The organism is Bradyrhizobium arachidis (genome assembly GCF_024758505.1).
GTDB classification, from domain to species: domain Bacteria; phylum Pseudomonadota; class Alphaproteobacteria; order Rhizobiales; family Xanthobacteraceae; genus Bradyrhizobium; species Bradyrhizobium manausense_C.
Window position 1 is genome coordinate 1,250,686 of sequence record NZ_CP077970.1, and the last position, 115,343, is coordinate 1,366,028.

Sequence of the window (115,343 nt, forward strand, 5' to 3'; positions counted from 1 at the left end):
GGTATCAACTCTATCCGATTGTCCCATAACTATTGCCAACGCAATCTGCTCGAAAATGGGAATTAAGACGGCAAGTCCGCGACCAGCGACCAAAACATGGAGATAGCTGCACCATGAACGCACCCAAACCCTTTCCGCTCAATGCCTGGTATGCGACGGCCTGGTCTCACGAGATCGCCCGTGAGCTAACCGCCCGCACCATTTGCGGCAACAACGTCGTGCTCTACCGCCGTACTGATGGCGTCGTCGCGGCGCTGGAGGATGCCTGTTGGCACCGACTGCTGCCGTTATCGCTCGGACACCTCAAGGGCGACGACGTCATGTGTGGCTACCACGGCCTGGTCTTCAATTCGGCCGGCCGCTGCTCTTACATGCCCGCGCAGAAGACGATCAATCCGTCTGCCTGCGTGCGCGCCTATCCGGTGGCTGAGCGGCATCGTCTGGTCTGGCTGTGGCCCGGCGATCCAGCGCTGGCAGACCCTGCCAAAATTCCGGATTTTCACTGGAACGACGGTAAGCAATGGGTCGGCGAGGGCGGCACGTTCTATCAGCTGAAATGCGACTATCGCCTGGTGATCGATAACCTGATGGACCTTACGCACGAGACCTATGTGCACGCCGGCAGCATCGGCGACGAGGCGATCACGGCTGCGCCCTTCGAGGTGACCCATACGGGCAACACGGCGACGATGACGCGCTGGATGATCGATATCGAGCCGCCCCCGTTCTGGGGCCGCCAGCTCGCACGGCCTGGCCGTGTCGATCGCTGGCAGATCGTGACGTTCCAGGCGCCATCGGTGGTCGTCGGCGACGTAGGCGTGGCACTCACAGATACAGGCGCGCCGCAAGGCGACCGCTCGCAAGGCGTCAGCGGCGCGTTCTTGGCGGCGATCTCACCGGAAACTGAGACGACCTGCCACTATTTCTGGAATTTCGTCCGAAATTATCGGAAGGATGACGCGCAGTTGACGAGCGAGCTCCAGCTCGCCCATGTCAATGGTGGGGCAGGCGTCTACGATCAGGATCACCGAGTGTTGGAGGCGCAGCAGGCTGCCATCGACAAGAACCCGCGTTCGCCCTTTTACGATCTCAACATCGACGCGGGCGCGCTCTGGGCACGGCGGCTGATAGACGGAATGATGGCCGACGAACAGGCCCGCGTAACCGCGGACGTTGCGGCCGAGTGAGTGAAAAGTCATGGCCAAGCCGATGGAACGGATTAGTGCACGCCTTCGCGCCACTCGCGATCTCACTCCTGACGTCCGTCTTTTCGAGATCGAGCCCGACCGCCCGTTGGGCAAGGTAACGCCGGGCGGTCACATCGACGTCCTTGTACCGACCGATGGGCGGCCGCAGCTTCGCAGCTATTCGTTGGTGGGACCTTGTGCGGACGGACTGTACCGCATCGCCGTCAAGCGGCTCGCATCGAGCCGGGGCGGGTCTGTGGGCATGTGGTGCCTCAAGGTGGGCGAACGACTCACGATTTTCGAGCCCAGAAACAGCTTCGAATTAAGCTACGGCCGGCCGGACTACCTGCTGCTGGCCGGCGGCATCGGCATCACGCCGATCTACACGATGGCGCTAGCACTGAATCAAGCTAACGCGAATTTTCGCTTGCTTTATGCCGCACGCAGCCGTCGCGACCTCGCGCTTGCGGACGAGCTGACCACTTACCTCGGCGAACGGCTTCAGCTTTTCGTCGGTGAAGAAGGACAGCGGATCGACATCCGCGGCGAGATCGCCCAACTTGATGCGCGTGGTGAGCTCTACGTGTGTGGCCCGTTCGGCATGTTGGAGGCGGCCAAACAGCTTTGGAACCAAGCGGGCAGGCCCGCGACGCACCTCCGCTACGAGTCGTTCGGCAATACCGGTGGTTTCGCGGACGCCCCGTTCAAGATCAGGGTTCCCCGATTGGGCCTGGAAATTGACGTCCCTGCCCATCGTTCCATGCTGGAGGCGCTTGAAGATGCCGGTGTCGGCATGATCTTCGGTTGCCGGCGCGGAGAATGCGGTCTTTGCGTGCTGCCGATCCTCGAGGCGTCGGCTGAGGTCGATCATCGTGACGTGTTCTTCAGCAGTGAAGAGCGAGCGATGAACAGCAAAGTCTGCACCTGCGTGTCGCGCGCGGCGAGCGGTTGTGTAACGATCGATACGCCTGATCGAACGCCAGACTAGCGTCGTTCCTCCAAGGCTCGCAGTGCTGGGCTCGAAGCCACATAAAACCGGCGAGTAAGGCTCGCTTGACCAGCCCCCCGCCCGATCTACTCGGGCGGGACGCGCCCTTGGGAGTCAACAGCAAGGCACACGCGACGGCGGTTTACCTCATCCCGATCGGCGCCCGGCCAGACGACCGGAAATACCCGGTTCGCTCGGCAAAGCCGCTGACAATTGCATCGTGCCCCAGGAGGACGTCGCCCCGGAGATCATCGGCTGCTCAATCCCGGATCTGAGCGGCGAAGAGGCGGTCCACGGGTCGACCGCGTTGCCGGAACGTTCGAAAAATTCACGCGTCCTCTTGTCAAGCACTAAGCAGCCTAGTTTGCTTGGGTTTTCGGTGCTCTTTTTAGCTTGTGCTGAAGAGCGTGCTAAAATCGGTTGGAACGTGCGAATCACCACTACGCTTCGCCTATAGTATCCTTAAAGCTTACGTACTCGTTGAAGCGCGCTATTCCAGCAACGCCGTCGCTGGTTTCGCACCCTCAACGGTCGCAGAGTGCAAAACACCCTGTTCGTGGTAGGATGTGTTCATGCCTATTCGTAAGAAGTCCGCTGCCAATAAGGGTGTCGCCGCCAACCGGGTCATTGGCCGGGAGCGTTTCGCGAATATCAGCGCCGTGGAAGGCATCAAGCCTTCGGGCGCCATGAAGAAGCGGGTTGCCCAGTTTGACCGCGATGGGCTGTCGGCAGCTGAGCGGCGCCGGGAAATCATCAAGGCCTACAAGAAGAGCTAGCCACTTCGATGTACGACGCCGTTGAAGACCCGTACTGCTATCCGGGCACGACGGTCCTCAAGAACAAACTGAACCTCAGGAAGCAAACCGAGCTGGACGCCTTCGAGGCCGAAATCACGGCACAGCGGGCCGAAGAGCCGTTGCCTTCCGGCAGGTTGGGCTACGCGCACTACAAGGCCATCCACAAGCATCTCTTCCAAGATGTCTTTGCCTGGGCGGGGAAAATCCGCAAAGTTTGGATATCGAAGGGAGGCAGCATGTTCTGCTATCCGGAGAGCATCGAGCACACAGCTCACCTTCCTGACGCTGCTCGCCGATACTACCGGTCACCCTCTCGACATCGAGCGTCTTGATCCGGAAGCGGTGATAGGCGCTATGATTGAAAGCTTCGGTGGCGATGATAAGCCGCTTGCCGAGCTCATCTTCGGGCTCGTCAGTAAGTAGTGCCCCCGGCGCCTATGCCGGGACTGCGGCTAGGCGATGCCCAGCCACTTGCAACGGGGCCTGCACGCTCAAGGGCGGCCTGCCGCTCGTCTTGGCCCTTGATGCATGCCGGACACGGTGCGAGTGGCCCGCGGAGGAGTCATTCGGATAACGGATAAGTACCAGCCCGATTACATCGAGCGGACTCTCGGCTCGCCGCAATCGCCAAATGCGCAGTGGCGAGCAAAGTCCGCCTTAACCGGCCCTGATCCGCTATGTCTGGGATTGCTTTCTTTTCGGGCGGCCCCGGTCATCGAAAAGCTTCTGAATAGGGCGGCGGTCTTCGTTCCCCTAGACCACGGCTGTGCCGGCCTCATCGGCCCTGTCAGGGGTCAATGGGAGAGGCTCGGTCGGGGGCTTTTTCTCAGTGACAATGTCGCCGTTTCCCGCACGCTCTTTCTTTCTCTACCTCGAAACCGGTTGCCTTCTTGTGTTGCAAGTCGAGCTCTGCCAGGTCTTCCGCTTAAGTCTGTGTTCAGCGCTCGGACGCACCTCGCCTTCGTTGGCTTGATCTGGCCGAAGACCGGCTGCGCCTCGATCGTCTGAGCCGCAACGCCGCCGGTTGAGACTTTCTTCCCCTGGGCTAACGCCCATTCCTCGCGAGACAAGAAAGTCTTCCCGTCGGCGTCCTCCGCTTAACGCTCCGGCCCGCGAAAAGGCGGGTGCGTCGCCGATCGTCTTCGGCTCTCAGATCGCCATCGAGGCCGCGGTGGTCGCGGGGCTCGAAACAACTCAAGGAGAAGTGACATGGCTAGCATCGGTTCTTTCAAAAAGGTCGGCAACGATTTCCAGGGTGAGATCGTCACGCTGAGTCTGCAGGCCAGGGGCGTCCGCATCGTCCCTGAGGCCAACCGCTCAAACGAGAACGCTCCCAGCCACCGCGTCTATGTGGGCCGGGCGGAAATCGGGGCAGCCTGGTCCAAGCGCTCCGAGGAAGGCCGCGACTACCTCTCGCTCAAGCTCGATGACCCTTCGTTCAACGCGCCCATCTACGCGAACCTGTTCGACGATGAAGCCGGCGAAGGCTACACGCTGCTCTGGTCACGGCCGCGCAAGACCGGCGAGTAAGCCTCGCTCTGCCAGCGCCCCGTCCGATCTCATCGGGCGGGGCGTTCTTTCGCGCCGGCAGAAAGGCGTCGTCAAGACGGACGGATCAATCACAATCGACTGGATCCTCTTAATTTCGCTTTGCTGTTTTGGGAGGCGCTTTGCAAGATTCCTTTCGGGTAAACTAGGCACCAGTGTCCTTGCGAGCTCGAACGAGGTGACTACAGTGTGTGAACGCTGATCGAAAAATGCCCCCCATCGGCGCCTTCGGGACCCCATCAAGTCATTGATCGCATTGAATCTGATTAGTCGGGCTCCCACGCCGATTAGGGTCGAGACCCCACGCCGAAACGCGCGATCCGGCTGCGGTGATGGCCGATCCGACCGTACGGCGCGCCTATCTCGGCGTGATCCGAATGACATCGTCAGCGGCTGCGAATGCGCTCCGGTTGCGCCCGTTGAGGCTCAGGCCCACTGCACCGGCGGCCGTGCTCTTCAGGAATTGACGTCGTGTGGTCATGGTTTCCTCCTCATGTTGTTTGCTTGATTGCTGTTCGTTCGCATCTGTCTCAGGTCATTCGCACGATCGGTTTGATGACCTCGCCGGTTTCCGAGGCGTGGATGGCCTTGTTGATCTCGTCGAGCGAGTAGAACTTCACGAGCTTGTCGAAGGGGAAGCGCCCCTGTCGGTAGAGATCGATCAGCATCGGAATGAAAATGTCCGGATTGGACTCGCCTTCGACGATGCCGATCAGACGACGGCCGCCGCTCATGAAGTGGGTTTCGTTGAGGACGATCTCGGCATCGGGTCCCGAAGCCCCCAGGATGCCGCAGGCGCCGCGCGGGCCGAGGCTTTCCACCGCGCTGCGGATCACGGCGGGAAGGCCGGTCGTGTCGAGCGCGAAATTCAGCCCGCTGCCGGTGATCCGCATGATCTCTTCGACCGGATTGACCTCGGTCGGATCGATCGTGTGCGTCGCGCCAAGCGTCTTGGCGACGCTCAGCCGCGAAGGCTTGGTGTCGACCGCGATGATCGTGGTCGCGCCGATGACGACCGCGGCCATCAGGGCCGACAGGCCGACCGAGCCCGCGCCGAACACGGCAAAGGATTTTCCGGGCAAAACGCGCAAGGCGTTCAGGACCGCGCCGGCGCCCGTCTGCACGCCGCAGGCCAGCGGTCCCAACAGCTCGAGCGGCGCATCGCTCGGCACCTTCACGACATTGGCTTCATGGCAGAGCGCGTGGGTTGCGAAGGAGGACTGGCCGAAGAAGTTGCCGTTGATGCTCTCACCGTCCTTGGAAAGGCCGCTGCTGCCGTCGACGCGCGTCGCGAAGAAATTGCGCGGGAAGAATTCGTGGCAATAGGTCGTCGCGTGGTCGCGGCAGCTTGGGCAGGCGCCGCAGGAATTGAACGTCATCACCACGTGATCGCCCGGCTTCACCTTGGTGATGGCGGCCCCGACGGCTTCGACGACGCCGGCTCCCTCATGGCCGAGCACGACGGGCAGCGGCGTCGGCAGCATGCCGTCGCGCACGACGAGATCGGTATGGCAGACGCCGGTCGCGGCCACCTTGACCAGGATTTCGTTAGCGCGTGGATTTTCAAGGTCGACGCTTTCGAGGCTGAGCGGCGCGCCCTTTTCGCGGGCGATGGCGGCACGGATTTTCATTTGTGGGATCTCCGGACAGGGAATGAGGGGATTGGGAGCGTGGCATCCGGCGCAGTGCGCGCCGGACGCCATGCGGAAGATCAGAACGGGTAGGGCGTTGCCTGCGGCTTCTCGGAGGTCCAGACCCACTGTGTAAACTCCTCCCAGATGGCGGGGCCGCTGACGCGGCTGCCATTGCCGGAGCGGCCGCGGCCGCCGAAGGGCGCGAACGGACCGCCGTTCACCGTCTGGTCGTTGATGTGGAGCTGGCCCACGTGCAAGCGCTCGCCGACCGCGCGGGCGCGCGCGATCGAGCCGGAGATGACGCCGGCGGCAAGCCCGTAGTCGGAGCGATTGGCGAGCGCGACCGCTTCATCGTCGGTCTCGAAGCTGACGAGGCAGGCGACCGGGCCGAAGATCTCCTCCTCGAAGGCAAGCATGCCGGGCTTCACGTCGGCGAGCACCGTCGCCTGATAATAGCGGCCGTCATGCACGCCGCCGGCGAGTAGCCGCGCGCCCTTGGCCACCGCATCGTCGACAATGGACTGGATCTTCGCGACCTGAGCGTCGCTGATGATCGGTCCGAGCGCAACACGGCCGGACGAGGGATCGCCGGCCGGCAGATGCCGCGCCTTCTCTGCGATGCGGCTTGCCAGCCCTACGGCGATGTTCTTCTGCACCAGCACGAGACCGGTCGACATGCAGATCTGCCCCTGGTGCAGGAATGCCCCCCAGGCAGCGTTGGACGCCGCGATATCGAGATCGGAATCGTCGAGCACAATCAACGAATTCTTACCGCCGAGCTCGAGCTGAACTTTTTTCAGGTTGCGGCCGGCCACCTCGCCGACCTTGCTGCCGCCTGCGGCTGAGCCGGTGAACGAGATCATCGCGATGTTGGGATCGGCGCACATGGCTTCGCCCGCGTCCGCGCCGCCGGGCACGACCTGCAGCACGCCGCGCGGCAGGCCGCCTTCCTCGAAGATGCGCGCGATGATGATGCCGCCCGACACAGCCGTGCGCGGATCGGGCTTGTGGACGACCGCATTGCCGACCGCGAGCGCAGCCGCAATGGCGCGGATCGAGAGCACCAGCGGGAAATTAAATGGCGAGATCACGCCGACGACACCGTGCGGTACGCGTTTGGCTGTGTTCGAGCGGCCCGGCTCCATCGACGGCAGCAGGATTCCGTTCGGCTCGAGCGCAACGGCGGCGGCATGACGCACGAAGCCGGCGCCGTGCTCGATCTCGATTGCCGCCTTCGGCTGGATCGACCCGCTCTCGCGTATGATCCAGCCCATCAGCTCCTCGGCATTGCGCTCGAGGAGGTCGGCCGCCCTGTTGAGGATTGCGGCGCGCTCTTGAGGCAGCCTGGCTGCCCAGGCCGGCTGTGCGAGCCGCGCCTCTGATGCGGCCTTCGCGATGTCAGAGGCATTGCCGATGCCGACCGATCCGAGCACAGCGCGTGTCGCGGGATCGCTGACATCGGTCACGCCGCCGCCGGTCGCCGACCATTCGCCAAGGAATGCCTTGCCCTGCCATCGCTCGATGGCGATGAAATTGTGAGCCTGCGTGTTCATCAAAGATCCTCCAGTGTCCCCCGCCAGCGCGGGCTGTTGTTGCCGATCCGCACGGCGCGATGCCTGCGGCATGGGGGAGGAAAACAGTCGCAAGAGCGCACGCCGGCGATGCGTAAGATCGTCGTGACCCGGACGCAGATGAGATCCATCCGATGTGCTCGGGACTGCGGGCCGGCCCTCTTGTTTTCGTTTTCCTCCCTTAATCCGGGGGAATAGCAAGGCCGATGCCACGCGGGTTCTAATCACCGGCAAGGGCTCTGGATGTGACTAATTATCAAATCATTTCAAATAGATGGGGGGCGATACCGAACCAGCGCGGGCGCATCGCGGCCCGCGCCCTCGCTCAAATCTCTTTATGGAATCGTGAAATCCCTCTAGGCTCGATTTCATGATTTGGTGAAATCGAAGGCCGGCATGCCCGACAAGGAGTCCCTGATTTCGCTCGCCGAGGCGTCGCGCCGCTCGGCGCAAATTCTTAGTCGCGGCGCGAGCAGCGAGCTTCACACCGGCGCTCCGCCGACCTTCGATGACCTCGCGGAGTCCCTGCATTTCGCGCTCGGCGATGGTCGCATCTGGCTCAACGACCAGCGCATGGTGTTGATGCAATCGCAGGTCCTGGGACGGCTGCGCGCCGAGATCATCGACGCCTTCGGCATGGAGACTGCCAAGGCGATCTTCATGCGTGTCGGCTACATGCAGGGCGCGCGCGACGCCGCGCTGATCCAGAAGCGCTTTCCGCATGAAGACCTGACGCACGCGCTAGCCGCCGGACCGCGGGTGCACACGCTGGAAGGCTTCGTCAAGGTCACGACGCGGCACTTCGAGTTTGACCGCGACAAGGGCACCTATTTCGGCGAGTTCTACTGGGACGATTCATCGGAAGCTGCCGAGCATGTTGCGAGCTACGGGCTTGCCACCGAGCCGGTGTGCTGGCTCCAAGTCGGTTATCCCTCCGGTTACACCACAGAGCTGTTCGGCAGGCCCGTTATCTTTCGCGAGGTCGAATGCGCTGCCATGGGCGCGCCGCGCTGCGTGATCATCGGTCAGCACGCCGACGCTTGGAGCGACGCGCCGGAGCGGCAATATTTTGGTCTGGAATGGAAGAGTCGCCCGCTTCACCCCGCGACCAAGGTCCCCCTTGCCGAAGGGGCGGCGCTTGCGGAAGTCGATGCCAAGAGCGATGTCGCTGTTGGTGTGTCAGCCGCCTTCGTTCGCACGCGGCGCCAGCTCGAGCGGGTCGCCGCCACCGATGCGACCGTGCTATTCGTCGGCGAGTCCGGCGTCGGCAAGGAGCTGTTCTCCAGTCAGTTGCACGCGATGAGCCGGCGCAGTGCCGGTCCCTTCGTCGCCATCAACTGCGCCGCGATCCCGGAGCAGCTCGTTGAATCCGAATTGTTCGGTGTCGAGAAAGGAGCCTTCACCGGCGCCATCGCTTCACGCGCGGGCTATTTCGAGCGCGCCTCGGGCGGCACGCTGTTCCTGGACGAGATCGCTTCGCTGACTTATTCGGCGCAGGGCAAAGTGTTGCGCGCGCTACAGGAACGCAAGATCGAGCGCGTCGGTGGCATCAAGACCATCTCTCTCGATGTGCGAGTGGTCGCGGCGTCCAATGTCGATCTCAGGGCGGAAGTCGCGGCCGGCCGCTTCCGGCAGGATCTCTATTTCCGCCTCTGCGTGTTTCCGATCGCGATCCCGCCGCTGCGCGACCGCCGCGACGACATTCCGCTCCTGATGGCGCATTTCCTCAACCTCTACTGCGCGCGGCATAGCCGGCGTCTCACCGGCTTCAGCCGGCGCGCAACCGATGCGCTGCTCAAGTACAATTATCCCGGCAACATCCGCGAATTGCAGAACCTGATCGAGCGCGGCGTGGTCTATGCCGACGATCGGGGTGTGATCGACCTCGGCCATCTCTTCAGCGGCTCCGAGCTGCTGCCACCGTTCTCGATCCAGCTCACGAGCGAGGGACGGCTCGGACGGATGCCGCTCCATGCAGACGGCGCCCAGCCTGAGGCGCCTGCTGCGCCATCAGCCGATCCTGGCGCGTCCTTTGCGGATGTTGAACGTGCCACCTATGAGGCGGCTCTGGCGCGGACCGGCGGCAACGTCTCGGCTGCCGCACGCGCGCTCAGGATCAGCCGAGCGCAACTCGACTATCGGCTTCGGCGGCTCGGTCTGAACCGATAGGTCGCGGCGAGGGAAGTAATCTGGAAGAACGCCGGCTTGATGAGCGACATTGATCGTCTGTTCGGCGACGCGGCCGAACGACTCAGCAAAACTGTTGCGCGCGGCATCCGTCGGCGTTTGCTGATACCCGTAAGGTGGACTTGCGGGCATCGATATATTGATGCCAGCGTTGATCGCGGCAATCAGGATCGCCGAGCCAACACCTGGACACAATGATTGTCGACTTCGTCATCAAAGCCCCCATAACCTTCGCATCGGTGCCGGCCATGCCTCCGATCTGCAAGGTCGAGCCATTCGGGATGCGACACTCCCGCAGCCATTCAAAGTTTCGGCCAAATTGCTATGTTATCCGCGCGAATTTATGCGAACAGTGCCTGCTTCTTTTTGTGACGTGAACGTGCCGGTTTGCGGCCTTTGCGCAATGTCTTTTGAGACGTCGCTCCTTTGGGTGGTTGAACAAAGAACTCAGATAAATGAACACCTAACGTTTGAGCGATCCGATCGAGAAGATCAATGGTGGGGTTCTCCTTTTGCCGCTCAACGCCGCTCATGTATGAGCGGTCAATCCCCGCATCGTAAGCCAATTGCTCCTGCGGAATACCGAGATCCACACGGATCCTTCGCACATTCCAGGCCACAAGCGCACGAGCTTTCATGCGCTAAAGCAGCCATTTGGTGGACCATCAAACCACTGGCTATAGCCAACCTATTGCAGTAAGTTCGTCAGATAAAGTCAACGCACTCGCCGCATGAGCCCACATGAAAAAATTGGCGTTAGATCCAGAGATCGCAGACGTCGTGCCGAATGAGTCGGTGCTGACGACCTACGACGAGCAGCATCTGGTGACGTATTGGCGCCTCCTCGATGCTGAGGCGGATGGCGCCGACTGGAAAGACGTCGTGCGGGTCGTGTTGCATCTTGATTCTGAATGCGAGCCCGTCCGCGCTCGCAATGCATACGACAGCCATTTGGCTCGCGCAAAGTGGATGGCTGTCCACGGCTACGGCCACTTGCTTCGCATTGGCGATCCCAAATAGCAAAAATCTATCGCCGGGGTTGCGCCGGAGGGAATAATTTCTCGTTGATGGCGTGATCGATTACGTGCATCACGTGTGATGCACAATTCGGGACTTCCGCAACAACCCAGGGCTTTATAGACACTGCGCCGCAATTTTGCTTTGGCGGGAGATCACAGCGGTGTCTAAATTCGATTGGCGCTCACCTCAGTCGTATCAGAGCGTCACAGCCGGCGAGATGTCGGATTTCGCTTGGGAAAGCCTCCGTCGCAATCCTCAATATCAAGCTGACTACCGAGACACGCTCTCGAAACACGGGCAAGTGACCCCTGAGTTTCGGAGGAGATGGGGCCTCTGCTTTCGCCCATGACCCGCAGAGGTCTTTTCAGGAGCAGACCATCTTCTGGGCGCCGGAGGCTATGCCTTCAGTGCTACCGATCGTTGAAAGCGCGCCCGGTTCGGACGGCTTTGCCGCTGAGCTTGAGCGTGCCGATCTTGCATCGGACAGCATCAGACAGGCAGATGATGGTTGGCATGCTGTATTGCGCATTGACGGAACCCAGCATCACCTGTGGCTGAAGCAAGCGCCGCGGTTGGGTGCCGCTTATGCTATCGAACTGCCCTTGGAGGACGCGGACTTCGAGATTCGCGCGCACGCCTCATGTCGATTGTGGCGTGCAATCAAGGGCCGTCCGCCAGGACCTCCGCTTCGCCAAATAACGGCACAACAGCGTGAGCGATTGGCCTTGAGCCTGCGCGCCCTTGATGGGCACATGGACGGCGCCTCCTATCGTGCCATCGCAGAGGTACTGTTTGGCCAACGACGCATCTCTGAGCGGGTCTGGAAAACCCACGAGCTACGAAGCCGAATTATCCGCCTGGTTCAGGCCGGTTTGGCACTGATGCGCGACGGCTACCGCGCATTGCTCCGTCCTTGATCTCGCAAGGAGCAGAAAAGGGTGTTGAAGATTCTTCGCCACTTTTGAAAGTACTTCATCGCGCCGTCATGACCGGACTATGATATAAGTCTTGGGCAGCCCCTGCAGAGACGTCGGCAGCTTGTCGCCACACCGGGTTCATCTCGCCTGAGTATGCGAACGTCTACTCTGACGCCACGGTGGCCAGTTTGGGGTTGTGTATGGCAACCGAGGTCATGGCTTCCGATGCTGGATGGCGCTGCCTCTGCTGCCTTTCGCTGAATTTCGCGAGTTCAAGTATGGAAGGACGGCTTGTGCATGGCGTGGGCGCCCGGAGATCACCAAATCCGGACGAGAGCAAGTTAGCAATTGTTCTGATCTGTGCCGGATATCTCGGCCATCTATGCGTCAAATGCCGCAATTTGTCGTTCTCCGCTTTCATGTTGCTTGCGCATGAGGGCTGAAGCTGCGCCTCGAGTTGCCTCTGAAATCAAGCGGTCTGCACGGACTTGCCTCTCAACTTCATCACGCCGTCACGAATGGCCACCTGCCAAAGCGGCCCTCGAAGCCGTGAGCGCGTCGGTCAACTGTGCAGCAATTGAATCTGCGACCCGCAAATTCTCCTCCCTCTTGGATTCGGCCAGACGTTGCGCTTGCAGAAGTATCGAGGGGCCGAAAGCCAAGGGGAAGTTCTCTCCAGCTTGCCGGCCAGTGTCAAACCCTCCCGTCTTGCCCTCCAGGAAATCCCAGCAACTTCGAAATAGCTGCCGATAGCCTTCGGTGACTTCCGGGCCCTTATCTATAACGCCAGCTTGTTCTGCGAACCGAAGGTCCTGCTCATAGCCGAGCTCTATCAAAAGCTGGACCCCAACCAGATCGGTCACTACCTGCATCTCTTCGATGCTCAATTCGGTTTGCCAAGCCTGGACTGAGCGATTGTCGATGGTTTTTTTCCCTAAGATCTTTCGATCACCGAAAGTGCTGGACCGGAGATAGTCCGTTTGCTCCAACGGTGCCGATGACATCTCGGCCGGAGCGTAACCAAGGCCGGCAAGCACGCGGCGGATTTCCTCGTCAGGATGCGCCACAAGGACTTCGTACTGCACCACTTGCGTCTGAGACCGACTGCGGTACGCCGCAAGCGCAGGCAGACCCAGGACGAGATCGGCAAGAGAAGATGCGATCGCGGGCGTAGGCCGTCCCAGAACGATATCGGCGAGACACGCTGCGACCGCGGACGGGGAACTTGCCGACAGAAGCGGGACGCCCCACGTCGATTTCAATGAAGCGGCAATGGCATAGGGATTGCGCATCAGAACAATTCGCGGCGTATCCGGATAGAGGGAATCCAGAAAATCGAGCACCATCCAATACCGCGGAGTCTTGTCTATCAGGGTGCGCTTGCCAGCGGCTGCCAAATACTGGCCGTAAGCTGCATCGGCAAAAGCGCGAGTGACGCTCGTTCGATCTATCCGGCCCAGAATTCGGAGGTCGCGGCCTGAACCAGTGACGCCCCGGCCGAGTGACGGTGGTCGACCCGACCAAATGCCTCAAGTGCCAACATCAGCCAGGGCTCAGGCGGAGCCATAATAGCCGGGTGCCGCTGAAGCAGATGCGCCAGCAGTGTCGTCCCCGAGCGGGGAAGACCTAGAAGAAAGCATACTGCAGGCGAATGGTTTATATCCTGGCTCGTCATTCCCGTTCCTATCTTGGACGGACAAAGCGGTCGTTCTGCCCCCTTCATCCGATCGAAAGAAGCCCACCAGCAATGCGCTCGAGATGCGTTTCAACTGTGTCCATCCCCACACGACTTGTCATCCAGGAGGATGGGTTCATCCGACGACAAAGTCCAATGAAGTACAATGGGATCAGGCTTTGATTCTTCTGCTGCGTGAGTCCTGCCTGAGTCCGGTCCGGCCCAAGCGCGCACACCCTATAGGCGATACGTACGATCGTTCAGTGTCGCAGAGGGTAGATTTGCATCGCGTGGCATCCATTTGTGGTCAAGATGGCCTATGCATGTTCCGCAACGATTCAGCTGCCATGAGTTCGACCCATTTGCTAGGCCGCTGCACTGCAGCGACCACTTCGTTGCGGATCCGAAACAGCCCAACGTTCGCCCAGTTGCAAGCAGCTGAGCAATATCAATACGGAGAGGTGCGGCAAACCTATACTTGTGTTTATCGGAAATAGCCGCTGACACGACCAAGAGGAATGTGCCGCATGGCACGATCGGGGTCACGTCGTCCTTTGAGGAAGGCGATTGCAATGGGCTTGCGCCCCGGCCGATGCTCGCTGCAGATCCTAGGGCGAAGATGACAACCCATCCTGATAAACCTTAGGTACTTCGGGCCGAGATTGTTATCCCTCATTTCTAGCATCAGAAAAAATCGATAGTTTTGATGACCCGCATTCACCGAGTGGATAGATGCCAACTCGGGTCAACGTCATCCGTCTTCTGAAACAGCACGGCAATTCCGTGCAACTATTTAGCCAAACTGCCGCTCGTTGCAGATTTCGAGATCCGCAAAGGCGCCTCATACCGTCTGTGGCGTGCAATCATTACCGTCAACCAGAATCTATGTTTCATTTTCCCTGTGTCGCGAAGGATTGACGTTGGTGGCGCGCCTTCGATGGACAGATTGACGCGTTACCACGTCATCCCCCGAACTGCTATTCGGGCCGGGAACGATTCCAACGGCCTCTAAACCCACGAAAGGCGCGACTATCGCTTTGCGCAAACCATTTCGCGCTGATGTGTGGGGCCGACCATTGGTGCTCTTGTCATATCGGAAGGAACCGAGCAGGAGTGCCGAAAATCATCCCTGTATCTTCGGCATCCCCCTATGCGTTTCTACTCCGCCATGATGCTCGTCGGCGCGCGATCAGACTCGCTCGCCCTCCAGACGAGCACGGAGCTTCTCGAATGTCCGATCCGACTGCCGGCTTGCCGCCGCGATACTTGCGCACCCCTGAAGCGGCGAGATTTCTCGGCCTGTCTGGCCGAACTCTGGAAAAGCATCGTACCTATGGCACGGGGCCGATCTATCGCAAGCTCGGCGGTCGCGTTGTTTATGCGCTCGAAGACCTAAAAGCGTGGGTGGATCGCGGAGCCAAGAAATCGACCAGCGATCCAGGCATAGGCACGGTACTGCCCGCAAAGCGCCACGCACCCATTCCGTATGCGGGCAAGGAGCGGCGCTGACTCATGTCGGACGGCAAATCCTCTGCCCCTGGGCGACGTCATTCGGAGCGCGGTCAACTCGATCTGTTTCGCTCATTGCGCGGCGATCTGGCCCCGCGCGACGCGCAAGATTTGATGGCCTATCCGTTCTTCTCGTTGGCAAAATCGAAACGAGTTGTGCCGATCGACTTCCGCGCTGGGACAATTACGATTCGTGTGGAGGCAGTGCCGGAACATGGCATGGCGACGATTTGGGATGCGGACGTTTTGATCTGGGCGGCTTCGCAGATTGTCGAAGCTCGCGACGCCGGCCTGAAAACGTCCAGGTTGATGGCCGCCACCCCCTACGAGATCCTGACCTTTGCAGGCCGAGGCACCAGCGTGCGCGACTATGAGCGCCTCAAGGCTGCGCTCGACCGGCTACAATCAACAACGGTCCTGACCTCGATTCGCCAGCCGACCGAGCGCCGGCGGCATCGCTTCTCCTGGATCAATGAATGGCGCGAGACAACCGACTTGCACGGCCGCGCCTGCGGAATTGAGCTGATCTTGCCGGATTGGTTCTACACGGCTGTTCTGGATGAAGCGCTGGTGTTGACGATCGACCGCGCTTATTTCGATCTGACGGGCGGATTTGAGCGCTGGCTCTATCGCCTCGTGCGCAAACATGGCGGCCGTCAAGCAGGGGGCTGGAGCTTTGATTTCGTCCACCTTCATGCCAAGTCGGGCAGTCTATCCCCGCTCAAACACTTTGCCTACGACCTGCGCCAGATTGTCTATGGTCAGACTCTGCCCGGATATCGGCTGGTCATCACGCGTGACAATAACGGTGTGGAGCGATTGAGCTTCGCGCCACTTCAGGTCCGTCCCAATGCAGAACGGCTGCAAAGGCGCGGGCGCATCTCTCAGTCGGGGGAAAACCTGTGAATTGCATCGTGCTATCAGGGCCCAGAACTTTCGTGCCATCGGGGACCGGACCTTCGTGCTATCGGGGACGGAAATTACGGCTAACCTTCTGCTGTGCAATCGCTTTTCGCGCCCGTAACTCTGCTAACCAGGAATCCTTCGGATTCTTGCTAACATGTCAGAGCTATGTGCCCGCGATGAGCGAGGCGACGGTCGCAAGGCTTTCCGAGCGGCGCCTAACGACGTTTCATCACAACGGTTTCGCCACCGCCATCCTCGTTGTTGGCCATTTCCGAAGGATAACCGCTGGTACGCGCGGCCCAGAGACGTCTCCGGACAAAGGGGCCGTCGGATGAGCGATCTCACAACAGTTGAACTCCTGTGGCTTAAAGGGCGGATCGAGAATCGCATTCGCTTCGGTCGGCCGGTATCGGAAAAGATCATTGACCGACACCGGCGCGTTCTTTCATTTGCGACCGGAAGCATTTTTGCGTTCGTGCGGTGGACATCCAATGATTTTGGAACCGTTCTGTCCCGCATCGACATTTTACGCGCCGCCTCGTCACGGCAGCGATACTCAACGGTCCCCTGGGTCCTTCCTGGCGGAGAGAGCCTGCTGCGGTTATCAGGATGGGCAAAAGTCGAGCGCACACTGCAATTGATCGATGCAGTGGAGGCACTTGGGATCAATCCCGCCGATGCTGCGCCGGATTACTGGCATCATGTTCATAACCGTCTTTCTGTCAGCGAGACCCCGCGAACCTACACTCAGGCGCGCCATCAGTCCTGGCTGCGCCGTCGAAAGCGAGGGCTCTAATGAGACGGCTGATGATTGCTTTAGCAATCTGCGGATCGGTAGCTCTCGTGATCTGGCCCGGCGGAGAGGCGACGCCATCGTACATCTGGAACGCTTCAGAGAGCGTCCCGATCGGTCTTTATCGTCTACAGCCAGCCGGGCGATTGACTGTCACTGAGCTTGTGGCAGTTCGGCCGCCCGAGCCACTTGCCAGCTTCCTGGACTTGAATGGGTATCTGCCGATCGGCGTTCCCATGCTCAAGCGCGTCCTGGCGTTGCCGGGACAAACTGTTTGCAGAAATGGCCGCACCATCTCCGTCGATAGCATCGAAATGGGACTGGCGCGGGAGCGCGATGCGCGTGGCCGGCCGCTGCCGGTATGGCTCGGATGCCGCCTCATAGCGTCAGATGAAGTCTTTCTCATGAACTGGCAGTCGGCCGACTCGTTCGATGGGCGTTACTTCGGGCCAATTCCAGCATCCGCGGTCATCGGACAAGCCCTACCGGTGTGGACAGAGGGAGACTGAACTTGCTCCGCCCACTTCATGGATATGCAGTTTCGCTGGTCGATGGATCACAACGCTCCTGCTCCGTCCCGGCCAGATTTCTGAAAACCATCGTGCGCGGTGCCTGTCGCCGAGGCCCTCACGCTCAGCGGCCGGACCTGCTACCCACAGCGTGCTCGAGCCCAAGCACCTGCGCTTTAATTCATGCAATGGCAGTCTGGCTGGTGGGAGCTTCGCTGGTTCTTCAATTGCCGTCGAACGCTTTGGCGGAGACGGCAATACCGGCGCTCGGTGCGCACTCGCTGAGCTCTCCGCATGCCGATTCATACACTGCCTTCTTGACTGAAGCTTCTCGACGCTTTGCGCTCCCGGAGCACTGGATTCGGGCCGTGCTGCAAGTCGAGAGCAGCGGCAATGTAGGCGCCGTTTCCTCCCGGGGCGCGTTGGGCCTCATGCAAATCATGCCACAGACCTGGGTCGAGCTAAGGACTCGCTACGATCTCGGTGTCGATCCCTTTGACCCGCACGACAACATTCTCGCAGGCACGGCCTACCTTCGCGAGATGCTCGACCGGTTTGGATCTGAGGGAGTTCTCGCAGCTTACAACGCTGGTCCAAAGCGCTACCAGGCATATCTCGCAACGGGGCGACCACTTCCTCAGGAAACAAAGATTTACGTTGCCAGGCTCGTACGCTTGATTGGCATCAAACAGCACGAGCATGCGACTGTGGGCATACGACAAACAGTTCCGTGGCGGCAGGCAGCATTATTCTTTGACCGCTCCGACGGCTCCTGGGTTGATGCCAGATCGACATCCGCTCTGGGTTTCATGAATAGCCCAAAAAGCTCTCCAAACATGGGCGCGCTCACGCTCGAACCGGGCGCGAGCCGGCTCTTTGTGCAGCGATCAGCCGAAGCGGAGTTCCAATGATCCCAATCGCATTTCGTCGCGCGTTGTCGCGAGTTGGAGAGTCCTGGGGAAGGTGCAGGGGCTAACCGACCGCGGATGGCAAGGGAAAAGGCCGGCCGTCGGTCCGGCCGTTGTGGTTGGTTGGATTGGACAATTTAGCAGCGGCGCAACTGCTCCTGCCAGCCGTTCAGCAAACTACTCCAACGAAATCAACCGTCATTGCGCCGTCTCAACGGTAGGGAGTCTTTTTTGCGCCATGACAATGCGCGACGATGACCTGCGCGTCCGGCCCGGGCGCATTGACCACGGCAACCGCGGTGCGAGGCGGCCGCAAACCTTCGTCGGACAGGTCATGCGTGCCGCTAAGAGGGCCGGACACGTTGGCAACAACTTTCAATCAGGTTCGGACCGCGGCCGCTCGAGCTTTGGCCGCGGCCGGCGTGCGGCAATCTCGATCCGCTTGCGCTCGAACGCCCGGCGCGTGGTCACGAAGGCGCGCGTCGTACGCCATCGGGGAACGCGATTCCGCTCGGCGCCACTGGCCAAGCATGTCGCCTATCTTAAACGTGAGGGCGTTACGCGGGATGGCCGGGATGCCGCGATGTTTGACGCGAGCTCTGATGCAGCCGACGAGCGGGGCTTCGCCGAGCGCTGCGAGGGCGACCGTCACCATTTCCGGTTCATTATCTCGCCTGAAGACGGCGCGGCGCTAGGTGACCTAAAGGCATTTACGCGCGAGCTTCTGCGCGATGTCGAAATAGATCTCGCGACCAAGCTCGATTGGATTGCGGTCGATCACTGGAATACGGACAACCCGCATGTCCATCTCCTGATACGTGGCCGTGCCGATGACGGACAAGACCTCGTGATCAGCCGCGAGTACATCAGCCGCGGTCTCCGCGATCGCGCCGCCGACCGCGTTACCCTTGAGCTTGGGCCCCGTAGCGAACACGAGGTTCGCACCAGCCTTGACCGGGAGGTCGAGGCTGAGCGCTGGACCAGCCTTGACCGAGCGCTGCGCGACATCTGCGACGACTGCGCTGGCGTGGCGGACCTCAGGCCCGGACGCAAGGGTGAGGATCCTGAGCTGCGCCGGCTGCTGCTCGGCAGGGCGGCCAAGCTCGAACGACTAGGCCTCGCCGAACCTACAGGGCCTGCCTGCTGGAATTTGAAACCGGGGCTCGAGCAGACCCTTCGCCAGCTCGGCACGCGCGGTGACATCATCAAAACCATGCATCGGGCGATGAGTGCCGAGGGCCGGGAGGCGGACATCGCCACCTTCGCCCTGCACGGAGCAGAACCCACCGATCCCGTCCTTGGCCGTCTGGTTCAACGCGGTCTGGATGATGAATTGAAGGGCACGGCTTATGCGATCGTCGCAGGAATCGATGGTCGAGCTCATCACCTCCGGTTCGACGATCTTGAATTTACGGGCGATGCGCCAGCCGGCGCTATCGTCGAGCTGCGCGCCTACACCGATGGAAACGGACAACGTCGCATGTCACTCGCCGTTCGCTCGGACCTGTCGATCGAGGAGCAGGTGACCGCGAAGGGCGCTACCTGGCTCGACCGCCAGCTTCTCGCCAAAAATCCGCCGCTCAGCGGGGGCGGGTTCGGCGCCGAGGTGCGGTCCGCAATGGATGCGCGCCTCGATCACCTCGTTGGCCAAGGTCTTGTTCACCGCAACGGACAGCGCATCGTGTTTGCACGCGACCTGCTCGCGACCTTGCAGCAGCGCGAGCTGCACGCAGCGACCGTCAAGCTTTCTGCCGTCACAGGACTTGCCTATCGGCCCTCAACTGAGGGCGATGATGTGACCGGAATCTACCGTCAGCGCGTGACGCTTGCCTCGGGACGTTTCGTCATGATCGACGATGGGCTCGGCTTTGAGTTGGTGCCCTGGCGGCCAGCTTTGGAACAGCATCTCGGAAAGGAACTATCTGGCAGTATGACCCCTGGCGGCAGAGTCGAATGGAAGCTGGGCCGCAAGCGAGGATTAGGGCTATAGCTTGGTGCGGCGTGCCTCATCGGATTAACCGGCAAGCATTGCGCGGGGACAGCCCAGAAAAGCAGCAGCCGAGGCCGCTGCCATGTCCGGCGATCCTGCCCACAATAGCGAAGAGAATCTGCATCGGAGAACGATGGGAATGGTCGGCAGATTGCCGCGAAGCACCAGGCCCAAGATCATTCTGCTCACGCGAACGCCGCCATTTCTACGCTCGCGCAAATTTAGCATTGTGGATCAACGCTGGCAGGGTTTGATGAACGCTTGCCATGTCTACGACGAAGGTCCTTTGGGGCCAAATCATTCTTGTCCTTGCCATCGTGCTCATGACGACCTGGGCGGCAACTCAGTGGGTCGCCTGGAAACTCGGATTCCAGCCGCAACTCGGGCAACCTTGGTTTGAGCTCGGATATGGCAATCCCGTGTACCTGCCGCCCGCGTTTTTCTGGTGGTGGTATGCCTACGACGCCTATGCCCCAATGATATTCACTGAGGGGGCTTGCATCGCAGCATCGGGTGGCATCATTTCGATCATAGTCGCATTTGCCATGTCGATCTGGAGAGCCCAAGAGGCGAAGACGGCCGCAACCTACGGCTCTGCGCGTTGGGCGCTTCCTTACGAACTTCGATCAGCGCAGCTTACCGGACCGGATGGCGTCATCCTCGGGCGGTTCGACCGCAACTATCTTCGACACAACGGGCCCGAGCACGTACTCTGCTTTGCGCCGACGCGATCAGGCAAGGGCGTCGGCCTTGTCGTTCCTACCCTTCTGACCTGGGCGGGTAGCTGCATCGTCCATGACATCAAGGGTGAGAACTGGACTCTGACTTCTGGTTTTCGCTCTTCGCATGGAAGGGTTCTGCTATTCGATCCGACGAACCGAAACTCCGCGGCTTATAACCCACTGCTCGAGGTCCGTCGGGGAGAATGGGAGGTCCGGGATGTCCAGAACATTGCGGACGTCTTGGTGGATCCTGAAGGAGCATTAGAACGACGCAGTCACTGGGAAAAGACAAGCCACTCACTTCTGGTCGGCGGCATCCTGCACGTGCTTTACGCCGAGCCCGACAAGACATTGGCGGGCGTCGCCAACTTCCTTTCCGATCCCAAGCGGCCCATCGAGGCGACGCTGCGCGCGATGATGACAACGCCGCACCTCGGCGATGTCGGTCCGCATCCCGTCATTGCGTCCGCAGCGCGCGAGCTCCTGAATAAGAGCGAAAACGAGCGCTCCGGAGTGTTGTCGACCGCGATGTCCTTTCTCGGGCTGTACCGCGATCCGGTGGTGGCGCGGGTCACGCGATGCAGCGATTGGCGTATTCGCGACCTCGTGGAGGCGGCGCGACCGACAACGCTCTATCTCGTTGTGCCGCCCTCAGACATCAGCCGAACCAAGCCGCTGGTGCGGTTGATCCTCAACCAGATCGGACGCCGCCTCACAGAAGATCTCCACGCCGAGGCACGCCGGCATCGCGTTCTGTTGATGCTCGACGAGTTCCCTGCTTTGGGCCGGCTCGATTTTTTCGAATCTGCGCTGGCGTTCATGGCGGGTTACGGCCTCAAGAGCTTCTTGATCGCCCAGTCCCTAAACCAGGTCGAAAAGGCCTACGGCCCGAACAATTCCATTCTCGATAACTGTCATGTCCGCGTCGCCTTTGCGACGAATGACGAACGAACCGCAAGACGTGTCTCGGAGGCCCTCGGAATGGCGACCGAACTGCGCGCCATGAAGAATTATGCTGGTCACAGGTTGAGCCCCTGGCTGGGGCACCTGATGGTGTCCAGGCAGGAAACGGCACGACCCCTGCTGACACCCGGTGAGGTCATGCAGTTGCCATCGGACGATGAATTAGTATTGGTCTCGGGTTGGCCGCCGATCCGAGCCAACAAGGCACGGTACTACGAAGATCCACGGCTGCGTGAACGGGTACTCCCTCCGGCTCGGCCCGGTAACAGTGAAGGTGCCATCCAATCGCCGCACGACGACTGGAGCAGGCTGCCTTTGCCAAGCGCCTCCGGGACCAAACAGGAGCGGTCCACAGAGAAGCAGCCCAGTACTTCCAGCAGCGATCCCGCCAATGGTGGCATTCGGCGTGAACCGGAGCTCGGCGAGCATGAAGAGGTGGAGATCGACCGCAGCCCGGAAAGGGCAGAGTTCGAGTTTGCCGATGAGGAAGGTGACGATGAGGTTCAGCGCGCCGGCGTTCTTCGCAAACAGACTTCAAGTCTTGCGCGTCAGGCCGCAATGGATCCGGCCGACGGTCTAGATCTCTGAGCTGAGGACATGCGGACCAAGCATACCTTTCGTCTGCCGCCGGAACTCGCAATTCAGCTCGCTGACTATGCCAGCCGCAAGCGGGTGGCTCAGGCTCTCATTGTGGAGACGGCGCTTTCCACGTTCTTGTCGCCCGACAATTCGGAGCGAATGGAGGCGGCGCTCAGCCGGCGATTGGACCGGCTGACCCGCCAACTCGAGCGGCTTGAACGCCACGTCACGATTTCGAACGAAGCGCTAGCCCTGTTCGTCCGGTTTTGGCTGACAGCGACTCCGCCTTTACCTGACACGGCGCAACCAGCAGCCCAGGCGAAAGGACGCGAGCGCTACGATTCATTTGTAGAAGCATTGGGCCGACGCCTGGCAAAGGGACACAGCCTGGCGAAGGAGGTTTGCTCGGACGTAGAGCCACTTGTTGAAGGGCCGGAGAAGTCCGATCCCGTGTAAGCGTGCGGGTCCCTCTTTCCTAGCTGCGTAAATTTCTAGCTGCGTCGATATTGTGTAGGAGGATTTGCGGTGGCGCCCGAGCGCCATCAAGCTTTCGTTACAGTTCAGCCTTGCGCGCGTCTCTCAGCCGTTCTGTATCGACAACGGCCGAGGTCAGCATGAGTCCACACAACAGCAGATCGAAGGAGCTTGAATCGGACCTTGCGTCAAGTTGTACGTTCTTGCGAAGACATGTCCGCGAAAGCATCGGCAAATGAAGCAACCGTTTCTCACTATTGTCCTATGTTCTGCTTTCGGGTTGCTCGGGCTGACTGGGGGGGCGCTCGCGGACTCAATCCGACGCTACGACTGCACCATAGACGGAACCGATCGAGAGCCGGTAGGTGATCGAAATGGGCACATCATTGTCAGCCTTCAATATACCTGCCGCATTGCGGATGGGCTGTTGAAGGACGCAGGAATCACGTCGATATCGGTCAGCGAATGGGACAGTGAGAAAGGGAGGTACTTGGCTTCTCTCGACGTTCACCGCGCGCTCGAAGGATATGCGGTCGGTCAGCTCTTGGAGGGGGACGGCTCCTCGGTCATGGAGAACAACAGGGCCGCCGGTATCGCAGCTACCGGTAAGACGGTGTTCAAATTCGCATCCGGCTCGTTGGCGGTTCTCTCCGGAAAAACCGTCAAATTCACGACCAAACCCGTCGGCTCTCGTCGATTCGAGATGGAGTTCGCAGATTGGCCCGAAGCTGCTCAACCGAAATGACTGGGGTCGCGGCTTGCGTCAACCTCATTTGCGTGGCCGGTTGACTCTCTGGAATCGGTCAAGCCGCATGGTCAATCTGAAATCGTGGCTCGAACGTTTCTATTCGTTGCTGTGGTTGGCTGTGGGAATCTGGGCAAGCTTTGATGCCCCCGCGGAAGGGCTGTCGTGTCCTAAAAAAAGACAAGATCAAGCTGGACTGCATCGCTGAGCGCCGCTTCTTGGAAATATTGAGTGTATCTCTCGAAAAGCACTTTTGGCTCGGTGATTGATGCACTCTGTCGGCCTCTCGTTCGTAAGGGGCATGCAATTGAAGACTATGCGTGCTCGCCAGTTGCTGATCCGACGGTCCCATTCAATCAACTCTGTCAGATAAGACGAGGACAAGCGGCCGAGCCGGCGCGTGGCTATCGCGCTCGTGAGCGCAGACAGCACAGTTTCCGCTACATTGGAGATGGATTATGAGGCGCATTGACGAGCGCGGCAAATCGCCCATTTCGGAATTTGGTGCCAACGAAGGTCGAGGCGCTGAGGGTTCTAGCACTGGGCGGGCTTCTGGTCCGGGTGAAGAGGGCCGGTCATTCAATTCAGTTGTGGAGCGGATGCGCTCTGATCCTCAGGATTCAGATGCTGCATATTCTCGCGTCCCGCCGCGCGCCAGTGCAGGCCGGTTTGCCGGTCCTCCCGCCGGCCCACATCGACTCCTCGGGGCTGCGCTGCAAGGCGCAATGGGTGGGAGCCGTCGTCGTTTCCGCTCCTTGCCGGAATCCGGCGTGTCGCGATCTGAGGTGGAAGCGCGGCGCGACGATCCAGAGGCTGAAAGCTCACGAGGACGCTCGCTCCTGTCGCACCCAGCGAGCGGATCAGAAGGGGGGCACGTCCATGATGTGCCCACCCAGACGGTCCAAGGCGGAGGCCCGCAGCGACCTTATAGACGTGACAGTGGGGGACCAAGTCGAGGCGCAGGCCCCTTGCGTGGCGAGGAGTCCTGGCGCGCCGATCGAGAGGCGGGAAGCTCGCACGCCGGCAGACGCCCGGCGGATACGCAATCCGTGTCCGAGGGCAGCGGCAGACCAGGAAGGTGGCGCATCGCCAATGCGCCGACGCAGCCAATCCAGCGTGAAGGTTCGGAACGATACGATCGTATTTATGATGGCGCAGCAAATCGGGAAGCACGCCCGTCGCGTTCAGATGGCGGCCGGCGGCGGGCCGATCGAGCGGCCGAACGCGCGCAAACAGGCGGGCGGGCCCCGTACAGCCAATCCGTCTCTGGCTTGAGTGGCGGATCAGGAAGGCCGCACATCGACCATGCAACTATGCAGAACGTCCAAGGTGCAATACCGGAAAGGCATTCTAGACGATCGGATGAACTAAACGCTGCGCTACGAGAAATCGCCAGCGCTCGCGACATCGGGATATTCTCACGTGCAGTGGTGCGTTACAGCAATCAGCTGCGGAGGCAGGATCTTTCAGAGTTCCTGCAAATCGCGGCTGCTCGTTTCGATGTTCGATTTTTGCCGCAGTTGGAAGAAAATATCCGCTCGTCTTGGGGGTACGCCACGACGTGCAACGCGGTGAGCCGCGAAGCCGGAGGTGAGGCCGGCATGGACGCTTGCCGGGCCTTAGCGGCCCGAGTGTCGCGTCTTGACAAGACGCTTATGAAGCAAATGAATCCCAGTGCCCTCTCGCTCTTCGCATCATCGTTCGGTCGGAATCCTTCGGCGGCGGAATGCCGCGCGGCAATCATCAACATCGCCGAATTTTGCTGCGATGAAAGCTTTGCGTTTCAGGAACTGAAAAATCAAAGTCTGGCATTGCTGGTCAACGGCTTCAGTAAATGTCCAGACGAGGAGAGCTGTGGCCAAGCCACAGAAGCGATCGCCCGCGAGGTTTGTGAAGCCCGCGTGTCTGAATACATTCCGCAGAACCTGGCGAATCTGGTGAACGGCTTTAGCAAGTGGCCTGAACAGGCACACTGCTCCCAAGCCGCGGGCTTGCTTGCTGGCGAACTTAGCCGCCGCGCCGCTCGTAGGGACGGGCTATTCGATTTTAATCAGCAGGGACTAGCCAATTTGGTGAACGGGTTCGGCAAGTGGCCGGAAGACCGTTGCGGCAAGGCTATTGCCGCGATCGCCAAGGAGATCGTCTCACGCCCCGATCAACTTCCTGATTTTACTTCACAGGGACTGGCTAACCTGGTGAATGGTTTCAGCAAGTGGCCGGAAGAGGAGCACGCCCGCCGAGCCACAGCCGCGATCGGCGAGGAGGTATTTCGCCGCGCCCAAAAGAACGAGCTCCGCGGTTTTGTCTCGCAGGACTTGGCGAACCTAGTGAACGGGTTCAGCAAGTGGCCAAACGAGGCGGGATGCCGCAAAGGTACTGTCGAAATTGCAGCCCAATTCTGCCGCCGCGCCGCGCGCGACGCTGAGCTCTCTGATTTTATTCCGCAGCACTTGGCGAACCTGGTGAACGGCTTCAGCAAGTGGCCGGAAGAGGCAAATCCTGCTCGAGCCGCAGGCTTCATCGGCGCCGTACTCTGTCAACGCGCCACCCGCGCCGACGGGCTCTCTGATTTTACTCCGCAGCACTTGGCGAACCTGGTGAACGGGTTCATCAAATGGCCGGAAAAGACGGATTGCAACGAAGCTATCCTTGCGATTGCCGACGAGGTTGTTCACGCCGAGGCAAGCCGGCTCTCGAGTCTTACTCCACAACTCCTGGCCAACCTGGTAAGCGGTTTCAGTAGCAGGCCCGAGGAAATCTGTCGCCGAGCTACCGTCAAAATGGCGGGTGAGATCCTGTCCCGCGCGGACCGTGACGGCCAGTTTCCTGCTTTTGGTCCGCTAGGCCTGGCAAGCTTGGTGAACGGCTTCAGCAAATGGCCGGAACAATGTCGCGACGTTACAGTCGCGATCGCCAACGAGATCCTCGCGCGCAAAGAAGATCTTTCTGCTTTTGATCCGCAGGGACTTTCGAATCTGGTGAGCGGTTTCAGCAAGTGGCCGAAAGAGACGATTTGTCACGAGATCACCGTCGCGATCGCCAACGAGATCGCCGCACGCAACGAAGGGCTCTCTGATTTTGATTCGCAGGGATTGGCGAGCCTGGCCGACGGGTTCATCAAGTGGCCGGACGAAAGTGGATCTGGTTTGGCAAAAATCGCGATCGCCAAGGAGGTCATTGCACGCGCCGACCTACTTCCTGATTTTGCTCCGTCGGAAGTGACGAACCTGTTCAATGCGTTCAGCAACTGGTCGGAGATGGAGGACTGCTTCAAAGCGGCAGGCTTGATCGCGACCGAATTCTGCCGCCGCGCCGCCCGCGATGACAAACTGCCTGGTTTTCGTCCACAGCACTTTGCACTCCTGGCTAATGCTTTCGGCAAGTGGCTAAAGGGAGAGCTGAACTCCCGCCAAGCCGTAGTCGCAATCGCCGATGCGGTCCTTGGCCATGCGGACGAACTTTCGGTATTTACTCAACGACACTTGGCGGCGGTGGTGAACGGTTTCAGCAAATGGCCGGAAGAGGATGCCTGTCTGCAAGCTGCAGGTTTGATCGCTGCTGAACTGCGCCGCCGCGCCATCAGCGATGGCGGACTTCCTGACTTTAACCCGCAGCAATTAACGAGCCTGGTAAACGGCTTCAGCAAGTGGCCGGAAGAGGAGGACACAGGCCAAGCTATAATTGCCGCCGCAAGTGAGATCGTCCGTCGGGACGCCGAAGGGCTCTCGCATTTCAATGACGGGCAGTTGGCAATCCTGACAAATGGCTTGAGCAAATGGCCAACAGAAGAGGCCTGTCTGCAAGCTGCAGGCTTGATCGCCACCGAACTCTGCGGCCGGGCCACGCGACTGCCGGAGTTTACCGAGCAGGGTCTGGCGGTTCTGGTGAACGGATTCAGCAAGTGGCCGGAAGAAGAGCCCTCTCGCCTGGGCACAATCGCGATCGCGCGTGAGATCCATCGTCGGGCTGACGGCCTCTCTGTTTTCTCCAGCCAGGGATTGGCAAACCTGGTCAACGGTTTTAGCAAGTGGCCGGGGGAGGGCGACACGCAACGGGCTGCGCTCGCGATCGCTGATGAGGTCTATCGCCGCACCGACCAACTCTCTGTTTTTACGGGACAAGAGCTGGCGAACCTGGTGAGCGGTTTCAGCAAGTGGCCGCAAGAGGATTCCGCTCTCCAGGGCACGATCGCGATCGCCAGCGAAGTCCTTCGGCGCACACCGTCTGATTTTACTCAACAGGAGCTGGCTAATCTGGTGAACGGCCTCAGCAAGTGGCCGGGAGAGGAGTCGGCTCTCCAGGGCACAATTGCGATCGCCAGTGAAGTTCTTTGGCGCCAACCGTCTAGTTTTACTCAGCAGGAACTGGCGAACCTGGTGAATGGCTTCAGCAAGTGGCCGCAAGAGGAGCCCTCTCGCCTGGGCACAATCGCTATCGCCGGCGAGGTCCATCGCCGCGCTGACAGTCTCTCTGCTTTGACTAGTCAGGGACTGGCAAATCTGACGAACGGCTTCGGCAAGTGGCGGGACGAGGACACCCGCCGGGCCACAGTCGCGATTGCCGGTGAGGTCTGCCGCCGCAGCGACCAACTCTCCGCCTTTACTCGGCAGGAGCTGGCAAATCTAGTGAACGGTTTCAGCAAGTGGACGGAAGATGCGAACACGGGCCAAGCCACAGTCGCGATCGCCCGCGAGGTCCGTCGCGGTAGCGATCAACTCTCTCGGTTTACTCAGCAGGAGCTGGCGAATCTGGCGAACGGCTTCAGCAAGTGGCCGGAAGAGGAGGACGCACGCCAGGCCACAGTAGCGATTGCAAGTGAGCTCGTTGACGGCGACCGGCTCTCTCGCGCGGATAATCAAGCTCTATCGACGCTGGTGAACGGCTTTAGCAAGTGGTCGGAAGATACGTACATTTGCCAAACCGCTCTCGTGATTGCGCGTGAGGTCTGTCGCCGCCCGCTCCCCGATTTCACGCCGCTGCAATTGGCATACCTGGTGAATGGCTTCAGCAAGTGGCCAGAAGAAGCGGCGTGCCGCCGGGCGGTAGTGGACATCGCGCATGGACTCGGCCGCGGAGGCCAACGATTCGGTGCCTTCACGACGCCTCAGTTCAGCATGATCGCCAATGCCCTGGGGCGAAGTATCACGAGAGGGGAAGATGCAGGGGAGATCATTGAGACCGCTCTTCTGAAGGATCGCTTACATCAGCTGGCCCATCACCTGCACTATGCCATTGATCGGATGGCGCACAGCGATGTGCTGACCATTGCCAGCATTTTCAAGGCCCTGGCGAAAGCCCGGCTGATCGAGGATCTTGGTTTACTCGCACCGACCGGGTTGGATCGGCTCAACCAATTGCTTCGTGCCCCTGAATTTGCCGCTGAGAATAACCTCGAAACCATGGGCAATCTCTGTGCCGCTCTGGTGCCGCTGGCGCGCAGCCCGCACCTGCGCTGGCACCGGAGACAGGCTCTCTACTTGCTGAACGACCTCCAACCCGTTGTGGAGCAAAAGATCAAGGCACATTTCAACGCAAGCAAGGCCGAGCAAATCCGTGGGCCGCTCGCCAGTCGCGGTCCCGCCCTCTCGATCTATCAGGTGCTCAAATCTCGCGCGGTCTTGGCCAACATGTTCAAGCGCCCGGACGTCGAGGGCAAGAAGTCCGATTTGCGGACGAGGCAGCACGAGTTGAAGGACGGGACCAGAAAGATCCTCGACAGGACGCGCGACCTCATCCAAGGCGATCTTTCCAATATGAGCTGGAACCTGATCGCGCAGATCGAGGCGGATAGTCCGGTCGATGCGCTGGACACATTCGTCGAGCAGAATGCGGCAACGATACAGGCCAAATATCAGGCGGCCGTATTCGATGTTCACGAGGTCTTGCGAGCCATGGACCACGAGCCCAGGCCCCCACAGGGCGAAGCGGGTCTGATGCGGTTGCCAGTGGTGGACATGCAGGGGCGGCTACTGCCCACGGAGCCCGAAACACGATATTCGATTTTTCACAGGCTGACCTCGGGAGCGATAGAGGTGGTGGCGGTGCAGCTGCCAGCAAAGCCGAGCGCTTTCATGCTGGCGCGTACGCTCACGTATAAGGGTGTGCCATATCGCATGGACCTGTTCGGCGGCAGCAAGTTGAAGGCACCAAAACGGACCGTGTTGGAGATCGCCGCCCATGCGCCAGGCGAACCGGCCGCAGCGTCTTCGGGGGGAAAGCTGCTCGCCATTCCCTATGCCGAAACCGCTCCGGGCACGTCGTTCGAGAAGCTGTTGCGCGCCTGGGCGCCGTTCAAAGAGGCCTATTGGTATACTCAGCGCAGGGGGTTTGCGGCGCCACCAGCCCTGAAGGATCTAGGCCCTCATGACTACGCGCTGGAGGGCGCCTTCCGGCTGTTGCTGGCGCCGGACCGCCCGACCCACGAGGCTCACCCCTTCAAACTCACTGGACCGGAAGGCCCGATTGCTTTGCGACCCCACGACGGCTGTGGCTTCATCAAGGCCTCGCTCGCCGAGCTTATGCCAGCTATTCGCCGGGCTGGCCCCCAGGAAGGCCCCGATCGGATGCCGGCTTTTGGTGAGGCAAGGAGATCGTCCGTGCCGGCCTCGGCGCTGCAACATTATCCGCGCAACGAGCGGGTGGCGGACGAGGCCCGCAAGAAGACCAAGACTTGGCTTGAGAGCAGAGGAGAGGGAAGCCTGATAGGCGAGCAGCTGTTTCGCATGGTGACGGCAGGCCACATCGATGGTCCCGGTGCGGTTGCCGTTCCGTCCAGTGATGATGATATCCATGTGCCGAAGCGCAAGAGCGAGACGTTGACGGGAACGGGAGGCGTGCTGATCGGGCGATCTCCCTATGACAAGCCCAACATGCGCCCGCTCGCCGCCGAACGAGTCAAGTCGGCAGTTGATGGGGATCCGACTGCGACATTCCTCGATCGATGCGTGGCCATGCAATACAGTTTCAATGTCGCCCAGAAATCGGGGGAAGAGCTGGCGGCCGACGATCCCAGTTTCTTTGCCAAAGGCATCCTGATCGTGGTGCCGGATGCGATGTGGCCGGCCGACTACGCCGACCGTGGGCTCGTGATGTCGGCCGAGGACGTCAAGTGCCATTCGAGCTGGACCGAGCGCAAGGACCGCGCCAGGGTAGACACGCCGGTCGATTGCGTCGGCATCCTGCAGGCGACTGAGGTGTTTGCTCCGGGGTCGTTGGTTGCCGTCCCGACTGACGAGCAGAAAAATCTCGACGGTGACTTCGACGGGGATACCGTCGTTATCATCGGCGACCGGCCGCAGCTTTATGAGCATGTTCGCCAGTTCGATGAGAAGGAGCAAGCTCGCGGAGTTCGTTCGCTCAAGCCGCCAAAATCGTATACCCCGGCGATCGAGGGCAACAATTACCAATTCGGTCGTGCCAACCAGATCCTCGCGGCGACGCGGGATGCTTTGGAAATTTACAGCGGCCTGCAGCGCAGCTTTCTGGCGCAGTCCCATCAAGCACGACGCTGGTTTGCCGAGCGTGCCGTGTTTGGAACTTACGAGGGCGTTCACCACGAGCTACGGCGCGACATCCGTCAGCTACTGAACCAGGAACAGGTGAGTGGCCAGGATATAGAGGGCAAGCTCGACCGAGCGAGGCGCGAGATCAAGGTCGCAGACCATCCTGTGGCCCACGAGTTTGCCGAGTTGCTCGTCACCGACCTCCAGGCGTGGGCAGAAAGCAAGGATGAGCAGGTGCTGCCCAAAACAGCCGAAAGCGTTAGCGACACCAAACTGACGGTAAGCCCAGCGCTGACGGAGCTTTTCCCAAACCTAGCGGAGGCTTATCCGACAGCCATTCACCCACGCGACCGCATCCAGGCCCTGCTCGACCACTATCCTGCGCGCATCGATCCGCGTCCGGATGGGTACATTGCGGATGACCTCGTGCAAAGCGCAAGCAACCTCCTGAGCCTCGGTATCAAGGTCGGAACGGATGCCTTCAAATCCGACACGAGCGTCGAGCTTTTTATGAAGAAAAGCCAAGGACTCCAGCGGCTGCTGCAACAGACGCCGGGCGTGAAGCCTGTGCCCTATGTCAAGAGCATGGCGGCAACCCTCAACCACGGCAGGTTCAATGTCGACACGACCTTGGAGGATCTGAAGGACAATCCCACATTGGCGGCTTCAATCATGGAAGCCTCGATTAAGCTTGCTGCGGAGAAAGGGATTCTGCCTGGCCCCTTTGGCCGACAGCCAGCCGAGGAATCTGCCGTCACTTCAACGCTAACCCGCGAGCAGGCTTCAGAGCGCGCCCAAATTGAGGCTGCCCGCGCCGCGGCCGAAGAGAAGGAGATCACTGCAGCGGCGCTGCAGGTTGCCGAAAACCTCCGGCAAACGGACATCGATGTGAAAATGCCCCATCTCGAGAATCGGTTGAGATCGGAGAACTCGCTCAGAGACCAACTCATGGAGATGAATGATGCTTCCGAAGGCGACTCACCGCTAATCAGCAGTGCCGTTCGCCATGTCTTCGAAGTGCCCGATAAGGACTTTGCGCGTGCCTTCCGGCAAGCCATACTGGCGTTTGACGAGCAAGGCTACGCCGAAATCAGCACAACCAACTGGTTCAGGATGAGCGCTCCGACGTTTGTTGGCATGAAGACCGTGCTCGCCACGCCGGATGGCTACCGCTTCGAAACGGAATTCCATACGCCGGGCAGCTACCAGGCCAAAATTGCCAATCACGACACGTATAAGGAGCTGCAGCGACGACGCAGAGGCGATGCACCGGATCCCAGTAAGATGGAGCAACTCGCGCAGCGCGCTCGAGAGGTCTGCAAAGAAGTTGCGATACCCGAAGGTGTCGGAAACATTTCCCACTGGTCAATCGAAGGGATGCGCACCGGTGGCGTCGGCGCGGCCTTCGGCTCACAATCTGCCGAACAGTCAAGGACGCTCAAACCTAATGCAAAGGAGGTTGTCGCGGCTCTTGATGGGCGGCCGATCGTGCTCGTCGGCATGCCCGCTTCCGGAAAATCCACCATCGGCCCCTATCTTGCGCGACGACTGGGGCTACCCTTCATCGATTCCGACAAAAAAATCGAGGCGGCGGCTCGCATGTCGATAACGGACCTATTTGCGACCAAAGGAGAGCAGCATTTCAGGGACCTCGAGGCGAGGTCGATCGCGCGGTTTCTCGAGAGGGGGCCGGTGGTGCTGGCAACCGGTGGCGGCGCGTTCATGTGTGAGGAGACGCGGCGCCACGTCGCTGAGAAGGCGGTGTCGATCTGGCTCAATACCGACATAGGCGAGATCAGGAAACGCCTTAGTCGTGACACCACCCGGCCGCTGTTGCAGACCGCGAACCGGGAGGACAAGATCGCGCAGCTGGTCCGCGAGCGCGCGCCATTCTATCAGCTTGCCGATCTCACGATTGTCCCCGGCCAAAAACGTGACAACAAGAACGCAGATCAATGTGTGGCCGCATTGCATGCTCACCTTTGCGGCGAGGGGGACGCGGACCGGACACCGGCCAATGTCATGGGAGCTGCACCGTGACACTCGCCGCTCACAACGCTTCCTGACCGATGTCACGCCGAGCCATCGTGCTGAACGGTCTCTTCGCCTCGCGCGCTCTCGCCACTCGATCCTCCCCGAGGCAGCTACGGTTGATTACGACACGTGTTTTCGATCGGTAAAACGCGAGCACGCCGCTAGCGAAATCAGTCGTCCACCATGACTGGCCGCGGCAATGCGCCGCTGATCCCGTTGGCCAGCGTGGCAACTTCGGCGAAATAGTGGTCCACCGCGCTGCGAGCGGTCGTCGTGCCGGGGTGACGGAAATTCAGGCAGATTCCCTCGTGCGACCGGCTGACCCACACTTATACCTCCTGCGGGTCGCTGCAGCGGCTTATCAGAAATCTCGTTCGCCAGCGCGCCCAGCGATCCGACCCGGGCACCACCCGATCGTCCATATAGGAGACCACAAAGCGATCGCGCAGCGTCCTGCCTAGCACTTCCATCGCTTTGGAAAATGGCACCTGCGCGGTTTTTCTGGCCCGCTTCAGTTCGAGCCTAACGGAGCGCAGGAGATCTGGGAACGTGTCTGACACTTTGAAGCTGACCGGGCTCATCCCGACATACCAGCCAACCGAGTTCTTCCACCGCGTGGCATTTCGCGTGTGAAAGGGACCGACGCAGTGGAATTTCTTTTGGTGGCCCAGCGCTTTCCCTGCCAAAGCCAGGCATGCAAACATGCCTGCCGCTGTGTGTCCGCCTTGGGCGCGGCACGCCCGATCGAACCTCAGCGCGCTGTCCGCGTCAAATAGCCAGGTCCGTCTGGTGTGCTGCACGGCGTCGCCCACTGCACCGAGTGGCACCGGAAAATCTGGCAGTTGACCGCCAGTGGCCGCAATCAGCTCGCGCCAGTGTCCGATTGCCGGATGCCTGTCGGTCAGATCGCTCACACGGGCGTGCTCGGAGACGGCGTACTCCAGATAGCTGTGTGCCGGTGCCAGTCGCGGGGCCACTCTGTGAAGCGTTGCGGAGTAAAGTTCCCAGATCTCGTAGGGTACCGAGGCCATTGAGTAGGCGTCCGTGACTGAGTGGTCGGAGGCGACGACGAGAGTTGTGCATCCGGGCCGGCTGATTGTGACGAAGACATACGGCGGCCAGCTCAGCGGTTTTGTCTCGGCGTCGAACACTTCTTCTAACATCTGGGCTAGTTCGCCGGGATCGGCGTAGTCACCGAGTTCGACCAGATCGAGTGTTTCCGCGCCCGGGCCAATCGTCGCGAGGTGGATTACCGAGCCATCCTTGGCGAAGCGGCAGCGTAATGCCTCGTGCCGGTCGACCCAGCCAAGGATCGCCTTGCTCAGAGCGGTCGTATTGACCTCGCCCGACCATTCAAACGCGACGCCCAGCCAAGCCGGCTGGCTATTGTCGAAACAGCAAAGGTGCTCCTCCTGAACATGGGACGGCCGACGCGGATCAGGGCGCCAGCTGTCAGTGCCGGGCACGCGGATGCGCCACAAGGTCAGCCGGCCCGGACACAGCTCGAGGTCCCCGAGCTCGTTGATCTCCATACGCGCAGTCCTGCCAGCCAGTCCGTGGTCTCAGATCGCCAGATCCACAGCACGGAGGCCGCGCCCAGCGCGCTGCTGGCCAATAGCGCAGCCCGCAGGCCAGGTCCGGCGCCGACCGCACCGCCAAGCAGCGCGCCTAGTGGCGCAAGCCCCCACGCCAGGCGTCGGATGCTCGCATTGACGCGGCCCAGCACCCGAGGCGAGCCAGCGGCCGGCCGACTGCGGAAGCGGACCGAGTTGATTGCCAGCGAGGCAGGGAACGGCAGCCGGCCCAGGCATCCGCACGCACCGGCGGTCAATCGGCCCTGCGAGCGATATTTGTGCGGCAAAATCACTGGGCGGCTCGAGTGAATCTGCGCCGGCCAGCCGGGTCACCCCATCCGACGTTCGAACTCCTCGTAGTACGGGCGTAGGCCCGCGTAATCGATGGGCCAGGCCGGGTCGATGGGGTCAGGGGCTACATGCGCTCGCGCGTTGAAGTCAACGGTGCGATATCGGAAGGCGATCCCAGTGTACAATGTCATTTCACCGCTGAGCGCCGACACAGTCCACGGGCGCCAGAATGGCGTGAATTTGCCCGTCGGAGAGCGCACGAGGGCGTCGTCGATGCCATTTTGGACTGCGCCAGCGAGGCGTCGGCGGCCCGCACTCGGCCCGCTTAGAGGACGAGCACTTGGAAACCGTTTCGAGCGATCCCGTGGGCAACGATCGTGCCACTGGCGCCGCTCCCGACCACACATACGTCAACGGCGTTGGACGTCATTGCCCCACCTGTGGCAAGGGACGTCGGCCATGCACCATGGCGCCGCGCTCTTAAACGGCCAGGTCAAGACGGCTAATGAGAACTGTCAGTGCCAGTGTTGAACGTACGCCCAGTGAAACCGTCGCGAGCTACTTTGAAATTCGTACAATATGACGCACCGTAAGATTCAAGTCCTTTGAGCGGGCTGTCGCATGAATACGTTTCAAGATCCGCTGAAGCAGCGAGACATGAAGGATAAGACCGGTATCTTCAAAGCATCTGGCGATACGTGTGGTGGTGGAGTAGCCCAGCGTGCGATTTGTCGAGGAGAAGGGCGGTTCTGCTCCCGAAAGCTCAGGCCACCACTCAGAGAGGCCGACTCTGGGTTCCAAAGCGCTTTCCTCTTCAGTCCGTCGTCGTAAGAACTTGTCATAGGACAACGCGACTACCCTCGTGTCATCGAGGAGACGATAGAGCTTGCCACCGCTTCGAGCTGTTTCGTGTGCTCACCACAACACAGGAGCGGTCAAGGAAAGCCGATGCAGAACTTTTCCGTCATACTGTCTTTGCTCAGCACGAGGCGGGCATCGGCATGGTGTCTCAGCAGCCAGATGAGAAACTTGTTTTCGTTTCGAATCGTGTTTCAACCATCGATCCCAACAAACCCAAGGCGGGTGGTCTTGCCGCGGCCCTTGAGCCCGTCGTTGAACGCTCTGGCGCCGTTTGGATGGGGTCCTCGGGGACGCTAAGCGAGGGCGGTGAGCAGCTAAATGCTCTTGAGCAGCACGGCAGGGGTCAAGTTGCAAAGATAGATCTACCGGCCGCCCACTATGCTGGCTTCTATTATGGATTTGCAAATTCCACTCACTGGCCGGCATTTCACTCGCTGACCGAGGGGATGTCTCCTGCTTCGGAGGAGCATTACAAAAGCTATTGCGAGATCAACCGCGCCATGGCGCGCGCTGTCACGGCTTAAGAACCGAGGCGCGATTTGGGTGCATGATTATCATTTTCTTCCTCTCGGCAATGAGCTGCGCGCGCTCTCGATTCAGCAACCGATCGGCTTTTTCCTGCATACGCCATGGCCGAAGCCTGATGTGATGGAGCAGGTACGTCATCATCGCGAACTAATGGAATCGATGCTGGCGTACGATCTAGTCGGCTTTCAGACCCGCTGGGATCTGGATAATTTCCTCTCTTGCCTGCGATCGCATCTAGGGCTGGAGAGCAAGAACGATGTTGTGATCTCGGCTCGCGGCCTGACGCGGTGCCAAACCTTTCCGATTGGTATCGATCCGAAGCAGTTCGCAGAATATGCCGTGGAATCGCTCGCGACGCATCGAAAGGAGATCTCGTCGATGCAGAACAAACTCGATGGCACGAAGCTAGCAATCGGCGTGGATCGCCTCGACTATACTAAGGGTATCGACAATCGGATCAAAACTCTCGATCAGGTGTTGGCAGACAAGCCGCGCAGCATCTCGCTGTTGCAGATTGGGACGTCTTCGCGCGCCGACATTCCAGCATACAGTGAATATCAGCGCGATATCGACAACCTCGTCGGCGACGTCAATCGTAGGCATGGAACGGACGACGGATTGAAGCCAATTCTCTATGAGAAGAATCATTTCTCGCAGATGCAACTCGCGGGCCTTTATCGCACAGCGGATGTTGGTCTGGTGACGCCGTTGCGTGACGGCATGAACCTGGTGGCGAAAGAATATGTTGCTGCGCAAGATTCGAACAACCCGGGCGTGCTGGTCTTATCGAAGTTCGCGGGGGCGGCAGCAGAACTCAACGAAAATGAGGCGCTGCACATATCTCGGCTTCGGTTGGATCAACGAGGCGCAAATGCCCACCTATGCGACCCCGGAGGAGTTGAATGTCGCGGTGAAGCATGTACAGGATACGCGCTGGGTCGTCCCTTCGTAGGGCGTGCAGACCAGAGGCGAGGCGGCCCCGATTGATCAACTAGGGGCCATTTCAGTAAGCCGCGTACCTGTAAACTCGGCGGTGCGTTGCGACGAAGGCAATGTCCGCTTTGCCCCCGTAGCGACCAAGTCCCTGCGGCAGCAAACCTGTCGGCCGGCCGGAGTAGGTGGTCGGCGGGATTTGCCTTTCGAGCGAGAACTCACAGAACAACGCAGCTTGTTCGATTTGCCGATGCCCTATCATGATCCTCAGCCCTGCCAATTAGACAGACTGAATCGTTGTTATCTCCGCGTCGCATCCGCCGTCCTTTTTCAACAGAATAGGCCAACAGCCGAAGTCAGCTTTCATCAAACATGCCGTGATCTCGGAGCGAGCATTATGCGCGACATAGGCCAGCGCAAGCGCAGGTCTCTCTGAAGAGCCAGATCATCCTTCAACGTGACCCGGAACTTAAAATGAAGCGCCGGTCCCGCTTCTGGACGGGACGGGCATTCATGGGGAAGACCTTGCCGAAGCCTGCGATGTCGGTCTCACCCACCTCAATCGGATTGGCGAGGACGATCCAATCGACTGTCTCGCTACACGGCGGCGTCGTCAGTGATCCCGCATAGTGGTAATATGCTCGTTGCGCCGGCAACAGTTGGCTGGGGTCGATTGCTGGATCAGCTGGAACGGCTCGACCCTCGTCTGACGGCATAGCCGCGACAATTTTTTTGAAGACTGCGTTCGGCTTTCCAGCGACCATAAGCACACCAACGACGGCCAGCCCGTCGGCATCGGCGTGAACGAAATGTGCTTCCATCGCGAAGCGCTTACCTTCGACAAGGTGCTCGCTCGGATGATGGAAGTGGAACTGCTTCAGCGCATAGCCGCGGTCGCCCAAGTGGAGCGTGTCGCCTTCAGCAAGATCAAGCTGAATGGTATGGCCATTGTTGACGATCCTATCCGGCCGCTTGGCCCAACTCATCTTAAGCGGCGGCTGCGGGGCAGTAATGGTGCCGGTTATATCGATGGGTGACTGCTGGCCGCCGATCGCGCACGCGGCGTCGGCGGCATCCAGACCGCCCCATTTGTCGGGCCCGGTCTCTCCCTCGTAACTCCAACGATGCTCCGCCGCGGACGCGCACAGGGGACACAGCGCGAAACCGGCGAAAAACCCTAGAGCTTGCCGACGATCCATGACTGTCTCCCTGTGGTGCGGCCACGGTTCGATGTTTCAACAAAGGACTCACGCGCCGCCGGAACCTTGATCAATCGTGAGCTCAGGAACGGTGCACCCCGAGCTTTCGCACGGTTCGTGCTGATGAAGAGGGCGTCAACCTCTCACAAATCAGCGTGCCGACGCTACTGGTTGGGCGAATTCACAGGTCCGGCAAAGCAGAAAGCCGTCCCTTCCATTCATTCGATCGACAATTTCGCAAAACGTCGGTCCTTTGAAGAGATCTTGATATTCATCGCGAAGAAGATTGCCCAAGACGTGACGTCGCTCAAAATCCATGCAGCACAGCGTGACGTCGCCGTTTGGGAGAAGAACATTACGATGTTCTCGTTCATCAGGACATGTTAATACTCCGACGATCGGCTGTCGTGCCTGAACGAGTTTTGGATCGACGCTTCCACCCCTGCTGCTCAGCGGACGCGAGCGAACCAGCGCTTCCTCGGGGATTATCTCGACAAGCTCGGGATGGACTTCACCCATGACGATGAATAGCATTGGTGAAATGCCTGCGTCGACCAATTGACGTAGCAATTCGACATATTTGCGCCTGACTAGGCGACTGTTCATGTAGGTGCCGTCATCAAAAACGTGCACCAGGAAAAGCCGGAATTTCAGCGCTTGCAAGCGTCGTAGATTCCGCTCTTTCATTCCTACGAGTGTCGTGGAAATCCGAATATTATGGCCGGCTTCGTAAGCGTGCTCAACCATTTCGGTGCAAGCCGGATTGAGCCAGGCCTCTGAGTACCCGGAAAAGCTGATATCGACAGCCGTTGGTACGCGCGCCAAGCATTTCTTGAAATCTTCGAGACGAAGATGCTTTGCATGAGATACGACCCTTTGCCGCTCGGCAAATTTGTCCTGCGGACAATAAGAACATCCGACGACGCAGCCCGTTGTCGTAGTTATCTCCAAAACCCTTTCGCCGGGAGGGACCGCGCCGCGCAAGTCCTGTAAATTCGTCGAGTGTGAATCAACCATCTGCAGGGTTCTCCCGAATGTCCGGCACAAAGAGCGTCCCCGCGCAGCCGACTGGCGGCCTTCATGAGGGCTTACTCATGCATGAGTTCGGATGACTGGGCGATAAAGGCGACATAGCTAGGGCCGAAACGCAGTTGGATCGAGGTTATCCCACGTTGTAGGGCTTTCTCCCGCTGCAACGAGCTGAAATCTTGGCAGGGGTGCGATGCCGAAAGTAAGTGCGCCGAGCCCGGGAGCAAACTCATTGCCGGGTTTTGCGAGTTCGGTAACCGCGGCGCAACATCCGAGCCCGAGGGCAGTGGTCATTCTTCTCTCACCTCTTGCAACAGACATTGGCCATGCCATTGGCGGCGGTGCATTTATTGGGCAGTCAATCCGGTTCCGAGGACGCAACCAGCGTTGGGGCGTTTGATACGATCAAGACAGTACAATATGACGCTACGTACGATTCAATCTCTCTCGAAAACGAGCGGAACGGAAAGAGCACATGGTCAACTAACGCGAACTGCTTCGCCGTCGTGTGGCGCTCTCTAACGATCAATGCCTAGTGTGCCTGATCACATCTTCTGGACTGAAGCTCAAGCCCCGGTGCAGAACGAGGCGATCCTTGACGTGTGAAGATTTCATCCAAAAAGCTTATCAGCCGGTCGTAATTGCACAGCTCGCTCGCATCACTAGGCGCTTCAGCTCCCACCAACTTGCTCGCTGAGAAAGGGCTAATATGCACTTCAAATCGGTGCGACAAACGCGCGTTTTTTTTCCTCTTTTCCTTCTATCCACGATCCAACCCGAACCCTGTTTTACGGAGGCGCCATCGCCTGTCCTTGCAGGCACCTATTCTTGTAAGCACCTATTGAGGCTTGAGGGATCGCCTGCAAGGGCGGCCATCACCGCGGTCGCGCTCACTACCTGAAACGTTACCGGGCCCGTCTTCGTCATGTTCCCTAAGCTGGGCAACGCCTGCCCGTCAGCTTCTCATCAGCTTGTCAAAATATCATTCACAATAGGGCCCAAGCAGCCCGAACGCACTGCGAAGAGACCCACGTTGAAGAGAAGCGAGAGCCGCCGTGTATAATCGAATCATTGAATCCACACGTCCTAACCAAGCTCACGAGCCGAGCCAGTCGGTGGACAGCGACAACTTTCGGCAAATACTTGCGGGCATGTCGTCCCGATCCGTGCCAGATCACCATGCGAGTTCGCCTTCGGCGCTAACAGGGGCGAACTCGCTCGTTTCCCAACCTCCTATCGTTGAGTTTGAAAGGCTTTCCTTTGGGAGAAACAGGCAAAATCTCACGTCGCGGAGGAGGCTGCCACCTGGGGAGTTGCCCGACAAAATGGGGTGCTGCGTCAGCACGCCACAGACCACCGATCCTCACAATCCCAGTACATCCTCTCCGGCGAGGTGGAGCACCTCCCTGTTCGAATACAGGACGGCCGAATTGAATGACGCAAATGTAGACGGCATCTGCGTCGGGTTGACGGCGGAGTGGTTCTGCATTCTCAACAGCAGCTCGTCGGACCGAATGAGTGCGCTAACACCTGGATCACAAAGGCACGCCTCAGCGGCTGAGCGGCAGGAGCAGTATCAGGATCACAAGGATTACTTGCGAAGGGAGGGAGCAGGAGCTTCTCAGGCAGACCTTGAGGCACAAAACAGGGTGTTGCGGGAAGCAGGCTTGGCGCCATCCGGAAAAGAAAAGGTATACGAATTCGGCGACTCTTCGAGCCTCTCGCGCATGGTGGGGAAAATCACCGACGATGGATCGAAATATTTGCTCAGTTTGTATTTCGCCGAAGGTGGCTCACACGTAGTTGCAACGTCGGCGTTGAATGGAAGTACTACACTTTTCGATCCTAACTATGGAGAACTTACTGCTCATCGAGGGGAGATGGAAGGATTGTTGCAAAGCCTCGCCAATCGTTACAGGAACCCCAACGGGCAGAATTTGACGACAATCACCACACAAAAGATATACTGAGCCGGGCCTGCACTCGGAGGACGACTGGCGTTCTATCAAGGCCAGCAAGAATGCGGGATCCATTCCCCCGTGTGCAGCACAGAGCGCGGGGTCAGCTAGGTCGATTGAGAAAATAGAGGTTAGGCCACCTGCGAGTTAAGCTCGGAGGTGGCCTGTTGGCCGCAAAGGATCAAGCTAGAAAAGCTGATCGTCGAGTTCCAAAACAATGGGCCCGTCGAAGTCTGGCACATAGCCCTTGTAATTTACATTGTGGCCGAGCCGACGGCCGCTTCGAAGCGCTATTCGATTGTCCAGAGATATCATACTAGGGACGCTAGAACTTAAGAAGCTGACGAGCCTCAGCTCGATATTTGGCTCGGCATTGATGAGGTCATAACTGGAAGGAATGCTAACGCCGAGAACCGGACGGTGATGTCCTGTGCGCCTACCGAGTTGCGATGCTCGGAGCTATCTAGCTTCATGGTGCGAGCGGTGCGGAGTGCGGACGAGCCGCCACCAGCCGAATGACCGAGGTTACCACAACTGCCGTCCCGCTGGACATCGCCGGCCGGTTGAGCACTGGGCCAGAAAATCGGAGAAGATCACGCCTCGTTCGGCTGCTCTCAATCGAACGGTGTACCTTGGACCCAGATGCCCCTAAAGAACTATGGCGAACTTACGCGCAATAGCGACCTTTGCCTTCCCCGCCAATCCGCTTGGGAAGCTTCATTCCCCAGGCTTTAAGAGAAGAGTTTCTTTGTTCGATAGGCAGCCGTCGGCTCGAACAGGTACGTTCGGAAGCCTATTGCCGTAGCATGATATCCTGCCATTGATGTCCGTTTCGCCGGATTGGGTGCACCCAGATATTAAGATCAAGATAGGCGACCTACAGTCGATGCCGATCGGAAGCGGGACGAGTGATCGATCGTATGGCGGAAAGTCAACACCGTCACCACGCCGATGCCATGAATGGTCATAAGGCGACGTGTTGTCTCATCTGACGCTTCTCGCAGCCCCTAGCGCCGAATAACGTCCATGCGCGTCGTTTGGCAGGTGCCGTGTCGTTAATCGTGCAATTTTCTCATTAATACTCCCTTCAACTAAGGCATCTTGATATCCGGCAAGCGGCATCGAAAGCCTGGCGCTTGCGATGTTCGATCCTTTTAAAAAAGAGACCTGCGGCCCCCGGGCCGTCAAGCCCATGCCCCCATGGAGCCGCCTCTGGTGCCCGCTTCGGTCCCCCAATGGTGGATGTTTTGCATGCCATCGGGGATTGCGACCTCTTTGCAAACCTCACGCAGGCGCTGCAGGTTTTCATCCAGTGCATCGCTCCTGCCGGGCCGCAGCATGTTCTTGTAGGTGTCGTGATTGGCAAGCTTGGCCTTGTAGCTGTCCGGAGTATGGAATTCTACCTCGAAGCGGTAGTCGCGTTGGGTGGTGAGCACAGACTTGATGCCGACAAAGGTCGGATTGCGCATCCTGAACCAGTTGGTTGTGCTGACCTCGGCGTAACCCTGCTCGTAGAAAGCCAGAATGGCCTTCTTAAAGGCGCACGCAAAATCCAGGTCGGGGACTTCGAAGACGTGACGAACGGCATTGCTGATCAGCTGCGAATTGCCACCCGCGGTCATCCCGGTGAGCTGGTCTGTCATCGATTCTAGCGATCTCAAGCGGCGATCGAAATGGGGCATATTTATCTGGATATTCGCTTGCTTGAGAGCTTCGGCAACGCACAGTGTCGTTGTGGTGATTTCCTGCTCTTCGGCTTTAGCGCGAGCCTTTTCAATCTTGGCGCGCTCCGCAGCGTCCTCACGGGTCAGCGGGACCCTCATGAGGGAATCCCGAGTTGTAGGCTGCCGCCGATGAGGTTCGGGCAGAATGCGGTTCTCCACGGCAAGCTTGATCGAGGTTTCCATGATTGAAGCCGCCAGCGTCGGATTGTCCTTCAGATCCTCCAAGGTCGCATCGACATCGAGCCTCCCCTGGTTGAGGGGCGCGGCGATACTCTTGAGATAGGGTACGGACGAAAGGCCCGGCACCCGTTGCAGGAGGCGCTGAAGCTCACTGCTTTTCTTCATAAAGAGACGAGCACCGGTGTCGGACTTATAGGCGTCGGTCCCAACCTTGATGCCAAGGCTCAGGAGGTTGTTCGTGCTCTGGATCAAATCGTCCGGATTGTATCCATCTGGTCGGGGATCGATGCGCGCAGGATAATGGTCGAGCAAGGCCTCGATGCGGTCGCGTGGTTGAGGAGAGGCCGAATAGTGTGCAGCCAGGTCCGGGAAAAGCTCCGACAGCCGTCCGCTCAAGACCGGATTTGCATAGCTCGCGCTTTCGACTGTTTCAGGCAGGACTTGCGCATCCGCCATCGCTGCCCAGGCCTCAAGGTCAGCAACGAGCAACTCGGCAACTTCACGGGCGAGCGGATGGTCCGCGGCCTTTATATCACCGCTCGCCCTCTCGAGCAGGACTTGAATATCCTGGCCGCTCACCCGCTCCTGGATCAATAGGTCACGGATATCTCGTCTGAGCTCGTGGTGAACGCCCTCGTAGATGCCAAAGATAGCTCGCTCCGCAAACCAGCGCCGCGCTGGATCGGATTGCGCCAGAAAGTCTCGCTGCAGGGAGCCATAAGTTCCCAGGACACCTAGCGTGGCAGCGAGGATCTGGCGGGCACGACTGAATTGGTAGCGCTCCTCCTCGATCGCCGGGGTATGCGACTTTGGCGGTTTGAGTGAGCGAAGTCCGCGAGCTTGCTCCTTTTGATCAAACTGGCGTACATGCTGATAAAGCCGCGGCCGGTCGCCGACAATAACGACGGTATCTCCATCGAAATCGCCGTCGAGCTTTTTTTGTTCGCTGGGCGGGACGGCGACCAACGATCCTGGAGCGAAGACCTCGGTCGCCTGCAGGATGCCGACGCAGTCGACCGGCGTGTCCACCTTTACGCGGTCTTTGCCGTTGGTCCAGCTCGAATGGCACTTAACGTCCTCGGCAGACAGCACCAGTCCACGGTCGGCGTAGTTGGCCGGCCACATCTCGTCCGGCACCACAATCAGAATACCTTTGGCAAAGAGGCTATGATCCTTGGCCGCCAGTTTCTCTCCTGACTTTTGTGCGACATTAAAGCTATATTGGATGGCCACGCACTTATCGAGAAACATAGCGGTCGGATCGCCATCGCATGCTGATTTGACTTGCTCGGGGGCAAACGGGCGCAGGTTCGGCTTGTCATAGGGGGCTCGTCCGATTAGCACGCCACCAGACAACATGTCGCTCTTGAGCGTCGGCACATGGAGGGATCCATCACCGGACGGGACGGCGACGGCGCCTGGACCGTCAATGTGTCCGGCCGTCACAGTGCGAAACAGCTCTTCGGACGTCAGCTTTTTCTCTTGCCTGCTCTCAAGCCAGGTCCTGGCCTTCTCTCGCGCCTCATCCGCCACCTGCTCGCTGCGCGGATAGTGTTGCAACGCCGTGGCCGGCACGGACGATCTCCTTCCCTCACCGAAGGCGAGCACCCGATCTGGACCCTCTTGGTGGCCAGCGCGGAGAACAGCTGGCATATGCTTGGCCAACGAGGCCTTGATGAAGCCGCAGCCATCATGCGGTCGCAAGGCAATCGGGCCTTCCGGCCCCGTCAGTTTGAAGGGATGCTCGTCGTCGCCAGACCGGTCCGGCGCGAGCAACAACCTGAAGGCGCCCTCCAGGGCATAGTCGTGAGGACCCAGACCTTTGATCGACGGAGGCGCCGCAAAGCCCCTGCGCTGGGTGTAGTAGTAGGCTTCTTTGAAGGGGGCCCAGTCCCGCGAGAGCTGCTCGAAGGCCGTGCCCGGCGCAGTGTCGGCATACGGAATGGCCAATAGCTTGCCCCCGGAAGTCGTTGGCTGGTCGCCGCGACCACGGGCGGCGATCTCCGCAACCGTCGGTCTCGGCGCTTTTAACTTGCTTCCGCCGAACAGATCCATGCGGTATGGCACACCATCGAAGGTGAGCGTACGCGCCAACATGAAGGCGCTCGGTTTTCCCGGTAGCTGCACCGCGATCACTGGCACAGCTCCCGAGGTCAGGCGATGAAAAATCGAATATCGCGTCTCGGGCTCCGTGGCCACTCGCCGCCCCTGCATGTCTACGACAGGCAACTGCATCAGTCCCGCTTCACCCTGCGGTGGTCTGGGCTCGTGATCCATGGATTGCAACACCTGATGGACGTCGAAGACGGAGGCAGAACGTTGAGCCCGGATCGTCGCCTCATCCTGCGCCATGAACGCGTCCAGTGCATCAACTGGGCTGTCCGCCTCGATCTGCGCGATCAGATTCCAGCTCATATTGGAAAGGTCGCTTGTGATGAGGGTGCGCGTCTTGGCCAGAATCTCCTTGGTCCCGCGCTGCAGCTCTTGCTGCCTCGCCTCCAAATCGCGCTTCTTGCCCTCGACATATGGTCGCCGGTAAAAGTTCTCCAGGATCCCACGCGCCTTCAGTACTTGATAGACTGACAAGGCCGGGCAGCGGCTCGCGAATGGTCCGCGAGTCCGCCCAGCGTTGCCTGCTTTGAGATGCGCCTCGATCTTGTGCTCGACTACTGATTGGACGTTGTTCAGAAAGTTCAGGGCTTGCCTGCGGTGCCGGCGCAACTGGTTTCTTGGGCTGCGCGCCAGCGGCAGCAGAGCGGCGCAGAGATTGCCCATGGTTTCGAGATTATTCTCGGGTGCAAAACCAGGGAGGCGTTGCAACTCGGTGAGCCGATTTAGCCCTGTCGGTGCAAGCAGACCGAGGTCATCGAACAGCTCGGCCTTGGCCAGCACCTTCAAAATCGTGGTGATGTTCAGAACGTCCGCCTGCTCCAGCCGATCATTGGCATAGTGAAGGTAGCGGGCGAGCTGATGCAGCCGATCCTGCAGCGGCGCAGCTTCAGCATTCTCCCCGCTGTCTTCCCCCTTCATGATACCCCGCCCCAGAGCATTGGCGATCATGCTGAGTTCAGGCATCTTGAACCCGCCAAATTGTCGATTTCCCCGACCAAGACCGCGCGCGATGTACACCAGGGCCTCGTAGCACGGCTCATCCGGCCACTTGCTGAAGCCGTTCAGCAGGTTCGCCAGTTCCTGGCCATTAAAGCTTGAGACCCGGTTGGCCCGGTGAGCGGGGCCAAGGATCCCAGTGGTTATCGCGACTGTGACTTCCCGGCAGTCCACTTCTTTGGGCCACTTGCTGAAACCGTTCACCAGGTTCGCCAATTCCTGGTTACTAAAGCTTGAGAGCCGGTCGGAGGCGAGAACCTCTTTGGCTATTGCGACCGTGGCTTTGCCACAGGTCGTCTCTTCCGGCCACTTGCTGAAAGCGTTCACCAGGTTCGCCAAGTCCTGCTCGTTAAAGCTGGAGAGCTGGTCGTTGTCGCAAATCTTATCGGCGATTGAGTCTATGGCTTGGCCACACGTCGGATCGTCCGGCCACTTGCTGAAGGCGATCACTAGTCGTGCCAAGTCCTGGTTTTCGAAGTTCGAGAGTCGGTCGGCACGTCGATCGGGGCCAAGGATCTCGTTAGCGATCGCAACCGTGGCTTGGCCACAGGTCGGATCGTATGACCACTTGCTGAAAGCGTTCCCAAGAATCGAGAGGTGCTGCGGAGTAAACTCAGAGAGCTTACCGCTCCCGCAGACTTCATCGGCGATCGCGACTATGGCTTGGCCACAGGCCGAATTGTCCGGCCACTTGCTGAAGCCGTTCACCAGGCTCGCCAGCTCCTGCGGCGCAAAATTTGACAATCCGTCGTTGGGATCGACGCGGCGGCGAAGTATCTCACTGGCAATGGCGGCGGTGGCTTGGCCACAAGTCGCGCCCGGCCATTTGCTGAAAGCGTTGACCAGGTTCGCCAACTGCTGCGGAGTAAACTGAGAAAGCGAACCGCTCCGGTCGACTTCATCGGCGATCGCGACTGCGGCTTGGCCGCAGGTCGGATCGTCCGGCCACTTACTGAGGCCGTTCGCCAGGTTCGCTAACTCCTGCGGCGTAAAACCATAGAATCGGCCATTGGATTTGGCGCGGCGGCGAAGGATCTCCCTGGCAATGGCGGCGGTGACTTGGCCACAGTTTGTCGTGCCCGGCCACTTGCTAAACCCGTTCACTAGGTTCGCCAGCTCCTGGCTATTAAAGATTGAGAGCCGGCCGGCACGTCGATCGGGGCCAAGGATTTCATTGGCCATCGCGACTGTGGCTCGGCTACAGGTCGGATTGTCCGGCCACTTGCTGAAACCGTTTACCAGGTTTGCCATCTCTTGCGGACTAAAAGCAGAGAGCCGTTCGTTATCGCAGACCTGACGGGCGATTGCGGCTGTGGCTTGGCTACAGGCTTGCTCGTCTGACCACTTGCTGAAAGCGTTCACGAGGTTTGCCAATCCCTGATTAATAAAACTTGAGAGGCGGTCGGCATGGTGAGCTGGCCCCAGGATCTCGTTGGCTATCGCGACTATGGCTTGGCCACAGCTCGTCTCTCCGGGCCACTTGCTGAAAGCGTTCGCCAGGTTCGCCAACCCCTGGTTATTAAAACCCGAGAGGCGATCGGCGCGGTGGGCGGGGCCGATGATCTCATTGGCTATCGCGACCGTGGCTTGGCCACAGCTCGTCTCTCCCGGCCACTTGCTGAAGCCGTTCACGAGGTTCGCAAGACTCTGCGCATTAAAGTCAGAGAGCCGGTCGCGGCCGCCAACTTCCTTTGCAGCCGCGATGATGCCGTTGCAACAGTCCACCTCTTTCGGCCACTTGCTGAACCCGTTTACCATCAATGACAGATTTTGACTGTTCAGCTCCTGAAGTATCCAGCTTTCGTCGTGGGAAAATCTCGCGATTCTCTTTGTTGCATCGCGGCAGTTCGTCGAATCTGGATGACGACTGAAGGACAATGCCAAGAGCGAAAGCGCTTTCGGCTCGACTTTTTTGATCAGCCGATTATCAAGCCGCGACACCTGTCCTGCCACGGCCTCGCAGGCTTGCAGACCTGCTTGACCTCCAGTCGGCTGGCTCAAGGCGTTGCATGTCGTCGCATATCCCCATGACTTCCCGCGGCGGACATCCTCCTCCCAGCGTGGCACGAACTCGTCCTTGAAATGGGTCGCAGCCTTTTGCAGGAAGGTTGCCAGTTCCGGCATCTTCAGCTGCTTGTGATGCCTCTGTTTTGTATGCTCCACAACAGCGGTTGAGAATTTCGAGATGTCGTGGGCCCGACAAGCGCGGTCAATCGTTTCCATCGCCTTACGAAATCTTGGCTCGTCAAGCTCTGCGCGCCGATATCGTTCAGAGTTTACACCATGCGCGCTAAAGCCGGCCGCCTCGTTGAGGCGCCCCTGCGCGCCGCCCAGGCCAGATCTGGGCTGGTTACCTCGCAAGAACGCGCCCGTTTGTGAGGACCCTGCCGCTCGATCGCCCCGCCAACGCTCGCCGCCAGGGCGCACCGAGGTCGTTCCCGGATTTGCCTCTTCATGATCCGATCTATAAGACTGCTCCTCGACGCTTATAGACGCGACTTCGCCGCTACGCGGCCTTCGTGGTCGAACGGGCACGGATGGCCTATGTCGTGGGGCCGCGTCCAGTTGCGAGCGCCCTTGTGCTTGATCCGTACGCAAGGCGTTGCCAGGGAAACGCGAGGAGCTTGAGCCTCGATCTAGTGCTTCACGGTAAGATCTATAAGACCTCTCATCAAAGCTATCACCGATAGGGTGCTTGCCTGGTTCAGGCGGCAGAGATGCACCACAAGGGCGGGGCGCACCTGTCTGCGAACTTCCGGATGCGCGATCGCTCCGCCAACTCTCATCAGCGGAGCGCGAGGAGCTTGCTTCCCGATGTGGTGCGCCAGACACTTGAGGATCAAAGCGGACCCGCTGCACGATAGAGCTAAACGATTGGCCTCCTTCTCCGGGGGCACCATCGGGTCCAGCGCGAACTCCTTCCGTGTCCTCGGTGCCATCAGTTCCCGATCCGGAAGCCTCCGACCGCCCACGTCCGCTAATGTTCATAAAAGTCCATCTCCGATGTAGGCAACAATGTGATCGCTATGGTGGCTGAATCCCTGACCTGCTTTTCCGAATGCGCATGAGCGTCTATGCAGCGCTTGGACAGATCATCACGGACGGACAAATTTGGTCCTCGGATCAGGACCTCGCTCGGCCACGAAGCTTCTCATCTAACGTCAGTTAACCATTTGGAGTTGCTGGCAGGTTGCATCAATCATGACGAGGGCGGCCGCGATGTCGAGAAAGCAGGGCCTCGCGCAAATTGCGAACGAGCCGCTCGCTTCTGCCTTCTGGGAGGGCGCTGTAGACGTCCTGGCCCGACACGGTTCGGAGGAAATAAAGACGGCGTTTGGATAGCGGTTGAGCAGGCTGGGGCCGCTGAAAAGCACGAGCGTAATGTCTGTCCAAGCACCTGGCTGGCCTGGGCGGGCGCAGAGTGTGGTGAGCGATCTTTGTCTGGAAAGACTATGCAAGTCCCAGACTTGTGCTGCAATCTTGCTGTTATTCTCGTTCATCACAGACCGCTGCCGCCCACCTCGAATTGCAGTCGTCCCGCCCTTTGTGTGGCCCCACTTTCGGTGGCACAATTGCTGCCATCTGCAACCGAGCTCGCATCGCGCGCTCAATCTATCTTTGTCCATAGGCTGCATCCGGGAGGTAGCCTTGCATCGATCTCTTCGCATGCGATTTTGCTTTCGCCTAACGAGATGAGCCGATCCATGCGCTCGATCGCGCAAGCGGCGTCAAGCAACGATCAGCAACGACCTGCAATGGCATAGCACCACACGGCCCTGCTCGCAGTCTCGGCCAGACGCAAAGGAAGGCGATCGGAATCTGCATGCAGATTGCGTCAGCGTCAGTAATTCACTCGCTTGCTTAAGAGTGCGCGTTGCGGCGCGCGCACTCCTCTACGTCGCTTATCAAGGGACGGCTTCGCGGTGGAGAGGCGGCGTCTAATCCGCGAGGTCCTCGCCGTTGCGCGTTTGAATGTGGCGGCAAAGTTTGCGCGACGGCGTCATTGAAAGAATAGACTCCAAGCCGGAGACGCCAGCGCAACCGGCCTTAGACCACATTCTGAGACGACGGCGTGGTGGCGTCCTTGCTCGGAACATCTGCGACTTGCGTGGGCTCGGTCTCAAGCCTTTCCTTCAGGTCGTTCAAATAGTTGTCCGCATAGGATTGCGCCTCCGAGATTGTCATATCGATCCCCCTCGTCGCAGCCTCTTCCAGCACCGTCTTTGCGAGACCCTCGCGTATCGCCAATTTGACCTCGGGCCCAGAGATACAGCCAAGGGCCTGCGCCGCGATATTGATGCCAGCTTCTGCCAGCGCCTTCTTTATATTGCCTCCGGTAATGGCCGTGTGCAGAATGTTCGCTGCTTGCGACTCGAGCTCGAGCCCCATCGATATGGCATCGGCCACTTCGCCCAGGACCGGAATGAAGCCGAGTAAGCCGACTGCCGTGGCCGCCACGTCAAGCACCTTCGAGCCCACTTTGAGCACGTCATCGACCACATGCATGAGGGCTCCGCCATTCTTCTTCGCAGACTTGATATCGGGTTGGTCGGCAACCCCTATCATCATGTCCGCGACAGCGGCCTGATCGGCGTCGGTCGTGGGGGCATGGGTCTTCACCTGCTGAACGGTACGGTTCGCAGCTGACATGTTGCCGTAGAAGTGTGTGAAATCCTTGTTGCTGATATTACCGGAATCGACCGTATGCCCGCCGCCGAAGTCCAGGAATTTGTGGTGGGTCTTGTAGCCCGTAATCGAATTGTTCAGCAAACCAAACAACAGCGGGTCCGAGAGCAGCTGTGATGCTGCTTGGCGTACGCTCGGATCGAGACTCTCGTCTTCGGCCATGCGCGCCAGCTTGTCTCGTGTCAGGTCACCGTTCCCGAAAAATGCGGACTGATTCTTGCTAATCGTGCCGAGCGTGTCGAGCTCGCTCTGCGTGAGATTCATGGATGATGAAGCGACTTGCAGAAAGTCCTCTTTGCGGACTTTATCAATCGCACCGCCGTACAACCCCTTCCAGGCGTCCGCGTGGTCGAGGAAGTATTGTGCCGCCGCGATCACCTGGGCCGGACACTTGCCCGTTTTGGCCTTGCCGTCGACGATCTGCTTGAAATCGTCCAGACTCAGAGACTTGGGCAGGTGGTCGGAATACCGGTAGAGCTCGCGCAATGCATCATTCAAGGTCATGACCGACGGTTGTCCATTTCCGGTACCATCGGATGGAATGTAGTTCTGCTCGTAGCTGTGCGCCTGCTGCTCCTGGAAATTAGCCACCTGTGAGTGACTGGCGGAGAACTCGGATAGATCCTTCGCCTTGATCTTGCCCCCGCAGCGGCCGTCGCCTTGAGAGCCGATCGCATAGAAGAGCTCCGGGTCCTGTCGCAATTTGTTGATCGCCTCCTTCAGATCCGGTGGCGTCGAAGGATCGTTGGCCTTATCGGCCAGCGAATCCCAACTGAGCGGGCATTGATCCTTGTGCCGGTTCAGCACGGCCACGATCTGCAGCTCGGCATCGGTAAGCGTGCCGCCGTTCCACGTGATCCTCGAGCTTGGCACCGGCTCGGCCGGCACATCAGGTGGAGGAGGAGGCGCAGCCGGCGCTGATTCCTCGGCAGGCGAGTTGGGGGACTCATCCTGCTCGGATACCTTTTCCTGCTCGGATGCCTTTTCCTGCTCAAATGCCTTGTCCAATGCCTTAATTGTCGCCTTCAGATGCTCCGGCAGTTCGTCCGTCGAGTCCTGCGCCATCTGCAATTTTGACTGCCGCAGATCCGCTGGCGTGGAGGGATCTTCGGATTTGTCTTGCGGCGAATAAAGGGACACCGCTGCCTCGAAGAGCGAAGCATCGCTTTGCCGCGACGAAGCTCCCGGAACAAGAAACTGAGTGTGATTCGAAGTGGCGGGTTGCGAGAAGTTGTTGAGTTGCATTGGAGTTCATTCCCAGGGCGGATAGAGACGGCATCGGCGTCTTGAGATCAACGCTCTCATAGAGCAGCGAGCTTTCGAGAAGCTGACGAATTTCAGAAGGTTCTTGTTGAGCCAGCGGCGCCCTCCTTGATTTCCCCGAGAGGGACGTACGTGGTGCGCAATGTCATCTGATTCCGCGCAGGCGCGAACATGACGCTGTTCCGACGCGGTCTGTTGAAGTATGGGACCTTCCGATCAGCCATCGCGAATAGCCTCGTCGTGAGTTGCGGAACAATATCGCTACCGCCCCGTCGGCGAAATTTCTGACAGCTCGTGACGGGGTCTGCGCTCCGCCGCCACGATCGAACGTCGGATCACGAGTGCGCTAACGTATGATGGATCGGGCGCCAGGACTATCTGGGGGCACCGAAGATGTTGTGGGGCTTAGGTCTCGCGGCCATTGAAAACTCGCGCGCGCTGGCAGATCCGGCGTGGGGCGGCGCTCTCGGGCTCTCATTTCAGCGCCGATATTTGTCGCCGGGTTCCTTCTCGGACTCGTCAGCTTCTCGACAGCTAATGCCACTAGCTAAGCAATGTGGATCGCTCGTCGGCGATGCCACCTTTTTCGGAACTGAAGTGGGAAGCACCAGATGTCCGGCGCAATCGAAGGCGTGTCTCGCACCAATTTGGCGAGCGACGGTCCTCAATCTGCAGATCAGCGTCAAGAATTAGAATCAGCGTTTGGTTCGGTTGTTGGGTTGGTTACGATCCAAATGATGGAACGAAACATGGCGAATCTTCACGAAGCCGTGACTGAAACAGAAGAGGATGCCTGACGCCGAATAGTTCGACGTCAGGAGGAGAGTCGCCATGGATGGCGGCAGATACAAGCGGAAGGTGAAACGATATGGTCAACAAAGTTGGTTCTGGCTCTCATGGTGCTGATCATGGCGTCGATGAAAGCAAGGCTGAGAATAAGTCCGCGGGCGACAAGTCCAAGGACGCGGCCGATAAGTCGAATAATGGTAGCAAGGCGGCTACGGGGGCATCGGGCGCTGGGACTGTGGCCGAGAAGGTTGGTGGTGCCGCCACTTTCGAGGCGCTCATCGCAGAGCTGAAGGCTGTTAACCAGCAAGCCATGATGCAAGACATACGGCTGCGTTCATTGTCGACCGAGCTCTCGAGCGAGAGGAAGGCGGCGAGCGAGCGTGTCAACGGCTAGCGTTGGAAAAGCGGGGCAGTCCTTGCTCCGCTTTTTTCCGTCGTGGCGGCGAGGTCACACTAGTGCGGCTTGGAAGTGAGTGGTGCGGCAATCGCCTGCCCCCGCTCCTCTTGGTTCGTGGGGATTATCCGTGAATGAGGCCGCCTCCTTCCATTTCGAGGTGCTATCGGGACTTTATGCTGGTCTAAGCGGAAAAGCAGCTGGCCGAGCCAGTCTTATCGGCAGTGGCTTCGACGCAGATATGATCTTCGTCGAACAAGAGCTTGAGCCGCATCACCTTCGTGTCACCCTCGTTGGCAACTCGATCGAGATCGAGGCCCTTGCAGCCATAAGCACTTCGGCGGGCGAGGGGCAGGTTGCCGCAGGCGAACGCGTTGTTCATTCCCTTCCCGTCGTCGTTCACGCGGGCGCGATGTCTATTCGCTGGTCGATGCAGAATGCGGTCGTCGACAGTTCGGTCGGCCTATCGCGCGCTTCGATCTCGGCGCTGGCCATCGTGTTGATCGGGGTTGTAGCGATCGGCGCTTTCTCGACCGTTTTCTTCAAGGTCAGCGCGGGTGTACAGAGCGCCAATGCGCCGCCTGCCGCCGAGCTTGCACCCAAGCTGCGTATCGTTCGGCCGAATGATCGGCATGCCCAAGACGCAGCCGAGCTGTTGAAACAGGAAGTTGTTAAGGCGGGCCTGCTCGATATCAGGGTCGGTTCTGGGCCAGGCTTTGTCAGTGCTGAGGGAACCGTCACACCTGCAACCCTTGCGAAGTGGCAGGAGCTCCAACAACGGTTCGATGGTCATACAAATGGCGCGCTAACGCTGGTAAACGGCGTGCTGGTCAAGGAGGATAAGCAGCCATCCGCAATCCCTCTCGAGGCCGTTTGGCGGGGAGAGCAGCCCTATCTGCTTATCGGTGGACAGAAATATTTCGTCGGTGCTCTGTTGGCTGACGGATGGTCGGTTGATCGAATTGAGGAGGGGCGTGTGCTGCTAAGTCGGAATGGCCGTTTTGCTGCCCTCGCCTACTAGATGTTCGAAAGCTTCGGAAGGAAACTAGGAGAGCGTCATGTCAAAGCTGTCCCGCCACGATGTCAGGCCTGGCACTGCTTCGCAGAGACTCGATGAGCCCCATCATGCGCCGGGCATCGAGCCAACCATTCGCCAACTCAACAAGGCTGAGATCGACAGTCCTCGTGCAAACGGCGAGAAGGATCACGCGTCGGCTCGGCGGGAACTGAACGCGTCATATTTGTCGCTGGATGCAGCGATCGAAGCCGTGTTGGAGGCCAAAGACATTGATGCAGTCGGGCGCGCCGGTCTCAACAAGATGCGCAGCCGCATTAATGAGGTCGACTCACGCGCAGGTCTGGCGTCGCTTCATGGGCGCGATATTGCGCATGATCTCTTCGCCTTCGTCACGCCACGGCTGCGCAATCCGGACATGCTGCGGGCAGAGCCGTACGGTATTCTCCTGGAACGTCTCGCCTCTAAGCTCGCGGCCCCGTCTGCGGATTCGGTGGCCCGCGAAGGTATCGTCGTCCTGCAGCAGGCACTGCAGTGGCTGATCCTGCTCCGGCAGAATCGGAACAGCTTGATCGAAGCCTAGCCATGGTCAACTCCGATGGAGTGCAGTCGACAACAGAGGTTTCGAAAGCCGGTAACGTCTCGCTGAGTTCCGGGCAGGAGCGCGATTTGCTCTGCGCCCTTTCCTATCTTCATCTTGCATGCGGGCAGCGAGCACAATCCGTAGCTCTCTTGCGGCTCATCGTCCGCAACAATTCCCGAGACGTCGATCTGCTACGGATTCTCGCCTACGCCCTCATCTCGGAGGGCCTCGGCGATGAAGCACTGCCGATCCTGGATAGACTTGACACGCTAGATGACGATCCGTCTTCGCGCATCCCTTTGATGCTTTTACGTAGCCATGCCTTGCGGCAGGCCGGCCGCATGGACGAGGCGCGCGCGGTTTTCCAAAACTATGTTTCGCTGCGTGCCGGCACGGTTCTTAACGACCAACAATCAGAAGGACTCCATGACCAACGTCCTGCGTGACATCATTGTGCGCGCGTCGGCCAACTCCGATTTGATGGTTGCGTTGATGCTGCTTCTGACGATCAGCATGATGATCATGCCGATTCCGATAGTAGCGATCGATACGCTCATTGGCTTCAATCTGGGCTTCGCCATACTGCTGTTGATGGTTGCGCTCTATATCAGCACGCCGCTTGAGTTCTCGTCCTTGCCGAGCGTCATTCTGATCTCGACAGTATTCCGTCTGGCGCTCACCATCTCGACGACGCGATTAATCTTGGCCGAGGGGGATGCTGGCAGCATCATTCACACGTTCGGTGACTTCGTCATATCGGGAAATATCGTCGTCGGCATTGTCATATTCTTGGTCGTGACCATGGTGCAATTCATCGTCGTCGCCAAGGGCGCTGAACGGGTGGCGGAGGTGGCGGCCCGCTTCACGCTCGATGCTCTGCCCGGCAAGCAGATGGGGATCGACGCGGAGCTGCGCAATGGCCATATCGATCAGAACGAGGCCCGTAACCGGCGCGCGACATTAGAGAAAGAAAGCCAGCTTTATGGGGCCATGGACGGCGCCATGAAATTCGTGAAGGGCGATGCCATCGCAGGGTTGGTGGTTATCTGCATCAATATGCTGGGTGGGGTCACCATTGGCCTGCTCTCCAAGGGCATGACTTTCGGGGAAGCGCTCCAACAGTATACCCTGCTGACGATAGGTGATGCGCTCATTTCACAGATTCCCTCGCTCCTGCTATCGATTACAGCCGGAACGATCATCACTCGCGTCAATGGGGTTGCCAAGCTCAATCTTGGTACCGATATCGTCAACCAGCTCACGGCCAATCCTCACGCATTGCGATTGGCTGCCGGCGTCTTGGTTGTAATGGGGGCCATTCCAGGTTTCCCGCTCCCCGTCTTCCTCGTTCTCGCCGCGGTCTTTGTGGCCGCGAGCTTTGCCGACGGTATGGTCCACAGCGCCAAGAAGAGCGCTGATGTCTCTAGCCCGGCCACCGCTCAGCCTCCCAAGCAAACCGTGCCTGCGGAGGCACTTCCAATCGCGTTATTCCTCGCACCAAGTCTGATACAGTCGATCGACAAAGACGAATTGCAACAGCACATTGCGCGCGTTTCGGGATTGGTCTCAGCTGATCTGGGCATCACGATTCCGCGCATCCCCGTCGAGGTCGACGAGCGTTTGCCAGCGTCACAGTTCAGGGTGGATGTCGAGGGCGTGCCGGTCGACCAGGATTTAGTTGATCCAACGCAGCTCGCGCTCAATGATGATTTGGCCAACATTGAACTCAGCGGCATCCCGTTCCGGCATGACCCGGAGACGGACAAAATCTGGATCGAACAAAGCAATGCACCGGCTCTCAAGGCAGCCGGCATCGGGCACCGCCGTCCCGTTGAAATTCTGGCTTTGCGCGTGCATGCGGCATTGACCCGCTATGCACAGTGCCTGGTGGGTATCCAGGAGACGCGCCAATTGCTGGCCCGAATGGAGGCGGAGTATTCCGATCTGGTGAAGGAGGTTTTACGTACGACCCCGATTCCTAAGGTCGCCGATGTCCTGCGGCGCCTTTTGGACGAGGGAATTCCGATCCGAAATACCCGGCTGGTTTTGGAAGCATTGGCCGAATGGAGTGGACGAGAACAAAACGCCGTCTTGCTCACGGAATATGTTCGCTCCGGTTTGAAGCGGCAGATCTGCTACCGCTATGCCAACGCACACCGCGTCGTGCCCGTCTTTATCATCGAACGTCAAACTGAGGAGATCGTGCGCAGCGCGGTGCGCGATACTGCCAAAGGACCCTACCTGGTTTTGACCGAGGGACAAAGCGAAGCGCTGCTGTCAAAGATGCGTCAGATCAATTCGAACAGAAGTCCAGGGCAGACGCAACCCGTTATCCTTGCTTCGATGGATGTACGACGCTTTGTCCGTGGTTTTCTCACCCGCAATGGGATCGACCTTGCTGTTCTATCCTATCAGGACCTTGCCTCGGACTTCACAATCCAGCCCGTTGGATCGATCACACTGACAGCTGCGAAGGACAAGGCTCCCTCGGAGCAACTTCGCAACATGCTGGCGACAGCCGACTCACCGGCTTAGCAGTCGATTTGAGAAGGGCCGCATGAATTCACGTCGGAAAACAGTCCCAACGCACTTGCGTTCATTTTGTCCGCTCTCCTGCTTGGCTCTCCTCGCTATTCTGGGGCTCGGAGGCTGCGCCAGCTGGGATAGACCTGCTCTTCAAGTGCAGGAGACGCCGTCGCCAAAATTGCTCGGCGCCAAAGATATCGATCCCGCTATGCGCCAACGCATCGATCGCGCAATCGGCCGGAATTCTGACTAGAGGCTTTGCGCGACGCGTTGAGGCAGAAAACCGCGGAATGTCGATCGCTGTAGGTCGTCCCGACGCTAAATCTATTCGCGCGCGGCGAGTTCAACGATCACTGCCGCGTCGAGAACCCTGCCGGCAAGGTCCTTGATTAGGACCTGGTTCCCAGATTCGGCGAGCTCATTGGCCTTGGCGAGAGCCTGCTTTGCGGAGGAGGCGACGACCACGATGGCACCGTTGCCGTTTTTCGAATACACCTGATATCCTACGTCGCTCATCGCCCCCTCGCTCACGATGATCTCTAGCGGCCTTCCAGATCGGCGCCTAGTGCAAACGAGCCACAGCTCGCACGTCCGGAATATATCGGGGGTCACGCGCTTGCCTGCAAAGGATCTCCTGGCCGGCCGTGGTGCGATAGAGTAGGCGCGTCGAAAAAATACAGCAGTCCCTCCAGAGAGGATGCCTCCTCAGTAACGGCTTCACGCTTAAATTTTCATTTTGATCGGATCGTTGTTCGCCGGCCTCGTGGATTTGTAGTGAACGGTGCTGTAGCTGCGCGGAACCGAAGGTCACTGTTCTTGCAGCCCGCGAGGTGCGGGAAACGATCTTGGCTAAAATAGCTCAAACGATAGAAGCGACGCAGAGCAAGGGAAGGAGCGAGCAAAGAAAACCCCGGCATTGCTGCCGGGGTTTTCCGCATTTTGCGGTTCGCGTGAAGGCGGCAGAATCAGAAGTCCATGCCACCCATACCACCCATGCCGCCAGGAGGCATCGCGGGGGCGGCAGCGGCCTTCTTCGGCAGCTCGGCGACCATGGCTTCGGTGGTGATCAGCAGCGCCGCCACGGAGGAGGCGTTCTGGATCGCGGTACGCACGACCTTGGTCGGGTCGATGATGCCCTTTGTGACGAGGTTGCCGTACTCGCCGTTCTGCGAGTCGAAGCCGTAGGCATACTGATCCTTCTCGAGGATCTTGCCGACGATCACGGAGCCGTCTTCACCGGCGTTGATCGCGATCTGGCGGGCAGGCGCGGACAGCGCCTTGCGCACGATCTCGACTCCGGTCTTCTGGTCGTCGTTCTTCGTGCGCAGGCCCTTGAGCGCTTCGGTGGCGCGGAGCAGGGCGACGCCGCCGCCCGGCAGAATGCCCTCCTCGACGGCTGCGCGGGTCGCATGCATCGCGTCATCAACGCGATCCTTGCGCTCCTTGACCTCGACCTCGGTCGCGCCGCCGACGCGGATCACCGCGACGCCGCCTGCGAGCTTGGCGAGACGCTCCTGGAGCTTCTCACGGTCGTAGTCCGAGGTGGTTTCCTCGATCTGCGCCTTGATCTGGGCAACGCGCGCCTCGATGTCGGCCTTCTTGCCGGCACCGTTGACGATCGTGGTGTTCTCCTTGTCGATCATCACCTTCTTGGCGCGACCGAGCATGTTGAGCGTGACGTTCTCGAGCTTGATGCCGAGATCTTCCGAGATCGCCTGGCCGCCGGTCAGAATCGCGATGTCCTGCAGCATGGCCTTGCGGCGATCGCCGAAGCCCGGAGCCTTCACCGCCGCGACCTTCAGGCCGCCGCGCAGACGGTTGACGACGAGGGTCGCGAGCGCCTCGCCTTCGACGTCTTCGGCGACGATGACGAGCGGCTTGCCGGACTGCACCACGGCCTCGAGCAGCGGCAACAGCTCGTTCAACGAGGAGAGCTTCTTCTCGTTGATGAGGATGTAGGCATCGTCCATTTCCGCGCGCATCTTGTCGGCATTGGTGACGAAGTAGGGCGAGATGTAGCCGCGGTCGAACTGCATGCCCTCGACGACATCGAGCTCGGTCTCGAGCGACTTGGCTTCTTCAACCGTGATGACGCCCTCGTTGCCGACCTTCTTCATGGCATCGGCGAGGAACTTGCCGACTTCGGCATCGCCATTGGCGGAGATGGTGCCGACCTGGGCGATCTCCTCATTCGAGGTGACCTTCTTGGTGTTCTTTTCCAGATCGGCGACAACGGCATCGACGGCGAGGTCGATACCGCGCTTCAGGTCCATCGGGTTCATGCCGGCGGCAACCGATTTGGCGCCTTCACGCACGATCGCGGCGGCGAGCACGGTCGCGGTGGTGGTACCGTCGCCGGCAGCATCCGCCGCCTTCGACGCCACTTCCCGCACCATCTGCGCGCCCATGTTCTCGAACTTGTCCTCGAGTTCGATCTCCTTGGCGACGGCAACGCCGTCCTTGGTGATGCGAGGCGCGCCGAACGACTTGTCGAGGACGACGTTGCGGCCCTTCGGACCGAGCGTGACCTTCACAGCGCTGGCAAGGATCTCGACGCCGCGCAGCATGCGGTCGCGGGCATCGACGCCTAATTTGACTTCTTTGGCTGACATATTGGTTTCCCTGAGTTGTCTTGGTCTCATCTCACCCTTGGCGAGGCGCCCGGCAGGCGCTCCTCAGGGGTGAGCGATGCGAGCGATGGAATTAGGCGGCCTTCTTGCTCGAAGACACGTCGGTGAGAACGCCCATGATGTCGCTCTCCTTCATGATCAACAGCTCCTGGCCGTCGACCTTGACCTCGGTGCCCGACCACTTGCCGAACAGCACGCGGTCGCCGACCTTCACGTCGATCGGGATCAACTTGCCAGCCTCGTCACGGCCGCCCGGGCCGACGGCGATGATTTCACCCTGCGAGGGCTTTTCCTTGGCTGTGTCTGGAATGATAATGCCGCCAGCGGACTTCTCTTCGGCGTCGACGCGCTTGACAACGACGCGGTCGTGAAGTGGACGGAAATTCATGCAGTCCTCCTAAGTATTTGCACGAGTAGACGGTCCTGAATTGCTAGCAATCGAGGCCCGCGAGTGCCAGCGCAGCTGAAATAGGACAGGGTTTTTCGGGAACAAGGGTTGGTAGCAAAAAAGTTGCGCCAGCCGCCCGCACAGTGGATGCCGCTGAAGGCAGCGCTCATGACGTTGGTGTCAATGAGACAGCCCGCGTGTGGGCGGAGCGCGGATTCATTGAGACCAGCTCGGCGAATTTCTGCCACGGGCCAAGAAAGAGAAACTGGAAATTCCATAAGCGGTTTTGGCCCGAGGGGGCCGGCTCCGACAGTCCGACCAAAACGACCGAAGTCGAACCGCGTTCCTGCGGAAACCCAGTTACGCGTCCCCCGAATTCGTTGTTGTTGGCGATGTCGCCCCGATTGTTATGCCAAGCCACGCCTGCTTTGACATAGCCCAGCGTTTGTCCCCGCGAGCCGAAGCTGTAACCGACACGGGTGGCACCTGTGACAAAGGCGTTTGGACTTGCCTTGCAGGTGGCAATCACAGCGATGGCTGAGAAGGCAAGGCAGCTGTTTGTCCCATCAGAGACAGCATGGCTCCCGTCTAGTTCAGCGCCGAAAACCCAGCCATTCGTTTGCCAATTGTAGCCGATCTGGCCTCCGGCCAGGAACACAGGGGTACTGACGATGTCGCCGTAGATCGAAGGGCCGTAGGGGGCTCTGAAGGATGTCCGGCCGTAGCCACCGCCACCGTGCACGCCAATGTATCCTCCCGTCCAGCTCCAGCGTTGCGCTGAGACCTTCATCGCCGCATTGAGATCCGCCGAACTAGCAGCGCCACATGCGAGAAGCGCAACTGTTGCCGCGCCGCAAACAAGAACTCCAGATCGCATACCACCTCACGAGCAAACAACATGCGCGCGCTATCTGCAACGAAGCTCCACGGCCCGCGTTGTCGCGGAGCTTCTACGCCAGCTTTGTCTGCAGAATCTATGCCAGCAGGCGCGATGCGCGTTCCTCGCGTCTTTTCCGATTGCGATGTCGCCGATGCGACAAAAGATGGTGAGTGTAAAACAAGCCGCGCGTCTGTGGTCGAAGATCGTACAAGCTCAGCAACGACTGTAGCTTGAATTTGGCGCTCGAATTGTTTAGCGGCCTGCATCTAACTGTTGTCGTGGGCCCGCGCGCCTTTCGGGTAACACCGACGCCCGCGCTGGGCCGCCAACTAAGCACCAAAGCCAACCATCTCTGTCGCTTCCCGATCGCAAGACGCGAGGCAAGCGATGATTGTCGCTGTGCTCAATCAGAAGGGCCGCGTCGGCAAGGCCACGCTCGCCCTGCATCTCGCCGGTGAATGGGCGTCGCGCGGAAAGCGCGTGACGCCGATCGATGCTGACCCCCAGGGCTCGGCATTGGACTGGTCCCAGCAGCGGGCGCGGGAGAACGTCGCGCGGCTGTTCGGCTCGTTGGTCTCGCGCGCGACACCCTCTACTGCGAGGCAGCAGCCGAAAATCCGATTCGTCCTAATGCATATCGGCTACCACCATACGAGCACGAGTTTATCGCGCTGGCTAAACATTATCCTAACGCCGCGAACGACGCGTGCTGGGCATGGATTATTAATCCGGTGGCGCGCGTTCGCTTTCTGAAGGAGATTCTGATGGCGGTTCCGTCCAACAAGATATTCACCATCGGCGGCGACTATGTCGCTGTTGAGCGAACTTACGGCCGCGCGTTCGTTGCGCATTGGTCGCCGAAGGCTGGATCGCGCTTGAGGACACCCGTCATCTGATTGACCTGATGATGCGCGGCAACGCACTTCAGTTCTTTCGAAAAGGGCATCGAGAGGATGGATCCAGCCGTGAGCGCGGAATAAGCGTTAATTCTGCGTCGGCCACCACTCAGAGCAACCGTGCAAAATCACGTCTAATCCTGGCGGCAAGTTCGTGGTCAGAGAAGCAGGCTATAGCGTCCTTCCACACCTGTGACGCCTGTTTGAAATCGCCGCTATTCCAATAGGCGCCACCGAGTTCAAACATGGCCAGCGCGTAGTCGGAATCGAGGGAGAGCGCCCAATATCCGGCCCGTCTCTCCGGCGGGCAGCAGCGCGTGGCCATCGCGCGCCTCTCGCGATGCGCCCAGCTGTTATGCTTTTGACGACGCGACGCCGGCTCTCGATCCCGAGCTTGTGGGCGAGGTGCTCCGCGTATGCGCGAACTGGCCACCGGAGGCATGACGATGTTGGTGGTCACTCACGAAATGAGCTTCGCTCGTGAGGTTGCCGATCGCGCTATCTTCATGGGCGGTGGCGTAATCGTGGAGGAAGGCGTTCCGCACGAGATCGTGGCGAATCCGCAAACCGCGAACTGCGTAGCATCGCCGACCAAGAAAGCCGCAAAGTCACAGTGGCTTGCCGGTGACATCGTCCATGCTATTGACAAAGTAGGCGTTTGCCCGACGGCTCTTGCCAGCCCGCAATTCATCGCGAGAAACGGACGTCTTCGCCGCCAAGTTGCGCCACGAGCCAATCGGCAAAGGCTCGTACCGCCGATCTCTGTCGGCTGGCGCGCGGGTAGATCAGGCGGTGACCGACGTAACGGATATCGTTGGCGCGTCCCGCCAATGGAGCCACCAATCGCCCGCTCGCCAGTTCGCGCTCGGCCAGAAGCGTCGATTCCAGGGCTACGCCTAATCCCTCCGCGGCTGTTGCAATCGCCAGAAAGCTTCGGTCGAACCTCATGCCGTGAAGGGCAGGGGCTTCCAATCCGTTGACAGTAAACCATTGATGCCACTGTACCTGCTTCACGTCGGAGCGGATCAGCGTCTGATCGAGGAGATCGGCCGGCTTCCTTATCGATTTTGCGAGGACGCGGGAGCAAAGGGGGGTGACCGTCTCCTCCGGCAGAGGGACGATCTCGACACCCTCCGCGCGCGGTGGACCGTAGACGATATCGATATCGAAATCATCGTTGCTAAATCGCGCATAATCCGTGCTTGCCGCCAGTCGAACTTCGAGCTTCGGGTAAGTGGCGAGAAAGTGTGGGAGCCGCGGTGCCAGCCATTGCGCGGCAAAGCTGGGCGCGGAGTGCACGCGCACCAATTGCGGTCCGCGTGCGGCGACTTCCTCGAGGCCACGGCGGAGCTGGTCGAAAGCCGCTCCTGTGTGCCGCATCAAATTCTCGCCGGCCGGCGTGAGACGCACCGATCGCGCGCTGCGTTCGAATAGAACGGTGCGAAGCGTAGCCTCCAGCTTGCGGATGGCATGACTGACTGCACTCGGCGTCAGGTGAAGCTCATTCGCCGCATCGCGAAACGAGCCGGTGCGGGCAGCAGCTTCAAAGGCGCGAATTGCCGATATTGGGACATTCGACAGCATTTGATAAATGAACCAGATTCATCGATCCGTGACAACTGTGCGCTTGTCCCTAGGTCTTCCGCGGGTCATTCCTAGCCCTGCCAAGGAAGAACAATGAACGGGAGGAACTAATGCTTCTCAGCGGGAAGACGGCCATCATTTCGGGTGCGGCCTCGCCGCGCGGGATCGGACTTGCCACCGCCCGGCGGTTCGCGGCCGAGGGGGCTCGGGTCGCCATTCTGGATATTGACGCCGGCGCTGCAGCGGATGCAGCGGCATCGCTTGGAAAGTCCCACATCGGACTTCGGTGTGACGTCGCCGACAAATCGTCCTGCGAACAGGCGGTCGCCCGCGCGCTCGAAGCCTTCGGAAGCGTCGATATTCTCATCAACAATGCCGGCATCACCCAGCCGGTGAAGCTCCTCGAGATTTCGGCGGCCGATTGGGATCGCATCCAGGACGTCAATCTGAAGGGTGTTCTGTTTCTCTCCCAGGCGGTGATCCCGCATATGCGCGCACGGAAATCCGGATCGATCGCATGCATGTCGTCGGTCTCTGCCCAGCGCGGCGGTGGCATTTTTGGCGGGCCGCACTATTCGGCTGCGAAAGCCGGCGTGCTTGGTCTCGCCAAGGCGATGGCCCGTGAGTTCGGCCCGGACGGTATCCGCGTCAATTGCGTGACGCCGGGCCTGATCGGCACCGATATCACTGCGGGCAAGCTGACGGACGAGATCAGGGCGAAGATCCTGGAAGGCATTCCGCTCAATCGTCTCGGCACGGCGGAAGACGTTGCCGGCATCTACACCTTCCTGGCCTCGGATCTATCTGCCTACGTCACTGGCGCCGTGATCGACGTCAATGGCGGCATGCTCATCCACTGAGCCGAGACAAGGTCCAGATCAATGGAAACCTCAACCAAGACGCTGACCAACACGCCGAGCCTCGCGGATCGGGCCTACAACGTTCGCCGCAATGCGCTGCGCATGGGCGAGGTCCAGGGCCAGGGCTATATCGCGCAGGCTCTGGACATCTCCGACGTTCTCGCCGTGGCCTACTTTCACGCGATGCGCTACCGGCCTGAAGATCCGTCATGGGAGGGGCGGGACCGCTTTCTGCTCTCCAACGGGCACTACGCCATCGCCCTTTACGCTGCCTTGATCGAGGCGGGAATTGTCCCCGAGGAAGAACTCGAAACGTACGGAAGCGACGAGAGCCGCCTGCCGATGTCGGGCATGGCCTCCTATACACCCGGAATGGAGATGTCGGGCGGCTCGCTCGGACTTGGGCTCAGCATCGCCGTCGGCATGGGCCTCGGGCTCAAGCGCAAAAAATCCGAAGCGCGGGTATATACCTTGTTTTCTGATGGCGAGCTCGACGAAGGCTCCGTCTGGGAGGCCATCCAGTCGGCAGGCCATTACAAGCTCGACAATCTGATAGGAATCGTCGACGTCAACAACCAGCAGGCGGACGGTCCTTCCACGCAGGTCATGGCGTTCGAGCCGCTGGTCGACAAGCTTCAGGCTTTTGGCTGGTTCGTGCAGCGCATCGACGGCAACGATCTCGATGCCGCGGTTGCCGCGTTCGATGCCGCCAAGTCCCATCCCGAGCCCAAGCCGCGGATGATTATCGCGGACACGCTGATGGGGAAGGGCGTTCCCTTCCTTGAGCAACGCGAGAAGAACCATTTTATCCGCGTCGAGCAGCGCGAATGGCAGCTCGCGCTGGCCGCGCTGGAAGCCGGGAGGCAGGCATGAAGAGCGTAAGATCCGCACCGCAGCAGGGCAAGCCGCGTCTGACAACCTCGGCGATGATCGCGTCGATCGCGGCTGAAGGACAAAAGACGAAGTCAGCGCCCTTTGGACACGCGCTCGTCGAGCTTGCACGCAGCCGCCCTGATGTGGTCGGCATGACGGCTGATCTTGGCAAATACACCGACCTGCACATTTTCGCGAAGGCATTTCCGGATCGCTATTACCAGATGGGCATGGCCGAGCAGCTTCTGTTCGGCGCGGCCTCAGGCCTTGCCGCCGAAGGCTTCATGCCGTTCGCCACCACCTACGCCGTGTTCGCCTCGCGGCGCGCTTACGACTTCATCCACCAGACGATCGCGGAGGAAGACCGCAACGTGAAGATCGTGTGCGCATTGCCGGGCCTGACCTCGGGCTATGGCCCGAGCCATCAGGCCGCAGAGGATCTCGCGCTGTTTCGCGCGATGCCGAACATGACGGTCATCGATCCCTGCGATGCTCACGAAATCGAGCAGCTAGTGCCAGCCATCGCTGCGCATCAGGGGCCGGTCTACATGCGGCTGCTGCGTGGCCAGGTGCCGGTCGTGCTGGACAAATATGACTACAAATTCGAGCTCGGAAAGGCCAAGCTGATCCGTGACGGGAAAGATGCCCTGGTTATCTCGTCAGGCATCATGACCATGCGCGCGCTCGAGGCCGCACAAACCTTGAAGGACGACAGCATCGATACTGCGGTGCTGCATGTTCCAACCATCAAGCCGCTCGATGCCGAGACAATCTTGCGTGAGGCAGGCAACCCGGGCCGTCTTGTCGTCGTTGCCGAAAACCACACAACGATCGGCGGTCTAGGGGAGGCCGTTGCCGCACTTCTGATGCGTTCAGGCGTCCATCCGCCGTTCCGACAGATCGCACTGCCGGACGAGTTCCTTGATGCTGGTGCACTTCCGACGCTGCACGATCGCTACGGGATTTCCACCGCAGAGGTCGCAAGGCAGATCAAGCAGTGGCTCTAATCCACCGGCGCTAAGCGCTCATCGAGCCAAGTCCGAGTGAAAAGCAACGCTCGTCGCATGTCGCGGCGGCGAGCGATGGGTGTTGCCCAAATGGCGGTGGTCGAGAGCCGGTGAACGAAGAGCCCGGAAAGCTTCACGCCAGCGCAGGCCGATGCAGCGACACCAATATCAATGCAGATCAGGAGGAAAACATGACTAGCTCGAAGCCCGGAAGCATCAGCCGCCGATCGCTGTTGCTGGCAGCCAGCACCGTGCCCCTCTGCGGCATTCTCACCCGCCCGGCATCAGCCGCCGAGTTCGTCTACAAGTTCGCGACCGGACAGGATCCGACTCACCCGGTAAATATCCGGGCGCAGGAAGCGATCGACCGCATCCGCGAAGCGACCAGCGGACGACTGGAGATCAGGCTGTTCCCGGCCAATCAGCTCGGCTCCGACACCGAGCTAATGACCCAGGTTCGCAGCGGCGGCGTCGAGTTCTTCAATCAATCGTCCTCGATTCTCGCCACCCTCGTGCCCAGCGCAGGGATCGTGAACACGGGCTTCGCATTCGCCGACTACAACAGCGTGTGGAAGGCGATGGACGGCGACCTCGGCACCTATATCCGAGCGCAGATTGCCAAGATGCCGATCATGGCGGTGTCGAAGGCCTGGGACAACGGCTTTCGTCAGGTGACTTCATCCGGCCGCGAGGTCCGGACGCCGGATGATCTCAAGAATTTCCAGATCCGCGTTCCGCCCGCGCCGCTTTTGACCTCGCTGTTCAAGGCGCTAGGCGCCGGGCCGACGCCGATCAACTTCAACGAGGTCTATTCTGCGTTGCAGACCAAGGTCGTCGACGGCCAGGAGAACCCGTTGCCGATCATCGCGACCGCGCGTCTCTATGAAGTTCAGAGCACGTGCAGCCTGACCGGGCACGTCTGGGACGGCTACTGGATCCTGGGCAACAAGCGCGCCTTCGAACGCCTACCCAAGGACGTTCAGGAGATCGTGACGCGCGAGCTCGATCGCTCCGCCGTCGATCAACGCGCCGATATCGCAAAGCTCAGCCAGTCGCTGCGCACCGATCTCTCGGCCAAAGGGCTCAAGTTCATCGACGTCGATCGCGCCGCCTTCCGTCAGGCCCTGTCCAAGACGAGCTTCTACGCCGACTGGAAGGGCAAGTTTGGCGAGGAGGCCTGGTCGCAGCTCGAAAAAGCCGCGGGTCAGCTATCATGACCAGCATGAGCCATACGCCGCATGTCGATGCCGGTATGGCGGCCGGCAAGTCTCAAGCGGGCTCGCGCAGCTGGGTGCTGAAGGCGAACACGGTGCTTGGCCATGTCGTCGCGGTCCCGGCAGCACTGCTTGTGCTGGCGGAGATCGCGGTGCTTTCCGCCGGAATCGTGGGCAGATACGTCTTCCGCTCGCCGATCGTCTGGTCCGACGAGCTCGCCAGCATTCTCTTCCTGTGGCTCGCCATGCTCGGATCCGTGATTGCGTTCCAGCGCGGCGAGCATATGCGGATGACGGCCATCGTCGGCGTTCTCAGTGCCGAAGTTCGCGCGTTCCTGGATGTGGTAGCAGCCGCGGCATCGCTGGCATTCCTCGTGCTCGTCGTCTGGCCGGCCTATGAATTCGCCGCCGACGAGGCATTCGTCACGACGCCGGCGCTCGAAATTGTCAACAGCTGGCGTGCGGGCGCACTACCGATCGGGATCGGACTGATGCTGATCGCAGCGGTCCTCCGGCTCATCCGCATCGCGAGCCTGCGCAACTTGCTGGCGTCCCTGGCGATCGTCGCAGGAATCATCGCGACCTTCGTTCTGCTCGCGCCGGTCTTGAAGCCGCTCGGCAATCTGAATCTCCTGATCTTCTTCGTGTTCGTCGTCGGCGCTATGGTCTTTGCGGCCGTACCGATCGCGTTCGCATTCGGCCTCGCCACCGTCGGCTATCTCGCTCTGACAACCAGCACGCCCGACGTGGTCATGATCGGGCGAATGGACGAGGGTATGAGCCACCTGATCGTGCTCGCCGTGCCGCTCTTCGTCTTTCTCGGGCTTCTGATCGAAATGACGGGGATGGCCCGCGCGATGGTCAGCTTCCTCGCGAGCCTGCTGGGCCACGTGCGCGGCGGACTGCACTACGTGCTGGTCGGAGCAATGTATCTGGTCTCGGGCATCTCCGGATCCAAGGCGGCGGATATGGCGGCGGTTGCTCCGGTCCTGTTTCCGGAGATGCGGCAGCGTGGGGCAAAGCCAGGCGATCTCGTGGCGCTGCTGGCCGCAACGGGAGCGCAGACCGAGACGATTCCTCCCTCGCTGGTCCTGATCACGATCGGCTCGGTGACAGGTGTATCGATCTCGGCGCTGTTCACTGGCGGGTTGCTTCCGGGTGTGGTGCTCGCGATCATGCTCGCTGCCGTGGTGTGGTGGCGATACCGCCGCGGGGACCTGTCCCACGTCAAAAGAGCGACGGGGCGGGAGATGGGTCGCGCCTTTGTGATCGCGATACCGGCCATCGCGCTGCCATTCGTGATCCGAACCGCCGTGGTCGAAGGGGTTGCGACGGCAACAGAGGTCTCGACCATCGGCATCCTGTACTCGGCCTGTGCGGGTCTCTTCGTCTACCGTCAGTTCGACTGGCGTCGCATCTATCCGATGCTGGTCGAGACGGCCTCGCTGTCGGGGGCGATTCTGCTCATCATCGGCGCAGCGACAGGCATGGCCTGGGCGCTGACCCAGTCGGGATTTTCGGCCTCTCTTGCGAAGTTCATGACGAGCCTTCCGGGCGGGGTCCCGGTCTTTCTGGCAGTGACGATCGTGACCTTCGTGATCCTCGGCAGCGTGCTGGAGGGAATCCCGGCCATCGTCCTGTTTGGTCCGCTGCTGTTCCCAATCGCGCGGCAGGTCGGGGTGCACGACGTCCACTACGCGATGGTGGTCGTTCTCGCCATGGGCATCGGCCTGTTCGCCCCGCCGTTCGGCGTCGGTTACTACACCGCCTGCGCCATCAGCCGCATCAACCCGGACGAGGGCATGAAGCCCATCGTGGGCTACATGATCGCGCTCCTGATCGGCACGCTGATCGTCGCAGCCGTGCCCTGGTTATCGATCGGCTTCCTTTGACCAGCTCGGCAGGAGCCTCGCGGGAACCGCGAGGCTCCTGGTCAGGCGAATTTCGGCAGGTGCAGGGGCAGGCCGTCGCAAGGCATATTGATCTGCTCGACCTGGCCCTTGCCGACCTCCGTAACCCGCAGCTTCTTGCCCGCAAGCGTGAAGGCACAGTTCGTCGGCTGAGGCCCATCCAGGATCAGCCGATCGACCACTTCGCCGCGCCGGTCCAGCACCGTGACGTTCTTCTGGTTGTAGACGGTGCAATAAAGCCGGCCGTCCGCGCCGAAGGCCATCCCATCTGGTCCTTTGAAATCGGGATTGGCATCGGGCTGCAGGACGTTGCCGAAGAGGGCGCGTTTCGGCGCAGCTTCGCCGAGCACGTCATATCGATAGATCTCGCCGGTGAAGGACGCGTTGGCGTAGAGGTGGTTGTCGGGACCGAAGGCAACGCCGTTGGTGAAGCGGATCTTGCGATCGAGCACGCGGAGCACCTTCATGGCTGCCGGATCGATCTCGTATACACGGCCGTCCCAATCGAGATCCATATAGCCGTCCACGAAAGACTGGCCGTTGATGAAATCCTCCGCGGCCATTCCGGAATCGGTCATGTAGAGCAGTCCGTTCGGACCGAAGCAGAGATCGTTTGGAAACAGGAAGCGGTCCGAGCCTTCGCCCTGCATGCGCCGGACCTCGTTTCCGCTTTCGTCGATGCAGATCAGCGCCCGGAGGCCGGCCTCCGCGATCCAGATCCGCCCGTGGCCGTCAGTCGTCAGTCCATTCGGACGCCCGCCCGTCGTGCGGATGACGCGGCGATTGCCGCGAGGATCGAGCCGGGTGACGCAAAGAGTCGAAGCAGACATCTCCGTGACATACATCGAGCCGTCCGGCAGGCACACCGGGCCCTCCGGCGCCCCAATTCCGGTTGCGAACAGTGTCGACGCCATTCATCCCTCCCATTCTCGAATGTTACTCTCGTTAGGCGATGACCAGGCCGCTGGCCGGATCGATCAGCACCACGCGATTGAGGTCGATGGCGAGGTCGATCCGCTCGCCATGGCTGCTGACGTCGTGCGCCTGCAGCTCGGCAACCGCATCCACGCCGCCGACTTTGATGGTGGTGAAGGTGCGCGTCCCCGTCGGCTGAATGAGATCGGCAGTGGCCGAATAGGAGACGACGCCTTCGCGCAACGGTCCGCCGCTCGCCCAACTGAAGTGCTGGGGCCGAATGCCCAGGAGAATCTTTCGCCCATTCATGCCGGCCAGTGACCTCACCTTCGCGCTCGGAAGCGTCAGTTCACCGCCGGACTGAAACACAACTGCTGCGTCGGGGCCGTTTGTCTTGAGGGTCGCCGGGATGAGATTGATCGACGGAGATCCGAGGAAGCCGGCCACAAAGCCCGTACGGGGCTGCTCGAACAGTTCGAGCGGAGCGCCTTGCTGCTCGATCTTTCCGTCGCGCAGCAGCACGATCCGGTCGGCGAGCGTCATCGCCTCGACCTGATCGTGGGTGACGTAGATCATGGTCGTCGTGATCTCGTGGTGCAGACGCTTGATTTCGGTGCGCATCTCGTCGCGCAGCTGGGCGTCCAGGTTCGAGAGCGGCTCGTCGAACAGGAAGAGGTCGGCCTTGCGGACGATGGCGCGGCCGATGGCGACGCGCTGACGCTGTCCACCGGAGAGCTGCCGTGGATAGCGCTGCAGGAAATTGCCGATGCCGAGCATCTCGGCGGCTTCGCTCACCCGCTTCCTGACTTCGATCTCCGGAGTCTTGCGGGCGCGGAGACCGAAGGCGATGTTCTCGTTGACGGTCAAATAGGGATAGAGCGCGTAGTTTTGAAACACCATTGCGATGTTGCGCTCGCGCGGGCGCAGATCGTTGACCACTGCGCCGCCGATCGTGATGGTTCCGTCGTCGGGGTCTTCAAGGCCGGCGATGGTTCGCAGGAGAGTACTCTTGCCACAGCCGGACGGTCCCACGAGCACGGCAAATTCGCCGTCGGTGATGGTGAGATTCACCCCTCGAACCGCGTGCACGTTGCCGTAATATTTGTGCACGCCGGACAACTTGACGTCAGCCACTCCGCTCTCCCTAACCCTTGACTGCGCCCAGCGAGATGCCGCGCACGAGATAGCGCTGCATCACCGAGACCGCGACGAAGATCGGCAACGTGCCGAGGACCGACATCGCCGCAATCTTCGCCCAGAAATTCGATTGGCCGCCGAAATAGTGCGTCAGCATGACCGGAAAGGTGATGACCTCTGTGCGCGTGAGCACGAGTGCGAACAGAAAGTCGTTCCAGGCGAACACGAAGGTGAAGACCGACGTCGCCATGAGGCCGGGGCGAACCATCGGGAAAACGACCTTCCAGATCACCTCCCATCGATTGAGGCCATCGACGAGCGCACTTTCCTCGAGCTCCAGCGGAACGTCGACGATGTAGCCGCGCATCATCCAGATCACGTAGGGAAGATTGAATGCGGTGTAGAGGAGGATCAGCCCGAAATAGCCGTCGACCAGTCCGAAATAGACGTATATCAGGAAAATGGGGAAGACGACCGCGATCGGCGGGATCATGCGCTGGGAGATGATCCACATCGCCAGGTTCTCGCCGCCGGTGCCGAACCGTGCGAGACTGTAGGCGCAAAGGGTTCCCAGAACGATTGCAATGCCGGAGCTGACGCCGGCGACGATCAGGCTGTTCAGGATGGCAAGGACGTCGCCGTCCTTGAACAGAACGTAGTAGTTCGAAAACTGGATCTGGCCGGGAATCCATAAGGGCGGTACGTGGTAGATCTCGTCCGGCGTTTTGAACGAAATCATGAACAGCCAATAGACCGGAAACAGAAACAGCAGGGTTACGGCGCCGGCGCCAAGATAACGAATCGTCAGAATGCGGGCTTTTCTGGCCGGAAGCCTGCCGATCCTCATCGCGCAAGCTCCATGCGCTTGAGGACCAGGGTCGTGATGAGCGTCAGCAGCGCAATCACCAGGAAGGAGATCGCGGCCGTGTAGCTGGTCTCGAATTGCGAGAAGCCCTGCACATAGGTGTAGAGCGAGATGGTCTCGGTCATCGAGCCCGGCCCGCCTTCGGTGAGGGCCCAGATGATGTCGAAGATGCGAACGAGATCGAGGCCGCGGATCAGGCAGGCGACAGCGATCACGGGCGCGATCGCCGGCAGAACGATCCCGCGAAGCACGCGCAGGTATGATGCGCCATCGATCTCCGCAGCTTCGAGCTGCGACTGGTCGACATTCGACAGCGCGGCGAGCAGCAGGAGGAACATGAACGGCGACCACTGCCAGACTTCGCAGATGATGATTGCCGGATAAACGTAGGCGGGATTGACCGTCCACAGAATCCGGACCGGCTCTCCGGCGAAGAAGCTGAGAATCTGACCGATTGGACCGAAGCGGACGTCGAACATCAGCCGCCAGGTCGCTCCCGCGACTATCGGAGAGATCACCGTCGGAAGCACAAGCAGCGCGACGAAGAGCTGGCGCCCCGGCATGCGATCGACGAAGAGCTGCGCCATTAGGAAGCCGATCAGCAACTCCAAGGGCAGCGCGATCACGGTGATGATGGCGGTATGACCAAGTGAGGTCCACAGCCGGGTGTCCTTGAAGAGCTCCGCATAGTTCAACAGGCCGACGAAGGACGTGTCATTCTCGGTCATCGTGATGCGTTGGAAGCTCACGATCAGCGAGTAGATCAGGGGAAACAGACCGACCAGGAGAAGGATCAGAATGGCCGGCGCGACCATAAGATAGGGCAGGCGGTCTTCGAGCACGCGTCCGAGGCGGCTCGGCTTGCGTTCTTCGGCAGCGTTGAGACTTGCGGAAAGCGCCATGATCAGTCCAGGAAAACGGCACCGCACGGGAGGGCGAACGTCTCCCGTGCGGTGTCCAGGGCAGCTATTGGGGATAGGCGCCGGGCTTGGCCGCCCAGACCTTGTAAACGGCCTTCTGGTTCTCGATGCCGACCTTCTCGGTGATGGCGTCGAATTGCTGCGCCATGCGATCGAGAATGGCCTTGGGATCTTCGCCGGCCCAGAGGCTCGAAATCGCCTTGGTCATCGCCTCGTCGTACTTGTCCTGTTGCAGCAGCGAGAGATCGAGCAGGCCCTTCTCGCCGGACGTCTTGATCGTATCGAGATAGGCGGGCGCGTCGGGCCAGAGTGCACGATACTTCTCGCTCGCATAGTGCGACAGGCGGAACGGATCGCGCAGCGTATAGGGAAGCTGGACGCGCTCGAGGCTGGTCTTCTTGCTGTTGAGCCACTGGATGAAGAGATAGGCGGCCTCCTTGTTCTTGCTGGTGGCCGAGACCGAGAGGTCGAAGCCGACGCCGAGCTCCGGGCGGCCGAGAGGCGTGAGCGCGTAGCCGACCTTGCCCGCGACTTGCGATTTCGGCACCCACTTCAGTGCTTCCTCGCCCGAGCCATAGCCCGCGGCCCAGCGACCGTAGGGCGGCCAGGAGATCGTCATCGCGGTCGTGCCCTGAAGGAACGCGGCGAGATTGTCGACGAAATTCCACTGCTCCACGCCCGGAGGCATGAACTTGTTCTCCGCCACCATCTGCTTGAACACCTTGAGGCCGACGTCGCCGTTCACCGTCGCCTTCATGGTGTCGGCATTGAAGAACTTGCCGCCCTCCATGCGGAAGCGTTCCTGGAACATGTATTGCGGATAGGGCGCGGTGCGGAAAAATCCGGCGCCGTAGACCTTCGGCGCCATCTTGTCGGTGATGAACTGGCCGATCTCGTCGAACTGTTTCCAGTCCTTTGGCGGAGCCAGCTCGTAGCCGAACTTGGCCTTGAACTCGTCCTTCATCTTCGGATCTTCGAAGATGTCCTTCCGGTAATAGAGCAACATCACGTCGCCGTCGTCCGGGAAGCCGTAGATCTTCCCGTCATACTGCATCTGGTTGTCGCGATAGGCGGCCGCGATGTCCTGCAACTCGTCGCGGTAGCCGAACTTGTCGGCATATTTGTCGAGAGGCTCGAGCGCGCCGGCACGTGCTAGATCGGGCATCCAGGATGGGATGACGTTCAGCGCGTCATAGGCTCCGGCGCCCGATTTGAAATCCTGCATGATCTTGGTGAACATCTGATCGGTCGGCACCTCGACCACCTTCACTTTGATGCCGGTGAGCTTCTCCCATTGTGGTCCCGAATAGTTCAGCGGGTCCAGAGACTGGAGGCCGGCCTCCCAAACAATGCTGATCGTCGTGCCCGCGTACTTCTTCGCAGCTTCCACCGCAGTGTCGGCCGCGTCCTTGTCGGCGGCCGGCGCCGAGGCGCAAGTGAGCGCGAGGACACCCGCCGTGCTGAGAAACGTCCTGAACTTCATGCCTTCCTCCTCCTCTCCTGAGCGTCGCAAGTCGATAAGCCGACTTCGGAGCGCTTCTCACGTGATCTTTGGCCCGTTAGCCCAGCCGTGGGCACGAACAGGCCCTGTCAGCACCACGGGCGCCGAACAAACAAATTCACCTATGTCAAGGATTGCGACGCGGCTGATCGTTCTCTCTGTTCGTTCTCGCAAGCCGAACAACCGCGATTTGACTTTGTAGAACTGCGCCTCCCCAAACTTTTGATTTTGACGCTAGTCTGCGTTGTGACGGAACTGGGCGACAAATGAGAATTTTGCAAGAAAAGATGAATTGCATTCACCTCTACTGCTGTGAGTCTTCAAAGAGAAAGCGGGCTATGCCCCCTGAGGCGACACGCGACCGAACAATAGGTTCAAAGCCCGTGACCCGCGGTCGTGAAGTAGAACCGATACCTTTTGCAAGGGAGGTCCGTGCTCGTACCCGTTATTGGAGGTGTGGTCGCCGTGTCTCGGAAGCAAAGCCTTCCTCTTCACCAGATTTTAGCCGATCGCAGCTTCAGGGGCCTCAGTGACTTTGACGATGACCTGGGAATTTCCTGCTCTACCAATCGCAACAATCGGGTGTTGCGAGTCCCCGAGCTACGCTTCGGCGGCTGTTCGAGGATTTTGGGCGCATTGGACAACGCCTCCGGTCCTTGCTGCTGTCCTTTTTCCGTAGATGCCCGGATTGTCAATTTCGGAGCACAGCGTTCTACTGGAGGAACACCGGCGGGGGATTTCATACTTAAACTGTTTTTTCGCCAAATTCCGGTGGCGAGGCCGCGAGAATGCATTGTCTCGCGGCCTCATTCATTTTCGCAGCCAAAGGTAATCCCTTCCGAAACGAAGCCGGGCCACCTTTCTTCGCAATAAGGACGAGTGTTTCCATCGCGGCATCGCATTCAGGCGCGTCATACTCGGCTATGGTGGGCACTTTCCCGCCCGTGGGGAGTCGTCGCTTATCGCAAACCGTGTGGACGAACCAGGCCCTGAATCGGGCAAAGCGAACGTGATCCTGCCATTGGTCAGAAGTCCGCTGGGACCAGCCAGGGCCAACTATCAGCGCCAATTGTCGGCCTTGGACCAATGTCGACAACTCGACCCTTCACCACGCGATGAAATGCCCGCAGCCCCCAAGTTGGGATTCGGCACGGGTCTTGCTCGGTTCAGGATAGCATCACCGCTCCTCCAGATGCGGTGATGTTAGGGGCGAGCTCGGCGTCGCGTCGCCGCTTGCGTCTGGTCCGCCCCGCCGGTTTGCTGTCAGGCAATATGAAACAGAATCTTCGAGCAATGGCGATCGGACACTCAGGCGCTCCGCCGCCATATCCTCCGCGGGTACGAACACGAAGGCCCTAAGTACCACTGATTTAGTGTCTCCCTAAACGGGCGACGAGACTGCCATGCGAAGAGATCTTTGCTCCCGGCAAGAGTTTGAAAGTGTCCCCGCCGTTTTGGAGCAGCCGCGCACGCATGGCTCCCGGCCCGACTTCGCCGCCTAAACGGCAATGCATGACCTTCCAATGTCGAAACGCTAGAGCAAAGATGCAGACTGGAACGGTAATCTCGTACAGCGTTGAAAAGGGCTGGGGCTTTATCCGGCCTGACGACTGCAACGGAACGGATTTGTTCGTGCACATGTCGGACCTTCGCGACTGCGCAGGGGCTGATCTGGTGCCGGGTAAGCGCGTGACTTTCGATCTTCACTTCAACAAACGGCGCTCGAAGTACAGAGCCGTCCAGGTCAGGCTAATCGATTGAAATATCTCGTTCCTAATGAGGCGCGCGCGTTACATATCATTCATAGTGCAAAGGCGGCGAGGGATCCATGCATAAGTTCATTTGCGGGATCATAAACGAGACATCGACGTTTACGACGGTGCTCGCCCTCGAAAGCGCGGGACGCTAAGCTGATCGATATCGATGATCTTCATCGTATGCGGGAGCAGCCAGCCTAGCTCGCCCGTGCACACACACCGACCCAATCCTTAAGCGAATCCCGATTGATGGAAAAGCCTCCCATCGTTCCTTCAGGGCGGAGCCCCAACGAACGCCGGCTTCTTGCTCGCGATCAAGCGCTACCAAATAAGATAGGAGAGACATGTTGCCGGTTGTGGTACTTTCCGAAGGCTCTTGGTCGGATCTGACCACGCAGCGCGTTGCAATCCTGTTCAGACTAGGAGACGTTGAATGCCTGCGAGAAGGATAGAAGACGGGAAACCCGAATGGCAAACAGGTCCAGAGCCCGAACTGGCCGCCCAGGCATCAGCCTCTGAAGCGGGTGGCGCCGCGGACGGTGTTGGAGAATCGGCGACAGCCGTATCACGCCTTTCATTTACGTCTCCGGAATGGAAAAAGTCTATCGAAGAGACCAAACCTATTCGCTGCGGCATTGAAGGACGGGCCAAAACTGACTGCTTCTTCTCTGTACGCTCAATGTTCTGAAGAATCTTGCCGATTCGAAAACTCCCTCTGACGTAATGAAGTGCCACCTGGATTTCGCGGCGCAATTCTGGTCGAAATCGTTCAGCGAAGGCTCAAAGATAAGAGAGCGCCGCCATCATCTGCAGCAAGGTAGGCAATCCGCCAAGCGGGAAATAGGGCGCGATCGCGCTCTATCTCCGAGGCTGTGCGTGGTGACGTGCACGGTCATCGAAAGCACCAGGAGCTTGGAAGCAGCATGCAGCTTAACCCGCAGCACTTGACGCTGAACCAACTTTTGGCGGGCCGGTTATTTCGCATACCGGATTATCAACGCGCATACGCTTGGGAAACTAAGCAAAGATTCGCGAGGTTCAGAAGACCAAGCAAGACCATTTTCTTGCAACGGTAGTGTGTCTCGCTCGGGAGCGGCGCTTGATCGTTGCGACCGAATTTACAGCCGTTGAAGTGGTTGACGGACAGCAACGATTAACAACATTCGTCATCCTATTAAAGGCGATCGAAAAGGCGTTAGCGTCCACCGGTGATGAAAACAGGATCAAGCAGGAGCTGCACGAGCAGCTGGTCAAAAGCGACGACCACTCACTAGCGCTCCTGCAAACGAACCATGACAGCACGCACATTTTTGTAGATTACATCCGAGAAGGTATCCTGCGCAAGGATGCTGGCGAGACGGCAGCAGACAAGAACTTGATAGACGCTGCAACGGAGTGTGAAGCATTTGTGGAAGACTGGAAGAAGTCTGCCTCGCTCATTGAACTCGTCGCTCTTTTGAGAAACCGCTTGTCGATGATCTACCACGAACTGACGGATGAGTCGGCGGTCTATCGAGTTTTCGAGGTTCTGAACAGTCGCGGTTTAGACGTGAGGTGGATCGATAAGTTCAAAAGCCAACTCATGGGATTGATCTTCCTGCAGACGAACCAGAGCGCAGAACCTCAAGGGAGATGCAGAGCATTTGGCAGGACATTTATCGGGTGCTTGGGCTTAGAAATGCTCTTGGAGACCAGGCCCTCCGGTTCGCTGGCACTCTAAGAAGTTTTCAGAAGCTAAATCGGCTGCAATCAGAGGAAGATGCAGCGGCAACGCTTGTAGACCGATCAAGCGGAGGGCTAGCTAACACGGTAAGGCGCGCTGGTTGCATTCGATTATTGTCGCGCTGGACAGACTTGATCTCGATGCGCGCCTCAACGCGGTGACTAGCATTGTGCACGCTCGCTTTGTTGCAGCGTCAAGTAATAGTGAGACAATTCCCGCCCGATATCGAGCGATCCCTCCTCACACCCGGTAACGGTCTGTTGCTGCCGTCTATTCGTTCGAACCTGAAGCCCCTTTCGGAAAATGCACTCAACTCCGCATTACGCCGGATGGGCTACAGCAAGGACGAGATGACCGCACACGGGCTTCCGGTCAACAGCCTCCACTATTTGCAACGAACGGCGTCTCGCGGACGCAGAAGTTATCGAGGTCGCTCTGGCGCACCAGGACGAAGATGATGTTCGACGAGTGTACAACCGCGCCCTTTATCTCAAAGAGCGAACGGTTTTGATGCAACGGTGGGCAGATTTACTCGATGAGTTCCGACAGCATTTGTCATCTAATAAACAGTTGAACAACAAAATCGGGTAGCAAACTGCCTTCTTGATCGAAGCCCTTTCAGCAGTTGGCGCCCCGTCGCGCTTCTCAGTAGTTACCGTCAAGTTCTTCGAAGGCTCGACTACTACCAGACTTGACAGTAACCCCGGACAACCGTGACAGCTAATCTCGCGAGACTGATTAGCAGTCGGCGCGAAGCATGTCGGAGGAGCCTTCAATCGTGCTGACCGCCGCCGAAATTGCGGACGCCAAAAAGCGCGTCAGGTATCAACATGCAAACGTTCTCCACGAGAACGACGACAGCGTCAGGATTGCTTATCAATGGCTAGACGCGCAAATAATAACCAAGAGAAAGCTGCGCCTAGCGTGCCCTTTGAAGGAGATCATCGAAATTTGGGGCGGCACGTCGCATCGTTCGATGTAGAAGTTGCGGCTGAAATGCACCCTCGAATCCGAGGGACATACCCTCAATTCAATATCCGCTCTCGCATTACCCTTCCTTCCGATCGTCGTCTTGCAAACATCACCGAGGCGAGACGCAAGACCCTGCAATCGCCGTTGTGGGGATCGCGAGCTGTCGCTCAAGCACTGTGGAGCGTACTTAATGCTCAGCTTGCTCGATTCGTTTGGCATTGAGCCGCAGATGGCGCACGAAGCGCGGCTGCTTGGCCGCGCAGACGTGGTCCGCCAAGCCCGCGACATGATCGCTCGCGTCACCTGCGAATGTTGACCGCCGCCGACAAGACCCAGTCGATCCAGTTGGCTACGGGCCGGCTCGATATCGCCGTGGACAAGGCGGCCTGGCCGCTGGACAGCCTTTGCGCGTTTGCGGCGCGCGAAAATCCGCGGCGGGGGTTCCTGGTCGTATCCCGCGTCCTAGGGCGCTATTTGCCCGCCACGCCGCAGATGATGCGGGAGAGCGCCCGCGATCTCGCGGCGCGGCTTCCTGACGATCTGCCGGGGCCGGTGCTCGTCGTCGGCCTGGCCGAGACCGCCGTGTGCCTTGCCCAGACGGTGCACGAGGAATTTCGCCTCGCAACGGGCCGGGTCGACATCCACTTCCTGCATTCGACGCGACAGCAACTGGATCATCCGTTGCTGTGCCGCTTCGAAGAACCGCACAGCCATGCCTCCGCGCATCTGATCTACAGGCCGGCGCTTCCGGAGCCGCGATCACTGGTATTGGTCGACGACGAGATCTCGACAGGAACGACCCTTTGCAACCTCGCCCAGGCGCTCGCCACTGCTTGGCCGCGGATCGAAGCGATGGCGGTAGCGACGCTGACCGACTGGTCGGCCGGCAAGGCGTGGCAAGCACGCATGCCGCGTCCCACGTGCATCGCGGCGCTGCTGCGCGGACGCATGGAGTGGACGCAGGAGACGACTCCGGTGCTCAACAGCGCGTTCGATACCGCTGCCGCTTCACTCGGGCGCATGGCGACGCATCGCAATTTCGGTCGGCTGGGACTCGACCGGCCCGTCGTGCCCGAACCCGATACCGCTGTGCCCGAGGTCCTCGGCCCACTGCGGATCATCGGAACCGGCGAGTTCACCTATCCCCCCTTCCTGCTGGCGGAACGCCTCGCAGAAGAAGGGCATGATGTCGTCGTGCAGGCGACCAGCCGAAACCCCGCACTCCCCGGTGCCGCGATGGCGACCAAGCTCCGCTTTGCCGACAATTATGGAACGGGCGTGCCCAATTACCTCTACAATGCCGACCGGGCCGATGGACGCGCGAACTGGATCGCGCATGAGACCGGCGCGGCGACAATCGACCCCGGGCTGATTGCCGCTCTCCGTGCCGAACTGATCGGCTGGACGGCATGACGCGTGCCATCGCCCTGGTCGATCTGGACGACACGCTGTTCCAGACGCTGCGCAAATGCCCGCCCGATTTGCCGGCCGACCGGTTGACGCCGCTGGGCTTCGCGCGCGACGGATCGCCGCTGAGCTATGCGACCCCGCGGCAGATGCAGTTCCTGGAATGGCTGGCCGATACGACGCATCTCGTCCCCGTCACCGCCCGCAGCCTGGACGCATTGCGGAGGGCGCGCATTCCATTCCGCGCAGCGGTGTGCGCGCATGGCGGCGTCGTGCTGGATGACAGCGGTCAGGTCGACATGGACTGGGCTGCGACGATCGCCGACCGCGCCGCGCCCTTCGCGTCGCAGCTTGCTGGCCTGGCGGAGGCGATCAGGCGCAGGGCGCGCGACCGCGGCATCGCGGTCAACGCCCGTGTGCTGGTCGAGGACGCGCTGCCGCTCTACACCGTGGCCAAGCATGAAGATGCGGATGCCGCGGCACTTTTTGCGGTGGTCGACGCTGCCGTGCCGTCCTTGCCCAAGGGCTGGACGGACCACCGCAACGGCAACAACGTGGCGCTGACGCCACCCTATCTGGGCAAGGCCCATGCGGTGGCATATATCCTACCCGGCCTCCGCGCACGCTTCCCTGATGCGCCGGTGATCGGCATCGGCGACAGCCGCACCGATGCGCCCTTCATGGGCCTTTGCGATTTCGCCATGATGCCCACCCGTTCGCAGCTGGCCGGCGGCATGTTCCATGCGGACTGAGGTCGCGCCCCCGTTCTCGGGCAGCTACGACCCGGCCGACGTCACCTTCCTGCTCAAGCCAGTGGTAATGGCCCCGACTTCCGTCGCCGAAAAGGAAGCGGCGATCCAGTCCGGCCGCCACCACTATTCGGAGATGATCGCGCCGGAGAGGGTGCCGGACGACAGCTATCTATCCCTCTATCACGCCGCGCTTGCGCGGAACGGTGCCCGCCTGGCGCAGGATGTCGCCACCCTCGCTGCGCAGCTCGCCGCACGCAGGCCGGGGCGCGAGCTGGTAATCGTCTCGCTGGCGCGTGCGGGGACGCCGATCGGCGTCTTGCTCGCGCGGACCTTGCGGGCGCACGGACATCGCGCAGCCCATTATTCAATCAGCATTATCCGCGATCGGGGTGTCGACCGCGTCGCGCTCGCGCATATCGCCGGCCGGCACGATCCGCGCGACGCGGTGTTTGTCGATGGCTGGACCGGCAAGGGCGCGATTGCCGGCGAACTTCGCGCGGCCCTGGCCAATGCGCCATTCGGCTTCACACCGGACTTAGCCGTGATTGCTGACCCTGCAGGACAGGCAGACATCGCCGCGACGGCGGATGATTATCTGATCGCCTCGGGCTTGCTGAACGGCATCGTTTCGGGCCTGGTCAGTCGCTCGATCCTCAACGCCGCGTTGGTGGGGCCGGGCGATTTCCACGCCTGTGTCACCTACCCGCAATATGCCGGTGCTGATCTCTCACGTGCCTTCGTGGACACGATCGCGCCGTTGGCCGCTGCGGCGATACCGCAACGGGTAGACGGGCACGGCGCCCGCCGAGCGGCGCTGAAACAGGAATGCGAGGCGATGATGCGGCAGTTGCTGGCGGAAAGCGGAACGCGTGACCGCAACCGGATCAAGCCCGGCATAGCCGAAGCGACGCGCGCCCTGCTGCGGCGGGTGCCGGAACGGCTGCTGGTTCGCGATTTCGAGGACGCCGATGTGGGGCACTTGCTCCATCTCGCCGCCGCGCATGCCATTCCGGTCGATACGCTGGGCGGGGAATCGCAGTATCGCGCGGTCGCAATTATCCGTAGCCTGGGCGACGACGCATGAGCCGGGTTTCCGCCCTCGGCCCTTGGCGCCCTCACAGATGCCAAGGAGGACAAATCCGGCTGGTCATCGTTTCTGCGGCATCTCGTCGATCGCGGTCTTAAGGGCGTGCAGTTGGTCGTTTCCGATGCGTGCCGAGGCCTTGTCGAAAGCGTTGCGGATTATCTGCCGGAGGCCCGCTATCAACGCTGCATGGTGCATTTTTATCGCAATGTCTTCAGCCGCGTGCCGTCGACCCGGGTCCGCGAGGTGAGCCACATGCTCAAGGCCATTCATGCCCAGGAGAGCCGCGCCGCGGCCGACGAGAAAGCCAGGACCGTCATCGCGGATCTGCGGGCAAGCCGTATGGCCAAAGCTGCTGATCTCGTCGAGCAGGCGGTTCACGAGACGCTCGCCTACTATGCCTTTCCGGACATCCATTGGCGGAAGATTCGAACGAACAATCCGCTCGAGCGCATCATGAAGGAGATCCGGCGACGAACCCGTGTCGTCGGCGCCTTCCCCGACGGCCAATCCTGTCTCAACTTGGCGGCGGCCCGGCTGCGGCTATTGCCGGAACGGCGTGGTCGACGAAATGCTACATGAACATGAAGCCTCTCTACCAACCACAGACCATGCAAACCGGAGCCGTCGCCTGAAGAATGTGCGAAAGAATCTGGACACTACCAGATTGCAGACCAACACGGTTGCCGTGCTTTGACGTTCCGAGCCTGTTTTGATCAATACCTCAAATTGATCAGCCGCTAACGTCTGTGTACAGCGGAGCATTATCGAGTATTGGGCTATATAGTAGGACTTGCCAGGCGCATCGATTATCCAATCGCCGCTAGGCGATTGTCTCGCCGAACCGCGATCGCTCCGTCTCCGCAACCCCGACCAGCTCCGACGGAGCAATCGCAACCGGCCTGCCACTGGACGGAAAGAATGTCAGCTTGACAAAACACCCCGCAATTGAAGGGCCGGCTGACATCCATCGATCTTTACACCTTTCGCCATTCGCCGCTGACGTTGGTCGATGAGGGCTCACTTGCTCGGTCGCCAGCTTGATCTCTTCAACGCAAAAGCCGCCATATGGCGGCTTTTGCGGTATGCTTCATCACCTTTGCCGTATCGCCTTTGCTAATAATACTGCGTGGTTGCCCACGGGTTGCCCAAAAAGTGATAAAGTCTGACTAATCCCGGCTAACTTGAGTACGATTGAAAGCGTCCGATTCGTGGCTCTACTTCTAGTCTTTCGTTCTTTTTGCTCCATTTCCAAGCTCAAATCAAAGCTCGCAGATCAGGGTTCGATTCCCCGTAGGGTCACAAGACAGATGGTCTACGTTTCTCGCGCGATGTCATGATTTCGTCGCTAGAATCAAGCGTATTCTGTCGCAGAGGCTTTTTGACGTGCCTCGCTCCTTTGGATCTCCTGCCATCGGTTGCCTACCGGTTGCCCAGAATCCGTCGCCATCATTGTCTTTGGGTTCAGCATTTCGATGGCTGTCCGGAGCGTGGACGGTGCCACATGGGCGTATCTCATGGTTGTTGTTATGGTGGAATGTCCCATCAATTCCTTGATAGCCGGGAGTGGCACTCCGCGCATTGCTAGGTGAGAAGCAAACGTGTGGCGAAGCGTGTGCCAGCCGATGGTTCTAAACCCAGCCTTCCTACAGAGTTTGCGGATCGCGTAGTGCATTCGGTAGTTAGTGAACGGGCGCCCCTCCGAGCCTCGGAACACGTACCCGGTATCCTTCTTACGCCGGTAAAGCATCGTGTACACATCAATGTCGAGCGGTATATGCCGCGTGCGGTTGTTCTTTGGCGCAACGAGCGTCTTCCCACGATCATCGTATGAATGTCTCACCGCAACGGTGCGCGTGAGCCAATCGAGAGATGACCACTGAAGGCCCCTGAGCTCTCCTTGCCGCATACCTGTCCGCAGCGCCGTCAGAACCAGCTCGCGCACTAGGCCATTCGCCTGGGAGAGGAGCAACTCACACTCTTCGGGCGAAAGATAATCAATCTCGGGCAACGCCCTTTTTGGCCATTTGATCTTCGGTGGCGCTTCCTCAAGCTCAAGCCACTCATATGCGGTGAGCAAGCACTTGTTTCAGGCGATTGGTGATCGTCTTGTTTGTGTACCCTTCCTGGACCTGCTGAGCTTTATAACGTTCGATGTCATGCCCCTTAATTTGTCCCACCGGCTTGCGACCAAAGAACGGGAGCAGAGACGAAGACAGAATGTACTTCTTCGACAGTTGCTCAGAATACTTGTTGTTCGGTCTTACATAGTCCTCAAACCATTTCACCGCGAACTCGGCAAAGGTCAGGTCCTTCGACCGTAGCGCTCCGATATCTATCGAATCTCCTGCTAGGTAAAGCCGCCGAGGCATCGGAAGGAGAACAGAGATTTGGCGAGCCGGTCATCAACCGAGTATTGGAAAAGTTCAGTGAGGACGCTTGGAATGAGCGCGTCGAGGAGCTGAATGTCAAATATGCAAAGGCAGAGATCGATTCAGTAAAGCGGATTCTGTTGAGCTTCCGACCTTGGTTCAAGGCGGCAGACTTCTACGTGCAGGCAAGAAGCAAAGACGCCGATCCGAACATTAAAGCGCAGAGAACCTGACCTGTCGAGTGCTGGCCTTCGTCAGTTACGTGAACACTGGGCCTACCGGGGCGACCTAAATTTCGACCCGACTGCATGGATGGTCATTCATCGCGCGCTCTGGCCCCAGTTGCGATTGGGGCGCATTCAACCAAATCCGGCGACGCTCAAGGCCACGGAGCACCGAAGAGGCTCCGTTCGTCCGCGAGATGGCGGGCAGGTCTGATGATCTAGGGCCTATTGGGGCCTAGCCATGCCACTCGCCATCGGCTCCACCGCCCAGACGTTCAGAAAAACACTTTGCTCTTCAACAAGTTCTGCCGGTCGGGCAGCAGAAAATAGCACGGGACGTCAGGACCACACGACTTGGCAAGTCCGCCAAAATGTCTTCGTCCGCGCGGCATGCGAGCTGAACATCCCGGCGTCCACCGCATCCCCGCTCTCGACGTTCGTGCCGATCGCGAGTGGTGCCGTCTTGGGGTGTCCGAGGACCTCTTTGGCGGCGAGTTTTGGCGCCGGTCGTTCCGTCCGCGCGCAAGTCTATGAAAGGTCCCTTCCCAAGAAGGGTGCCGCAAGCCCCGCTCGGCAGGTCGCGTCAATCGAATCGCATTTGACGAACGTTGAAGCGAACATTCGGCGACAACTCTGACAGCGAAGTTGTTGGGGTTTACGAAGAGTCGTTCAGCGCCAAAGAACCTCCCACAGTTCGGTGAGATGCTCGCTCAGATCGAAAAGGCGCAGCCCTCGAAATCATCGCGTGCTGCCAGGCGCCACTAGCTTCGGTGGTCAGCCTGCCACAAGCCAAGCACGCTAAGTTGTATCGCTGAGAACGAAAGCCGGGTACCTACCAGTAATGGTGGGCAGTTAAACCACAGCCGACGTCTAAACTGGTCACTCAGGCCGTATGGATGTATGTGGGAGAGACCAGAGTGGCCAGACTCGCACGCATTCGTTGCATCAACAAGACCGACAGGATGAACCCCCACGAGAGGGTTAGAAGTGTCGGCGGAGTATATTCAAACGGAACTCAATGGAAGCAATCCGTAGGTCAAACGATCCGAGACATCGAAAGCGGAGAATGGGAGCTCTATGTCGAAGAAGGCGGCCTCACTGCTGGCGTGGTGGTGGCAAAACACAATGGGCTCAAGTACATCAAGACAACGGTGGATGGCATTCAGCCGGACAATCTTCTTTCGCTCCCCGAGTGCCCGGGAGTGTCGCGGTCGACGCCTTAGCGACAAAACGAGTCGTGAGTGCGATAAGCCGCACACGGCGCGCAGTTGCCTTGAAGCAAGTTTGGCCGCGCGCCGTGTGCGAGTCCGAAGGTGCCCATCCAGTAAAGTGACATACTCTCGCCGGATGATATGCCACTACGGCCCTTCGGATGACGCCATCATGATCGCGCAAGCTGACGGCAAGCTGACGGAGAGGGCGGCACAAGTTGCGCCCATTGCTAAGGTCGTTGCATCGCCAGCTACGTAACCGTCCAGTGAAGCTTTCAATTGCCGACAAATGCTTGATTCGATGGCGGTAGTCCTGACGGGGTGTGAGCTGGTTCACTGCAAGCTTGAATATTTGCCAACCGACGTACTTAATCTCAGCACAGATTGCCTCCCGTTCCTCGGCATCCGTTTCGTAGCACGTGTAGGAAACGGCATTGATTGGCGATGTTCGACCGGCAGTGATTGGCCGCTTGTCCGGCGTGCGATGCGTGTTGTGTGCGACGAGGCGGACCACCACACGCTTCGCAGAAGCCCTGGTCCTGGTCGGGCTCCATGTCGGCGGTGTGGTTGCACCCTTCACTCATGCAGATCGCGGGGCTCGCGCCATTGAGGAGAGCTGCCAGCAGAAGATCGTCAAGGTCTTGGAAGCCTCGCTGGTCGCAAAGCGTCATCAGCTTTTGAGCTTTTTGGGAAAGAGCAATATTGGACATCGTGTCCTCCTCGCTGCGGGCACCCGAACCATTCGGATGCTCGATCGCGAGGCGGACGCCGAGCGTCCATCACTGGGCCGGGATTTAGAGTAAATGCCCAATCGACCGTATGGATGCTCGTCGCGGCGGCAGCGCAGTATGTAGCGATGGGTCCGGACTTATGCATCGCAGCAAAGCAAACAATATTCGATCACTTCGTACGCGCTGCCGAGTTGACACGAGTTCGCCTAGCTTTACATTTCTGGACCTGAAATGCGGGTCAGCATCTTCACGTGCGGTCCCGCCCGTTTGAAGATCGGCTCCCAAAAGGCATAGGCCTTCTCGGCGAAACTCGCGCTTACGGTGAACTTCGTGAGCGCCCCCCGATATGCGGCCTGTCGCCGGCAGCCCTGCCCCTCGACAAGGTGCCAGATGAATTGAGCGACCTGGCGCGCGTACGTGCTCGGACGACCTCGGTGGTTGGGTACGATCTCTAGCCGCATGGTCCCGGTGTCGCGCGTCTCCGGTTCGGTGATATTGGCAAGCCAGATGAAGATTGATGGATCAATGCTCGCGGCATAGCCGTCGCGCTTGAGCTGCTGATTGATCATAGAGAACGCGCTGGCGGCTTCTCTGAAGCATTCGCTCAGGATGAAGTTCGCCTGATTCTCCAGCTTGCCGCTCCGAAGATCGTCCAGCAATCTGACCGCCTCATCAGTGAGCCGCCGCATGTATCGCGGTTGCGGCTGCCCTGCGCTGTCGGCTGGTTCCTTCTGCACCGCGCGGAACTCCGTTGCGGCTCCTTTGAGAACGGTCATAAAATTGCTTTCAAGATTGGAGCCGCCGATCTCTTTCGACGCCGCTTCGCCTCCCACCCGTGTCTCTACGGGGTCCTTTGCATGGTCCAACGCAGTATTCAGGCTGGGTTTGATGTTTTCAAAAGCTCTGTTTTGATAATCCTCGGCAATCTTCACCATCATCTCGGTGGTAGTATCGGAATCTAGGAGTTCGTCCTTGCGCGGCGCGGCCGCATTCCGAGATTCAAGCACCGCAACGGGACTCGGAGCCATCGCTTGCCTTGCAAGGATTGTTTGATCAGACGTCTTCTCGCCTGTGTGATCCGATCGCGGATTGGAAGCAGCAATCCCGCTGGACAACACAAACAGGCCATCGTCAACGGCTCGGCTCGCCGCCGCGGTAAGCTCCACGAGCGAGCGTCGCGCACAACGCGTTTGGCTAGCACGCCGCCTTTTTTGCGTGTGGCTCATGATCTAACGATCCCTCGACAAGCTTTTTCAAGACCCAGCGCCACAGCTCACGAACTTCCTCCGAGGCTCTTCCCTCTTGTGCAAACTCGGTCACGCCCAATCCAGTCCCCAGCGCGTCCTGGTGGTCGTTGCGCTGTCCGACGTAAGGAAGCGCTAGCACGCCGAGCGAATTGAGCGAAGTTGCAGCTTCGCTCAAACGGCAGCCCCGCGGCGGGGTCTGATTGAGGACGAACGCAAATCGGCGATTGAACCTACGAATAGCAACCAGCGTCGGTATTGCAGCTTCGATGTCGGCGGGACTCGGACGCGTCGGGATCAGGCAAAGATCGGCCTTCGTGATGGCGTGCGCGGCCAGCGCATTGTTCGTGGCGGCAGTATCGATGATCGCAAGCCAGATCCCCTCAGCTTCGAGGCGGACCAGCGCCCTTTCTATCTCGGCAGAATCGGCGACCCGAACGACCCGCGGAAAGGGATTGCCGCGCCGCTCCTTCCATTTTGAAATCGTGCCCTGTGGATCAGCCTCGACAAATGCGACGCGCTCCCCGTTCTCCATTGCCGCGACTGCAAGTCCGACGGCCAGCGTGCTCTTGCCGCTTCCGCCTTTCTGGGTGACCAGAGCAAGGACGTACATCTCCTGCGCATCCCGGATAAGCAACTACATGAAACGCACGTGTCGTCGAAAAAATTGAGCCTACCGATCGATGACCTACCACTCCCCGTCGTGAATCGCATCAAGAGCGAGCGTGGAACTCACAACCAAATCAAGGCCATGCCACTAACGATATACCGCGCTATGCGTCGTCCAACGCCGGCCGGTCCAGACATTGAGCCACTCGCGGACATCCCACGGCCAAGCCCGAGCGTTTAAAGATGGCGCAAGGTCCGCTCGAGGTTGAGGGACCACTGGATGGAGACCGGAGAACTCTTCGGGGAGAAGGGCGAGCCTCCTCGATAAACTCGATCGGCGTCGGATAACAAGGGATCGCGGATCTCTCCGCGGCTCGTGCCTCGTCCGGGTGATGTCTCTCGTGGGTCATTTTCGACGGTTTCAGCGGAGATTGTCGGCTGGCTGATGTCCGCTTCTACCCCGTAAGCGTCCAACCGGGGACTGCCCGGAAGCGTTGCGTCTGGCCAGACCTCTGTGATTCAAGCTTCCAAACTGGGGCTCGAATCATGCGCTACGAACTCGCCGATTATGAATGGATTGCCATCAAGCCCATGCTGCCGAACAAGCCGCGTGGCGTTCCTCGGGTTAACGACCGTCGTGTTCTCAATGGCATCTTCTGGGTCTTGCGCTCTGGAGCACCTTGGCGTGATCTGCCCGAGATGTTTGGTCCGTACACCACACAACCGCTTCGTCCGTTGGCGGCGGGCTGGTGTCTGGGGCCGCATCATAGACGCACTTGCTGCTGCCCACGATGCCGCTGTCCAAATGATCGACACCTCGATTGTCCGCATGCATCAGCGTGGAGCCTGCATCACTAGGAATCGGCGCCAATCGATCGGAAGGTCACGCGGCGGCTTGACGAGTAAGATCCACGCGGTGGTCGATAGCAATGGTTTGCCGGTACGGTTGGCGTTGAGCCCCGGCGAGGCCCACGACGTTCGACTTGCCGGAAAACTGCTCTTTCGCCTGAAGCCCGGGTCAATGCTGCTTGCCGACCGTGGCTATGACGCCGACTGGATAAGAGAGCTGACATGAAAAAGGGGGGCGGGCCAACATCCCCCCGAAAAGCAATCGCGGCGTTCCGATCTGTTTCAGCCCGTACCTTTATCGCGGTCGCAACCAGGTCGAACGGTTCTTCAACAGGATCAAACAATGTCGTCGTGTGGCGACGCGCTACGACAGACTTGCGGGAAACTACCTCGCCTTCGTCCAACTCGCATCTATCCGGCTATGGCTGGCCGCGCGTTATGAGTCCACGCCCAAAAATTTCTGAATGAGAGTTGTGTTCACCAGTAAGTTGCACGACACTCAGGATATAACTAGGAGACGAATCATGGCAAAGCTGTCTGGGAAAGTAGCAGCGCGGATTACAACCCAGCTGAAGAGATATCAAGGTATCTTATCGAGCCTGCAAAAGCGCGACGTCAGCGAAGCCGACACGGTCACGGTGATCAACGATATGCTTTCCGAGATCTGCGGCTATGACAAATATCTTCATGTCACCAGTCAGTATTCAATACGCGGCACGTACGTCGACTTAGCCGTCAAGGTCGACGAAGAGATTAGATTCCTCATTGAGGTCAAAGCGGTCGGAATCGAACTCAAGGACGCTCACGTCAAACAAGCCATAGACTATGCCGCCAATGAGGGAATCGAGTGGGTTGTACTCACAAATGGCGTTAATTGGCGAATCTACAAGGTTCACTTCGGGCAGCCGATCGAAAAGATCCTCGTTTGCGAGCTGGACGCGATCGAAGCCAGCGCGAAAAGCCCAGAAGCTCTTGAGTGTTTCGGCAATCTGAGTCGCGAGGGATTTTCCAAGGGCACGATGGCAGAGTTCCTTCTGAATAAGCAGGTGACGAACAAGTTCACTGTAGCGGCGGTATTGCAGACCGATTTTATCTTGGAAGTCTTGCGACGTGAGATTCGCCGAATGAGCTCCGGTGTTAAGGTTGAAGTCCAATATCTAAGGTTATTGCTTCAGGAAGAAGTCATTAAGCGCGACTTGATCGAGGGTGACGAAGCGAATGCCGCCCTACAAAGTATACGGCGTCTACAGCGAGCAGCTACGCGCAAGAAAGCCGCGGCCAAGACAACGGATGACGCTCCAATCGTTGCTCCAGTTGAGGATGCTTCAGCCTCTCCACCCAGAGCAGTGGCCGCTTCATAGTGACGGTTCAAGTACACGCGCAGAGCTTCCCGGATCAGTTCGGAGCGCGTCCGGCGCTGCTGCACTCTCACCTGCTCAAGCTCGGTGAGCATCTCGGTGGCAGCGAGATCGAAAGAGTTGACGTGGTCCGCGACATACATCGGAATCTATTGGCTGCTGATTCGAATGCACAAATAGAGCTTATGCCAAATCGGAAAACTATGACTCAGCCGCGCGGCCTTTTTAGCTTTTCGCACTAAGCGCGAACAAGTAACACTCGGCTGGGAGTCGACGACGTTCGAACTCCGAGACGAACTTTGAACAGATTGGCAAAAGCCATATGGAGCTGGTCTAAGACCGAAGAAGGTCAGCATACCATGGGATGCATCACGGCGATTCTGAATCGGGGTCAGAAGACGGTAGGTCATTTCAGTTGCCTCGAGCCGAGTGATCGCCTGCCATACACCTGTTCATAGATCAGGCTGAAGTTCGTGCATGTAAAAGAACATGAACTCCCGGAGAGTTCTGCGCACTTGCGGTGCTGGCCGCTTCTTCCTCGCAAGTGGGGCAGCCATCTCCTTGGCCTTGGCCTTAGTTATTCTCGGCATAGCGCTTTGCAAGCTCGTCAGGCTCTATGTTCTTCTCTCAGGCAATTGCAGACGCGACAACCATAAGCAGTTCGGCCCGCAGCAGTCCATTCCCTTGCCGCCCAACCAATCCTAGTAGGTGCGCTCACCGGTCTTTCCGGAGATGATCCGACGCGAGTAAAGGTCTAACAACGGCGGTTTGGAGTGCGGTTGGCGTCGCGTTAGGAATGTCTCGGCGGGATCGTTAGTGACCTACCTCGTGGGCGTCGGCGGTGAGTACCGAGTGCAGGGCGAGCTTGGCGCGCGCCGAGCCGGCTGCTTGAGGCGACCTGCAAGCTCGGCCCTGCGATCTTATGGCTGGTCGCGACAAGGCAGGGCGAGAATCTCGTAGGTGCGCCATGCGGCGGCGCAGCTTTCGCATCGGAGCGCCATCATGACAAATTCTTCTGATATCCTGCGCCATTTTCGACCCGGTCCGGACATCGCTTCACTATCGAAGTGGGGCTGGATGTTCGCCCTCGGCGCAGTTTATCTGAGCACTGGTTTCGTGGCGCTCGGCAGCGTCGCGCTCGCGACCGTAGCGAGTGTGCTACTAGTTGGCGCGATGATGATCATCGCCGGCATCGCCGAAGTGATTAGTGCCTTCCAGGTTAAGACCTGGGGCAAGTTCTTGCTGTGCGCTCTTTTGGGGGCGCTCTACATCGTTGCCGGCTTTGTGACATTTGAAAATACTGCGCTCGCCGCTGCGCTGCTTACAGTGGTGCTCGGCGCATCGCTGGTCGCCGCTGGCATCGCGCGCCTGATCCTGGCATTCAGCATGAAGCGCGCAACGGCCCGGTTATGGCCGGCGATATCCGGCGTCATCACCCTGCTGGTTGGATTGCTGATCTTAGCACGTTGGCCGATCAACAGCGTCTACATTCTGGGCCTGTTTCTCAGCCTCGATCTAATTATGGCAGGTGCGAGCTGGATCGGAATCAGCTTCGGCCTGCGCCGCAGTTCGCTCGTGTCGCAGGCACGATCGCCGGCTTAATTGCTGCTCCCTTGGTTTCGAAGGAGAAAAGCATGCAGGACCACCGCAATTTGGGGTATGTAACCCCACCCGCTGAGATTGCATCTCTTGCCAGCCTTTTCGCCCGTAAGCTAGCCTCGTACCCTTTAATTGTTGACACTGCGCAACCGCGCATCGTCTCGGCTGACGCTGCCAGCACGGCTGCGCGACGCGCCGCCTCCGGGCTGGCGTATCGTTGCAGGCCGGCTTTGCATCACGGGTCGGCTTTGCGTACCGCGAAGCGATTTCCTTGAAAGACAGATCATCGTTATCAAGATAGGCCCGTCCCGTGGCCAAAAGCCTTGACGTGTCCCATTCCGTTTTGCTGTGCGGTCCAATCATCCGCGCTGCCTTCATATTCCAAATCGGCGTTGCCGATCCCCCTTCGGGGTAGCGGGCCGTCGGCGGCATGACGCCCCCTTAAATGGCGGCGGCAGCCGCGCTGCTATGCTCGATCTGGTCGGAGACGCGAGGGCTGTCGTTGCGCAGCCTGCCGGCGAGATTTGAAATTGAGCTTTCTGCTGGTTGCGCCTGGAGCGCCGGGCCAAGATTATCAATGCCGGTCCCAACCACCGAGACGCGGACCGAACCTTCCAACCGCTCATCAAAAGTGGCGCCGATGATAATATTGGCATCCTGGTCGGCCTCTTCGCGAATGCGGCTAGCGGCCTGGTCGATCTCGAACAGTGTCAGGTCCTTGCCGCCAGTGATAGAGATGATGAGGCCACTGGCTCGCTTGATCGAGGGGTCTTCGATCAGTGGATTGGAAATCGCGGCTACGGCGGCTTTGAGCACACGCGATGGGCCAGAAGCCTCGCCCCTGCCCATCATCGCCTTGCCCTTTTCGCGCATGATCGAGAGAACGTCGGCAAAATCGAGATTGATCAAGCCCTCCTTGACTATAAGGTCGCTGATGCAGGCCACACCCGAATGGAGCACTTGGTCAGCCAGGGCGAAAGCTTCGGCGAAGGTGGTCTTCTCGTTGGTCACCCGAAACAAGTTTTGGTTTGGAATGATCAGCAGGGTGTCCACCGTCTTCAGCAGATCCGCGATGCCGGCTTCGGCAAGGCGCATTCGGCGTTGGCCCTCGAATTGGAATGGCTTTGTGACAACACCAATGGTTAGAATGCCAAGCTCACGCGCGGTCTTGGCAATAACAGGCGCTGCCCCGGTGCCGGTGCCGCCGCCCATGCCAGCGGTAACGAACACCATGTGTGCGCTGGTCAAATGATCACGGATGGCATCGATTGCCTCTTCGGCCGCGGCGCGCCCGACGTCAGGCTGCGAGCCGGCCCCGAGTCCTTTAGTCACCTGGGTGCCCATCTGGATGAGGCTCTTGGCCTTCGACATCGCGAGCGCCTGTGCGTCTGTATTGGCGACGACGAAATCGACACCCTGCAAGCCGGCCGCGATCATGTTGTTGACGGCATTGCCCCCGGCGCCGCCGACCCCGAACACGATAATGTGCGTTTTTAGCCCGCGAACATCGGTGATGTTGGTCATCTTCGGCCTCACGATTGCGTCGGTAAGCTGGGAAATGAGATGACTCGAAATGCTACCTCCAAGCATTGCGATCTGCTTTGACCAAGTCCGCGGCTAGATGGCCCAGTCTGGAACCGGCTCGTCCGTGGCCGTCGATCGAGCCACCAGCTTGGACACCGGCCCGCAGAGAGCCTTCAAGCCGCGCCGTCATCTCCTTGGCCGCCGAAGCCTCAGCAGTCGCCCGTAGCACTTCAGCCATTAGGCGCTCGCGCTCGAGATCGCCCGATGACCAGCTGCCGTCGCCTCGAGCCGCGCGATCCCTGCCTGCAACGCCAGATCCGCTCGCAGGGCGTTGTTTGGCTGTCGACCACCGGTTCGCCGTGGCTTAGCCGCATTTCGGCGAGATCAACGCACACCAACGCGTTGCCATCGTCTGAAAGTGAGCGCGGCAACTGACGCCGCTTGGCAAGCGAACGAGCGGGCCCTGGCAAGATTTTCAGGCGGGCAGCAAGTGCGAAATAGGTCAGCCTCTCAGTTGGCATCGGCTGTCCTCCTGGGAGCGTACCGGGCAGTGTGCGCAGATCGCTAAAGGTAGGCCGTCATGGTTAAGAGATTCTTAACGCGCAAGCAGACCGATCTTCCGGCGGCGCGCGGGTGGGAGCAGTCTTCATTCCCTCGTACGCCTCTCCTTTAGCTAACGCGGGATGGGCGTGATCATGTGGAGTCAATATGGGTTCTGATCACCCGCGTTCGCGCAGTAAACGACCACCGGACTAGCTAGATGACTTCGTCGGGCTTCGACGCTGTTCTAAGTAGGACCCTGCCAAATTGGGATAGGTCACGAACGGTAGTTGTCCGGAATTCCCTCAACCTCAGGATTGCTCTAGTATACTATCGCGGCGGTTGTTGCATTTCGGAACCTGTGGGAAGCGCCAACAAAGCGGAGGAGAGCGTGAGTCTGGAGCGCCAGTACCGAGAGCTAAAGAAGTTGCAAGAAAAGGTCCGTCAATGGGAAGGAAAGAATTGGTCCAGGCGGTCGATTGAAAGGCAGTCGCTGTGGCGAGATGTTTTTCTCTCAATGCCGGGACACATCACCTCCGAGCCCTGCCTGGTACGTGATCTCTTAAATAGAGGCGCTGGCATTCAGCTTAATGGACTCACGCTTCTGCCGACCGAGTTTTCGCTTTCCTTCGATGAGTTTCGCACCACCTACCCTTGTCGCCTCATCTGGCAACAAGGAGACTTCATCGGGGTGGCATTCCAAAACACGGGCCAGTATTCAACCCTCGTGGAGCCAAGATAGAAGGTACATTTTGCGCTAGAATCGCCCTGTTGGTGAGGTCGCTTCTGGCCCATCGCGACATTTGCTGCGGTTGCATAATGCTGTCGGAAGCTGCTCATTTTCCGGTGGACAGCCGTTGGTTACGATAGCAATTTGCTCGTTGTTTCAGACGTGAGATTTTCTTATGCGCGATTGGCACCTGCCGTTTTCTCGAGTGTGCTTGGATTCTACCTCAAAGCGCGAACGAATATCCTACCGCCGATTACTGTCATGCGCTGTGAACTTGACCGGTGCGTGATGCTGCTCTGCATCTGCACAACCGTCCTGATCGAGGCGTGGCTTGATCTCTGGCTCGCGGCAGTCCAGCGTCTCGCCTCGGCATGCTGTCTGTGCTGGGGGCTCCCTTTCGGGTGCGCGACTGGAGACTGGCAGGATTCGCGCTTATGCCAAAGGGAAATGGCCTGATATCGTCCACGCAGCCGGAAGACGGCTCGATCTACTGCGCGGAGAAGCTTCCCGAATTGCAAAAGGGCATAAGGTCGATTGGTGGATCGATCGTGCAGACGTCGGCACGCGCTTTTGCTTTGAAGATGCAAAATTAAAAAGACGCCTTCGCGGGTACTTGCGATAACTTCAGCGTTCGATGCTGAGACGGCTAGCCCAAAACCCCGGCGCTCGCGCAAACTGGAAGCAGCGCGAGCGCGACTCGGCGTCGTTGCGATCCTGTCCCTACCGCGCCCGCGCTGCCGGAGAGTTAGCGCGACGTGACTCGGCGCTTGGCTTGTCGCGAACAAACGCAGTCCCACGCCCCGCTAACTTTGGTGGCCAGCCTTACCATCCCAAAACTGACCACCTCGCTCGCTTCCCTGGGGTGTCGTCAGGCTCGAGGGACCGGCAAAATTCGAGCGCCAAAAGCGCTCGTAGCGCGCCTACCTGATTTGGGTGGTCAAGACAGAAATTCAGTGATGACGACGATACCACTCGCACTAGTGTCGCCCGCGCAGTTGATCGTGTATCCTGCATATGCAGTGTGTAGTTGCATTTGCTCTGCGGTGTACTATCCTTCGGGCTTCAGGACCGTCGGCGAGTGACGTGAGTAAGGTCGCTGTCTTTGCCCTGACAGCTTTCTCCATTATTATATTCAGGACGTAAGTGTTTGCAGCCCGCAACCTGTGGGGCCACGTGGATTGGTTTGTTAGTTGGATTCGATATTGGCAATATAGGACATAGCTTGGGCAGGGCGGAGTACGAGGAAGAGGTTCGAGGTTGGCTTGATCTTCAAATGGTTCGTGGTCGCTACTCATTGACGTTTATGCGCCAACTCGCTGAGATGATGGAGCAGCGATCGGGCCATGTGTTCCTAATCTACAATGAGATTGCCTCACTTGAGGGAGCCGTTCACGCACGACCAACAGGGACAAAGGATGCCCAACCGCTGGCGGGAGTGCTCAGTGGTTTGATGCACAAACACTATTTCCAGCCGGGCTCTATTCTGAAAAATATTCAGAACTTTATGAACTCACATCGCTGTGAAGCTCTGATCAAAAAGGTGCAGACGAGAGTCGAGATCCCCGACGAGCGAAAAATCAACTATCTCTTGCATACGGCGAGCATCTCGGGCCTCGAGCGAAGAAGCCAATCACGTAAGCTTACCGGAGAATGGATCGTCTATAAGAGGCACGACAACGCGAACTGCTACCTCACGCTGGGGTCGCACGCGGATACGGATGTTATCTTAGAACGAATTCTAGCTTGTCGAAGCGAATTTCCAGAACTGCGATTGCCCCGTTGAGGCGCTGTCGATTTAGTGCCCAGAATAGGTCGAATCAACTATACAACCGCTGCGTTGAGCACAGCATCAAACTTCTTCGGTGACACTTCGAGCCAGAGCAGCTCATGAAGACTTCATGAATTCCAGGCTGCGAGTTCAACGAGGACGTTCGAACTTTGCAAGGTAAAGGTGCCCAGTGGGCACAAGAAATGCTGCGTGACCTGCAAACCGAAGACGGCCAGCACATTTTGCACAATATCAGAGTTCTTCGTGAGCGCTTCGAGGCGGACATGGGGGGGCGAAGGAGGAAGCTTCTGGTGTTCGCTGAGCAAAGGTTGGGAAAGAGAGACGATAGAGTGCGAGGAGACGATGTGCCATTTCACTCGCCTCCGCTCTCGTGACCTCTTCTCCCGAGACCTCCTTGTATATGCGTCGACGTCCTTCGATGCGGTCGGGTGAGACCCTGTGGCCAGAGGGTGCATGCCGGTATCGTCTCGAGGCCGCTCATGATTCATAGACTGGGGATTATGCCACGCTGGATATATCCCCTCGCATTCATTGACGCTTCAGTGTTGCCAGGATCTTATCGACGCTCAGCCGAGCGAGCCGGAGGTACGACTGGCTTTGATGAGGATCGGGCCTAGGCAACCAACTTCTTGCCAATTCCGAGATGTTTTTCTATCGCCGCGATTCTCTCGAGTGCGTGGTCAATCTCCTTGCGGTAGCCGGAAATGTTCTCGACTTCTCTTCGAAGATCATCGAGGTCATGACGAAGCGTTCTCAATTCGGAAAGTATTTCACAAAGTTCGCGATCAATGCGCGCGAAGCCGGCATCGACCTTCTTCTCCAGTCCGCCGATCTCGTTACGAATCTCTGCCCGAATATCCTCGCCCTCTTCTTTGATAAGTCGGGCAAGCTTGTCGAAATCGGACTCCTTCTTAGTCATATCGGAAGTATAGCATGGGGCTGATTGTCATGACCCCTTAGTCGCTTGCTTGAACTGATCGAGGCTGGACGCAAATGAAGGCAGCCGCCGATAGGTGCCATCCGAGTAGCGTTGGTAACTTTGCCAAACGAGCGGATCGGCATCGGGGTCTCCAAATTGCACTAATCCATCAAAGGCCCAGCCGTCGCCAGGATTGACGCCAAACCACACATCGCAAAACCGATCGCCCTGATCATTGACAAGCTGCACGAGCCCATCCGTTTTGCCGTGGTGATCGCGCATCTCAAATCTAAAGGCTGGTGTGTAGGAGAACAGCTGCGGCATGAGTCGCTGGTTGAGTTCGCGCTCCAAGGCAGACCAAGCTATGAAGTCAACCTCAGCCTCGTCCTCATCTAATACGCGGATGCCTGCCGGGCGTCCATCAACGGGACCCCAGCGAACTCTTTGTGGGACGATCATGCTGTTTGCCGTAGCCGAGAGCCTACAACATCCGGGTGATTTCAGAGTGAACGTTATACACGGTTGACTGCTCTTCGTTCGCGAAGCATGACGTCCGTTCGAGGCATTGCGCAACGACGTGGATCGCTTGTTCGAGGACTTCTTTGGCGGCGAGTTTTGGCGCCGGTCGTTCCGTCCGCGCGCAAGTCTATGAAAGGTCCCTTCCCAAGAAGGTTGCCGCAAGCCCCGCTCGGCAGGTCGCATCAATCGAATCGCAGTTGACGACGTTGAAGCGAACATTCGGCGACAACTCTGACATCGAAGTTGTTGGGGTTGCCCATGGTGGAGACAGGAATAAAGCAAGCAGTGTGCCGAACCGAAAACGTTGCTACTACTGGGTGGGTGGTGGGGCTAGTGTCGCATTATCGACGATGACCGAAGAGGCTCCATTCGTGTGCGAGTCCGAAGGTGCCCATCCAGTAAAGTGACATACTCTCGCCGGATGATATGCCACTGCGGCCCTTCGGATGACGCCATCATGATCGCGCAAGCTGACGGCAAGCTGACGGAGAGGGCGGCACAAGTTGCGCCCATTGCTAAGGTCGTTGCATCGCCAGCTACGTAACCGTCCGGTGAAGCTTTCAATTGCCGACAAATGCTTGATTCGATGGCGGTAGTCCTGACGGGGTGTGAGCTGGTTCACTGCAAGCTTGAATATTTGCCAACCGACGTATTTCAACAGTCTGAATTGGCCCAGTTCGGTCAAGAATGGTGCGTTTCGCTAATGTGTCCGCCTGGCCGTCAGCCTATCTCTAAAGGTAGGTTTGCTGGCGTAGTGAAAGCACATTCAACCCGGCCATGGGGCCGCGCATGCATGGCAACAAGGTCACCGTGGTCCTAGCCGCAAAGAATGCGCGGGTGGCTTGGGTTATCCTCACGCGGTCCGGCTCGACCTACGAGCGGCGCCTTCCCGTATTGCCCGCTTCATTTCTCTGAACATGCCTTCGCGTTGTCATTTTCTTTCTCAGAATTCGAAGTGCTTGCTCGACGTTGTTGTCGCGAACCAAGACTTGCATCACTTAAGAGCTCGTAATTCGCCGCGTCGTCTCTGAAAGACGCAGCCCGTTCGCCTTAGCGACTTTTGCGGGAGATCGATCACCAGCAGACGCGATCAGACTCGCAGATTCTCTGCGCAGCCTTTGCGACGCTTGGCGTCGACCTTGACTTCGTAAGAAACCTTTTGACCTTCTGCCAGACCGGAGAGGCCAGCGCGTTCTACGGCGCTGATGTGGACGAAGACGTCGTTTCCGCCGTCATCTGGAGCGATAAATCCGAACCCCTTTTTATCATTAAACCACTTCACAGTACCTGTTGCCATACGATCACTTCCTTTGCCGCCGCGCCCAATCTGTGCGCTGGTTAGTGATGGTGCCGAGAACAGAGCAACCGGCGTGCCGGATCGGAAATGCCGTTCCTGCATAGTGGATGGTGAGCGTCCAGTCGACGACTGTGGGCGCAAAGCGGACAATCGTGTGCGATTACCAACATTCTCAGACTGCCTCGATCAGGCGAGATTACTCTAGGCTGCACACGGCGCGACCGGTATGCGCGCTGGCACATGTTCGATGAGAAACAGGAAGCGCAGAATCCACAATGGTCTCTTGCGTCCGACCCTGGACACCTTCAGGTAAAGATCGTTCTCTGTTTTCGGTACCCATTCGAAATCATCTTGATCGGAAAATTCAGAGTAGCCGTTGAATTGCAGCCAACTCTTATATCCGCCAAGTTGCATGCCTTTAACCGAGGCCTCCATCTCACGACGGTGAGCGCGCTGTCTACGCGAGCGTGAAGCCGCCTGCTGCCTCACATGGAATGCAAATGCCGACCGAGCTAGCCGACCAGGCCCATCCGGAGAAAAGCTCAGCGACTGCGTCGTGGAGAACATCACCACGTATTGGCGCATGCTAGACGTGGATCGGGAGGGCGCTGACTGGCGTGAGGTCTCCAAGATCCTTCTGAACATCGACCCTGACACAGCGTGTTGCGGTCAGGTCGCCTCATCGAGGCACCGGTTAATTCTGCCTTGCCGCACTATCTCAGGCGCCGTGCTATGCCGGGCGAAGCAGTTGCCTGTATCCGCTGTCTGCCAGCCAATGGGCGCGTTCAAGGTGACTATCGTAAGCGCCCCGCGCTCGCTCCAGCGGATGGACCATGAAAGCATTGTCCTACCCACACGGCGCAAACGTCGATGGCCGGCCTTCGCCCTTGGATTAGCAAGGCTGACCACCCCGCCTCCCGGGGTGGTGCGTAATCCTCGGGGGCTGCCAAATTGTATCGCGGAGAAGGACTCCAGGGCACCTACCAGGATTGGTGGCCGCCATGATCGACTGCCGTCGTCTAAGCTGCTGGCAGATTTAGGACAGACTCGAATGGTCAACCGCGCACGCATTCGTTGCACCAACAAGACGAACAGAAAGAACCCTCACGAAAGAATCACACATGTCGGCGGACTAAACCCCGACGGAACGCCGTGGAGCGATCCATCGATCAACCTATCAAGGATATCGAAAGCGACGAATGAGAGTTCTATGTCGAAGAAAACGGCCGCAGGGTTGATGTGGTGTGGCCCGCGCACAACGGGCACAAGCACATCAAGTCGATGGCCCCGCCTCTGAGGCCCTAATGCAGACAAGCCGGGGCTGCGGCCGTGGTGATGCGAGCTGGGCGTGAGTTCGTTTACTGAGTATTCTGCGGCGAGTTCTCGCTCGATTGTATTTTCGGCTCTGCGCATGCCTGACGCAAGTTTATCAACCAGCCATAGCGGTTTTCACCGCGGCGTCTCTTACACCCTCGAACGCGAAAGCATCGACCGCTGGAATTACTCATTCTCGTTCGACAATAAAGTAAAGTCCGGGACGGTCCAAACGAGGCTTGGACTCCTCGCAGTTCGACGCGTTCGGATGCTCATTGACCGAGCACTGAAAAACGGGTGAGAGGCGGAGCGCGCCAGACGCGGCACGGTCTGCCGCGATCGGCGCGCTCCTCGACTTGCACATGTGCGTCGAAGCTCTTCGAGTTGTTCGGGTGCGACTTCACTTTTGAAACAGTTGCGGCGCCTGCCAAAGCTTGTAGGGCGGCAACCATTTAGCGCCTCTCGGGCGTGAGACGCTGATTCTGCTGTGCGAGCGAGAGATCTCGCTTCAGAATCACCGCCGCATCGACTTGGGCGCCAGGAATTCCGAACAAGAAAAGAAATGGGAAGGGCCTCGGCCTTTCTCGAAGCTGTGATCGCGCCTAGAGTAGGTTGGCTACGTCCGCAATTGCGTGCTACTGTACGTGAAAAGGTGGCGCTGCGTCGTTAGGGACAAATACCGCGCCTTTCTGCGCGGCTGGGCTACTCCTCGCGTCACTTGTAACGAACTGCCGGCGTGCGCAGCAAGCGCCGCCGCACGCGACAGCCACCTCTTCAGTTGAGACGAGTTTACGCGCCAGCCGCTGATTCCAGAGTAACCTTAAGGTCAGATAGGGCGACAAGTTGCCACTGCTGATTGTCTCCGCCGTGTTTCGGATACAACTGAATTGTGTTGCCTTCTTTCTTCACACCCCCGTGGTTGTCAATGCAGAACCGCTCGTTTAGCGCGGCGAGAATAAGGCCTGTGTTGCCGGAAATTTCCCAATGTTGGGTAGCATCTGAAGCGTTGTAGAACTTGAGCAAGAGCGGAACCTCTTGTGCAATTTTGCCGTCCTTTGGCGCGACTGCTAGTTGTCCTCCCGAATTCAACCTGATGGCACCATTGTCAAAGTTGATGTCCCAAAGGATATATTTAAGGCTGGAGGTCACCTTGCGAAGTACAACACGGGCATTTTCATGCTTCTCCTCCACTCCGAGCACGAAGTTTGGGTCGCTCGCGTACTTGATGAGAAAGCTCGACATCTTTCACTCCTTTCGAGCTATAACGAAGGCAATTTGCCCTTGATCGTGTATCGATCCCAGGCCATTTGAGCCTCGCCATATTTGCAGCAATAAGCGTGCCACCACAAAACTCATCAAGCTGCTGGTTGAAAAGCGCGACGCTCGTTCGTTGATGTGAAAGCGCTCGTATGCCTGCTTTTCAGCATGTCGGCGACCGCACGCGCAGGTTGGGTTCACGACATGCATGTCGTAAGGCGGACAGGCCGAACACGGCAGACCGGAGCATCGACGGCTGAGCTGCACACCCTCGTTTTTTCGTTCGAGAAACATGTGGTTGTTGCGATACTCGGCGTTGATGAGACCTTCAGAGGACTTTGGGCGCGCGATCATTCCTCGATGTTTCAGCAACTGCGTTCCACCTTTGCGAAGTTGCTCGGCTTCGAAGCGGAACGAGCAGCCATAAAAATGCTGATCGCCGTGATGGTCAACCGTCCTTCACCGGGACTACATAACGCCGTCGAAGAAATAGAATGCGCGACGCGGGCAGCTTCGACGTCGGCCTTGAGGCCCAGGCGGCCCAACCAATCCAGGTAGGTGCCGGGGAGACTTTTCGCCGATACAACTCGGCGGCATCCTGTGGGCTGGACTTCACCCACGGGAAGCGAGGACGGTCAGTTTTGCAGTTCAAGGCCGTCGCAGGGCTGGCCACCTCAAGTTAGTGGCGCGGGTGGTAGGGACAGCGCTTCTTCGGTATGGCGGCGCCGAGTCACATCGCTGCTAACTTCACTGGCAGTGCGGGCGCGGTAGGGACAGCGTCGGTTACGCAAGTCATCGACGCCGAGTCGCGCCCGCGCTGCTTCTAACTGCCGAGCGGGGGTCGTTAGCAACATTCGCGCGACACCTAGGGGGAGCGAGCGATGACTCAAGTCATCGTCTACAAGAGTCTTCTCTACGAATCCAAGGAAGACGAGCCGCTTATTTCTCGGCGAATGGCGACTCGTCACGGCGCCGCAGCCTTGGGCGAGTTAGTCATAAAGGGCACCGGGTACGTTATTGACGCAACTCACCTTGAGCCAGGCAATCAATGGACCGCGCTGGTTTCGACCCGGTCGCATTGGGCTGCGAGAAGGAAAGGCCTTGATTCTGTGCAACGCTCCTGAGGAAGACCTAAGCAAGTTCTACGGCCCCGAGTAGCCCGTTATGAAGTGGACGTACGAAACACGCGCGGGGTTAGCTGAGATCATTATCGTCCCGGGCGGATGCGCGCTCCTGTTTGACGGTCAGGTGTTGGGCCAATACATCTCACCGATTGTAGCCGCGGGCGAACTAGCGAACGGGATTTGCTATTGGCCGTCGGCTGGCGACCCCACCAAGATGGGCATTCCGGAAGACCTGGCCGACTGGCAGTGCGTTCCGTAGTGCGTTAACGGCTGCCGGTCAGCTTTTGATTTCCATCACCTGCAAATTCTTGTAGTTGACCGGCGCGGTGTTTCCTGGGCCGAATCGCTATCAAGCCCACCCTATACCAGTCGCGAGCCCAATCACGACTGCAGGGAAGGAGAGCAGAGCAATGTCCCCACTAAAAGCAATCACCAGTTGGCTGGAAACGCTAGAGTTGGACATGCAACTTGAGGTCGCGGGCTTCGCGACATTCTTGATGTTCGAGCTTGACGAGTTCCCGAAGGCTGCCTGCAGCTCGCAGCGAAACTCGCCTCTAGCAAGGATGAGCGGTGGGCAGGGCGGCTTCCGGTCGAGGGGCCCCTCTGGGAATCGGTTGGATGCCTTCGTCGACGCGCTTCGGCCCCAACTTCCCAGAGATTGCAAATTGCGACATTGTTTGCTCTAACTGTCGTCGTATCTGAACGAAAACGCCGTGCCAAAATCGTGCCGCGCTGATTTGGCCGAGACGGAAATGGTAGAACGGCAGCTTCCCAAGCTGCATACGAGGGTTCGATTCCCTTCGCCCGCTCCAACTCAGCAAACCTCTATAAATATGGCACTTTTGCATCTTTGGGTGGGTGACCTGGTCGTCACTCAAAGAAATTCATACAACAGCTGTACAAATCTCCTGCCCTTTGCCGCTAGTCTAATGCAATGAGCAGCCGCGCCTCGTGGTCCCAGTCTGTGTTTCGCCGACATCTGCAAAGCATCTGAACTGCTGGCACCCTGCAAACAGGGATGAGAATCCCTCCCTCTCCGCCAGCACACTCGAAAACAGCCGAAAAGCAGCGAGCCTTCTGATCCGAAAGGGGATTTAGGACTTTTTCCGGACGACCGTCGGTACACAACGGCGGTACACAGATGGTCTGCGCGCTCGGTACTCCCAAGCGTCATCCGCAAAGCGGCATCTTCCTGTTCAGGAAGCGCGTTCCTGAACGGCTGAGAGACGCCGTCGGCAAGAGCGAGATCAAGTTCTCGCTGCAGACCCGCGATCCCGTCGTCGCACGCATCCGCAACCTCGAAGAGACGGCGCGCCTCGAACGCGCCTGGTTGGAGATCGACGGCATCGTCGCGGAGGTCGGAGGATACGCGCGCGCCGGCGCGGCGCCCGCGATGGCTGTCGTCCCCGACGCCGCGGTCGAAATCATCTCGCCAGCCGTCGGCCAAGCGGGTCCGCAGGTCCAGCTCCCGTCGGCGCCGAAGCGGCGCGGCAGGGGACGGCGCCCAGGCCGCTTCGCACCATCTTCTCCTCCTACGCCAAGGAGGCGCAGCTGTCGCCCGCGACCGTGAAGCGCTGGTCGCCGATCGTCGACAAGCTCATCGCGCAACTCGGCCACGACGACGCTACGCGGATCTCGCGGGCCGACATCGTCGCCTGGAAGGACAGGCTGCTCGAGGACGGCAAGTCGAACATCACCGTCCGCGACGTCTACCTCGCCTCGACCAAGGCGACGCTGCAGTTCGCCGTTGACCAGGGCCAGCTCGCCGAAAACGTCGCCAAGGACGTCAAGGTCAGGGTGCGCGAAGCGCCGCAGGAACGCGACAGAGGGTTCGACGGCAAGGAGGCGGCGACGATCCTGTCCGCGACGCTGAGCCAGCCGTCGGAAAAGATCAGCATCGAGATGGCCGCGGCCCGGCGCTGGGTGCCGTGGATCGGCGCCTACACAGGCGCGCGGGTCAACGAAATCACGCCACTGCGCCGGCGCGACATCGTGTTCCGCGACGGCATCTGGATGATCCGGATCCGCGCCGAGAACGCCAAGACGCGCAAATTCCGTGAAGTGCCGTTGCACAGTCACCTGATCGAACAGGGCTTGCTCGACTACGCGAATTCGCGCGGCACGCAGCCGCTGTTCTACGACCCGCGCCGCAGCCGCGGAGGCAAGGACTCGAATCCCCACCACAAGAAGGTCGGCGAGCGGCTCGCAGAGTGGGTGCGCACGCTCGGCATCGACGAGCGGGTGGCGCCCAACCACGGCTGGCGCCACCGCTTCTCGAGCGTAAGCCGCTTGGTAGGGATGCCGGAAGACGTCCGCAACATCATTCAGGGCCACGCCGGCGCCAAAGCCGCTGACAGCTACGGCGAGACGTGGCCGCTGGTGGCGCTGCGCGAGATCGAGAAGCTGCCGCGGTATGCGGTCGGCAAGGAGGCATAGATGCGAACGACGTACACGATGTCGCTGTGCGACGGCGAGCACGAACGGATCGTCGCGGAGAAAATCACGATCGAGCGGGCGCTGGTGCTCGCCGTGCAGCACGGTCACGCCGGCAACACCACCATCCTTCATCGGGAGTGGAACGGCTTCCGCATCTTCGAGATCGGCCGGTTGCACCGCGACACGATGGCATTCGAGGCGGTGTTCGAAACCCTGGTCAAGCATACCGACCACCCCATGGCCGACGCGGACGAGGCGATCGGGAATTTCGCGGAGGTGCTGCTGAACGACACGCGGGTGTTCTGGAGCGGCCGCATCGAGGCCGAAGATTTCGCACTCCGCCGGGCAAAGGAGGCGACATGACCGATAGCTACGGCGAGACGTGGCAGCTGGCGGCGCCGCACGAGATCGAGACGTTGCCGCGCCAGATGGTCTGAAGAAGGAGGAAGAGGCGATGAATCAGAAGACGTACACGATGTCCCTCGGGCCCGGAGGCAAAGTCGTCGCGCAAGGCGTGACGCTCGGCCGCGCGCTGGTGCTGGCACTCGAGCACGGCGGGCCGTTCAGGGCCGCGCCGGTCGATCACGACCTCGGTTCAGTGCGCCGGTTCGATATCGCAAGCGGCCGTCGAGCGGACGAGGCTTCCTCAAGGTGTTTTCCGTGATGGTTCCGAAGTCCAAGGATCCAGGGATCGACGTCGGCCGCGCGCTCGAGAAATTCGAAAAAGCCCTGCTGGAGAACACGGGGACGATCTGGCCCGGACGCATCGAGAGCGACGACGACTACGCGCGCCGACTGGCTCTCCACTAGCACACCAGGAATGAAAGGAGACGACATGAAGAACGACAAGCTGCTCGTAGTCCATCTGCCGGGATTTTCCGGATTCTCGGCGCCGGAATGGGAAACGGTCATTGAAACCCCTTTGCGGCGGGCGGCGCAGAACTACGCGCTGACGGAGCCGGCGGCCGCCTGGGCGCTCGATGAGGAAGACTTCACGGGTCTGCTCGAGGCGCACCGCGACCGCCGCGCGCAGTGCGCTGCGATCGCGGGCCACTTCTGCTCGATCCTCGCCGGCAAGCTTGCGCAGAAGGTTGGGTTCGCCCACGGCCTGCTGTTCAAGGAGGTGCAGTTCGCGCAGGAGCGCGGCTTCGAGACCGACCGGATCGTCGCCACCATGCCGCTGTCGAGCGCCATCAAGATCTTCCAGATGAGCGAGGCGAAGCACCACCGCCCGCTCAACGACGTGATGCCGTCCGACTTCGCGCCGTATCTCGGATGCATGGCCCACCCCGAGGGCGATCCGCATCCGCTGCTGGCCTTTCTGTCGATCGAGGACTGGGACGGCATGGCACTCGGAACGCTGCTCGAGGCGTTCGCCGGCCACCGGGTGGAGAAAAAGGCGCTCAGGACGATCGAGAGCGAGCACGCACATTCGGCGTTCACCGGCGCGGTGGACTGGCCGCGCGTCCGCGAGGCGGTGCAGACCCGCCGGTACGAGCAGGCGAGCGCGATGTCCAACCAGAGCGAAGAGGCCACGTACGGGGGAGTGAAGCCGTGAGCGAAACCTACACCGCCTACCTTCCCGTCGACGACATCGAGAAGGATGATCTCGTGATCGCACGACATCTGTCGGCGCAGGAAGCGATGAGGATCGCCTGCGGTTACGACGACGGCTGGCGCGTCCGCCTTGACGAAGAGGACCACGATTCGTTCGTCCAGTACACATGGCGGGCGCACGCCAACAGGAAGGACCTCGCCAACCTTCCCTACCGCAACGAGAACCTGCAGGCGACCGTCGTGCGATCGGGGCAGGCCGAACGCGACAGAACGCTCGGCATGGACATGATCGCCGCGCAGTTCCTGCGGATCTCGCATCGCTACTGGCAGGGACGCATCGAAAGCGACGAAGCCTTCGACAAGCGTGTGAAGCGGGTTGCCGAGAAGCGCGAGGTGAGGCGCATCGACCGCGAGATCGCCACCAAGCTCATGGATGCCTTGATCGCCGACGGCTACACCATTACGTGCGACCTGCAGGACACCGAACACGAGTTCGAGCGCTCGACCGACCGCGACGGCATCCTCGACTACATGTGGCAGGTCGAGATCGTCGAGATGTGGGCGCACAAGGGCAAGAAGCGCGGCTGGCTGCGGCTGATCTTCGACGAGAACGGGTGGGACCTCGTGCAGGACTACACCACCGACCTCGAGCACATCGTCGACCCGATCTGCGAGCCGTACCTGCCGTGGAATCAGCCGAACGCGAACGAACTCGACCACTGGATCCGCGTGCTCGCCCTCGGCTCGCCCGATGATGTCCTCAGGATCGAAGAGATGCTGAAATGATTTCCGATGCCGATCGGACACCGGAGGAGCAGTTTCTCGACGAGATGATCGAGGGACGGAAGGAAGCCGGATAACCCTGAGCCGTCGGCGAACCGTTCGGCCTCATACAGGCACGGCTTCGCCAACGGTCGCGATGACCTAGCGGCCCGGCCGCGCCTGCCGGCGGCGGCCCTCCGCCTTCTTGCAGATCAGGCGATCAGAGAGGATGTTGCGCGGGCCGAAGGCGGGATATCGATCGAGGGACGACGCTGAGGTCCAAGCGGGCCCGATGCCCTGTCGGCCCGATATCGAGGCAACCGGTGACGCACAAAAACTTCGGCGCTTAAGCTACCTGCAGCATCCATATTGCGCAGGAGCGTCCTATATAACGCCGCAGAAGGAGGGCGACCAAGCGAAGGTAGCGTCTCCCCAGGTTCGAGGTGCGCATGCCGGACGAAGCGGAAGCCAATGACGACGGTGTATTGAAGTTCTACCAGACGAACGTCCCATCTCCCGGATGCGCCGACCTTTTCCTCCTGGGGGACAACCGTCTGGAACGGAACGCGTTCTTCGCCGCCGTGTTGCGCATGTTTCGAAGCGAAGACCGGCCTGCTTTCGCGAGAATCATCGTCGTGCTGCCGCCCGGCAACGACGGGCCGTCTTCGCTTGCTCCACTAAAGACGGATTTCGCCGAAGGCTGGCGGCGATGCATCGGCAAGGTGCTCTCGCCCGAAGGGCTGGAAAAGGCGTTCAGCGTCGTGCATTGCACCGTGTGCGAGACGCTCGAAGCGGCGGCCGTGGAAGACATCGTTCGCCGAGGCGAGCGCGAGTGTGCATACATCGTCGCGAGCGCCGCCTCGTACCGCGCGACGGATGCGGCGACGCCTGCGCATGGTTCGGCGCTACCGGAAGACTTCTGGGTCGGACACCTGCTTGCGCTGACGACTCTCCTGAAGCGGGCGGCTCAAGCATCTCTCGCCTATGTCGCGCTCGATGCAGGTGAAGTCCTCCCCGATCGAACCGAAAACCGCGAACTCCTCCATGGCACTCCCGACGGACTTCTCGGCGTCGGAAGAGAGAATCCGGACGGGCCCGAATTGGCACGACAGTTCGAACAGTGGCGGAGCACCGCTCAGGCCGGCCGTGTCGGTCCGGTACTTGCCGATATCGACCGTCAGAAGCTACCCGATCGAAACAAGATGCTGCTGAAGGCACAGATCCTCCAACATGTCGGCGCGCTCTCGACCGCCAAAGCCCTGCTTGAGGCCGACCCGGGCCTTGTCGACGACCTCGAGCGCGAAGCCGCTCTTCGGGCAGCGATATTGGCCGAGCAGGTCGACGCCAACGCCATCGCGGCGGCGCTGCTGGAAAAATCGATCGATGGCCTGCGCGATCTCGAATTCCTCGAAGCAGCGCTTCAGCTCGGCGACCGGCTGGACGATCGGGCCGCGGTGGCCGCGGCCGCCGGCGCTCTCTCCTCTCTGTTTCCCGGATCATCATCGTTGCGCGCGAATCGGGCCAAGGCGCTGGTCCGGGAACGGAGGTTCCGGGAAGCCGCCGATCTGTTTCGCCAGGGCGACGCGCAAAGCCGGCAAGCTGCGGATTTCTACGCTCTCGTGGTGGACCGGACAGAAAAGGTCGATCAGTTCGATGTCGACGGCTTGATTGCAGAACTCGGGCTGCGATTTCCGAACGCGACAAGCGCCGCCGCCAGAACAGTCGCGCAATTGCTCGAAGCGCGGGGCAGGCGACGAGAGGCGATCCAACTGCTGATTCCGGACGAAGGCGTTCCGGCGGATGGACGTCTGGTCCGCAGCTCCTTTGCCATGATCGAGCGCGGCCGCCTCGTGCTCGATCCGACCGTGGACGACGATCTCGTCCTGCATGTGTTGAGGGCGGCGATCGGCTGGCTCGCAAGCCGTCCCCTGGAAGGCGAAGTTCGCCTCGGCCTGCTCAGGATATTGTCTCCGGAAATCCTCGGAAGCATTGCCGTTCCGATGATGGCCAAACTTCTGATCGACCAGGCGGCGGCCGGCGTGCGGATTCGCCAGAGACCGAAGGTCGGCGATCGCCCGCCACCGTGCGAGCCGGAGAAGCTCGGACACATCATGCGGGTCGGTCTCACGGCGCTGAATGCCGGCGGAGGCGCCGTGCTCAGCAAGTTCTCCTATCCCGCAAACCTGCTCACGGAGAATCCGGAAGCGGTCGTGCTCGGCTTCGCGCGGCTCATTGAGCACATGGGCGGACGCGTCCTGGACGACGGCGACGTCCGCACGATCGAGGCCTGTCTGATGATGGCATGCGCGATCGCCCCGCTCGGATCCGAACCTGACGATGACCTGGTCCTCATACGTCTTGCCGCGGGAAGGCTTGCGCTCGGCGGCCGGGTTCAACGTGCTCGCGATATGGCGCAGCAGGCGCTTGTATCGGGCGGTGGAAGCCCGCACCGCAGGAGACTTTCGTGGTTCGCGTTCGCGGACGCCTATGCACGCCTCGGAAACGGTCTCGAGTCCATGATCGGCATGGCTTGCGCGCTCGCAGCCGACGACGAAGCGACATGGGATCAGATCTTCTATGAGACCTTGCTGCTGCTCCGAATTCTCCGCGACATCGGATTGCTTAAGCTGGCGCGGCCGCTCATCGCTCCGGCACGTCGCGCATTGACCGAAATGGGCGTCGGTGTGCGAAACGCAGATCGCATCGATACCGTCGAGCTGCAGCTCGATTTCGCGGACTTCGATCGCAAAGGTGGCCCGCCGGAGCAACTGAACGAGTTGCTCGAAAGATCGGTCGCGAACCTTCGGCGCGTGATCGCATCGAACGACGAGGCCGAGCCGGCGGTCATTCTGCTTGCCAACATCGTCCGGATCGCCGGACGAAGAGGGATCGAAATCTCCCCCGGCGTGCAGAAGGTGATGCAGGAAGCCCTGGAATCCACCGGACCGGGCATGGCCGTGCTGTTCGACGCGCTTGGCGCCAAAGATCCCACGGCCGGACAAGTTTCCGCTTTCGCCGCCAGGCTGGAAAGCGCACGCCACGGATACGACACCGGATATGACGTCGGAATGCTCGTCGTGGCCGCCCGCAGGATGCTCGCGTCGGAAGGGTCTCGCGATGCGGCTACGGCGTTCTACGGCGTCGAGATCCTCGCCGATCAAACCATTGCGCACCCCGGACAGCCTGGTCCGTTCCGATCGTTCGATGATGCTCGGGCTCCCGCCCAGGCTGCCCGGGAGATTTCCCGCGAAGGATTGGCGGTGGTCGGTTTTGGAAATACCGACGATGGCCTCGTCCGGGTCGTCGCGGCGGCCGGCGAACTCGAGGCGAGCTCTCTCGAGCCTCAGCAGATATTCTCGGAGCCCCGGTTGCTGGCCTGGCAGGCCGACTATCCCTACGCATACAGGGATGTCCAAGCCTTCAACGAATTCTACGTCAGCACCGACGGCATCGGAGTGTCGGAGTTGCCCGAGCGTGCCGTGGTGATCGCGAGCGCCGATCTGCAGGGCTTTCCGCCGAACCTGCTGAGGATCGGTCCGCATCTTGCGGGACGCGATCGGCGTTTGGCGGCGGCTCCGTCCTTGTCATGGCTGCAAGCCTCGCGCGGGACTCCGCGGAACGGCGACGGGCGGATATCCGCCTGGATTCCGGACGCGCAGCCCGAAGAGGGTCTGCCGACACTTGCCATTCTGGCGGACCGTCTGGCGGAGACGTTCGCTGCTCACGGCGTCGTGCTGTCGAGCGGGTTCGAACCGCCCGCAGCGCTGAAGGGCAGCGACATGATGATCGTCGCCGCGCATAGCGGCGTGGCCGAAGACAAGCGGTTTTTCCGCGTGGTCACCGACGACGTCGATCTTGCCCTGGCGTCCTCGACGATATCGGGCGCGCTGGAAGACATTGGCGTCGTCGTGCTGTTCGTGTGTTCGGGAGGTCGGTTGGACAAGCATCCCGGCGCCAGCGCGACCGTCGGTCTGGTGAGACTTCTCCTCGACAACGGATGCCGCGCCGTGGTGGCGCCCCCTTGGCCGCTGCGCACCAACGTTCCGCCCTACTGGTTGCCGACGTTCCTCGATCGGTGGAGCGCATCGGCGGCCGTCATCGACGCCTCCTTCGATGCGAACTGCGCGGTCCGCGCCGCGCTCGGCGACGATCCGGCGACGGACCTGGCCATGACCGTCTACGGCGACCCGCTGACCTGCCGGTCGGCTAAGGTCGGCCGTTGACGGAATCCAGAGCGTAGCCGGAGGCCGTTCGGGCCGTCATGCGGCGCCGGCGATAGCGCCAGCCATCTCATCGACCGTGAGTGCGAAGAGCGCCGGCTTGACGACGGTTTCCTTCAACCAATCCGGCCAATCCGGATTGCGCGAAGTCCAGGATATGATCCTGTTCGCGTCGAGACGCCGGTGGGTCGCGAGATATCCCGACGAGATCTTCGCAGGCACGGATTCCCGGACGAAGTCGGCGTTGTTAGGCCGGATAGTCGCAAACAGCCCATATGCCTTGGCGAACGTCTCGATCTCGCCCTCTTCGGCCAGTGCGGTAAGCAGCTCAAGCACCGGCCCCGAGGGCGTGATGTACGCGTCGGATCCGAGACGATCGATGGCATCCGCAACGCGTCGAGCATTGCGCACTCCGATCGCGGCAAGCGCATCGTGCAAGGCGCGCAGCGCCTCGTCACCGCCTGCGTCCGCCCAATATCTGGCCTGACCGTTCTTGTGATCGGTAACGTATGCGACGACCGCCTCGACATCGGGCGGGAGCACCCTGATACGATCCTCGCGGACATCCAGAATGCCGGCGGTGGTCAAAACCTGGAGCTCGATCTCGAACCTCGGATGTCGAGCATCGTCACCGAATATCGTTGCCGGACTTCCTTTGAACACGAAGGCCATCGTGTCGGGCTCGAACAAAGGCACTGCGCGGGGGCCACCATGAACATTGAGAAGGGGGCCGACAACGAGCGTCTCCCGCAGCTGCTGGCCCGCTCCGGAGCCGGGCCGCAAAAGATGCGTCGTGCTACGATGCAACACGGAAACAGCCATGAGGTAGGGAAAGACGTCGCGATACCAGCGGGGAGGCGTGTCCGGATCTGGCGCCGACTCGGCCGGGTCATCATCCAGCCAAGCGATCACCGGTGGGTGGCAAGGGCCGGGCAGGGCCGCCAGCAGGCGCTTGCGGAAAGCAGCCGGTTCGACCTGTCGTGGCCCGCCGCCAAGCGCAGCCTCCAGATCGTGCCAATCGCGGAAGCCGCCACCACGTGCAACGGCCGATTGGCATTTATTCAACGGGAATATAAAGCCGCTGTCGTCGAGCAGTCGTTTCAAGTCCTTTGCGCACTTCTTGGCGCCGTCCTGTGTGGAGAACACGCGAGCATCCTTCATCTCGGCCTTGTCGAGACGCGCTGCTCGTCCCTTGGCGGCCGCAATGAGGGGTCGGTCGCGGGGGTCAAAAACTCGTTGGACGACGGTCCTTCGCCATGGCAGCGGCCACGCCGACGATGACGGCGTTCCTCACCAACATATAGCCGCCGATGAGGAATTTCAATCGGGCCCGACGGTTCGGATGCCGCATCGAATCAATTCTGTGTGCCATCGGCCCTTTGGGCGACTGCAGATCAGTCCTCGTCAAACAGCCGCAGCGTGTTCATCCGCAGCTGCGAGAACTGCTCCTCGACAGCATCCCGCGTCAACCACTGGTCCGGGTCGTACCAGCCTGTCGTCCCGAAAATGCGAAGAATAGGCAGCGAGACCAGGCGCAGCGCCTCGAAGTAGTCGTCCCGCAACGTCGCCCACTCGATCGCGATATTCTTCGCAAAGCGGTCATCGGCCAGCGTCCCGCCACCGGCCGCATGACGAAACCGGTCCCATGCCAGCATGCGGCCCTTGAGGCCGCGCCAATCCATCCGAACGAGGACCTGAGCCGCGCCCGGGACTTCTCTTCCGACAAGGCGAGCGTGGGCGAGCAGCGAGTGAATCGCGATCAGTATCCAGGCCGGCGTGAGGTGAGGAGGGGCCGTATCGCCCGGTCGCCGCCAGTCGTCGCGGAACGATTCGACGCTCACGCCGATTCCGCATTCGTAGATCCGCCAGTAGTCGAAGGCGCTGCCGATCAGGCCGGTGTTCTCGACCCGCATTCCTTCGAGATACGTGACTTCTCGTCCGGCGAGCGTGGACATCCGAACTTGGGGCGCTCGCTCGGGCACGTTCAAAGGCAGGAACGAGCTCCAGCCGTAGTGTGCATATCGGTGCATTTCGATCGTGACACGGTCGTTCACCGCACGCGGATTGGAAATCTCGACAGGTTC

General features: G+C 59.6%; 94 protein-coding genes and 5 pseudogenes (1 of these 99 running past the window's edge). 61 read left to right on the top strand and 38 right to left on the bottom strand.

All coding sequences use genetic code 11. The features are described 5' to 3' along the window. Nucleotides 1-113: 113 nt before the first annotated feature. The 5 genes from KUF59_RS05755 to KUF59_RS05775 all read left to right on the top strand — a co-directional run bounded on the left by KUF59_RS05755 (nt 114) and on the right by KUF59_RS05775 (nt 4,502). Nucleotides 114-1,187, top strand: coding sequence for an aromatic ring-hydroxylating dioxygenase subunit alpha (locus tag KUF59_RS05755; RefSeq protein ID WP_258768661.1), 1,074 nt, complete (start codon nt 114-116; stop codon nt 1,185-1,187). A 10-nt stretch (nt 1,188-1,197) separates the two neighbouring features. Then, a complete protein-coding gene (locus tag KUF59_RS05760; protein ID WP_258768662.1) occupies nt 1,198-2,175 on the top strand; it encodes a PDR/VanB family oxidoreductase in 978 nt (325 codons plus the stop codon). Nucleotides 2,176-2,747: 572 nt separating this feature from the next. Further along, nucleotides 2,748-2,951, top strand: a complete 204-nt coding sequence (locus KUF59_RS05765) for a hypothetical protein (RefSeq protein WP_258768665.1) — start codon at nt 2,748-2,750, stop codon at nt 2,949-2,951. Between the two features lie 8 nt (nt 2,952-2,959). Next, nucleotides 2,960-3,304 carry a Fic/DOC family protein gene (locus KUF59_RS05770; RefSeq protein WP_309500932.1) on the top strand — a complete coding sequence of 115 codons (345 nt, stop codon included), beginning with the start codon at nt 2,960-2,962 and terminating at the stop codon, nt 3,302-3,304. A gap of 877 nt (nt 3,305-4,181) precedes the next feature. After that, nucleotides 4,182-4,502, top strand: coding sequence for a DUF736 domain-containing protein (locus KUF59_RS05775; RefSeq protein ID WP_258768666.1), 321 nt, complete (start codon nt 4,182-4,184; stop codon nt 4,500-4,502). Nucleotides 4,503-4,878: 376 nt separating this feature from the next. Here the strand turns inward: KUF59_RS05775 and KUF59_RS05780 are convergent, their stop codons facing one another. The 3 genes from KUF59_RS05780 to KUF59_RS05790 all read right to left on the bottom strand — a co-directional run bounded on the left by KUF59_RS05780 (nt 4,879) and on the right by KUF59_RS05790 (nt 7,707). Beyond that, nucleotides 4,879-5,001 (bottom strand): twin-arginine translocation signal domain-containing protein, encoded by a 123-nt coding sequence (locus KUF59_RS05780; RefSeq protein WP_258768668.1) that lies wholly within the window; start codon nt 4,999-5,001, stop codon nt 4,879-4,881. A gap of 49 nt (nt 5,002-5,050) precedes the next feature. Beyond that, nucleotides 5,051-6,151 (bottom strand): NAD(P)-dependent alcohol dehydrogenase, encoded by a 1,101-nt coding sequence (locus tag KUF59_RS05785; protein WP_258768670.1) that lies wholly within the window; start codon nt 6,149-6,151, stop codon nt 5,051-5,053. An 80-nt stretch (nt 6,152-6,231) separates the two neighbouring features. Then, complete coding sequence (locus tag KUF59_RS05790; RefSeq protein WP_258768671.1) at nt 6,232-7,707, bottom strand: benzaldehyde dehydrogenase; 1,476 nt, start codon at nt 7,705-7,707, stop codon at nt 6,232-6,234. Nucleotides 7,708-8,121: 414 nt separating this feature from the next. Here KUF59_RS05790 and KUF59_RS05795 point away from each other — a divergent pair, with 414 nt between their 5' ends. Then, entirely contained in the window at nt 8,122-9,894 is a 1,773-nt protein-coding gene (locus KUF59_RS05795; protein WP_258768674.1) for a sigma-54-dependent Fis family transcriptional regulator, read from the top strand. A gap of 15 nt (nt 9,895-9,909) precedes the next feature. On the opposite strand, the pseudogene KUF59_RS05800 reads toward KUF59_RS05795, so the two are convergent. Together KUF59_RS05800 and KUF59_RS05805 are read right to left on the bottom strand one after the other, a co-directional pair. Further along, nucleotides 9,910-10,192 (bottom strand): annotated as a pseudogene (locus KUF59_RS05800) (TrbI/VirB10 family protein); the annotation flags it as partial. A 61-nt stretch (nt 10,193-10,253) separates the two neighbouring features. Beyond that, nucleotides 10,254-10,550 (bottom strand): helix-turn-helix domain-containing protein, encoded by a 297-nt coding sequence (locus KUF59_RS05805; protein WP_258768675.1) that lies wholly within the window; start codon nt 10,548-10,550, stop codon nt 10,254-10,256. A gap of 103 nt (nt 10,551-10,653) precedes the next feature. Between KUF59_RS05805 and KUF59_RS05810 the strand changes: the two genes are divergently transcribed. From KUF59_RS05810 to KUF59_RS05820, 3 genes are all read left to right on the top strand, one after another. After that, nucleotides 10,654-10,932 carry a DUF2285 domain-containing protein gene (locus KUF59_RS05810; protein ID WP_258768676.1) on the top strand — a complete coding sequence of 93 codons (279 nt, stop codon included), beginning with the start codon at nt 10,654-10,656 and terminating at the stop codon, nt 10,930-10,932. Between the two features lie 217 nt (nt 10,933-11,149). Then, a complete protein-coding gene (locus KUF59_RS05815; protein WP_258769949.1) occupies nt 11,150-11,281 on the top strand; it encodes a transcriptional regulator domain-containing protein in 132 nt (43 codons plus the stop codon). Between the two features lie 49 nt (nt 11,282-11,330). Then, on the top strand, nt 11,331-11,849 hold the full coding sequence (locus tag KUF59_RS05820) for a DUF2285 domain-containing protein (RefSeq protein WP_258768677.1): 519 nt from the start codon (nt 11,331-11,333) through the stop codon (nt 11,847-11,849). A 512-nt stretch (nt 11,850-12,361) separates the two neighbouring features. Here KUF59_RS05820 and noeE read toward each other — a convergent pair. Next, on the bottom strand, nt 12,362-13,375 hold the full coding sequence (gene noeE, locus KUF59_RS05825; RefSeq protein ID WP_475647878.1) for a nodulation protein NoeE: 1,014 nt from the start codon (nt 13,373-13,375) through the stop codon (nt 12,362-12,364). After that, nucleotides 13,297-13,572, bottom strand: a complete 276-nt coding sequence (locus KUF59_RS44210; RefSeq protein ID WP_408918067.1) for a sulfotransferase — start codon at nt 13,570-13,572, stop codon at nt 13,297-13,299. Before KUF59_RS44210 ends, noeE begins: the two co-directional genes overlap by 79 nt. Nucleotides 13,573-14,754: 1,182 nt before the next feature. Here KUF59_RS44210 and KUF59_RS05830 point away from each other — a divergent pair. From KUF59_RS05830 to KUF59_RS05875, 10 genes are all read left to right on the top strand, one after another. Further along, nucleotides 14,755-15,033 (top strand): helix-turn-helix transcriptional regulator, encoded by a 279-nt coding sequence (locus KUF59_RS05830; RefSeq protein ID WP_258768678.1) that lies wholly within the window; start codon nt 14,755-14,757, stop codon nt 15,031-15,033. 3 nt (nt 15,034-15,036) lie between these two features. Further along, complete coding sequence (locus tag KUF59_RS05835; protein ID WP_258768679.1) at nt 15,037-15,939, top strand: replication initiator protein A; 903 nt, start codon at nt 15,037-15,039, stop codon at nt 15,937-15,939. A 331-nt stretch (nt 15,940-16,270) separates the two neighbouring features. Beyond that, nucleotides 16,271-16,735, top strand: coding sequence for a DUF2840 domain-containing protein (locus KUF59_RS05840; protein WP_258768680.1), 465 nt, complete (start codon nt 16,271-16,273; stop codon nt 16,733-16,735). Beyond that, nucleotides 16,735-17,241: a S26 family signal peptidase gene (locus KUF59_RS05845; RefSeq protein ID WP_258768681.1), complete on the top strand. Its 507-nt coding sequence runs from the start codon at nt 16,735-16,737 to the stop codon at nt 17,239-17,241. Before KUF59_RS05840 ends, KUF59_RS05845 begins: the two co-directional genes overlap by 1 nt. Before the next feature lie 188 nt (nt 17,242-17,429). Beyond that, a complete protein-coding gene (locus KUF59_RS05850; protein WP_258768682.1) occupies nt 17,430-18,152 on the top strand; it encodes a lytic transglycosylase domain-containing protein in 723 nt (240 codons plus the stop codon). 235 nt (nt 18,153-18,387) lie between these two features. Beyond that, nucleotides 18,388-20,139 carry a relaxase/mobilization nuclease domain-containing protein gene (locus KUF59_RS05855; RefSeq protein WP_258768684.1) on the top strand — a complete coding sequence of 584 codons (1,752 nt, stop codon included), beginning with the start codon at nt 18,388-18,390 and terminating at the stop codon, nt 20,137-20,139. Between the two features lie 266 nt (nt 20,140-20,405). After that, on the top strand, nt 20,406-22,412 hold the full coding sequence (locus KUF59_RS05860; protein WP_258768685.1) for a conjugal transfer protein TraG: 2,007 nt from the start codon (nt 20,406-20,408) through the stop codon (nt 22,410-22,412). Between the two features lie 9 nt (nt 22,413-22,421). Beyond that, nucleotides 22,422-22,859 (top strand): CopG family transcriptional regulator, encoded by a 438-nt coding sequence (locus KUF59_RS05865; RefSeq protein ID WP_258768687.1) that lies wholly within the window; start codon nt 22,422-22,424, stop codon nt 22,857-22,859. Between the two features lie 253 nt (nt 22,860-23,112). Next, nucleotides 23,113-23,622 (top strand): hypothetical protein, encoded by a 510-nt coding sequence (locus KUF59_RS05870; protein WP_258768688.1) that lies wholly within the window; start codon nt 23,113-23,115, stop codon nt 23,620-23,622. A 1,427-nt stretch (nt 23,623-25,049) separates the two neighbouring features. Beyond that, a complete protein-coding gene (locus KUF59_RS05875; protein WP_258768694.1) occupies nt 25,050-33,164 on the top strand; it encodes a shikimate kinase in 8,115 nt (2,704 codons plus the stop codon). A 164-nt stretch (nt 33,165-33,328) separates the two neighbouring features. On the opposite strand, the gene KUF59_RS05880 is transcribed toward KUF59_RS05875, so the two are convergent. After that, nucleotides 33,329-33,487, bottom strand: coding sequence for a hypothetical protein (locus KUF59_RS05880; RefSeq protein ID WP_258768696.1), 159 nt, complete (start codon nt 33,485-33,487; stop codon nt 33,329-33,331). Further along, the gene (locus KUF59_RS05885) at nt 33,488-34,690 is read right to left on the bottom strand and encodes a condensation domain-containing protein (protein WP_258768698.1); all 1,203 of its coding nucleotides are present in this window, start codon (nt 34,688-34,690) and stop codon (nt 33,488-33,490) included. Nucleotides 34,691-35,934: 1,244 nt separating this feature from the next. Between KUF59_RS05885 and KUF59_RS05890 the strand changes: the two genes are divergently transcribed. Beyond that, complete coding sequence (locus tag KUF59_RS05890) at nt 35,935-36,408, top strand: trehalose-6-phosphate synthase (RefSeq protein ID WP_258768700.1); 474 nt, start codon at nt 35,935-35,937, stop codon at nt 36,406-36,408. 19 nt (nt 36,409-36,427) lie between these two features. Next, nucleotides 36,428-37,399, top strand: a complete 972-nt coding sequence (locus KUF59_RS05895) for an alpha,alpha-trehalose-phosphate synthase (UDP-forming) (RefSeq protein ID WP_258768703.1) — start codon at nt 36,428-36,430, stop codon at nt 37,397-37,399. Between the two features lie 398 nt (nt 37,400-37,797). Here the strand turns inward: KUF59_RS05895 and KUF59_RS05900 are convergent, their stop codons facing one another. Together KUF59_RS05900 and KUF59_RS05905 are read right to left on the bottom strand one after the other, a co-directional pair. Next, nucleotides 37,798-38,544, bottom strand: a complete 747-nt coding sequence (locus KUF59_RS05900; RefSeq protein ID WP_258768704.1) for a carbonic anhydrase — start codon at nt 38,542-38,544, stop codon at nt 37,798-37,800. 150 nt (nt 38,545-38,694) lie between these two features. Continuing rightward, nucleotides 38,695-39,561: a radical SAM/SPASM domain-containing protein gene (locus KUF59_RS05905; protein ID WP_258768706.1), complete on the bottom strand. Its 867-nt coding sequence runs from the start codon at nt 39,559-39,561 to the stop codon at nt 38,695-38,697. A gap of 1,442 nt (nt 39,562-41,003) precedes the next feature. Here KUF59_RS05905 and KUF59_RS05910 point away from each other — a divergent pair. Beyond that, nucleotides 41,004-41,543, top strand: a complete 540-nt coding sequence (locus KUF59_RS05910) for a YopT-type cysteine protease domain-containing protein (RefSeq protein ID WP_258768707.1) — start codon at nt 41,004-41,006, stop codon at nt 41,541-41,543. Nucleotides 41,544-42,145: 602 nt separating this feature from the next. On the opposite strand, the pseudogene KUF59_RS44505 reads toward KUF59_RS05910, so the two are convergent. From KUF59_RS44505 to KUF59_RS05920, 3 genes and pseudogenes are all read right to left on the bottom strand, one after another. Beyond that, nucleotides 42,146-42,523 (bottom strand): annotated as a pseudogene (locus KUF59_RS44505) (transposase); the annotation flags it as partial. A gap of 192 nt (nt 42,524-42,715) precedes the next feature. Continuing rightward, nucleotides 42,716-48,766, bottom strand: a complete 6,051-nt coding sequence (gene xopAD / locus KUF59_RS05915) for a XopAD/skwp family type III secretion system effector (RefSeq protein ID WP_309500934.1) — start codon at nt 48,764-48,766, stop codon at nt 42,716-42,718. A gap of 1,824 nt (nt 48,767-50,590) precedes the next feature. Next, entirely contained in the window at nt 50,591-52,474 is a 1,884-nt protein-coding gene (locus tag KUF59_RS05920) for an HrpF/NolX family T3SS translocon protein (protein ID WP_258768709.1), read from the bottom strand. Nucleotides 52,475-53,103: 629 nt separating this feature from the next. Between KUF59_RS05920 and KUF59_RS05925 the strand changes: the two genes are divergently transcribed. The 6 genes from KUF59_RS05925 (at nt 53,104) to sctV (ending at nt 57,808) form a co-directional block, all read left to right on the top strand. Then, on the top strand, nt 53,104-53,289 hold the full coding sequence (locus tag KUF59_RS05925; protein ID WP_258768710.1) for a hypothetical protein: 186 nt from the start codon (nt 53,104-53,106) through the stop codon (nt 53,287-53,289). A gap of 71 nt (nt 53,290-53,360) precedes the next feature. Next, complete coding sequence (locus tag KUF59_RS05930) at nt 53,361-53,675, top strand: hypothetical protein (protein ID WP_258768711.1); 315 nt, start codon at nt 53,361-53,363, stop codon at nt 53,673-53,675. Between the two features lie 130 nt (nt 53,676-53,805). Then, entirely contained in the window at nt 53,806-54,696 is an 891-nt protein-coding gene (locus KUF59_RS05935; RefSeq protein ID WP_258768714.1) for an FHA domain-containing protein, read from the top strand. Between the two features lie 37 nt (nt 54,697-54,733). Beyond that, a complete protein-coding gene (locus KUF59_RS05940) occupies nt 54,734-55,273 on the top strand; it encodes a hypothetical protein (RefSeq protein WP_258768715.1) in 540 nt (179 codons plus the stop codon). 2 nt (nt 55,274-55,275) lie between these two features. Continuing rightward, the gene (gene sctY / locus KUF59_RS05945; RefSeq protein WP_258768716.1) at nt 55,276-55,719 is read left to right on the top strand and encodes a type III secretion apparatus assembly chaperone SctY; all 444 of its coding nucleotides are present in this window, start codon (nt 55,276-55,278) and stop codon (nt 55,717-55,719) included. After that, nucleotides 55,700-57,808 carry a type III secretion system export apparatus subunit SctV gene (sctV, locus tag KUF59_RS05950; protein WP_258768722.1) on the top strand — a complete coding sequence of 703 codons (2,109 nt, stop codon included), beginning with the start codon at nt 55,700-55,702 and terminating at the stop codon, nt 57,806-57,808. The genes sctY and sctV overlap by 20 nt, the downstream gene beginning before the upstream one ends. 315 nt (nt 57,809-58,123) lie before the next feature. Here the strand turns inward: sctV and KUF59_RS05955 are convergent, their stop codons facing one another. The 4 genes from KUF59_RS05955 to KUF59_RS05970 all read right to left on the bottom strand — a co-directional run bounded on the left by KUF59_RS05955 (nt 58,124) and on the right by KUF59_RS05970 (nt 61,607). Beyond that, entirely contained in the window at nt 58,124-58,330 is a 207-nt protein-coding gene (locus KUF59_RS05955) for a hypothetical protein (RefSeq protein ID WP_258768724.1), read from the bottom strand. 434 nt (nt 58,331-58,764) lie between these two features. Next, nucleotides 58,765-60,411 carry a chaperonin GroEL gene (groL, locus tag KUF59_RS05960; RefSeq protein ID WP_258768726.1) on the bottom strand — a complete coding sequence of 549 codons (1,647 nt, stop codon included), beginning with the start codon at nt 60,409-60,411 and terminating at the stop codon, nt 58,765-58,767. Nucleotides 60,412-60,502: 91 nt separating this feature from the next. Next, entirely contained in the window at nt 60,503-60,817 is a 315-nt protein-coding gene (locus KUF59_RS05965; protein WP_258768727.1) for a co-chaperone GroES, read from the bottom strand. Between the two features lie 166 nt (nt 60,818-60,983). After that, the gene (locus KUF59_RS05970; protein WP_258768728.1) at nt 60,984-61,607 is read right to left on the bottom strand and encodes an outer membrane protein; all 624 of its coding nucleotides are present in this window, start codon (nt 61,605-61,607) and stop codon (nt 60,984-60,986) included. A 477-nt stretch (nt 61,608-62,084) separates the two neighbouring features. Here KUF59_RS05970 and KUF59_RS05975 point away from each other — a divergent pair, with 477 nt between their 5' ends. From KUF59_RS05975 to KUF59_RS05985, 3 genes and pseudogenes are all read left to right on the top strand, one after another. Continuing rightward, nucleotides 62,085-62,450, top strand: coding sequence for a ParA family protein (locus tag KUF59_RS05975; protein WP_258768729.1), 366 nt, complete (start codon nt 62,085-62,087; stop codon nt 62,448-62,450). Between the two features lie 11 nt (nt 62,451-62,461). Beyond that, a complete protein-coding gene (locus tag KUF59_RS05980; protein WP_258768730.1) occupies nt 62,462-62,593 on the top strand; it encodes a hypothetical protein in 132 nt (43 codons plus the stop codon). Nucleotides 62,594-62,874: 281 nt separating this feature from the next. Then, nucleotides 62,875-63,162 (top strand): annotated as a pseudogene (locus KUF59_RS05985) (ATP-binding cassette domain-containing protein); the annotation flags it as partial. Between the two features lie 118 nt (nt 63,163-63,280). Here KUF59_RS05985 and KUF59_RS05990 read toward each other — a convergent pair. Beyond that, nucleotides 63,281-64,177 (bottom strand): LysR substrate-binding domain-containing protein, encoded by an 897-nt coding sequence (locus KUF59_RS05990; RefSeq protein ID WP_258768731.1) that lies wholly within the window; start codon nt 64,175-64,177, stop codon nt 63,281-63,283. A gap of 110 nt (nt 64,178-64,287) precedes the next feature. Between KUF59_RS05990 and KUF59_RS05995 the strand changes: the two genes are divergently transcribed. The 5 genes from KUF59_RS05995 (at nt 64,288) to KUF59_RS06015 (ending at nt 70,023) form a co-directional block, all read left to right on the top strand. Beyond that, on the top strand, nt 64,288-65,037 hold the full coding sequence (locus tag KUF59_RS05995; protein WP_258768732.1) for an SDR family NAD(P)-dependent oxidoreductase: 750 nt from the start codon (nt 64,288-64,290) through the stop codon (nt 65,035-65,037). 21 nt (nt 65,038-65,058) lie between these two features. Further along, nucleotides 65,059-65,910, top strand: a complete 852-nt coding sequence (locus KUF59_RS06000) for a transketolase (RefSeq protein WP_258768733.1) — start codon at nt 65,059-65,061, stop codon at nt 65,908-65,910. Further along, a complete protein-coding gene (locus KUF59_RS06005; protein WP_258768734.1) occupies nt 65,907-66,917 on the top strand; it encodes a transketolase family protein in 1,011 nt (336 codons plus the stop codon). The genes KUF59_RS06000 and KUF59_RS06005 overlap by 4 nt, the downstream gene beginning before the upstream one ends. A 191-nt stretch (nt 66,918-67,108) precedes the next feature. Continuing rightward, nucleotides 67,109-68,134, top strand: a complete 1,026-nt coding sequence (locus KUF59_RS06010) for a TRAP transporter substrate-binding protein (protein ID WP_258768735.1) — start codon at nt 67,109-67,111, stop codon at nt 68,132-68,134. 35 nt (nt 68,135-68,169) lie between these two features. Continuing rightward, nucleotides 68,170-70,023, top strand: a complete 1,854-nt coding sequence (locus KUF59_RS06015; RefSeq protein ID WP_258769952.1) for a TRAP transporter large permease — start codon at nt 68,170-68,172, stop codon at nt 70,021-70,023. Nucleotides 70,024-70,064: 41 nt separating this feature from the next. Here the strand turns inward: KUF59_RS06015 and KUF59_RS06020 are convergent, their stop codons facing one another. The 5 genes from KUF59_RS06020 to KUF59_RS06040 all read right to left on the bottom strand — a co-directional run bounded on the left by KUF59_RS06020 (nt 70,065) and on the right by KUF59_RS06040 (nt 75,361). Next, nucleotides 70,065-70,955, bottom strand: coding sequence for an SMP-30/gluconolactonase/LRE family protein (locus tag KUF59_RS06020; protein ID WP_258768737.1), 891 nt, complete (start codon nt 70,953-70,955; stop codon nt 70,065-70,067). Nucleotides 70,956-70,986: 31 nt separating this feature from the next. Next, nucleotides 70,987-72,090, bottom strand: coding sequence for an ABC transporter ATP-binding protein (locus KUF59_RS06025; protein ID WP_258768738.1), 1,104 nt, complete (start codon nt 72,088-72,090; stop codon nt 70,987-70,989). A 10-nt stretch (nt 72,091-72,100) separates the two neighbouring features. Then, the gene (locus KUF59_RS06030; protein WP_258768739.1) at nt 72,101-72,940 is read right to left on the bottom strand and encodes a carbohydrate ABC transporter permease; all 840 of its coding nucleotides are present in this window, start codon (nt 72,938-72,940) and stop codon (nt 72,101-72,103) included. Beyond that, nucleotides 72,937-73,860, bottom strand: a complete 924-nt coding sequence (locus tag KUF59_RS06035; protein ID WP_258768753.1) for a carbohydrate ABC transporter permease — start codon at nt 73,858-73,860, stop codon at nt 72,937-72,939. Before KUF59_RS06035 ends, KUF59_RS06030 begins: the two co-directional genes overlap by 4 nt. A 64-nt stretch (nt 73,861-73,924) precedes the next feature. After that, nucleotides 73,925-75,361: an ABC transporter substrate-binding protein gene (locus KUF59_RS06040; RefSeq protein WP_258768756.1), complete on the bottom strand. Its 1,437-nt coding sequence runs from the start codon at nt 75,359-75,361 to the stop codon at nt 73,925-73,927. Nucleotides 75,362-76,924: 1,563 nt separating this feature from the next. On the opposite strand from KUF59_RS06040, the gene KUF59_RS06045 reads away from it, so the two are divergent. The 9 genes from KUF59_RS06045 to KUF59_RS06085 all read left to right on the top strand — a co-directional run bounded on the left by KUF59_RS06045 (nt 76,925) and on the right by KUF59_RS06085 (nt 83,656). After that, entirely contained in the window at nt 76,925-77,140 is a 216-nt protein-coding gene (locus KUF59_RS06045; RefSeq protein WP_258768757.1) for a cold-shock protein, read from the top strand. 429 nt (nt 77,141-77,569) lie between these two features. Beyond that, entirely contained in the window at nt 77,570-77,824 is a 255-nt protein-coding gene (locus KUF59_RS06050; RefSeq protein ID WP_258768759.1) for a hypothetical protein, read from the top strand. 411 nt (nt 77,825-78,235) lie between these two features. Further along, nucleotides 78,236-78,856 carry a DUF262 domain-containing protein gene (locus KUF59_RS06055; RefSeq protein WP_258768761.1) on the top strand — a complete coding sequence of 207 codons (621 nt, stop codon included), beginning with the start codon at nt 78,236-78,238 and terminating at the stop codon, nt 78,854-78,856. Nucleotides 78,857-79,637: 781 nt separating this feature from the next. After that, entirely contained in the window at nt 79,638-79,841 is a 204-nt protein-coding gene (locus KUF59_RS06060; protein ID WP_258768763.1) for a hypothetical protein, read from the top strand. A gap of 180 nt (nt 79,842-80,021) precedes the next feature. Next, complete coding sequence (locus KUF59_RS06065) at nt 80,022-80,147, top strand: hypothetical protein (protein WP_258768764.1); 126 nt, start codon at nt 80,022-80,024, stop codon at nt 80,145-80,147. Continuing rightward, the gene (locus tag KUF59_RS06070) at nt 80,141-81,244 is read left to right on the top strand and encodes a phosphoribosyltransferase domain-containing protein (protein WP_258768766.1); all 1,104 of its coding nucleotides are present in this window, start codon (nt 80,141-80,143) and stop codon (nt 81,242-81,244) included. Before KUF59_RS06065 ends, KUF59_RS06070 begins: the two co-directional genes overlap by 7 nt. After that, nucleotides 81,241-81,990, top strand: coding sequence for an HAD family hydrolase (locus KUF59_RS06075; protein WP_028344164.1), 750 nt, complete (start codon nt 81,241-81,243; stop codon nt 81,988-81,990). The genes KUF59_RS06070 and KUF59_RS06075 overlap by 4 nt, the downstream gene beginning before the upstream one ends. Further along, nucleotides 81,980-83,074: a cysteine protease StiP family protein gene (locus tag KUF59_RS06080; protein WP_258768772.1), complete on the top strand. Its 1,095-nt coding sequence runs from the start codon at nt 81,980-81,982 to the stop codon at nt 83,072-83,074. The genes KUF59_RS06075 and KUF59_RS06080 overlap by 11 nt, the downstream gene beginning before the upstream one ends. 72 nt (nt 83,075-83,146) lie before the next feature. Continuing rightward, on the top strand, nt 83,147-83,656 hold the full coding sequence (locus KUF59_RS06085; RefSeq protein ID WP_258769953.1) for an IS256 family transposase: 510 nt from the start codon (nt 83,147-83,149) through the stop codon (nt 83,654-83,656). Nucleotides 83,657-84,428: 772 nt separating this feature from the next. On the opposite strand, the gene KUF59_RS44215 is transcribed toward KUF59_RS06085, so the two are convergent. Both KUF59_RS44215 and KUF59_RS44220 read right to left on the bottom strand, forming a co-directional pair. Further along, on the bottom strand, nt 84,429-85,019 hold the full coding sequence (locus KUF59_RS44215; protein ID WP_408918107.1) for a tyrosine-type recombinase/integrase: 591 nt from the start codon (nt 85,017-85,019) through the stop codon (nt 84,429-84,431). Nucleotides 85,020-85,137: 118 nt separating this feature from the next. Further along, nucleotides 85,138-85,446, bottom strand: coding sequence for a tyrosine-type recombinase/integrase (locus KUF59_RS44220; protein WP_408918068.1), 309 nt, complete (start codon nt 85,444-85,446; stop codon nt 85,138-85,140). A gap of 1,141 nt (nt 85,447-86,587) precedes the next feature. Between KUF59_RS44220 and KUF59_RS06090 the strand changes: the two genes are divergently transcribed. Further along, entirely contained in the window at nt 86,588-86,893 is a 306-nt protein-coding gene (locus KUF59_RS06090) for a DUF3892 domain-containing protein (protein ID WP_258768773.1), read from the top strand. A 422-nt stretch (nt 86,894-87,315) separates the two neighbouring features. After that, nucleotides 87,316-87,684, top strand: a complete 369-nt coding sequence (locus KUF59_RS06095) for a hypothetical protein (protein WP_258768774.1) — start codon at nt 87,316-87,318, stop codon at nt 87,682-87,684. A 140-nt stretch (nt 87,685-87,824) separates the two neighbouring features. On the opposite strand, the gene KUF59_RS06100 is transcribed toward KUF59_RS06095, so the two are convergent. Together KUF59_RS06100 and KUF59_RS06105 are read right to left on the bottom strand one after the other, a co-directional pair. Further along, a complete protein-coding gene (locus KUF59_RS06100) occupies nt 87,825-88,838 on the bottom strand; it encodes a hypothetical protein (protein WP_258768775.1) in 1,014 nt (337 codons plus the stop codon). Beyond that, nucleotides 88,807-89,469 carry a nucleotide-binding protein gene (locus KUF59_RS06105; protein WP_258768776.1) on the bottom strand — a complete coding sequence of 221 codons (663 nt, stop codon included), beginning with the start codon at nt 89,467-89,469 and terminating at the stop codon, nt 88,807-88,809. Before KUF59_RS06105 ends, KUF59_RS06100 begins: the two co-directional genes overlap by 32 nt. 542 nt (nt 89,470-90,011) lie before the next feature. Between KUF59_RS06105 and KUF59_RS06110 the strand changes: the two are divergent. The 3 genes and pseudogenes from KUF59_RS06110 to KUF59_RS06120 all read left to right on the top strand — a co-directional run bounded on the left by KUF59_RS06110 (nt 90,012) and on the right by KUF59_RS06120 (nt 93,274). Beyond that, nucleotides 90,012-90,778 (top strand): annotated as a pseudogene (locus tag KUF59_RS06110) (IS5 family transposase). Between the two features lie 60 nt (nt 90,779-90,838). Next, nucleotides 90,839-91,675 (top strand): type I restriction enzyme HsdR N-terminal domain-containing protein, encoded by an 837-nt coding sequence (locus tag KUF59_RS06115; RefSeq protein ID WP_258768779.1) that lies wholly within the window; start codon nt 90,839-90,841, stop codon nt 91,673-91,675. 999 nt (nt 91,676-92,674) lie between these two features. Next, nucleotides 92,675-93,274 (top strand): HdeD family acid-resistance protein, encoded by a 600-nt coding sequence (locus tag KUF59_RS06120; protein WP_258768781.1) that lies wholly within the window; start codon nt 92,675-92,677, stop codon nt 93,272-93,274. Nucleotides 93,275-93,712: 438 nt separating this feature from the next. Here KUF59_RS06120 and ftsZ read toward each other — a convergent pair whose 3' ends face one another. Beyond that, nucleotides 93,713-94,795, bottom strand: coding sequence for a cell division protein FtsZ (gene ftsZ / locus KUF59_RS06125; RefSeq protein WP_258768783.1), 1,083 nt, complete (start codon nt 94,793-94,795; stop codon nt 93,713-93,715). Nucleotides 94,796-95,726: 931 nt separating this feature from the next. On the opposite strand from ftsZ, the gene KUF59_RS06130 reads away from it, so the two are divergent. Further along, nucleotides 95,727-96,077, top strand: a complete 351-nt coding sequence (locus KUF59_RS06130) for a hypothetical protein (RefSeq protein ID WP_258768784.1) — start codon at nt 95,727-95,729, stop codon at nt 96,075-96,077. A 1,210-nt stretch (nt 96,078-97,287) separates the two neighbouring features. Then, nucleotides 97,288-97,848, top strand: coding sequence for a hypothetical protein (locus KUF59_RS06135; RefSeq protein ID WP_258768786.1), 561 nt, complete (start codon nt 97,288-97,290; stop codon nt 97,846-97,848). Between the two features lie 113 nt (nt 97,849-97,961). On the opposite strand, the gene KUF59_RS06140 is transcribed toward KUF59_RS06135, so the two are convergent. From KUF59_RS06140 to KUF59_RS06170, 7 genes and pseudogenes are all read right to left on the bottom strand, one after another. Then, nucleotides 97,962-98,210 (bottom strand): hypothetical protein, encoded by a 249-nt coding sequence (locus KUF59_RS06140; protein ID WP_258768787.1) that lies wholly within the window; start codon nt 98,208-98,210, stop codon nt 97,962-97,964. Nucleotides 98,211-98,467: 257 nt separating this feature from the next. Further along, the gene (locus tag KUF59_RS06145) at nt 98,468-98,773 is read right to left on the bottom strand and encodes a hypothetical protein (protein ID WP_258768788.1); all 306 of its coding nucleotides are present in this window, start codon (nt 98,771-98,773) and stop codon (nt 98,468-98,470) included. A gap of 27 nt (nt 98,774-98,800) precedes the next feature. Then, entirely contained in the window at nt 98,801-99,232 is a 432-nt protein-coding gene (locus KUF59_RS06150) for a hypothetical protein (protein ID WP_258768789.1), read from the bottom strand. A 961-nt stretch (nt 99,233-100,193) separates the two neighbouring features. Beyond that, nucleotides 100,194-100,287: pseudogene (gene rpsU / locus KUF59_RS06155) on the bottom strand (30S ribosomal protein S21); the annotation flags it as partial. A gap of 95 nt (nt 100,288-100,382) precedes the next feature. Then, on the bottom strand, nt 100,383-100,589 hold the full coding sequence (locus KUF59_RS06160) for a cold-shock protein (protein WP_258768790.1): 207 nt from the start codon (nt 100,587-100,589) through the stop codon (nt 100,383-100,385). Nucleotides 100,590-102,692: 2,103 nt separating this feature from the next. Further along, nucleotides 102,693-103,145 carry an RICIN domain-containing protein gene (locus tag KUF59_RS06165; RefSeq protein WP_258768791.1) on the bottom strand — a complete coding sequence of 151 codons (453 nt, stop codon included), beginning with the start codon at nt 103,143-103,145 and terminating at the stop codon, nt 102,693-102,695. A gap of 3 nt (nt 103,146-103,148) precedes the next feature. Beyond that, nucleotides 103,149-103,532: a hypothetical protein gene (locus KUF59_RS06170; RefSeq protein WP_258768792.1), complete on the bottom strand. Its 384-nt coding sequence runs from the start codon at nt 103,530-103,532 to the stop codon at nt 103,149-103,151. Between the two features lie 509 nt (nt 103,533-104,041). Between KUF59_RS06170 and KUF59_RS06175 the strand changes: the two genes are divergently transcribed. The 9 genes from KUF59_RS06175 (at nt 104,042) to KUF59_RS06215 (ending at nt 113,262) form a co-directional block, all read left to right on the top strand. Further along, nucleotides 104,042-104,284: a hypothetical protein gene (locus KUF59_RS06175; RefSeq protein WP_258768793.1), complete on the top strand. Its 243-nt coding sequence runs from the start codon at nt 104,042-104,044 to the stop codon at nt 104,282-104,284. 1,141 nt (nt 104,285-105,425) lie between these two features. Next, complete coding sequence (locus tag KUF59_RS06180; RefSeq protein ID WP_258768794.1) at nt 105,426-105,854, top strand: DUF6538 domain-containing protein; 429 nt, start codon at nt 105,426-105,428, stop codon at nt 105,852-105,854. Next, nucleotides 105,851-106,720 carry a tyrosine-type recombinase/integrase gene (locus KUF59_RS06185; protein ID WP_258768797.1) on the top strand — a complete coding sequence of 290 codons (870 nt, stop codon included), beginning with the start codon at nt 105,851-105,853 and terminating at the stop codon, nt 106,718-106,720. Before KUF59_RS06180 ends, KUF59_RS06185 begins: the two co-directional genes overlap by 4 nt. Next, the gene (locus KUF59_RS06190) at nt 106,721-107,083 is read left to right on the top strand and encodes a hypothetical protein (protein WP_258768799.1); all 363 of its coding nucleotides are present in this window, start codon (nt 106,721-106,723) and stop codon (nt 107,081-107,083) included. Nucleotides 107,084-107,174: 91 nt separating this feature from the next. Continuing rightward, nucleotides 107,175-107,384, top strand: coding sequence for a hypothetical protein (locus KUF59_RS06195; RefSeq protein ID WP_258768801.1), 210 nt, complete (start codon nt 107,175-107,177; stop codon nt 107,382-107,384). Beyond that, nucleotides 107,381-107,530 carry a hypothetical protein gene (locus tag KUF59_RS06200; protein ID WP_258768802.1) on the top strand — a complete coding sequence of 50 codons (150 nt, stop codon included), beginning with the start codon at nt 107,381-107,383 and terminating at the stop codon, nt 107,528-107,530. Before KUF59_RS06195 ends, KUF59_RS06200 begins: the two co-directional genes overlap by 4 nt. Nucleotides 107,531-107,555: 25 nt before the next feature. Further along, a complete protein-coding gene (locus KUF59_RS06205; protein WP_258768803.1) occupies nt 107,556-108,278 on the top strand; it encodes a hypothetical protein in 723 nt (240 codons plus the stop codon). Then, nucleotides 108,275-109,063, top strand: a complete 789-nt coding sequence (locus KUF59_RS06210) for a hypothetical protein (RefSeq protein WP_258768804.1) — start codon at nt 108,275-108,277, stop codon at nt 109,061-109,063. Before KUF59_RS06205 ends, KUF59_RS06210 begins: the two co-directional genes overlap by 4 nt. 425 nt (nt 109,064-109,488) lie before the next feature. Further along, nucleotides 109,489-113,262 carry a hypothetical protein gene (locus KUF59_RS06215; protein ID WP_258768805.1) on the top strand — a complete coding sequence of 1,258 codons (3,774 nt, stop codon included), beginning with the start codon at nt 109,489-109,491 and terminating at the stop codon, nt 113,260-113,262. A gap of 36 nt (nt 113,263-113,298) precedes the next feature. Here KUF59_RS06215 and KUF59_RS06220 read toward each other — a convergent pair whose 3' ends face one another. Together KUF59_RS06220 and KUF59_RS06225 are read right to left on the bottom strand one after the other, a co-directional pair. Next, nucleotides 113,299-114,420 (bottom strand): hypothetical protein, encoded by a 1,122-nt coding sequence (locus tag KUF59_RS06220; RefSeq protein WP_258768807.1) that lies wholly within the window; start codon nt 114,418-114,420, stop codon nt 113,299-113,301. Between the two features lie 233 nt (nt 114,421-114,653). After that, nucleotides 114,654-115,343, bottom strand: the end of a protein-coding gene (locus KUF59_RS06225) for an AlbA family DNA-binding domain-containing protein (RefSeq protein WP_258768808.1). Its footprint extends 729 nt past the window's final position; 690 of the gene's 1,419 nt are visible here — the last part of the coding sequence; the start codon falls outside the window, past its right edge — the gene reads right to left on this strand; the stop codon is at nt 114,654-114,656.

Bases quoted from the DNA above. Each gene is read 5' to 3' on its own strand.
- KUF59_RS06150 (WP_258768789.1), bottom strand. From the start codon at position 99,232: ATGATCGTCCCACAAAGAGTTCGCTGGGGTCCCGTTGATGGACGCCCG.
- KUF59_RS06030 (WP_258768739.1), bottom strand. From the start codon at position 72,940: ATGAGGATCGGCAGGCTTCCGGCCAGAAAAGCCCGCATTCTGACGATT.
- KUF59_RS05855 (WP_258768684.1), top strand. From the start codon at position 18,388: ATGACAATGCGCGACGATGACCTGCGCGTCCGGCCCGGGCGCATTGAC.
- KUF59_RS06195 (WP_258768801.1), top strand. From the start codon at position 107,175: ATGAATCAGAAGACGTACACGATGTCCCTCGGGCCCGGAGGCAAAGTC.
- KUF59_RS05930 (WP_258768711.1), top strand. From the start codon at position 53,361: ATGGTCAACAAAGTTGGTTCTGGCTCTCATGGTGCTGATCATGGCGTC.
- KUF59_RS05925 (WP_258768710.1), top strand. From the start codon at position 53,104: ATGTCCGGCGCAATCGAAGGCGTGTCTCGCACCAATTTGGCGAGCGAC.
- KUF59_RS05860 (WP_258768685.1), top strand. From the start codon at position 20,406: ATGTCTACGACGAAGGTCCTTTGGGGCCAAATCATTCTTGTCCTTGCC.
- KUF59_RS05795 (WP_258768674.1), top strand. From the start codon at position 8,122: ATGCCCGACAAGGAGTCCCTGATTTCGCTCGCCGAGGCGTCGCGCCGC.
- KUF59_RS06050 (WP_258768759.1), top strand. From the start codon at position 77,570: ATGCCTGCGAGAAGGATAGAAGACGGGAAACCCGAATGGCAAACAGGT.
- KUF59_RS05850 (WP_258768682.1), top strand. From the start codon at position 17,430: ATGGCAGTCTGGCTGGTGGGAGCTTCGCTGGTTCTTCAATTGCCGTCG.
- KUF59_RS05885 (WP_258768698.1), bottom strand. From the start codon at position 34,690: ATGGAGATCAACGAGCTCGGGGACCTCGAGCTGTGTCCGGGCCGGCTG.
- KUF59_RS05975 (WP_258768729.1), top strand. From the start codon at position 62,085: ATGATTGTCGCTGTGCTCAATCAGAAGGGCCGCGTCGGCAAGGCCACG.
- KUF59_RS06190 (WP_258768799.1), top strand. From the start codon at position 106,721: ATGCGAACGACGTACACGATGTCGCTGTGCGACGGCGAGCACGAACGG.
- KUF59_RS06205 (WP_258768803.1), top strand. From the start codon at position 107,556: ATGAAGAACGACAAGCTGCTCGTAGTCCATCTGCCGGGATTTTCCGGA.
- KUF59_RS05980 (WP_258768730.1), top strand. From the start codon at position 62,462: ATGGCGGTTCCGTCCAACAAGATATTCACCATCGGCGGCGACTATGTC.
- KUF59_RS05940 (WP_258768715.1), top strand. From the start codon at position 54,734: ATGTCAAAGCTGTCCCGCCACGATGTCAGGCCTGGCACTGCTTCGCAG.
- KUF59_RS05835 (WP_258768679.1), top strand. From the start codon at position 15,037: ATGTCGGACGGCAAATCCTCTGCCCCTGGGCGACGTCATTCGGAGCGC.
- KUF59_RS06080 (WP_258768772.1), top strand. From the start codon at position 81,980: ATGCGGACTGAGGTCGCGCCCCCGTTCTCGGGCAGCTACGACCCGGCC.
- KUF59_RS06005 (WP_258768734.1), top strand. From the start codon at position 65,907: ATGAAGAGCGTAAGATCCGCACCGCAGCAGGGCAAGCCGCGTCTGACA.
- KUF59_RS06165 (WP_258768791.1), bottom strand. From the start codon at position 103,145: ATGTCGAGCTTTCTCATCAAGTACGCGAGCGACCCAAACTTCGTGCTC.
- KUF59_RS05830 (WP_258768678.1), top strand. From the start codon at position 14,755: ATGTCCGATCCGACTGCCGGCTTGCCGCCGCGATACTTGCGCACCCCT.
- KUF59_RS05970 (WP_258768728.1), bottom strand. From the start codon at position 61,607: ATGAAGGTCTCAGCGCAACGCTGGAGCTGGACGGGAGGATACATTGGC.
- KUF59_RS06045 (WP_258768757.1), top strand. From the start codon at position 76,925: ATGCAGACTGGAACGGTAATCTCGTACAGCGTTGAAAAGGGCTGGGGC.
- groL (WP_258768726.1), bottom strand. From the start codon at position 60,411: ATGTCAGCCAAAGAAGTCAAATTAGGCGTCGATGCCCGCGACCGCATG.
- ftsZ (WP_258768783.1), bottom strand. From the start codon at position 94,795: ATGACCAACATCACCGATGTTCGCGGGCTAAAAACGCACATTATCGTG.
- KUF59_RS06105 (WP_258768776.1), bottom strand. From the start codon at position 89,469: ATGTACGTCCTTGCTCTGGTCACCCAGAAAGGCGGAAGCGGCAAGAGC.
- KUF59_RS06075 (WP_028344164.1), top strand. From the start codon at position 81,241: ATGACGCGTGCCATCGCCCTGGTCGATCTGGACGACACGCTGTTCCAG.
- KUF59_RS06100 (WP_258768775.1), bottom strand. From the start codon at position 88,838: ATGAGCCACACGCAAAAAAGGCGGCGTGCTAGCCAAACGCGTTGTGCG.
- KUF59_RS05865 (WP_258768687.1), top strand. From the start codon at position 22,422: ATGCGGACCAAGCATACCTTTCGTCTGCCGCCGGAACTCGCAATTCAG.
- KUF59_RS05965 (WP_258768727.1), bottom strand. From the start codon at position 60,817: ATGAATTTCCGTCCACTTCACGACCGCGTCGTTGTCAAGCGCGTCGAC.
- KUF59_RS06175 (WP_258768793.1), top strand. From the start codon at position 104,042: ATGACTCAAGTCATCGTCTACAAGAGTCTTCTCTACGAATCCAAGGAA.
- sctV (WP_258768722.1), top strand. From the start codon at position 55,700: ATGACCAACGTCCTGCGTGACATCATTGTGCGCGCGTCGGCCAACTCC.
- KUF59_RS05765 (WP_258768665.1), top strand. From the start codon at position 2,748: ATGCCTATTCGTAAGAAGTCCGCTGCCAATAAGGGTGTCGCCGCCAAC.
- KUF59_RS05905 (WP_258768706.1), bottom strand. From the start codon at position 39,561: ATGGTTGATTCACACTCGACGAATTTACAGGACTTGCGCGGCGCGGTC.
- KUF59_RS06120 (WP_258768781.1), top strand. From the start codon at position 92,675: ATGACAAATTCTTCTGATATCCTGCGCCATTTTCGACCCGGTCCGGAC.
- sctY (WP_258768716.1), top strand. From the start codon at position 55,276: ATGGTCAACTCCGATGGAGTGCAGTCGACAACAGAGGTTTCGAAAGCC.
- KUF59_RS06065 (WP_258768764.1), top strand. From the start codon at position 80,022: ATGCTCAGCTTGCTCGATTCGTTTGGCATTGAGCCGCAGATGGCGCAC.
- KUF59_RS05995 (WP_258768732.1), top strand. From the start codon at position 64,288: ATGCTTCTCAGCGGGAAGACGGCCATCATTTCGGGTGCGGCCTCGCCG.
- KUF59_RS05775 (WP_258768666.1), top strand. From the start codon at position 4,182: ATGGCTAGCATCGGTTCTTTCAAAAAGGTCGGCAACGATTTCCAGGGT.
- KUF59_RS05785 (WP_258768670.1), bottom strand. From the start codon at position 6,151: ATGAAAATCCGTGCCGCCATCGCCCGCGAAAAGGGCGCGCCGCTCAGC.
- KUF59_RS06020 (WP_258768737.1), bottom strand. From the start codon at position 70,955: ATGGCGTCGACACTGTTCGCAACCGGAATTGGGGCGCCGGAGGGCCCG.
- KUF59_RS06180 (WP_258768794.1), top strand. From the start codon at position 105,426: ATGGTCTGCGCGCTCGGTACTCCCAAGCGTCATCCGCAAAGCGGCATC.
- KUF59_RS06160 (WP_258768790.1), bottom strand. From the start codon at position 100,589: ATGGCAACAGGTACTGTGAAGTGGTTTAATGATAAAAAGGGGTTCGGA.
- KUF59_RS05815 (WP_258769949.1), top strand. From the start codon at position 11,150: ATGTCGGATTTCGCTTGGGAAAGCCTCCGTCGCAATCCTCAATATCAA.
- KUF59_RS06070 (WP_258768766.1), top strand. From the start codon at position 80,141: ATGTTGACCGCCGCCGACAAGACCCAGTCGATCCAGTTGGCTACGGGC.
- KUF59_RS06115 (WP_258768779.1), top strand. From the start codon at position 90,839: ATGGCAAAGCTGTCTGGGAAAGTAGCAGCGCGGATTACAACCCAGCTG.
- KUF59_RS06215 (WP_258768805.1), top strand. From the start codon at position 109,489: ATGCCGGACGAAGCGGAAGCCAATGACGACGGTGTATTGAAGTTCTAC.
- KUF59_RS06000 (WP_258768733.1), top strand. From the start codon at position 65,059: ATGGAAACCTCAACCAAGACGCTGACCAACACGCCGAGCCTCGCGGAT.
- KUF59_RS44220 (WP_408918068.1), bottom strand. From the start codon at position 85,446: ATGCCTCGGCGGCTTTACCTAGCAGGAGATTCGATAGATATCGGAGCG.
- KUF59_RS05755 (WP_258768661.1), top strand. From the start codon at position 114: ATGAACGCACCCAAACCCTTTCCGCTCAATGCCTGGTATGCGACGGCC.
- KUF59_RS05810 (WP_258768676.1), top strand. From the start codon at position 10,654: ATGAAAAAATTGGCGTTAGATCCAGAGATCGCAGACGTCGTGCCGAAT.
- KUF59_RS05870 (WP_258768688.1), top strand. From the start codon at position 23,113: ATGAAGCAACCGTTTCTCACTATTGTCCTATGTTCTGCTTTCGGGTTG.
- KUF59_RS05820 (WP_258768677.1), top strand. From the start codon at position 11,331: ATGCCTTCAGTGCTACCGATCGTTGAAAGCGCGCCCGGTTCGGACGGC.
- KUF59_RS05990 (WP_258768731.1), bottom strand. From the start codon at position 64,177: ATGCTGTCGAATGTCCCAATATCGGCAATTCGCGCCTTTGAAGCTGCT.
- KUF59_RS05845 (WP_258768681.1), top strand. From the start codon at position 16,735: ATGAGACGGCTGATGATTGCTTTAGCAATCTGCGGATCGGTAGCTCTC.
- KUF59_RS05805 (WP_258768675.1), bottom strand. From the start codon at position 10,550: ATGAAAGCTCGTGCGCTTGTGGCCTGGAATGTGCGAAGGATCCGTGTG.
- KUF59_RS05900 (WP_258768704.1), bottom strand. From the start codon at position 38,544: ATGGATCGTCGGCAAGCTCTAGGGTTTTTCGCCGGTTTCGCGCTGTGT.
- KUF59_RS05920 (WP_258768709.1), bottom strand. From the start codon at position 52,474: ATGCAACTCAACAACTTCTCGCAACCCGCCACTTCGAATCACACTCAG.
- KUF59_RS06035 (WP_258768753.1), bottom strand. From the start codon at position 73,860: ATGGCGCTTTCCGCAAGTCTCAACGCTGCCGAAGAACGCAAGCCGAGC.
- KUF59_RS06010 (WP_258768735.1), top strand. From the start codon at position 67,109: ATGACTAGCTCGAAGCCCGGAAGCATCAGCCGCCGATCGCTGTTGCTG.
- KUF59_RS05760 (WP_258768662.1), top strand. From the start codon at position 1,198: ATGGCCAAGCCGATGGAACGGATTAGTGCACGCCTTCGCGCCACTCGC.
- KUF59_RS06040 (WP_258768756.1), bottom strand. From the start codon at position 75,361: ATGAAGTTCAGGACGTTTCTCAGCACGGCGGGTGTCCTCGCGCTCACT.
- KUF59_RS05790 (WP_258768671.1), bottom strand. From the start codon at position 7,707: ATGAACACGCAGGCTCACAATTTCATCGCCATCGAGCGATGGCAGGGC.
- KUF59_RS06015 (WP_258769952.1), top strand. From the start codon at position 68,170: ATGGCGGCCGGCAAGTCTCAAGCGGGCTCGCGCAGCTGGGTGCTGAAG.
- KUF59_RS05840 (WP_258768680.1), top strand. From the start codon at position 16,271: ATGAGCGATCTCACAACAGTTGAACTCCTGTGGCTTAAAGGGCGGATC.
- KUF59_RS05780 (WP_258768668.1), bottom strand. From the start codon at position 5,001: ATGACCACACGACGTCAATTCCTGAAGAGCACGGCCGCCGGTGCAGTG.
- KUF59_RS06145 (WP_258768788.1), bottom strand. From the start codon at position 98,773: ATGACTAAGAAGGAGTCCGATTTCGACAAGCTTGCCCGACTTATCAAA.
- KUF59_RS05770 (WP_309500932.1), top strand. From the start codon at position 2,960: ATGTACGACGCCGTTGAAGACCCGTACTGCTATCCGGGCACGACGGTC.
- KUF59_RS44210 (WP_408918067.1), bottom strand. From the start codon at position 13,572: ATGAAGGGGGCAGAACGACCGCTTTGTCCGTCCAAGATAGGAACGGGA.
- KUF59_RS06220 (WP_258768807.1), bottom strand. From the start codon at position 114,420: ATGAAGGATGCTCGCGTGTTCTCCACACAGGACGGCGCCAAGAAGTGC.
- xopAD (WP_309500934.1), bottom strand. From the start codon at position 48,766: ATGGAAACGATTGACCGCGCTTGTCGGGCCCACGACATCTCGAAATTC.